The sequence below is a fragment of the Psychrobacter sp. JB385 genome (assembly GCF_900163785.1).
GTDB lineage: Bacteria > Pseudomonadota > Gammaproteobacteria > Pseudomonadales > Moraxellaceae > Psychrobacter.
Genome location: NZ_FUKN01000001.1, coordinates 173,015 through 288,357 on the forward strand (window position 1 = coordinate 173,015; position 115,343 = coordinate 288,357).

Sequence of the window (115,343 nt, forward strand, 5' to 3'; positions counted from 1 at the left end):
TACTCTTAACAACCAAGATTGATGTTCGATATGACTACACCAAACGAAAAATCACCTGCAAAAATCGCATTGTTACGCCACATGAAAGCGCTATGTGAAGCCAACAGAGAAATCATATTGGCAAGCCTTTGTACGACAGATGGGTTTCCTATCAGCTGCTTTTCAATCAGCGATCTGAGTAATCAGGCTGATAAGTTTGCAGCGATGAGCAGTACGCTGTCTGCTCTCAGTGATTCATCTGCCACGCAAATGAAGCAGGGCAAATGCGACATTACGATTGTTGAAGCGACTTCTGGCAATATTTTATTTGTCAAAACAGACTATATCGGCAAACCCTGTGTATTGACAGTGGTTGCACAGAATAGAATGACCTTGGCAGAAGCCAGATATAAAACCAAAAAACTGATGGGTGAAATCTCAGCGATTACTGAGTAGAGTGAAATTATTGACAGTAGAGCGCTTCGTAGACTAGCTTCGACGCTATACTTTGTAAAAGAGTCACCTGACTCAATCAAATCCTATCAAAAATCATCCCAGTATGGATTTTCACCAAATCGCTCAGCAATATGATCAATCAGATAGCGACAGCGCTGTGATAAAAATCGATTCTTCGGATAAACAGCATAGGCGCTGAGTGTGGGCAGTTGATATTGCTGAAGAATAGGCAACAGATCGCCTTGTGCCAATCTCTGATAAGCAATAAAAGTTGGTATAAAAATAATACCATGACCTTTTACCGCCAGATCTAATAAGAATTCACCGTTAGTGGCTTTAATCCTAGCCTTAATCGTATGGCTGTGCTTTTTGCCTTGAGCGTCAGTCAGCTCAAGGTTGCTGGTTTTACCAAGACCATATTGCAAAAACTCATGACCTTCTAAGTCCTCTAACATTTTCGGCGTCCCCATTTTGTTTAAATAATCGGGACTGGCGCAGAGAGCATAACGAATCACCGCCAGACGCTTTGCTTGATAGCTTGAGTCTTGCAACTCCCTAATACGAATAGCCAACTCATATCCTTCCTCAATAAGATCAACGTGACGATCAGAGAAATTCAACTCAAAATCTAGATTGGGGTGTTGATTGGCATAGTCATCAATCACATCGTTCAGATGCATAAGGCCAAATGATAGGGGCGCTGTTATCTTTAGCGTACCCTCAATGCGCGTGGATGCGCCACTGGTTTGCTCGTTCATTGCATCAACAGCACTTAAGATATCGTTCACCTTTTGGTAATACTGCTCGCCCGCTTGGGTCAGGTGAGACTGCCGCGTGGTTCTGCTGATAAGCTGACTGCCCAAACGCGTTTCTAACTCTTTAAGACGACGGCTGACGGCAGATTTGGCAATATTTAACTGCTCGGCCGCTTTGGTGATACTGCCTGCTTCCACAATGCGCACAAACATTGCCATATCTTCTAACTGGCCCATCTTCATTACCTCATGATTGTTCTAAAATTAAGAACTTATATTTGTAATTATTGCTGTTTATCCATTTATAGTCAACGCTTACACTGGTGTCATTCTTTGTACACGAACCCTATCACACATATTTTTGGAGAATCATAATGGACAAATTACAATCATTGAGTGCCCCTATTGGTCGCTTGCTTCTATCGCTGATTTTTATTTTTTCAGGTTTTAATAAGATAACAGGATATGCAGCGACTCAAGGCTATATGGAGTCAATGGGCGTGCCAGGTATGCTGCTACCATTGGTCATTGCGCTTGAGCTGTTCGGTGGTATTGCGATCTTACTTGGGTTTAAAGCGCGTGTGATTGCGGTGTTGTTTGTGGGATTCAATATTGTCTCAGCGCTTTTGTTTCATCAGTTCTGGATTGATGCCTCGCAGATGAATCCATTTATGAAAAACATTGCCATCGCAGGTGGTTTTTTGATGATTTTTGCTCATGGCCCAGGTGCTTACTCGATGGATAATAGTCAGGCTCGCAAACGCTTAGTGCAGTAGTCTTAAATAAAAAAAGACACGACAATGATAACCTATGGCCAGCGATATATTTTCGTAGTTTCTGTCTGCGAAGGCATAACAAGCAACAAAATATGACGTTGGCAGCGCTGTCTTTATTTTGGATTGGCTATAATAATCCTCAAACAGTGCAACGAGCATTTTATCATCCTTATAAGGAGTCATCATGAGCGCACCAATAAAGATTGCCCTAATAATCGGCAGCTTGCGCAAGGCATCAATCAATCGCAAGTTTGCAGCATATATCTTGTCGCAAATGCCAAAGAATGTCATGGTTGAAGAGGTACATATTGCAGATTTGCCGCTTTATAATCAAGATTATGATGACACAACGATAGACAGCTATGAGCGTGTCCGTCAGCAATTAAAAGCCGCTGATGCAGTGCTGATTGTCACGCCAGAGCATAACCGTACGATGCCCGCTGCCCTAAAGAATGTGATCGATATTGCTTCGCGCCCTTATAAAGAGAGCGTTTGGCGCGATAAAAAAGTAGCCGTCGTGACAGCGTCACCAAGCAATTATGGCGGTATCAATAGCGGGCTTGATGTACACAAAAGCATGCAAATGTTATCTGCAAAAATGATGATTCATCCAGAGGTGTATCTGAGCCGCGCGACTGAAAGCTTAAACGACGACGGTAGTGTCACTGAACGAACCCAGCAATATCTGCAAAAATTCGTTGATGATTTGGTTGTATTTGTAGGAAGTCATGGTGCCTAACTCCGTATCTGACCAAAATAATAGTCTACATAGCACTCAAGGTAATGGGGTATTACCGCCAAGTTTTTGGCAACGCTACCGAGCACCTGTCTTGTTAACCATCGTTGGTGGCGCCATCGATACCATTGGTTTTATCGCCTTATTTGGGTTTTTTACAGCGCATGTCACAGGCAACTTGGTGATGGCAGGAAGTGGATTGGTCAAAGGTGAGGATGGCTTATGGATTAAGCTTGCAGCCTTACCACTGTTTGTATTGACAGTGATGGTGACCAAGACTTTTATTGATAAGAGTAAAAAACGAACATTGATATTAAGTCATTTGTTTCTTGCCGAAGCCTTTTTTTTGACCGCGTTTATGATTGCAGGTTTGTATTATCAACCCTTTGTAGGGGCGGGTAGTCTCATGGTCGCACTCACAGGTGGGCTTGGTTTGATTGCTCTAGCTATACGAAATACGGCAAGCAAGACGCTGATCAAACATATGAGCCCAACGGTACTCATGACAGGTAATACCACGCAGCTCGGTATCAATTTGACCGATTATGTCAACAATCGCACGCCTGAAAATGCCAAAAAACTGGGTCATAGCTCAGCATTGGTTTTTAGCTTTTTGATTGGGGCATTGGTCGGTGCGCTGTTATATCTTGAGCTGAGCTTTTGGGCAGTGGGATTGTTCGTATTACCCGTACTGTATTTGGCTGTCTTGGCACGTGATGAAGCGTTTTTGAGCCATGTTGGTTAGGGCGTTGCATGTCTCAATCCTTTGAAAGGCAAAACGATTATTTCAACAGTATTCGTTCAATAAAACGCCTTATTATCCAATAAAAAAGAAAAATTAAAAATAAGAACGCCGTGTCGCAAAGAGACGGCGTTTTTTTTGTCTCAATTAATTAGGTTAAGGAGTGGCGTTATGAAAGACAGAGTTGTCTTGGTATTGTGGGTGCTTGTCGATATAGGCGCTGACATACGGGCAGATAGGTTTTACCCTTAAATGCTTAGCAGCTGCATCATCTAAGATAGATTGAACCAGATAACCTGCAATACCTGGTCCGCTCAGCTCCTTTGCAACCTCAGTATGGAGATAGGCAATGCCTTTTTCGCCTTGACTGGTGGTAAAAAATTCATAATCTTCGAAGGCAATATATCCATCAACGTGGATCTCGAAACGCTTTTGTGCTGCATTGTCTATCAGCTCATGGCTCAATTCATTTGACATAGTCATATTCCTTTATATAGCTAAACGCAAGTCGGTTGATAATATTAAATTAACTGTCTGGCGACGTAATTGAACATATTCATTGAGCACGGTAACCGCATATACTGAATGCTCTTTATGATTATATTACGTTATATATAGACACATTGTTCTATAAATAAGAATAGTTATTTGCATTAATGCTTATTTATCTGTCTATAGTCAACAATTATAATAGATTCATTGTTTAGGCAAGGTCATTCATGAATTGTCCTAAAAGGTTAGATTACTGATAAATAAGGATATGTTATGAAAACTATCTATCATGCAGCAAATTCTCGTGGCGATGCCAATCATGGTTGGCTCAAAAGCAAGCACACTTTTAGTTTTGCCAATTATCACAATCCTGCACGTATGGGTTTTGGGGCTTTACGGGTCATCAATGACGACTTTGTCATTGGTGGTCAAGGCTTTGGTAAGCATTCACACCGCGACATGGAGATCATCAGCATTCCCTTGTCTGGCAAGCTTGGTCATGGTGACAACATCGGCAATGCAGGTATTATTGAGACAGGCGAAATTCAAGTGATGTCAGCAGGTACAGGCATCACTCATAGCGAAATGAATGGCGATGCCAACGAACCTGTGAAGTTTTTACAGATTTGGGTTATTCCTAACAAAATGAGTGTCAATCCTCGTTATCAGCAAATCCGTATGGATGACATCATGCAACCAAACGCGTTTAACCAAGTTCTGTCACCGAATGCGGATGATGCTGGCGTATGGATTCATCAAAACGCTTGGTTTAGCATGGGTGATTTTGATAAAGGTGTGACGCAGACTTATCATATAAAAGATGCAAATAACGGTGCTTATATTTTTGTCATCAGTGGTAAGGTAGTCATCAATGGTCAGGTTTTGAACGCCCGAGATGGTCTTGGTATGTCAGACACTGTCGACTTCACCATGGAAGTAGAAGAAGATGCCAATGTCTTAGTCATGGATGTGCCGATGTCGTTTTAGGTGGGTTAAGTGACCTTTAAAAGTGTTTTTTTAAAGTCATTTTTTTAAAGCTACTTTGCTCAAAGACACTTTCTGAGCGCTAGTAATTGAGCGCTATGACGCAAATACTCATTGCATATTGAGAGGTGAATAATGACGATTAAAACCCTAGAGCCAAGATTGGCAAGTGTTGGTGGTATTCCCATCGCGCGATTATTACCCAATAAAGGCAATCAGCCAATTGGTGCTTGGTGCTTTTTGGATCACGCTGGCCCTGCTGAGTTTGGTGATGATGAGTTAGGTATGCAAGTGGGTCGTCATCCGCACATCAATTTGCAAACCTTTAGCTGGATGCTAAATGGCGAAGTACTGCACAAAGACAGTTTGGGCAATGAGCAGGTCATCACCAAAAACCAAGTCAATGTCATGACCGCAGGTACAGGATTGACGCAAGGCATCAGCCATACCGAGCAAAGCGTCTTTCCAGACACGGGTGGCTCACCAGATGCCGCACGAGGTCTGAGTATGGTGCAGCTATGGATTGCGCTACCGACCGATCAAAAAATCGAGCGTAGCTTCCATCATTATCCCAAATTGCCTACGTGGCGTGAGGGTGGTGCCGAGATGATCCTCACCACAGGCAGTTATGTCAGTGTGACCGGTGAGCATTATCAAGCACCGACCATACAATACTCAAAAATGATCGGTATGGATGTAAATTTTCTAGAAGCGGGTGACGTCACGCTCAATCTAGAACCCAGCTTTGAGTATGGTATCTTGGTCACAGAAGGACACATCGAATCTGAAGGCAAAGTATGCGAAAAAGATCAATTGTTTCGCTTTCACGATTCAGATGTGGCCAACAACCGCAGTATCAAACTGTCGGCAAAAAAAGGCACTCGAGTGATGTTCATCGGTGGTGAGCCGCTCAGCAATCAGGTGCTACTATGGTGGAACTTTGTCGCCGATAACAAGCAGGAACTCGAACAATCTATTATTGATTGGAATAATGGTCATGAGCGGTTCGGAGAGGTTGATTCTATGATGAAGCGTCTACCTTCACCAGAGCTGCCTCAAGGCTTCAAAGGGTAGTATTACAAAGTAGTATCACAAATGGCATTTGTTAATTTAGCTTTCTCATATTCTTGTTTGGTTAAGTTTTTTTACAAAAAAGAAATATGGGTTTGAGCCAATTACTACCATAATGATGCAAATTATGAACGAAGAAAATCAGAAGTATCGTTTTAAAGTAACGTGTTAGTCCTATTGATTAACCAGATTTATATCAACAATGTGGAGAAGTACTATGTCAGATCTAAAAACACTACAGCAATTGGCTGAAAAACGTCGCTCAATCTATGCGTTAAATGACCAACTGCCAGTGTCTAATGATGAAGTCGTTCAGGTAGTTGAGCATGCTATTTTGCATACACCATCATCGTTTAACTCACAATCAACGCGTATCGTTGTTTTGTTTGGCGATGACCATAATAAACTATGGGACATAACAGAAGAGACATTACGTGTCATCGTTGGTGATGAAGAGGCATTCCAATCAACCAAAGAAAAAATCGCTGGTTTTAGAAATGGCGCTGGTACGGTTTTATTTTTTGAAGATCAGGCAGTTGTCAGAGGCATGCAAGATGCGGCGCCTCTTTATGCAGAAAATTTCCCAATTTGGTCTACGCAAACCAACGCCATGCATCAGTATGTGATCTGGACAGCATTGGCCAGTATCGAAGTCGGCGCGAACTTACAGCATTACAATCCTGTCATCGATGAAAGAGTGGCTAACGCTTGGAACGTTGATGAAAACTGGGAATTGAAAGCACAAATGGTATTTGGCGGTATCGAGCAACCAGCAGGTGAAAAATCATTCAAACCTGTTGAAGAGCGTCTAAAAGTCTTTGGTGCATAATAAAGCAGATTGATGCGACAGAAAAAAGCGCCACTCAATAATTGAGCGGCGCTTTTTTTATACTTAAAAATCAACCATGCTTACCGAACCATGATTATGGTTTGGAGCGCATCAGACTATTGGCGACCCATGCCGGACCAATCAATAAGAACTGTAAATCTTCAAAGAATGAAGGTTTTTTGCCTTCGATTTTATGACCGATAAATTGCCCAATCCAAGCCACGATAAAAATACCTGCCCAGACTTTAAATCCCCAAGGCAGTAATGCCATTACTGATAGGCAAATTAAGATAAACATACCCATCGCTAAAAAAAGCGGTGTGGACAAGCGCATATAAAATAACAGTACTAGGGCGCTTAGGACTAAGGTCAACCACACAGAAAGCGACATTCCCATACCTAATAAACTGACAAAGATGGTGGGGACACATAGCCAATGGATTTTTTTGTTGACCAAGTTTTGATGACTGACTGCATACTCACTGAGCCATTGTTCAAGCGTGCGTTTAGACACTCGTTGCTGACGATTGCGAGACATACTAACCTCCTTGTTAGCTATTGATATGATGGATAGACATGCATGACGCTTTTGGTAATCAGACAATCCTTGGTATCAGTTGTAGCATTAATTGAGTGTATCTGTCATTTTATCTAGTAGACGGCACAGTCAAATCGAATGTACCGCCCGACCAGTTACTCAGACTCAAACGCTCTTTTCTCTAAATAAGCCTTTCACCTTGTTCGCTACGCTGCCATTCATACAAGCCAATGAAGGCATTGATTTGATAAATCATGGTTTGAATGGCAAAAATATAGTTGCCAGACATCAGATTGACGATAAGCCAAACAAAATTCACGATGATCCATAACCACCAGTTAAACGAGTAGCGCAAAATCATTGCGGCTTGTGCCGTGATTGAAAGCACAAATGCGACCACATTGATCCAGAAAAAAGAAATAAACCCTAAGAATTTACTATTATCGTCCTCAACCACTGCATAGCCGTAGCTCGCTAACAAGTTATTGACCGTCGGGAAAAGCGCCAGACCAAGAATAATAAACACCGCGGTAATCAACCAAACCGCTTTGTTAGCAGACTTGGGTATCATGTCACCATCAGGATCGGTGTGTTTTGACCAGTAAAAAATCCCGTAAACGTGGGTAAAAAAGTTAAACAAAGGAGCCAGCATTAAACCAACCGCGCCTGAGGTTGCTTGTACCACCACTTCGCCTGCTGTGGCTGCCATTCCAAGACCGTTACCCATGACATTTTTGCGAAACGACAGCGAGACCACGCAGACCAATCCAACAAAAGAGACGCCCAAATAGAACATATCAAGCGTGGTATGTTCGGTGGTGAGCCAAAATCCTGCGGACAAAGCAATCACACCACAAATAAACCAAATAACAATCCATTGCAGGGCCCATTTGCCAGTGATGTTGTCCAATAATTGAATACGCATAGCGCTTTTTCCCTAAAAATAAATGTCGATGATCGCCTGAGACTGATGAAACGCTACAAAAATGAGACATCAGTAAAAAGCAAGGATCCATGACTTGTTGTAGTTATAATTGATTGTCTAATCGAATATATTTTATGTTTTTTTACCATAGATATGCTGATCGATAAACAGCAGCGCTTGCTGATAGCGCGCATCATAATCAGGTTGGTCAATCATGTGCGGCGCGATATCGTGACGGGCGAAAATATCTATAAGAAGCTGCTCGAAGCGCCCTCGCGCCTCAGGTGTACCCAAAGAGCGCATACCATCGTCGATCCATGGCGTATTATTGTCCAGCATAATAGTATGGTCTAAGCGGAACTCATCAATGCAGGCGGTCACAAACGGATGAGTGCGCCCTTCATACTCTTCACAGAAAGCTTGTGTGGTTACAAAATCCGTGTCAACGATGGTAACAGGTGCCGTCGCATAGGATTTCGCGTCTCTAATGGCTTGAGCATGATTGAGCACAATAGGGGCATAGTCACTGTACTGCAATCCAACCTCACTACCACCCAAATCCGTGCCGACGTATAACCGTCCCATTTCAAGCGCGAAGCTTGCGCCATAATAATTGGCCAGTTTATGCACCAGTGTGGTTTTTCCTGAGCTTTCACCGCCAACGATAGCGACGGTTTTTGTGTAGTCACCGCGCACTTGTGGGTGCAGTGCTGACCAATGGGCAATAGGGTCTTGGGTAATAGTAAGCGTATCGAACTCAGGCTGTGCTGACGTGGCAACAACCTGCATGGTTAGTGCTGTCTGCTGCTGTATTTGAGTGTCTAACGTTTGGGTATGTACGAGTGGATGGTTGTCTGCCAAAAACAGCACAGTCTCGGCAGGCAAGGTCAATGTGTCGAGCAAGCGTTGCAATTGAGTATTGCTGGTCGCTGTGTCAAAGCTGGCATTAGCAAAATGCTCATGACAAGGCAGTTCGCTCTCCTCGGTGGTATGAATCTGGATAAATGGCAAATCTGCACAAGCCATCTGTAGCCAGCGCGCTTTGTCCTGCAAGGTGATGTCAAAGTCTGGATGTGGAGAAGGGTTTGCCATAATGACAATATGCAAGGTTTTTGCCTTATCTGACGCCTCTAATATGCTGCGCATGTGTCCCAAATGCAGTGGCTCAAATTGTCCAATCATCAATCCAGTGTCGTACATAGTTATTCTCATCCTAGGCTTATCTGGCTGTATTATTATCGATGTGATTAATAAATCATTTTATTTAAGTTGGTTAACAGCATGGTATAAAGGTTCGAGGGGATTTGCAGGTAGGTTATTGTAAATATGACTTGAATTTTGTCCTTTTTAAATAGGCTTTTTCATGCTTACGCATAGGATTTGTACATCATATTTTTAGATAATAATAAGACGTCTAAAAGTGAGGCACATGTTTGATTTGGTTTAGAAATATTAGAAGCTCATAAAAGGTATGGTAAGATTTGAGAAACAAACCTGTTGCTGAAACATTTTGAAATACTTATTTAAAATCAGGGGTTTATGAGTCTATATGATAGGTTGAAGCAAGTTTGAGTATCATAAACTCACAAAGGACTTCTATACCATCAACAGATAAATAAAAAATGATTGATATAATTATTCATAAGTTGATTAGATTAACTATTTTCAAGATTCGACATAAAGCCTAAATGGGCAAAATTAAAAAAATATAAGTCATAAAATATAATTTATAGAGAGGTATTTGGTTTGGCTAAGTTAGCAAAATTACATCGTTCTCAGAACCACAAAATGATTGCTGGTGTCATGGGCGGTATCGCAGAATATGCAGGTTGGTCACCAACTTGGGTGAGATTATTGTTTGTGATTATCTCATCGCTTAGTGCAGCCGTACCAGGGATTTTGATCTATATTGTATTGTGGATCATCATGCCAAAGGCCAGCAACCAATCTTATCAGTAATAAAGATTTGTTAATAAGCATAGCCTGTTATAGACAACGCAAAACCAGTTAGACAGTACGACCAATTGATAAGCAAAAAAGTAGTACCAAAGCAGTACCAAGGTGAGATTCCTAAAAAACAAAAAGCCTGACTCATCAGGATACCAGCGATAGACTTTTCCTCCTGCCCAAATGCTCACGCATTTGGGTATTTTTTTGTTTGCGACTTTCAATGCTTTTCATTTTTTGGCAAATACAGCCAATTAATCGATATTTATCTTCCGAATGCAAATTTAGTTGACGTAAATATGGATAAAACAGTCAATTTTTAGTAAGGTGAGCAGGCAAATAGAGTCGTTGCCAAATAGGCGATACGAGTGCTATCAACGGTTTATTTAATCATACTCATTCCACAGTGGCTTTACTATGAAAACCCAAACTATGACATCCGAAGCGACAACCCCAATGATACAAGACAAAGATCCTCAAGCGATGACCTTTCAAGATTTAATCCTAACCTTACAAAATTTTTGGGCTGATAAAGGCTGTGTTGTTTTGCAGCCCTATGACATGGAAGTCGGTGCCGGTACTTTTCATACTGCAACGTTTTTGCGCTCACTAGGCCCTGAGCGCTGGAATGCCGCTTATGTGCAGCCATCACGTCGCCCAACCGATGGTCGCTATGGTGATAACCCAAACCGCTTGCAACATTATTATCAGTTTCAAGTGGTACTTAAGCCCAATCCACCTAATATTCAAGAGCTGTATCTAGACTCACTAAGGGCCATTGGTATTGATCCGCTAGTGCATGATGTGCGTTTTGTTGAAGACAACTGGGAGTCGCCAACGCTTGGTGCGTGGGGTCTTGGTTGGGAGATTTGGCTGAACGGCATGGAAGTGACTCAGTTTACCTATTTTCAGCAAGTCGGCGGTATTGAGTGTTTCCCAGTCACAGGTGAGATTACTTACGGTCTTGAGCGTCTAGCGATGTATGTGCAAGGCGTCGATAGCGTTTATGATTTGGTCTGGGCAGATGGTGAGTTTGGCCGTGTCACCTATGGCGATGTCTTTCATCAAAACGAAGTAGAGCAGTCGACCTATAACTTTGAGCATGCTGATGTGCCTATGATGGGCCAGATGTTTGATTTTTATGAGCAGCAGGCAGATAAGTTGGTCGATGCAGGCTTGCCATTACCTGCCTATGAGATGGTATTAAAAGCGTCACATGCCTTTAACTTACTGGATGCTCGCGGTGCCATTTCAGTCACAGAGCGTCAGCGCTTTATATTGCGTGTGCGTACACTGGCACGTAAGGTTGCGTTTGGTTATGTCGAAGCTCGTGCTAAGTTAGGCTTCCCATTGGCTGATGAAGCGCACCGCGCCGAAGCTCTTGAGAAGTATTTGCCAAAAGAAGATGCAGCAACAGCAGACAGCTTAGCCAAAGAAACCACTGACAACAATCAACCGACGAACAAGCAATAGGAGCATCCCATGAGTACTATTCTATTTGAACTGGGGTGTGAAGAGCTACCTCCAAAGAGCCTGAAACCATTACGCGATGCGCTGCAAGCCAGCGTCACTGAGCAATTGTCTGAAGCTGAGATTACCTTTGATAGCATCAAAGCCTTTGCGGCGCCGCGTCGTTTGGCGATTCAAATTGAAGGCATTAGCGATAAGCAGCCTGACCGCACTGAGCAAAAACGCGGACCAGCTATCAAAGCGGCATTTGATAGCGATGGCAATCCAACCCGCGCGGCGATGGGTTTTGCCAAAGGCTTAGGTATTGAAGCGAGCGAGCTTACGACCATTAACACCGATAAAGGTGACTATGTCGGCTATGAGCAAACGATCAGTGGTCAAGCGACTACCGAGCTACTGCCAGCTATTTTTCAAACGGCGCTAGATAGCCTACCAATTGCCAAACGTATGCGTTCAGGTGCCAGTCGTAATGAGTTTGTCCGTCCAGTCCAGTGGGTAGTATTGATGCAGGATGACGCTGTCATTGACGCAACTATTCAAGGGCATCAAACAGGCTCCCAAACTCGTGGCCACCGTTTCCACAGTCCTGACTATCATAATATCAATCATGCCAATGACTATGAGCAGCTACTAGATGGTCTAAAAGTCGTGGCAGATTTTGATAAGCGTCAAATGCTGATCAAAAACCAAGTTAAAGCATTGGCAGATGAAGTCAATTCTGATGCTATCGTACCGCAAGAGTTGTTGGACGAAGTCACCGCATTGGTTGATTTCCCCATTGCGCTACGAGCAAGCTTTGAGGCGCGCTTTTTACAAGTGCCGCAAGAAGCGCTTATCTCGACCATGCAAGCAGATCAAAAGTATTTTTGCTTAACTGATAAAGCGGGTAAGTTGCAACCTTACTTTATCTTTATTACCAATATTGAATCAAAAGACCCCAATCAGATTATCGAAGGTAACGAGAAAGTCGTGCGTCCGCGTTTGGCTGATGCCGAGTTTTTCTTTTTACAAGATCAAAAACAGCCCCTGTTTGCGCTCACAGAAAGCTTAAAAACTCGCATATTCCAAGACAAATTGGGTACGATTTGGGAGAAGTCTGAGCGTATTGCCAAGCTTGCCGCATTCATCGCCACGTTGATGCAGCAGCAGGGTCACGATATCAATGTCGATGACACCGTACGTGCGGGTATTTTGTCTAAAGCAGATTTGGCCAGCTCGCTCGTTGGTGAATATCCTGAATTGCAAGGGATCGCGGGCACGTATTATGCGCGTTTGAATGATGAGCCTGAAGCAGTTGCAGCAAGCTTAGAAGAGCAATATCTGCCCAAGTTTAGTGGTGATGTATTGCCACAGACACCGATTGGCATCTGTTTAGCATTAGCTGATCGCCTAGATACGCTCGTTGGTATTTTTGCGATTGACCAAGCGCCAACGGGGTCAAAAGATCCGTTTAGCTTACGTCGTTCTGCCATTGGTATTTTGCGCATTTTGATTGAGAAGCAGTTACCGATTAATCTGGTGGCATTGATTGAGCAAGCGATTAAAGGCTATAGTGATGCTGAGGGTAGCAAAATTGCCAAAATGGGCGATACCTTTACCCAAGTCATGGCGTTTTTAAACTCGCGCTATCGTGCAATGTATACCGAGCAAGGCGTCAGCGTTGATACAATTCAGGCAGTGCAAGCGATTAACCCGCATATGCCGCTTGATTTTGATCAGCGTATTCGCGCGGTGCAAGCATTCAGCACGCTGTCACAAGCGTCAATGCTCGCTGATTCAAACAAGCGTGTTGCCAATATATTGGCCAAGTCAGAAGTGAGCGTTGCTGATACGGTTGATGAGACGCTACTGTCTGAGCCTGCTGAGCAAAATTTATATGCAAATGTTAAGCAAGCACAGACAAGGGTACAACCATTGCTGGAGCAAGCGGACTATACGCAAGTATTGCAGACGCTGGCGAGCTTAGATGAGCCGTTGACACAGTTTTTTGATAATGTCATGGTCAACAGCGACGACGCGGCGCTCAAAAATAACCGCTTGGCATTATTGAAGCAAGTTCGAGCGTTATTTTTGACGGTGGCTGATATCAGTGAGTTACAGTTGTAATTCTTTAAAAATGACATATTAATCATTAAGCGGTACATCAAAAAAACTGGTCCTTTGTGGCCAGTTTTTTTGGTGTAAGCGATGCCAATAAACGCCTCATAAAAGTGGTAAATCGCGAAACTCGCTATAGGTTCTATGATTATACTGTCATCCTTATTGATGGTTACGTTATACTGTTAGGACGTTTTGCAGACGGGTCAATCACATGATTGTCGTTACCTGCAAACGTTTATTCATCGTCAAAGGAGCACTGCCGTGTTTGCCGTTATTATCATCATTCTCGTTATCTGGGCTTCAATGTGGGCGTTCTACAAATTTATGTACCCACGTCCTCCCAAGAGTATGATGCCAAAAGAAGGTGATGTGATCACGCCGCGTCAGTGTAACTTTTGTGGTAACAGCTTGGCTGAATATCGTGGCGTCCTTGAAACCAAGCCGATAATGGCTGCCGCTAGTGATAATCCTATCGACGCCAACCAAGAATTATTCTTTTGCAATTATGAGCATCAAGCGGATTTTCATGCTGGCAAAATTTACGACCCTCATGCGTAGAGGATTCGATTGTGAGTCAGATGATGGTATAAGTACAAAAAAAGCGCTTAGCTGTCGTGAGCTAGGCGCTTATCTGTTAGAGACTGACTATTTGCTTATAAACTGACTGTCCGCTTATAAGATGGATTGGGCGTCTTTTAGGATTTTATCCAGCAAAGCGTCAGATCGGCTGCTTTCTTGCAAACGATCTTCATCATCGCGTTGATTGGCATGAATTTTTTCATATAAGTTTAAGCAGCATAATACCAATAGATTTTCTTGACTGAGACTTGGCGCATCTTTTCTAAGCTCTTGAGCATAGTCATTGATATAAAAAACCGCTGAGCGCAGCTCTTCTTGTTCATGTACAGGACAATAGATAGGGTAGGTAACCCCTGCAATCGAAATATCAACTTTTTTGATTTGAGGCTCAGGGGTGTTATTAGTATTGGGTTTAGATTGGGCTGCAACGGTTGTAGCGCCAGCTCCAGTTGCTGCGCCTTTTTGTGATTTTGGGTCAGTGGAGCGTGTTTGGTTGGCGGCTAGCTTTTCTTCTAAAGACTTGGGGTGGTTATTGGTCATGATAAATCCTACAATGTCTGGTCAATAAAGTGAGTAATATAAGATATTACTAGGATGAATGGACTGGCTAACCTTCTGCTTGGTCAATGCGTGTTAAGCGTTTTAAAACGACTTGCGTTCGCTCAGCGGCCAATTGATTTTTCTTTTGTAAGTCATTATTTTGCTGTTTAATATCGTGATATTGCTGTTTTAATTCTTTATTATGCTGCTGTAGATCATTGTTTTGTTGTTTTAACTGGCTGATTTGTTTTTGCAGCTTGTCTTGCTCTTCACCAATCATATGATGTGCTTCTGCAAGGTTTTGATAGCGCTTGTCGAGATCATTCAATTGTTTTTTGGCACCATCACGTTCTGTATGGCTCGTATTGAGCTTGTTTTGTAGTGCAGTCAGCTCTTGGGTATTGGTGACGGGGTTTTGTTTGAGGCTGCTAAGTTCAGCACTGACAAGCTGATACTGCTTTTTGATGTCGAGTATCGTTTTTTCTAATAATTTAAGTTGATCATACATAGTCAGTTTTTATCCTTAACAAGTAAACGTGGATGAATTTTGTTCTCTGCGTTTAATAATGCCATAGGTGACCGCATAATATCTATATCAACAAAGTAATTACACGTATTAGGCTTGGCCTTTTTATATTTATTAGCCGTGCTCTGGTCAGTGACAGGGTACGGCATCTATTTTCTGTTTTTTAAGCAATAACTACTCATTAGGATATCTATTATGAATGACAATATTTCTGGCTGGAACACTTGGCTTGCCGCTTTTGACGATTGGACTGATGTGTCTATCAGTGAGGTACATGGCTTGATGACGGGGCTGATGACGGCTTGTAACGCACCTGACGAAGCAACTTGGGCGAAGGTATTTGAGGAGCTGAGCTTTGCACCACTACCAGAGGCTGCATTGACATTGCTAGCGGAAGAAGCGGAGGACACGGTGTTTCAGTTAAAAGACAAAGATGATGCTTATTCTTACATGCCGCTCATACCAGATGATGAACATGATTTATACGAGCGTGTGATAGCATTGAAACAGTGGGCAAACGGTTTTATGACGGGTTTTGGCATTACTGATTGTAGCCTCACGAGTGAGGAAAATGAGATGCTGTCCGATTTGGCAAAAATTGGTGCCATTCGCCTTGAGGACGACGAAGATTTTGAAGGTGGCGAAGAGTCTTACTTGTACCTTTATGAGTTTGCACGTATGGTACCTGTAAGCTTTGCGACGCGTAAGCGCAAACCTGTCAAAGATATCGCGCTGATTGCTGGACTCTCTATTAATGCCAAAACAGCCAAAGAACTGCAAGCAGAAGGCAAACGACCAAAACCGATGCCACCCGTGCTTGACGTGATGAATCAGAATAATCCATCATAAGACGAATCTGATACCTCATAGTTTTTAAGAAATAGCTCTTAAGAATCGTAATAGGGATATTTTATGAATACAAATAATAGTAATGACAACAGTCACACGCCGTCTGATACGGTTTACCCTGAACAAAGCCTTGACTGGCTGACGCGGCTTATCGCCTTCGATACGGTCAGTCGACATTCCAACTTAGCATTGATTGAAGACGTGCAAGCGTACTGTGAGCAGTTGGGTCTGACGGTAGATTTGACTTTTAATGAAGCCAAAAATAAAGCCAATCTATTTGTGACTGTACCCGCTGGTGAAAACGCTGACATCGTGAATAACGGTTTGGTGCTCTCAGGTCATACTGATGTCGTGCCTGTCGATGGTCAAGACTGGACGTCAGAGCCGTTTACCGCGACGATACGTGGTGACAAGTTATATGGACGCGGTGCGTGTGATATGAAAGGTTTTATCGCGTGTGCGCTAACGATGTTGCCACAAGCAGTACAGTTATCCAATAGCGGTCAGCTGCGTCGTCCCTTGCATTTGGCCCTGTCGTTCGATGAAGAGGTAGGCTGTTTGGGTGCGCCATTGATTTTGGCAGACCTAAAAGCACGTGGTATCACCCCTGATTACTGTATCGTCGGTGAGCCGACCAATATGGCGATGGTTGTCGCGCACAAAGGTATCGCAGTATATCGTTGCCGTGTCCATGGCAAGTCAGCGCATTCTTCATTGATTGCACAAGGTGTCAATGCGATCAGCTATGCTAGCAGACTGGTTGGCTATGTTGATACGCTTGCCGAAGAGCTGAGCGCTCGTGATGACAATGATGCATTGTTTACGGTGCCTTATTCTACCTTATCAGTAGGTACTATACATGGCGGCACAGCCACCAATATCGTGCCCAATCTTTGCGAGTTCACCTTTGACTACCGCAACCTGCCCCACATGACGCAAGACGATATACTGGCGCCTATTCAAGCAAAAGTCGCTGAGCTAAATGCCCAAATGCAAGCACGTGCGCCTGAGACGGGTATTGAGCTGATGCAAGAAGAGAGCGTTCCAGCAATGACGGATAGCGATAGCGCTGAGCTACAGTCATTGATAGCGGCGCTGACAGGGGATAACGAGCGTCATAAAGTCGCTTACGCAACGGAAGGTGGTCAGTTTACCAATGCAGGCATCCCAACGATCATCTGCGGCCCTGGTAGTATTGAGCAGGCACACAAAGCGGATGAATATGTTGAACTGATCGAAATCGAACGTTGTGACGGCTTTTTGCAAAAACTATTAGACAGTTGTACCGTCAAGTAGTCTATAAAACTGCCAAACATATGTATATAATATAAGTAAGTATAAAAATACCGTCTTCATGGCGGTATTTCTTTTTTTGGCGATATGGCTGTCTGTATAAGAACCATTTATATATAACAAAGTAGGGATTAGCTGATGTCTTGGCATCTGTTTGCAGTATTTTTCGCAAGTACATTTTTGATTTCCGCGACCCCAGGTCCCAATATGCTACTGGCATTCCAGTACGGCATGAACTATGGCGTGAAGCGGACGTTATGGACGCTGGCAGGTTTGAGCCTTGGTCTATTTGTATTACTGCTATCGACATTATTGGGGCTGGATGTGATCAGCCGTCAATCGCCTTGGCTACTCACAATTATCAAAGCGGTAGGCGCGGCATACTTGGTGTATTTGGGAATTAGTTCATGGCGCGATGCAGGTGATGGTAGCTTGATGAGCGATGCTAAAGAATTAAGTGCAGAGGTTGAAGCCGATTATGCTGCTGCTGAGGGTAGGACTGATACACCGCAGCCGCGCTCGCTGTCTAGTGCAGCGGTCAAGGCAGAGCCTAGTAACCTTATTCTGTTTCGTACGGGTGTTTGGGTATCCTTATCCAATCCAAAAGCGATCTTATTCTTTGCGGCCTTTTTTCCTAAGTTTATTAATTTTAGTGCGCCGCTATGGCCGCAATATATCTTATTGACCATTGGGCTATTCATGAGTGAAACCATTTGGCAGATCGTATATACCTTAGGTGGTAAAAAGTTGGCAAGCTGGCTTGATGTCGGTAATCGCTTAGCATGGCTCAATCGTGGTTGCGGCATTATCTTTATCATAATTGCAGCGGCTTTGTTTGCTGAAGTAATCAATAGTTTTATGGTATAAAAAGTTATTAGTTATTATTTGAAATAATTACTCTATTAAATTATTAGTCTCGGGTATTGCATTTTTTTGTTATTTAAAAATTAATAGTTGACAATATTTTTTAAATCGTTATTATTATCTCACTGATTTATAGTCTTGCTATAAATTTTTAATAAACTGCTACTGTCGCCCTGACATTAGCCACAACCTATGGAGGAATCATCGTGTCCTATATAACTGTTAAGACGTTTTTAAAGACTGAATGTATGAAAAGCATGACAACAATGAAGACTTCGAAAAGGTTTGGCTAAATTTATATATAGCTATTGAGTGATATTCTATCTATTCATATCAATGAATAGCCTCCTATATGTACTCGCTCCATCCTTCTTCTACATCTACTTTGTCAAAATAACGATGCGATAGTGCTAAGTAGTTTCACACTTGCTGTTATCTGTTTATCCAACATTCTGCTGTATCTTTATTACCAAAAAATTATTTACGCTAATATTTAGCGATTGTCTACCTGTGCGCATAATATCTATGTTCTCATTTTTGGTATGAAAGGCTCTTCTTTAAAACGTTCATAATAAAGCAGCCATAAATTTTTATTGATTTTTAATTAATAAAAATACGATTTTTTATTGCCTATTATTTCTTAGATAATAATTTTTTCTTATTAAACATTATGTTTAATCGAGACAGATAAGTAATGTCTAAAAAATATAAATAGGCAAATTAAAAAATACATGGCTTTAAAATAAAAGAATGGAAATAAAAATAATGAGCATTCAATTAACGTTAAATAAAAGTGGCAAACATGGCGTGCCTGTCAAAATCTACACCTCGGATGTCGAACAAGGCGCGATGCAGCAATTACGCAACTTGGCGCAGCTGGAGTTTATACACTCGCACATTGCGGTGATGCCTGATGTACACGTGGGTAAAGGCGCGACCGTTGGCAGCGTGATTCCAACTAAGTCAGCCGTGATACCTGCGGCAGTCGGTGTGGATATCGGCTGCGGTATGAACGCGGTACGCTTATCACTCACGGCAAGCGATTTGCCTGATAGCTTAAGGTCATTACGCTTGGTAGTAGAGCAACAAGTGCCTGTGGGTTTCAACATGCACAAGCAAATCCAAGCGAAAAACTCCACACTTGACCCATTAGGCAAACGCCTAAAGCCAATTACCGATAAGCATCCGGGCTTGCTTAAAATGCTTAAAGGTTTTGAGCAGACATGGGCCAAGCAGCTCGGCACGCTGGGCGGTGGCAATCATTTCATTGAGCTGTGCTTGGATGAAAACCAAGATGTCTGGGTGATGCTGCATTCTGGTAGTCGCGGCATTGGTAATTGTATCGGGCGCTATTTTATCAATCTGGCCAAAAAAGAGCGTCAATCGCGCTTTGGTCATGTGCCCGATCGTGATTTGTCGTATTTTGCCCAAGGGTCTGACAGCTTTGCTGATTATGTTGAGGCGGTCGGCTGGGCGCAGGATTACGCGCTAGAGAATCGCCGCGAGATGATGCGTTTGGTCATTAAGGCGCTGCAATCGCCGCAAGCAGGATTACCACGATTTCAGCTGACCAAAGAAGCTATCAATTGCCATCATAACTATGTCAATGAAGAGGTGCATTTTGGCGAGCAGGTTTACGTGACGCGTAAAGGCGCAATCAGTGCTTATGCCGGTGAGCTTGGCATTATCCCCGGCTCTATGGGTGCAAAATCTTTTATCGTCCGTGGTCTAGGCGCGTCAGAGTCGTTTTGTTCTTGCTCACATGGGGCAGGGCGGCAGATGAGCCGTGGTAAAGCGATACGCGCGTTCACCATTGATGAGCTAAAAGCGCAAACCGATGGTGTCGAATGTCGTAAAGACAAAGGCGTTATCGATGAGATACCCGGCGCGTACAAAGACATTGATGAAGTGATGGCTAATCAAAAAGACTTGGTTGAAGTGGTGCATACGCTAAAACAAGTTATTTGTATTAAGGGCTAATACCAAGCCTGCAAATCCTCTTAGCGTCGTCAAACTTGCTTAATGTGCTGGATGTACAATTTGCGCTCGTTTTCCTCGCTAAGATGATTTTCGGCATTGGTATCTCAGAAAATAAAAAACAGGTAACAATATGAGCTTAAAACAAACGTTAAAAAAGGCCAAACAAATTGAACGACAGTTAGACAATCAGACTGAAGCAGGTGCACAACACTCGCTAGGCACTGTCAAACCGCGCAATTATTTGGCGCTTGATCCGCTGTTAAGAAAAGGCGGTATCCATGAAAAAGAAGATATTGATATCGTCCGAAAAAAACGTCGTCGTGAGACCAAGCAGCAGTTACGGAAGACAGATTGGTTGTCAGAATAAAGATAAATAATGGTTTGAAAAAGTCGCTTGATACTAACCATGGGCGGCTTTTCCTTCATTTAAATAGTTATAATGGCAAATATCACTCAACCAATAAAACCAAATATATAAAAAGTATTAAAAAAACGTAAAGTAGGATTTTATGAGACTGCTTAATAAAGTGGCACTGGTCACGGGTGCAGCACAAGGCATTGGCAAGGCGATTGCCGAACTTTTTCTCAAAGAAGGCGCCACCGTCATATTCAGTGATATTAATGATGAAAAAGGCCAGTGCGCTTGTGATGAGATCAATATCACCCGTCAACAATGGCGTGAGTCAAAGCCCGCAGAATACATACATCTGGATGTCTCAAGCGAAGATGATTGGAAAAATGCGGCGGAGTATATTACACAGCACTATCATCGCTTAGATATTTTGGTCAATAATGCGGGCATTACTGGATTTTTAGAAACTTCAGGCGCGCATGATCCTGAACACTTGGACATGGCAAGTTGGCATAAGGTGCATCAAGTCAATCTCGATGGCGTGGCATTAGGTTGCAAAACGGCCATCGCATTGATGAAAAATCGCCCAACGCAGAAAGGCAGTAACGCAAGTATCGTTAATATCTCCTCACGATCAGGTATGGTCGGTATTCCATTAGCCACCGCTTATGCGTCAAGCAAGGCTGGAGTTCGAAACCACAGCAAATCCGTCGCCTTATACTGTGCACAAAATAGCTACGGTATTCGCTGCAACTCCATTCACCCTGCTGCTATCTATACCCCGATGTGGGATGCAATGTTGGGCGAGGGCGACGCACGAGAAGAGGCCATCAAAGCGATCAGCAAAGATATCCCGCTCGGTTACATGGGGGACGTTATGGATGTGGCTTATGCCGCGCTCTATTTGGCAAGTGATGAGTCAAAATATGTGACAGGCACTGAGCTGACAATTGATGGTGGTATTTTGGCAGGTAGTACGGCTGCTCCGACCCAATAAGATTGATGCAGTATGGTTTGTAAACCTTAACAAAAAAAGGCCGCTCACAATGATGGTGAACGGCTTTTTTTATTTGCTTAGAATGGTCTTTCAATGATTACGCTAATACTTCGATCAGCTCGCCTTTTACCATATGCGGGCTGACAAAATCGGTGACGCGCACGCTGACAATTTTACCAAGTAACTCATTCATTTTGTCTTCGTCATAAGGGAACATGACCGTACGCGTATTATCCGCTGTACCGATTAGGCAGTCAGGGTGACGATTAGCAATTTGTTCAACCAAGACGCGAGTCGTGGTGCCGACCATCTCATGCGTTTTGGCAAGCGTTGAGTCGACAATGACTTTTTGGAACTCAGCCAAACGCGCTTTTTTGGTGGTGAAGCTCACATCATCCGGCAGCTCTGCCGCTGGCGTGCCCGGACGCTTAGAGTAGATAAAGCTGTATGAGTGATCGAAGTTCAATTCTTTTGCCAAGTTCAACGTATCTTGGAAGTCTTGTTCCGTCTCGCCTGGGAAACCAATGATAAAGTCGCTCGACAAATGAATATTTGGACGAATGGCTTTCAATTTATTGATCTGATCGATATAAACATCAATGGTGTGGTTGCGCTTCATCGCCGCTAAGATTGCGTTTGAGCCACTCTGAACAGGTAGATGCAAATGCGATACCAGCTCTGGCAGCTGGGCATAAGCGTCAATGATGTCGTCGGTGAATTCAAGCGGGTGGCTGGTGGTATAACGAATACGCTCAACACCATCGACGTGCGAGACATAATGCAACAGCTCAGCGAAACGGCAAATACTGCCATCGTCTTTTTCGCCGCGATAGCCATTGACGTTCTGACCCAATAGGTTGATTTCACGGATACCTTGAGCAGCAAGGCTGTCAATCTCAGCCAAGACGTCATCAAGCGGACGCGACAATTCTTCACCGCGGGTATAAGGCACCACACAAAACGAGCAGTATTTTGAGCAGCCTTCCATGATGGAAACAAAGGCCTTATAACCTTCTACTCTTGGCTCTGGCAAAAAGTCGAATTTTTCGATGCTTGGGAAAGACACATCAATCGTGCCAATACGGTTCTTTGGCGAGATATTACGCTGCTCATTGGATTGGTCGTACAACTCTGGTAGGCGATGTAGGGTTTGTGGACCAAAAACCATATCGACATAAGGCGCGCGTTTTTGAATATTGTCGCCTTCTTGCGATGCCACGCAGCCACCAACACCAATCACAAGATCAGGGCGCTTTTCTTTAAGTTTGCGCCAGCGACCCAATTCTGAAAAGACTTTTTCTTGTGCTTTTTCACGAATAGAGCAGGTATTCATCAACAGAACGTCGGCTTCATCAATGTTGTGCGTCACTTCCATGCCGTGCGAGTCACCAAGCACATCAAGCATTTTACCAGAGTCATAAACATTCATCTGGCAACCTTGAGTCGTCACAAAGACTTTTTTGGTGGTCGTTTGCGTGACAGGCGATTGGGCTGAACTTGCTTCTTTGAGTGCAGTGGCAGCTGGCGCAGCAGCAGTTGTGTTAGCAACAGCGGCGTCATTAATGCGGGGATTAAATACAGTAACACTCATAAGGGTAAGTCCATAATTAACTAAAATATAGCGAGATGACGGATTAACAAGTGGCGTATTTTATCACAACCCTCTACCAATGTGAAAAATTAGCGTGCGCAATTGGCCATCAATGTGATTGATTAATGATAACAGTATCAATTGTTTACTGACCTTTATAACGCTTCTGGCAAAAATCGTCTCCGCTATCACTTCTATGTTACACCGCGCTATCGTATTTATTAACAAAAGGTAAAGGTGATGGTTGCAAGTGCAACGAGTATAGTATGATGAGTATCATCACCATAGCGGTATCTGGCAAATCACCGTTTACACATTGTAGAGATATAATAAAGAGAGACAATATGACGAAGTTGCACGTTGCTTATGGCATCAAGGATAGAGAATTTACCCATCAAAAGGATCGTTCAAAGCGTCTCAACGTAAGTACATTGCGTTTCAGCGCACTGAGCTTGGCAACCGCAATGAGCACACTCGGATTGTCACAGGTGGCTTGTGCAGAGCTGACATGGGGTGATGAAGAAACCTACCAACCAGAAACCAGTTATCAATCAGAAAGCTATCAGCAAAATACTGGATATCAACAAGACAATGGCGTGAGCTCATTCACAGCCGCAGCGATTGCAGCCGATCGTGGTGATGTTAATGCGCTCTATGGTTATGAACAACAAATGAGTGGTGGTTTGTTTGCCATGTATCCGACGTACTGGCGCATGAACCAAGACCTCAATTCGCAAAGCTCAGCTGCCGTTTCGCAGTTTGTGCGTCAATACCCAGATACAGTGATGGCAGAAAAACTGGTTGCTGATTTTGCCGAGACCAAAGCGGGATCCAATGACTATGCTTCGGTACGTCAAGTGGCCAATTTGATCACCAATGCTGATGCCAGTGAGCGCTGTGCTGTGGGGCTTGGGTTCAATAATGGCGGTGATACCATGCGCGCTATGGCTGCTAAGTCAGAAGTGTGGCTTACCACCAAAAAGCAGCCCGCTCTATGCGACCAGTTGGCCATGGAGATGAATAATAACGCACTGATTAGCAATCAAGATAGAGCCGCTCGTCTTAAGCGTATGCTGCGTATCGGCAAGACAGGGGACATCATGGCATTGTCATCGCGCCTTGGTACGCCAATTGCTTACTCGGCATTGAGTGAAATTCAACTGAACCCATCGTCTTATTTTAGCCGTTTTGGTCGCGAACCTGCTAGCCAAGCCAACCAGTATTTATATCTCTATGCGCTTGGGCGTTTGGCTGACAAGTCTTATCGTGAAGCCGCGATGCAATTGGATTTTGATATCAAACAAGACAATCAGCGTTCGGCCAGACTGTTGAATGATGACACGCGCCGTTATGCTTATCGCATCATTGGTGTCAAGCGTATGAATTATAATACCGATGATGGCTTTAATGTTGAGGCGGTTGATTGGTTCCGTAATAGCTTGGACGAAGACTTTAACTTTGAAGAAGCAGAAGACTACGCTCAGGCCGCGATTCGTTTTAGTCGCTGGGATGATGTGGTCGAAGCCATATCTAAAATGGATGCTGAAACGCAAAAACAAAGTCAATGGCAATATTGGCTCGCCCGTGCTTATGAGCAATCAAGCAATAGTAGCAAACGCAATACTGCCAAAAAGATGTATCAGAACATCGCAAAAGGCAATGATTACTATGGGCTAATGGCAAAAGATAAGATCGGCCAACGTTTTGATGCCAGTCGCTTGGGCGGTAATAACTTACCAAACGTCAGCCCTGCCGACCGTGCGCGTGTTATGCAAGATGCGCACTTTGCTCGTGCTTTTGCCTTGTATAATGCTGACGTTAGCCGCGCCTATGCCAATCGTGAATGGAACTGGGCGGTGAAGCAGGCACGAGACAAGCGTGATGACAACTTATTGATTGCGGCGGCTCGTCAAGCCTATGATATGGGCTGGCTTGACCGTGCAATTTATGCCATTGATAACACGAATAGCGTTGATAGCTTGGCCTTGTCTCACCCGATGCCGCATCAAGATGCAGTCGTGCGTTATAGCCAGTCTGCGGGTATTGATCCAGCATGGGCTTATGGCATCATGCGCCAAGAGAGTCGTTTTGTGACCTCAGCGCGCTCAAACGTCGGTGCTAGTGGTCTGATGCAAGTCATGCCTGACACAGCAAAATATATTGCTCGCAATTTGGGTGAAACGTATAGTGCCAGTCGCGCCAATAGTGGTGACACCAACATCCGTTATGGTACGTGGTATATGGGTGATATTTTTGGTAAGTTGAGCCGTCAACCTGTATTGGCGACGGCAGGCTATAATGCAGGACCCAATAATGCCAAGCGCTGGCAGCCTGAGTATGGCTCATTGGCTGCGGATCAATACGTTGAGACGATTGCGTTCCCTGAAACTCGCAATTACGTAAAGCATGTGATGGAGAATGCCACTATTTATAGCAGTCTCTTGGGTAATGGTCAGCCCATTAGTCAGCGCATGGGTACGGTGCCTGCTTCGTATTAACACGCTCATACCTTGTTAAAGTAGCTTTGTATCAATCAAAAAATCCATCAACGAGCGTTCGTTGATGGATTCTTTATGTGTACACATAAACGTTTAATATGCGCTGATAAATAGGATACTGGACTTGATGGAACAGTTTAAATAATTTATACCTTCTCCCATATTTAGCGACTGTTTACGTTTCTGCTATAGAATAAAAAAAACGGTTTGTTACCATTGCATCAATCTATACCCATAAAAGGGTAGCCGTATTTTTTGTTAGCTATAAGCTTGGTGTATATGCATTGATAGTGTAGATGCTATGACCTAAGCGATAGTCTTTGTCTTATCATTGCTAGATGCCTTCAGCCCTTATGATCAAAAAATATTTTAATCTGTGCACAGTATCAAAAATCGGTCTTCGTTCATCTACTCAGATGCAGGCACATTCGCCAATAGATAAGACAAAAAACCAAGACCAGCTGATAGCGCAATCTACCTTTGAACGCATCAGTCAATATCATAAGCAGGTGATAAATAAGCGGATACTTGGCAACCTTCAGACGACGGCAAGTATTGGCGTATTTTTTATACTACAAGGTATGATGCTTCTGCCAGCACAAGCGGCTAGCGCAGTAAAAACAGGACAGCGTGTGTTGATGATTGAAATGACGCCCGCCCTTTGTAGTATTCAGCCGACACGCGCTCGCATGCGTCAGTGTCTTGAAGGATATTCACTCAATGTGTCCGGTCTAGATATGGGTTATGGAGAGCGTTGCGGGCGGGGTAGTGAGCCTCGTCTGACGCCATTACAGTTAAAAGTAGTCAATCGTGTGATGCCTGATACCACCGTACGCAGCCAAGCATGGCAACGTTATGGTGTTTGTAGTCCACTTAGTGCCAGCAGTTATTTTCGCCAAATAACCAACTATGCAGGTGCGCTAAAACTGCCTTCTGAGTTGAACACTGGCAACAGTTATACCGTTTCTAAATCGCGCTTTATCAGTCAAATGACTCGCCTCAATAGTGGTATGTCCGCTGCTAGCATTGACTTGATTTGCCAGGCAGGTAGTCGCCGCCAGTTAACCTTGACCGATATTCATGTTTGCTACGATGGCAATGACTTTGGTACGTGTCAAAATGTGGTGGACAACTGCGGTAGCAAGTTTGTTATTTCAGGTGGCAAATAGTTTTATCAATGTGATTATAATCTTGCCATTCTCAATATTTTTTTGACTGTCTTCTCTTATGTTTCTTGGTATATATCCGAATTTTGTAGTCAATTCTAAATAAAAAAGCACAATAATAATGGACTGCCAATGATATATTTTTGTAGTCTCTGTCTGCGAAGGCATAGTAAACAAGAAAACATGATGCTGGTAGCACTGTATTTACTTTATATTGGATTGACTATATATCAAGCAACATTACCCTCATAAAGGGCTTTTTCTACTCTTCTTTCTAGCCCTTTGGCGCCAACTCTTTGATTGATATCATATTCTTCTCGTATATATTGTAACAATATAATCAGTGGTAGGTCTCTGATTGTCTCTAGACGATTTGCTGAACGAAGTGCTACACTAGCTCTCGGTTTATGGCTGCCACTATGCAGCAAACAAGTCGATGTCTAAAGTGATAATCGCACATTCTATAATCATAATTAGGGAGTATTCCATGTCAATGAAACAGCCTTTACGTGTTGCCGTCACTGGTGCCGCTGGTAATATCAGCTACGCGATGCTATTTCGTATTGCATCTGGCGAGATGCTAGGTAAAGATCAGCCAGTTATTTTGCAATTGCTTGAAATCACACCAGCTCTTGACGCCCTAAAGGGTGTGGTTATGGAATTGGAAGATTGTGCTTTCCCATTGTTGGCAGGTGTTGTTCAAACTGATGATGCGACTGTTGCATTCAAAGATATCGATTATGCATTGCTTGTTGGCGCACGTCCTCGTGGCCCAGGTATGGAGCGTAAAGATTTGCTAGAAGCCAACGCTGCAATCTTCTCAGCTCAAGGTAAAGCATTGAATGATGTGGCAAGCCGCGACGTAAAAGTATTGGTGGTGGGTAACCCTGCAAACACCAACGCATTAATCGCTCAGCGCAATGCACCAGATCTTGATCCACGTAATTTCACGGCAATGACTCGCTTGGATCATAACCGTGCAATGGCTCAATTGGCTGAAAAAACCGACAGCACTGTCAACGATGTTAAAAAAATGACAATCTGGGGCAACCACTCATCTACTCAGTATCCAGACTTAACTGCTTGTACGGTTAACGGAAAGCCTGCACTGGATCTAGTGGATCGCGACTGGTACGAAAACACTTATATCCCAGACGTACAACAGCGCGGTGCAGCAATTATTAAAGCCCGTGGTGCGTCATCTGCCGCTTCTGCTGCTAACGCTGCTATCGCACATATGCGTACGTGGGCACTAGGTACTGATGAAAATGATTGGGTATCTATGGGCGTTTACTCAAACGGCGAATATGGTATCGCGGAAGGTTTGATTTATTCATTCCCTTGCACTTGTAGCAATGGTGATTGGTCTATCGTAGATGGCGTTGATGTGTCATCAGATTTCTCAAAAGAGAAAATGAAAGCCACTGAGCAAGAGCTTAGCGAAGAGCGTGATGCCGTAGCACACCTACTTCCATAAGTAGATAACGCGTAACAAATATAAAAAGCCCTCTGACATCTGAGGGCTTTTTTACGTTTGTTTGATGCACAGCGACTGATATTTTCAGGGCTATAAAGATTTTTGTATTGAACACAATTGATAACCTTAAATGAACGTTGGTTAACAGCTTTTAAGACAAAGCTTGCTACAATCAATGAGGTCATTTTAATAATAAGCACTGTTAACCCTGTGCCATCTAAGGAGAAAGATATGTTGGGTGAACCTGAATATAGTATGAACGAATTGTTTGCACAATTAGGATTGGAAAGCTCTGACGAGGCTATTGATAGCTTTATCGAAAAAAACCAATTAGCAAAAGAAGAAGAATTGATAGAGTCGACCATTTGGAATGACAATCAACGCGCTTTTTTAAAGGAAGAGTGGAATAAAGATGCTGCATGGGTAGAGACTATCGATGAGTTGAACGTACGTATGCACCCAGACGTCTAAAACCAATCGATCAGTCAGTTATTAAAAAACCCACACGCTATCTAAGCGGTGGGTTTTTTAATGGATATAAGATAAATGCTTATTATAAATTGGTTCAAGAGTTATTTAAGCAGCGTTATTGCTGTGAGCGCCATTTAAGTAAATCGACCACATCTTGCTGGATACCCGCTTTGAGTGCATCGAGGCCATCATAGTGGCGCTCGCCATGTAAATAATGGAGGAAGCGTACCTGCAAAGTCAAGCCATATAAGTCTGCTTGTAACTCTGGGAAATGCACTTCAAGACGCCAGTTAAGCGCTTTGTCGACAGAAGGTCTGGTACCAATATTGGCGGTACCAAATAAGCTGTTTGGGCGTAATCCAGCAACGCCTGTTTTACCGGTATCCGCTGATATGATTAAGCCATCAGGAATTACTTGTCCTTTGTCATCAAGGCTGACAACATCGACAGCAAAGATACCATGCAAAGCAGGTTTTATACGGTCAAGCTCAATATTGGCAGTAGGGAAGTTCATGGTACGACCTATTTTATCGCCACCAACGACCAGTCCTGTAATGCTATATTCGCGCCCCAACAAGGCATTGGCCGCCTTTAAATCACCTGCCAACAACAGATCACGAACACGAGTAGAGCTAATACGCGCCGCTTTGCCATCGACATCCGTGATCGTATGTAAGTTAGTCACATGCAAGCCATAATCGCGTAAAAACTGGCTGTCACCTGTTCGATCATGACCGAAGCGAAAATCATCGCCCAATACCAGTGCTTTAACGTTCAAACGCAGTGCCAAAATATCGGCAAACGCTTGCGCGGATAGCGAGCGAAAGTCAGTATCAAAGCCTGCTACGATTAAGGTTTCTACCCCGTATTCTGCGAGCAATGCTTGCTTTTCTGCAAGGCTGGTTAGGCGGGCAGGTGCTGTGTGCGGGGCAAAAAATTCGCGCGGTTGTGGCTCAAATATCATGACTGCTGCGCCAAGATTTTGCGCATCGGCAATGTCACGAATTTGGTTTAGCATCGCTTGGTGACCAAGATGAACACCATCGAAGTTGCCGATAGTAAGTACGCAGGGCGCAAGGTCTACTGGGCTAGTATTTGCAGGCAAAACACTTGGCGACGCAATCAGTTGCTCAAGAAAATAGGTGTTCATAAATTTTCAGCTATGATAGATAAGACCAGATAAAAAACACAATCAGACCAAGTAATACAACCGGACTAAGTATTGATGTGTCTAAAGCCAGCCATTATAAAGTAAAATGACCATACTAACATCCCATAGTCTATTTACCAGATAAGTATGAGAATATCACTCTCATGGTCTCAAAATAATGAGTCGCTCTTGTGATGACTGTGAGGATAAATTAGCCGTATTTAGTAAGTAATGATAAATAATGCCATTCATTCTGGAGATATTATGTCCAATGTTGCTTTGAGCACTCAACCTTCTAAATTATCAATGGATAAGCCAAACGAGCCTTTTGTCGTCCAGCGCGCAAGTAAAGACGATTTAGCAGAAATCTTAGCTGTCTATAATCAAAGTATTGCTGGCAAACAAGCCACCGCTAATCTTGAACCAGTGACTTGTGAAGAGCGTATGCAGTGGTTTGAAGAGCATTTAAACAGTGCAACGCGTCCTATTTATATCGTTAGAGCTGAGACAAAAGACAGTGATAACATAGGCTCCAAAACACTATCACCCATCGTTGCTTGGGGAAGTTTTAGCGATCTTTATGCTCGTACGGCTTATCATATCAGCACCGAAATCAGTATTTACTTAAATAAAGCAAATCATGGTCAAGGGCTGGGTAGTGCGTTGACAAGTTGGATGCTCACACAAGCGCCAAGCCTTGGTATTCATAATGTTGTTGCCTTGATATTTGCTCATAATCAACCAAGCTTAGGACTGTTTCGAAAACTTGGTTTTGAGCAATGGGGATACATGCCAAAGGTTTGCGACATGCAAGGCTTCATCGCCGATGTGGTTATGCTTGGCAAGGCCGTAGAGTCAATTACGGAAACCGCAAACACTGTTATGCTAGATACAGCAGTGCCAGAAGCTATAACTTCAGCGAATACAATTTTAGATACGGTGACAGTCGCTAAGGCAATGTCAGACACAAATAGCGAAACCATTTAGCCCAAAATCTTCCACTGACCATCAATTTTTTGTAACTCATAAGTTAAGGGGGCAGGTTCACTTTGTCCCTTTAGCATCAGCTCACCTACGATGGTGGCACGAGTCTTATCTTCATTATAAGTAGTATCAGTAATGGTAACCCCCTCGACTGTTTGCTCAAAAGCCGATTGGGTCTTGGCAAGCTCTTCTTCAAAGTTTGCCATATCTACTTTGTAGTATCCTGCAGATTTCTTTATATCACCTTGATACAAGCTGTCTAGTGCTTGCTTGACGGTATCCTCTGGTGTACCCGTTTGAGTCGGATTGGTGACCAAACTTTTTTGCTTATTAGTAGCGGTCAACGGCTGAGTACCCTCAGACATAGTTTGCTCTGTCGCGTTATTGGCGACTGACTCACTGTCTGCCGTACCCTTACCAATCTCATCCGTTTGGGTAGTACTTGCTTCTGAGGTATCAGTAGATGAAGCGTCATCGGCAGCGCTCACTGCACCTGACTTGTCTGTTTCAGCATTGTCGTTATTGCTACAACCACTTAGAAGTAATCCAGTGCTTAAAATGCCAGTCGCACATAGCATTGGCAGTCGTTGTAAAGCAAATGGTTTCATTGTCATATCGAACCTCAAATGTTAGTTATACATCAATACTCGATTATGACAATTATTTACCTGATAAGGTGTCAATTCTCATACTAAGCTTGTTTTGGTTTCGTAATTTAGTTGATCTATTCGCTATTAGCCGTGTTTGAGATGGCGCGGACGGAAACCTGTCGATAACAATACCACCCCATAAACCAGCGCACCCACCGCACACATTATGATGAGCGCTGCGATACGTCGCCATTGGGCATCATCAGTTGGAAAGAAGGGCAGCATGACATAGAGTACAGCGACCATGGCACTCGTTGAGATGGCAAACTGCGTAAATAGTTTTTTCCAATGAGGACCGAAGCGAAAGATTCCGCGTTTGTGCAAGAAGTAATACAGTAAGCCTGCGTTGACAAACGACGCCCCTGTGGTTGCCAATGCCAAACCGCCATGTAAAGGCATCTCTAAAAAGTAAAAAATACCGATAAAGATGACACTAAAAATCATATTGGCAAAAACAGAGATGATGCCGATTTTGACAGGCGTTCTGGTATCTTGACGCGCAAAAAAGGCAGGCGCAAAGATTTTTATCAGCATAAATCCTAGAATGCCACCTGCCATACTGCGTAATGCCAATGAACTCATTTGTGCATCACGTAAAGTAAACTCACCCCGCAAGAATAAGGCTTGCATCAGCACATCTGATAGGATAAATAGCGCCGCCGAGGCAGGCACACCCACCAATATGATTAAGCGCGCCGCCCAATCAATGGTTTTCTTAAAGCTGACATCGTCTTTTTGAGCCTCACTTTTGGACAGACTTGGCAAAATAACGGTACCAATGGCCACACCAATCAAACCCAATGGTAACTCACTCATGCGCTCAGCTGCATAGAGCCAAGAAACCGAGCCGCCAATCATCAATGACGCAAAAATCGTATTTAGCATTAAATTGATTTGAGTGACAGAGACACCAAAGATAGCAGGCAGCATAAGCTTTAGGATACGGCGAACGCCTTCATGCTGAAAATCCACCTTTGGCGCAACCAGCAGTTTTTGTTGCCATAGCTGCGGTAGTTGGATCAATAGTTGGAGCAAACCTGCAATAGCCACAGCATAGCCAAGCGCCATAATGGGGATATCAAACATAGGGGCGAAAATGAGCGCGCCACCAATCATACATAAGTTCAATAGCACAGGCGCAAACGCTGGAGCGGCAAAACGCCCATAGCTTTGCAAGATACCGCTTGCAAACGCGGTCATAGAAATAAATAGTAAGTAAGGAAAGGTTAAGCGTAGCAATTCAGCGGTAATAGCGAACTTATCAGGCTGGTCGGCAAAGCCTGGGGCAAACAAAGTCACCACCCAAGGCGCGATCAGAATGACCACCACAGTCAGCATGGAGAGAATCAGTAGCAGCGCACCCGACGTACGACTGACCAAAATCTGTACCTGCTGTAAGTTGTATTTTTCTTTATATTCTGAGAGGACAGGAACGAAAGCTTGGCTAAAAGCGCCTTCTGCAAACAGACGTCGCAAAAAATTGGGTATCTTGAAGGCAACCAAAAAGGCATCCATCAGACCACCCGCGCCAAAGACACCTAGCAATACGACATCGCGTACCAGACCTAAAATACGAGACAGCATGGTCATGCTACTGACCACCATGGTTGAACGAAATAACCGACTTTTTGCCATGAGAACCTATCTTGCTAAGTTGTGTACAGGGTTGTGTAAGAGGGGATGTGCTGAGTTGCTGTGTAAAAAAACTGACGAATTATAGCATTTTCACAATCGAGATAAATGGATTGGGTGTGGAAATGATTAACGCCCAGTTTGGGATTTATTCATTCGAGTTTTTGGCTATCAAATCACGCAGCCGTGTCCATTCAAAATAATCACCAGGATCTGTTTTGCGTCCTGGTGCGATATCGCTATGACCGGTCAGGTGTCGCCGTGTTTTAGGGTAGGCTTGATATATCGCCAAAATAATCTGGGCAAGCATCTCATATTGTGCATTGGTAAAGGACACAAAATCTGACCCTTCAAGTTCAATACCGATGCTATAATTATTACATTCAGGTCGACCAAGATAGCTTGATCTACCCGCATGCCATGCTCGTTCTTCAAAGCTTACAAACTGAGTGATTGTCCCATCACGCTCAATAAATAGATGAGCCGATACTTCTGCGCCTTGAATGGTTTGAAAATAAGGGTGAGCGGTCCAGTCTAATTGATTGGTAAACAAAGCCTTGACGTAATGCATGCCGTTGGCATCGCACGCCCCAAACTCATTGGGCGGCAAACTGATATTATGAATAACAATGGTATCAATGCTCATCTCTGCTGGTCTGTTGTTGTGGTTCGGTGAGGCAAGCCAAGTGGCCGCTGATAATCGACCAGCGCTAATTGTCATTGGTGATGTTAAGGACATAACGTTCTCTTTTAATAAGTAGTAAAAAAATACCGTATTGATGCTTTTATTTGATGGAGTTGGATAAGAGGCTCAGCAGGATCTAGCGGTTAAAATGGTCAAGCTTGAAGCGGTTTGCAAAATAGCTATATTAGTGATTTGTTCAAGCAAGCCATTCAAAAAACACAGTTATCCAACCCCCTAATTGCGCAAGCAGCGTGTGAATCATAACGTGCGAGGTTTTACCCCATGTCTATAAAACCTATCTCTTCGTCGGTAAATTGTACCTTAACCAAAATTGGTCAGCGAGCACGTTTGCCAGTTGCTATCGCAGGGATTTTGCTTTCTGCCCAATCGCAAGCTTTTTTACCGACGCCGTTATCAATAGTGACCACAGGGGAGCTGGCGGACAACTCTACCTCAGAGTCAGTAACCGCACCGCAAAAAAATGTAATGGCTGCAACGGCTATGGCTCCGTTGTCTAGCAACGTTCAGACAGACGCTCAAAAGTCACTCACTAGCGCAGCAGAATCATTGTTAACTATGTGGCGTGCGCAGGTGAAAACAGACAATCTGGAACAGCATACAACATGGCGACGTTTATTGTATTTTTATGATGATCAAAATCGTGCGCTTGCCAAAAAGAAAACAGAGAGCTTGATTGATGACCCAAGCTTCTTTTTAAGTGCGCGTGGTCAGCAAGATTCAGGGGCAGAATTAGATGCCATGCTGGTCGCGCTTGCACAAGAATTGACCCTGTCTTCTACTATTAATATTAATGAGAAGCAAGCTAACACCCAAGCCAACCGCTCCATCTCGTGTCGTTTTCCCGCACGAGTCGCTTGGTTAAAAAATGTATTAGCCATTGATGAAGCAAGCTTACCGGCTAAATGTCCAGAGCTGGACGAATGGACACAGAAACTTGCCCCCCAGCAGCTGTCGATTATGTTTGCGCAAGAGTATTTGGACAATCCCACCTCAGCTTTTGCTCATACCTTACTGCGTATTGATTCAAAAGAAAGTGTGGCTGATCCAAGTCAAATCCATCATGCTTATGCGCTCAATTATACGGTGGGCGGCAACCCAGCAGACAGTTTTCCAGTATATGCAGTAAAATCTATGATCGGCGGCTATGACAGTATCATCGAAATAGATCCTTATCCTGAAAGATTTTCCAAATATATACAAGATGACGAGCGTGATGCTTGGACATATCAGTTAAACCTGACACCAAGTGAGGTGCAGCAAATCATCAGGCATGTTTGGGAAACCAAAGATTTGGAGCTGCCATATTATTTCGCTACCGATAATTGTGCGTCTGAGATTTTACGTCTTATCGATGTGGTACGACCGCAGCAACATTTATTGAGTCAACTGCCTTATGTGGTCGTTCCATCAGATGTGGTGCAATTATTAAATAAAGAAAGTCTACTCGGCAGTACCAATTATACCCCTGCCGATAGCACGTTACGTCAAGCCCAGCTCAATGAAGTTAAGCACCAGCGTGATCAACTGGGTTATCACAATAGTGCAAAACAAACGCTCAATGAGATTAAATCAGCTCAGCTCAATCCAGTGTCAAGTATGTCCGGTGATCAGCAGACATTGCTACCGCGTTCCATTGCAGTATCGGACAACAACCCAATAGACAGACATCCGTTGCAACTTGGTTATGTGGGTATGGGGCAACGCGGTGATAATAACTATATCGATATTGGTGTGCGGGCAGGCTATCATGATAGCCTCGATCGTCCATCAGGTTTTCCGCAGTTTTTTGATTTAGAAGGCGCTGCTGCCACCTTGCGCTTATACGATCAAGACGACAACGCGTCAAATCGTAACGCCCAGCCAAATAGTGTCGTCTTACAGAACCTTACTCTGATTCGAGGCCGTTCTTTTAATCCTATCAATTCTGCTAAGAAAGGTAAGACATGGGGCGCTGCGATAGAGGCGACACGTGTCAACGATGGCTCACAAGAAGATGGCACAGATCATTTGGTGGCGAGTGTGGGTTATGAGTCCGGTTGGTCTTGGGCATTTGGTACACCAAAAGCAAATACAGGTGAGATGCCACCGCAGCTTTGCTATACCTTCTTATCAGGAACCGCGCAAACAGGGCGAGGTCTTAATAACGGCTTTCGCGTTGGTACAGGTATCAATGCTGGATGCCGCTACCAGATTAACAATCAGTTACGTGCGCAGGCTGAATTGCAACTGCCATATTGGTATCATGGCAGCAGCGATGAAGCTGACGTTCGTGGTCATTACTGGCAACCGATATCGACGTTGGGCTTACAGTACGATATTGATAAAAAGCAAGCATTACGTCTGAATGCCAACTATGAATGGCAAGATCGCGTCGCTGCCAATGACGATGTACAACTCTCGTATATACGATACTTTTAGACAGTCAGCTTTTATAGCCGATACTACATAAAGTTGATACACGATATTATGACGCGAGACTGGTACAAATTTTTCTTGCTTGCTATGCCTGCGCAGACAGGGGCTACAAAAAAATTATCCCAGTCTCGCTGATTCTCTTCTACGTGGATTTGACTATAGATATTTGGCAAAGATAAGGACGCGTTATGAGCACTCAAAACTTTCTGATTATTGGTCAAGGTGACATTGGCTTACCAGTGACCAATGAACTGGCTAAAAATAATGAATGCGTCACTGGGCTGGCACGTGGTGAGCGTCATCAGTATGATTTGAGCGATAAAGCAATGTTCATACAAGCCAACGCAGCAACGCTTACGGCTGAGCAATTACAAGGTTTTACGCATATTGCGATTATTGTGACGCCTGATGAGTACTCTACCAGTGGCTATCACAAGAGCTATTTGGCTATCAATCAGCATTTAGCACAACTTAGCGAGACACTTACTGAGCTTGAGCGCCTTGTTTTTATCTCGTCAACGGGCGTTTACGGACAAGATAATGGCGAATGGATTGATGAACATACAGTACCCATGACGCCTGAGCGTGACGCGTCAAAAGTTATTCTACAAGCAGAACAAGTATTGCAACAAGGTTTTGGAAATAAAGCGATTATCATTCGTCCCAGCGGTATTTATGGACGCGCGCGTCTCATGCGTTTGCGTAAGGCCAAAGAGTCACAAAAAGAGCCAGTAGCAGCAGAACACTGGAGCAATCGTATTATGGATCGTGATTTGGTCACTATTATTACCAATGTGTTGACGTGCGATGTACCAAAACCTATTTATCTCGCCACTGATTATAGGCCAGTCACGACGTTTGAGCTGACCACTTGGCTCAGCAAACAGGTGGATGAAATACCGCCTACTATCGATAAGACAAAAACAGCCGTCACAGGAAAACGCTTACACAGCAACATTCCATTAGCGTGGCTGGACTATCCTGATTGGCAAGTCGGATACTGTGATATTTTGCGTCATCAAGCATAAAGTAAGTTCGAATTTGGCATAATACGGGCGATTGACTTGCCCCGTTTTAAATTTTATTTTTAGAGAGATTTCATGACTCAGCCTTCTACGTCTGACAACCGCGTGCCTCATGCTGACTTTCTTGCAGAAGGCAGTAAGCGTGCAGAAGGTGATGCTGAGCAGTTGTATGGCTTATCCGATCATAGCTCGCCTGCGATTGTACATCCTAATTTTGATCCCGCTCAGTCACCCGTTGATCCTGCCAGACCGTTAACAGATATCCCAGAACCAACGCGCCGACTCAATGAGCAGTTACGTAGGCTTTATGGACATTCGGTACGGTTTTATCAGCCTAGTGAAGATAGCCTATCAAAGTGGGGATTGATTGCCTCAGAAGCGTTGTCTGAGCATTTATCACTATTGGAGGCTGCGCAACTTATCGCCTTGCCAGCCAGTTTTTATCAAAATCACAGTGAGCAGCCACTGTTATCGCCTCTACATGACATGACCTTGTTGGATATGTCCGACATACAGCAAGCAATTCGGTCGTATCCAAAACTACACCGTTATGGGTTTGGCTCTGCTGACAGTGGCAAAATGACTGATCCAAACAATAATAATGAAGTTAAAGGGTCTTCAGCCTCGCTGCGAGCACTGACCAAACGCTATAATCCAGATGAGCTGCTCAATAGCCTTTATGCAGATGATTGGCAAGTCATTTTACAGCCGCAAGTATTTGAGACGGGTGAGGGCAGTTTGGCGACTGACATTATGGCTTGTAGCGCTGCCGTCCATGCTTTAAAGCAATGTGGTACGCGTAAAACTATCAATGACCGTTATAGCGCCGCACAACTGTGTCAACATATACGCAGTTATGTACTTAGCCAAATCACGCTTGAACCTGCGCAGCGTCATGCGTACCGCCAAATAAGAATTTTTGCAGGACACGTTATTGTTGCGGCCTATCATTTGGGCTGGGAGATACAAGTCAGTGCGGATGGTCAATGCTATTTCAATGTGTCATCGCGCAATGGCTTATTGACTCGTTATCCCAATATGCAAGATTATGACATCAATGGTTGGTCAAGCTGATGAGTAATGCGTACAATAATGCAAATTTTTCGACCTTCTTTTTGTTAATAGGAATGCCTAATGCCTAACACTCAACACGCTTCAAACCCAGATTTTTCTTCTCATGCTTTTATTCAGCTGGCTTTAGACAATCAAGTTTTGAAATTTGGTGAATTTGTACTCAAATCTGGCCGTATCAGCCCGTACTTTTTTAATGCAGGTTTGCTTGCCACAGGTGAGATGTTGTCATTGTTGGCGCGCGGCTATGCGGATGCTTTGGCTGAGCAAATAAAAAATGAGGGTACCAACGAGCAAGAGCTGGTTATTTTTGGGGCAGCGTACAAAGGTATTCCCTTCGTGGCAGCAACGGCACAAGCACTATGGCTACATCATGGTATCAATGCCAAGTGGGGTTATAACCGTAAAGAAGCCAAAACCCATGGTGAAGGGGGTAATTTGGTCGGTGCTGATGTCAGTGGCAAAGCCGTCTGGGTGCTAGATGACGTGATTACCGCAGGCACTGCTATGCGTGAAGTGGTTGAGATTTTAGAGCAGGCAGGTGCAAGCGTTGCAGGTATTATCGTCGCACTGGATCGTAAAGAAAAAGGTCAGGCTGAGCATTCGGCGATTCAAGAACTTGCCACAACATTACAAGTGCCTGTGCGTGCTCTTGTTGATATCGATGATTTGATCAGTTATTTGGCAGACGAAAATAGCCAGCATAAAGATGCGACCCAACTTGCAAAAATGCAGCATTATCGTGAACAGTACGGCGTATAGTTTGTTGTAGAACGTTTTTATAGGCGACGGCCAGAAGCTGGCAAAGCCATAGTGCTAACTAAGTCGCCTATGGTTGTCTATTTATCATACAACGTAAGTGAGCCTTACCATGAATCAAGAAAATCAAAAAAAATCCTTAAAAATCCTTATTATCATGGATCCAATCGAGCGGGTTAATTATAAAAAAGACACCAGCTTAGCAATGATGTGGGCCGCTCAAGATCGTGGTCATAGTCTGGGTTATTGTCAGATTCATGATTTGTGGTTGAATCGTGGCGAGCTGATGGTGGATACGCAGCCTGTCACTGTCAGACGTGATCCGCAGGATTTTTATACACTAGGCGATAAGTCAACGGGTCTGGTCAGCGACTATGACGTGATTTTGATGCGCAAAGATCCACCGTTTGATATGCGCTTCATTTATGCCACCTATATGCTGGATCATGCCAAGGCGGCAGGCGTACTTGTGGTCAATGACCCACAAGCAATTCGAGATTGTAATGAGAAGTTGTTTGCGACGTGGTTTAGCGATTATATGAGCCCAACGATTGTGACCAGCAAGCAGGCGCATATTCGCCAGTTTATTACTGAGCAACAAGACGTGATTGTTAAGCCATTAGATGGTATGGGCGGTACAGGTATCTTCCGCTTGACGGCCGATAGCCCCAATATCGGCGTGACGCTTGAGATGCTAACGGAACTTGAAACCTTACCAATCATGGCACAGCGTTATTTGCCAGAGATTAAAGAAGGCGATAAGCGGGTATTAATCGTCGATGGCGTCGTGGTAGATTATAGCTTGGCTCGTATTCCAACCAAAGGTGAGACGCGTGGTAATCTCGCTGCTGGTGGTAGCGGTGTTGCCATGCCTTTGACTGATATCGAGCGCCAAGTGGCAGAAGTGGTGGCACCTATTGTAAAAGAAAAAGGGTTGATGTTCGTCGGTTTGGATTTAATCGGTGGCCGAATTACTGAGATCAATGTTACCAGTCCGACGTGTGTGCGTGAGATTGACGATCAGTGCGGCACTGACATTGCAACAGACTTTGTCATGGCAATCGAAAATAAACTGGCAGTTTGAGCCAAGCAGCAATGATAGCGTAATTTATTGCTAAGGGACGTGCACAATGCTTAAAGATGGTTGTGCTAAGATATTTGGTTATGACGCTCTATTTCAAACGACCCCTTATTTTACACATTATTGGGGCGATATTTCTGTCAGTCTTAGAGATTGTTAAGGCTGATTAATCAAAGCCAAGTCGCGATTGTTCACGGCTTGGATTTTTGTTGTCAACCATGCATAAAGTGCTGTATATCAGCCGATGATTTACTCTATACTATGCGAGTTTTTGTGGGGCCCTTATTGGTCGAGATGTTAGAAAAATAAGGGACAATAAGTTATTCATATTAATAAAAAAAAGATAGGCAGGCGTTCATGAAGACACCGCACATATTAATGATGGCTGCTGGTACAGGCGGACACGTGTTTCCAGCGTTGGCCGTGAGTGAAGAGCTCGTCAAACGCGGTGCGGTCATCCATTGGCTTGGAACGCCGCATGGGATGGAAAATGGTCTGGTTGAACCGACAGGTTATCGCTTTCATGCTATCGATATGCAAGGGCTGCGCGGTAAAGGTGTTGGGCGCTTATTAAAACTGCCAATGACATTGTTATCAGCCACGATGGCGACGGTCAGAATCATTCGCAGCAATCAGATTGACGTGGTTGTTGGCTTTGGCGGTTACGTGACAGCCCCTGGTGGTATTGCGGCTCGACTCACAAAGACGCCACTGATTATCCATGAACAAAACGCCATTGCTGGCATGAGTAATCGCTACTTATCAAAAATCGCCACCAAAGTATTGCAGGCATTTGAGCATACCTTTGCTCATAGTGAATTGGACTCAAAAGTTGAGACAGTTGGCAACCCTGTGCGTAATACCATTACGGGCGTTAATGAGCCTAGCGTTCGTTATGATGTGAATGACACATCGCCCCTAAAACTCTTAGTCGTTGGTGGTTCGCTTGGTGCTCAAGCATTGAACAATACTGTACCAAAGGCGCTGGCTTTGATAGAGCGTCCTTTTGAAGTGCGCCATCAGTGTGGACGTAATAATGAGACCGCGACACAAGCCGCTTATGATGCGCAGGATTTGGGTCAGCATAAGTGCGTGGTCCAGCCTTTTATCAATGACATGGCCGCTGCTTATAATTGGGCCGATATGATTGTTTGCAGAGCAGGGGCATTGACCGTTACTGAAATCCAAAACGTCGGTATTGCTGCTATCTTTGTTCCCCTGCCACACGCCGTTGATGATCATCAAACCGCGAATGCGCGCACATTGACGATGCATGATGCTGCGATTTTGTTACCGCAATCTGAGCTAACGCCGCAGCGTTTGAGCGATGAGCTGAGTCAACTGAATCGTCATACCTGTTTGGAGATGGCAAAAAAAGGTCATGCTCTTGCCAATCGTCATGCCAGTAAGCACGTTGCTGATATTATTTGGCAAACCCTATAGCTGGGATATTTTGCCATTCATGGGGATCATAACCCGTTATTTTAATTGATTAAATTTTATTCGCCTTTAACTCATTTGTCTTCAATAAAGAGAACCCTTATGTCTACCTCTGCAAAAGCTCTACCCAAGCGTTTGATTGAAATACCAGAAATGCGCCGCATTCAGCATTTGCATTTTATTGGTATTGGCGGTTCGGGTATGTGCGGTATTGCTGAGGTAATGAATAATCAGGGTTATCAAGTGAGTGGCTCTGACATTAGTGAGAGCTTGGTGACTAGGCGTCTTGCGCAAATCGGTATCAAGATATCCATCGGTCACGATTCTAAAAACATTGCCAATGCCGATGTCATCGTTGTGTCGTCAGCAATCGATCGTAGCAATCCTGAAGTAAAAGCAGCACTTGAAGCGCGTCTACCAGTCGTACGCCGTGCAGATATGCTTGGCGAATTGATGCGCTATCGCCATGGTATTGCGGTTGCCGGCGCGCATGGTAAAACCACCACAACCAGCTTGCTGACCACGATGATGGCAGAAGGAAAGCTTGACCCAACGTACGTGATTGGCGGTAAATTGAATGCTTCTGGCAAAAATGCTGCGCTTGGTAGTAGCCGTTTTTTGGTGGCAGAAGCCGATGAGTCGGATGCGTCTTTCTTATCATTGCGTCCGATGGCAGCGATTGTGACCAACATCGATCAAGATCATATGGAAACCTATGGCAACAGCTTCAATAAATTAAAAGCTGCCTATATTCAGTTTTTACACAATATGCCATTTTATGGTTTGGCTGTGGTCTGCGGTGATGATCCTGATTTATATGCCATGATTGATGATATCGGTCGTCCTGTCCTCACTTTTGGTCTAGAACCATTTAACGACGTACAGGCAGTCGATTTGGTAACAGAGGGCACTAAGACACACTTTACCGTATTGCGCCGTGATCGCGATCCTCTACGTTTGACGCTCAACATTCCTGGTACGCATAATGTCTACAATGCGCTTGCTGCGATTACCATGGCGACTGATGAAGGCGTAGATGATGAAGCTATCAAACGCGCTCTGCAAAAATTCCAAGGAGTTGGACGCCGTTTTGAGCAACATGCTTGTGTGGACATAGATGATGGCAATGTCTTATTGATTGATGATTATGGTCATCATCCAAAAGAAGTGGATGCAACCATCAAAGCGGCACGTCAAAGTTTCCCTGACCGTCGATTGGTCATGTTGTTCCAACCCCATCGTTACAGCCGTACACGTGACTGTTATGACGATTTTGTCGAAGTCCTATCAAGCGTTGATGAGCTGCTTTTATTAGAAGTATATTCGGCTGGTGAAAGTCCAATTATAGGGGCGGATACCAAGTCATTGGCACGTAGTATTCGCTTGCGCGGGGAAGTGGAGCCGACGATTATAGATAAAGATAATCTGGCACCTGTGATGCAGCGTTTATTAAAATCCAACGACATGCTTATTACCCAAGGTGCTGGTAATATAGGACAGATAGCCATCGATTTGGCTGCTAACAATCTTTATATCTAATAAGCTAAAAGACTTTTAGGAATTATCACCATGACAACGAATAACGCGCAAGAAAATGTAAACCTTGATAATCAAGCCAATAATAATACAGACGTGCATCCCGCTCTAAACACTGCCAACCACAATGATAAGAATACGAGCCAGTTTGGCAAAGTGGCCGTGGTCTATGGTGGTAGTAGCAATGAGCGCAGCGTGTCTTTGGACAGTGGTGCAGCAGTATTGCAATCCCTACAAAACCAAGGAATTGACGCGACACATTTTGATCCTAAGGATCAAGATATCACTGAATTACGTGCGTATGATCGCGTTTTTAATGTGTTGCATGGTCGGGGCGGTGAAGATGGCTTGCTACAAGGCGTGTTGCAGTGGTTTGATATTCCGCAAACCGGTTCAGGTATTTTAGCCTCTGCGTTAGGTATGGATAAAGTACGTACCAAACAGCTCTGGCAAGGATGTGGCCTATCGACTGCACCGTTTTCGTTATTGACCGCGGATACTGACTGGCAGCAAGTGGTTAACACGCTTGGATTGCCCCTCATTATTAAGCCTGTACATGAAGGTTCTAGTATTGGTATGACCAAAGTCAATCACCTTGACGAGCTTCCTGCTGCCTATGCAACCGCAGTACAGTGCGGTGATGCCGTGATGGCAGAGCGCTGGATTACGGGACGAGAGTTCACGATTGTCATTATTGATGACGAAGCTTACCCGGTCATTCGTCTTGAACCTGCTGATATCACAAACTTCTATGATTTTGATGCCAAGTATAACCGTAACGATACCAGTTACTATATTCCATGCGGATTGAATGAAGCGGATGAGAAACACCTACAAGCTTTGAGTCTTGCAGCTTTTCGTGCTGTTGATGCAAAAGGCTGGGGACGTATTGACGCCATGCAAGATGAAGCAGGGAACTTTTGGTTACTTGAAATCAATACGGTACCAGGCATGACCAGTCACAGCTTGGTTCCGATGGCAGCCAAAGCTCGTGGCATGGATTTCGATACTTTATGCTGGCATATTTTGGCGCAAACACTGTAGTGAGTGTTTAAATTAAATGGTTTGCTGTATTAAAAAGCGTTTTATTGAGTCTTTTTTATTAAAAAAGAGGCTCAATAGATGGGCTTAAAAAAGAAAAATTACCATGAAGGGTACAGTCATATGCTTTGTCGTACATCCAAATACAAGGGTTTGCAGTACTTAAATGTGTCGCTAGAGCTGCTATAACACAGCTTCGTGTAAACTTGTGTAAATTCACCGTCACTACGCAGTGTTTGGCTATTGTTTAACCATAAAATACGTTAATATTGTAATTATGGGTCTATTTTAGTGATATTTATGTTTTATATGAATACTGTTTATAAGTTATTCATACATTGAGAAAAATGTTACGTTTGAATCCGTATAACGGTATCATTTATGCCGATTTTATCAAGGATTTTGATAACATATTGAATCAACAGACTGCTGCAAAAAAGACGGCATATTTATATTAACAACCTGCATAATCAATTTATGCAATTTATAGAGGCAAAGGTCGTTATGGCTCAAACTGTCAACGAAGTAACTGACTTGATGAGTGATAAAACCCGTCGTCCAACATCTAAGCTGCAAGTACCAACCGCACTGAAATACTTTTTTATGGTATTGGTGCTGGGACTGCTTGTATTGATTCTGATGATGGGCGGGAAAGCATTACGTGATGCGCCTCCTGCTGCTATTTATGTTAGTAATAAAGGTTTGACAAGTGCAGAGTACCAATCATTGCAACAAGTCATGGATCAGCAAGAGGTCAGTAGTTTTTTCACCTCTGATTTACAGGCTTTAAGAGACATTGCAACAGGTTTGGCTTGGGTTGATCAAGTCAGCGTTTCTCGCGATTGGCAGCGTGGTATCGTGATTACTGCACTACCTAAGCAAGCAGTAGCCAATTTTGGTACAGAACGTTTGGTTGATGCAAAAGGGGTTGTTTTTATCCCCGCAGATGACAAAGATCTGACACAAGAACAGTTTGCCACTTTACAGGGTGAACTGACACAAGCTCCAGTTATCATGCAGCAAATGCAACAAGTTAACGATTGGTATGCACCGCTTGGTATTCAAGTAGACGATATTATCTTGTCACCAAGAATGACATGGCTGATTCGATTTGATAATGGACTGCGTGTTATTGTTGATAATGAAAATACCGCCCAAAAACTACTGAATCTAAGCCAACTGCTTGGCAATCAATTAAAGAGCCGTCGCGATGAAATACAGTCTGTCGATTTACGCTATAAGAATGGTTTTACCATTGCTTGGAATATGAATCAGCCGCAGACGGACAAATTACCATAGTAGATAGTAGACAGCAAAAATCAGGTATGTAGCAAAGCAAAGGCGCATTTTGATTTGAGCAAATTTTATAGCATGTCGTTTTATAGCAAGTAGTATTGAACAAACAACATCATAGCGTGTTGATAGCGCTTTTTTTAATGATTTAATGGGAACGTCATTCAGTTTCCTGTTTAGCGATAATTTGTCTGGTAACATGAAAAATACTGAAAATCTAGTTGTTGTCCATTTGAGTGCCACGGCAGTTTATGTCGTTATCGGCAATGTTGTCTCTGCAAAAGACATTCGTATTTTAGGCGTAGGGCAGGTTAAAAACAGCGATTTTTATCAGGGTCAAATAAAACATCGTGAACGACTGCAAGGCGCTATCAAGCAAGCAATACAAGAAGCAGAAGATACTGCCAACTGCCGTGTACATAGCGTGTGGTTGACACTTGCTGCGCCTGAATTGTCTAGTAAAAATAGCGCAGGAGAGGTTCGCGTAGAGGATGAAGTTGTCCGTGCCAAGGATATGGTACAAGCATTATCCAATGCCAAGTCTCGTGATTTACCATCAGATTATTATCTCATGCATTGCTGTCAGCAAGGCATCTACGTCGATGACCAAGACTTTATGGTCGATGATGCAATTGAGATGATGGCACACAATATCACTGTGATGTATCACTTAATGATGATGCCAGTGTCTAGTCGTCAGAATATCCAAAAATTACTACAAAGCTGCGATGTTGGCATTGATCATATTGTATTTGATGCAGTGACAAGTGCTGAGTATAGCTTGATGAGCGATGAGCGCTTGCAAGGCGTCTGTTTGGTTGATATCGGTGCCAGCACTACCAGCATCTGTGTGTATAAAGAAAACAAGCTGATTTTTACGCATTGTATCGCCACAGGCAGTCATGAAGTGACAATGGATATTTCAGCAGACTTCGGTATCTCAATGATTGAGGCAGAAAAGCTTAAAAAGACTCATGGGACAGTCGATGTCAATAGCGTCGATCCAAGCTCATTTTTTCTTTTCAAGCCACAAGGTTCAAACGATGAGATCAACATTGGTGTCTATAACTTAGCCCGTATTATTGAAGCACGTTATGTCCAGATATTTACTGAAGTGGCTCGTCAATTGCATGACGCTGACCTGATAGGATATATTGATAAAGGTATTGTATTATCTGGCGGCGGTAGCATGATTAAAGGGATGGTTCCCTTTGCCAAAAAGCTGCTCAAAATGCCAGTGGTATTGACCAATACTCATCCTGCAATCAGTGCTTACAATCATTTTGATAACGATGAATCCTTTAAACAGCTTAATATTCAAGTAAATGATCGCGCTTATCAGACTGCATTTGGTACACTACTCTATAGTCAAAGCGAGCAGTTCCGCCGCAGTGAAAAAAGTGAGCCTGAAGCGATCCAGAAAAACCGAGTAACAGGGGTTTTTCAAAGTGCAGGACAACGCTTTGCGAGCGTACTGAAAAAAATATTGTAGTCGTGTTTTAAATGTTTAGAAGATTGACCCCTTGCAAAATGCATTGAAATAATCTGATCTAAAGATGATGTAATATTGAAAGTAATGCCTTGATCGGTGATGACATATTTTGTCTAAACTGTATGGTTTAATCCATAGCCCTGTTTTATTTAAATACATTTATATATATAGTGTGTCGATAGCGCAACTCATGAGTGCGTTACCACGTATCGACCATTACGCTATTTGCAACTGGAGAATCTTTTTTATGTCAAAATACACCATGCCAGATGATAACCAGCTTCAAAATAACGGCCAAGCGAGCTTCACTGTATTCGGTGTGGGTGGTGGTGGCGGTAATGCGGTTGAGCATATGGTACAACAAGGAATTAGGGGTGTAACCTTTGTCTGTGCTAATACGGATAAACAAGCGCTTGATCGTTTAACTGCGCCGCACAAATTACAACTTGGTGCAAAAACAAATCGTGGTCTAGGGGCAGGGGCAAACCCAGAAGTAGGACGTGAAGCGGCAGAGAGCGAAGAAGAAGCCATCCGTGCCTTACTTGAGCATTCAGATATGGTATTCATCACCGCAGGTATGGGTGGTGGTACAGGTACGGGTGCGGCGCCAGTGGTTGCTCGTATTGCTAAAGAAATGGAAGTTTTGACTGTTGCAGTAGTGACCACACCTTTCAAATTTGAAGGCGGCAAACGTATCAAAGCGGCCAAAGCGGGTATTGAGCAGTTGACCAACTTTGTGGATTCTATCATTACGATTCCAAATGATAAATTGATGAGTGTCTACGGCAACATCTCTATGCAAGACGCTTTCAAAAAAGCAGATGATGTATTGTTGCATGCCGTTCAGGGTATTGCTGAAACCATCGCTAGCGAAGGTATGATTAACATCGATTTTAATGATATTCGTACGGCGATGACAGCAAAAGGTCACGCCATGATGGGTATTGGCCGTGCCAGCGGTGATGATCGCGCGCGTCAAGCGACCGAAAAAGCCATCAGATCACCACTACTCGATGATCTACGTTTAGAAAATGCCAAAGGTCTATTGGTTAATGTGATTTCGTCTGAATCGTTGTCTTTGGATGAGATGAGTAAAATCAGTGCAATAGTCGAAGAAATCACTGACATCGATGATGCCCATATTTTCTACGGCTCTGTGATTGATGAAAAAATGGGAGATGATTTGCATGTAACTGTTATTGCCACAGGCCTAACGTTAGACGAAAATGCAGGTCAAGAGCCAGAAGTGGTCGAGCAACCAGTTCCATCGGTTAATAGTACCCAGCCTGTCGATCCTAATGTACATACCAGTGCGTTAAATAGCCAAAAACAATCGCAAGCCCAATTGTATCAAGACAGTGCGGCACGTTCGAGTGCTCCTCAAGAGCAACCTAAAACCAAAACCAACAGTATTCAAGATTATCTAAAGCGTCAACAGAATAAGTAACGCTTATAAAGACACTGAATATATTGAACTAAAAAGCCAGTGCTGAGTCACTGGCTTTTTTATGCCCATAAATAGTAGATGTCATAAAAATTGTCATCAAATAGACATATTTGATGTTTTTTTTGCACAAAATGTTTCAAAAAATCAGATATTTCTAAAAAGAAATTCCAATGCTAGGCCTTATAAATTATGAATATATATGACGATAAGTGTTATCAATCAAGGAGATAAGCAAATTAAAGAGTATTAGCTATAGCGAACTGGGGGCAGGTAATGATACACTATGGCAATTGTAACAAAATATGTGAGAAGACAGCCATGAACCAAAGAACCCTAAAAACTGCGATTGCTGTTACAGGTACAGGTCTCCATAGTGGTCAGCCTGTTGACTTAGAGTTTTATCCGCAGCCAGTGGATACTGGTATTGTTTTCGAGCGCTCTGATATCGAAGGCAGTCAGCCAATCCCAGCCAGTGCCTTTTTGGTGCAAGATACCATGATGTCGTCAAATCTTGTATTTGGTGGCACTCGTGTTGGCACCGTTGAGCATCTTTTGAGCGCGATTGCTGGACTTGGCATAGATAACCTGTTGATTCGTGTTTCTGCCTCAGAAATACCCATCATGGACGGTAGCGCAGCACCTTTTGTTGGATTGCTCCTTGAAGCAGGATTGTGTGAGCAAGAAGCGGCTAAAAAATTCATTAGAATTGTTCGACCTGTACGTGTGAAAGTCGATGATAAATGGGCAGAACTGCGTCCTTATGACGGCTTTGAGCTAAATTTTGAAATCGATTTTGATCATCCGGCTATCGATAAAAACTTCCAGCACGCGCAACTGCAGTTTTCTACACAAAACTTCATTGAACAATTAAGCTCAGCACGTACCTTTGGTTTTTTGCGTGATATTGAGGCAATGCGCCAAAACAACTTAGCGTTAGGCGGTAGCATGGATAATGCAATCGTCATCGACGAAGCAAATGTCTTGAATGAAGAAGGCTTACGCTTTAATGATGAGTTTGTCCGTCACAAAATTCTAGATGCTTTGGGAGATTTATATTTAATCGGTTATCCAATTTTGGGTCGCTTTAATGCTTATAAGTCTGGTCATGCGCTAAATAATTTGTTAGTACGTGAAATATTATCTGACCGTGATAATTTTGAAATTGTAACTTTTGATGACAATGTAACTTGTCCTATCAAGTATTTACCTTTAGAAGATTTAGCTGTTGAAGGATGAATACAGGAATATACACGAAGTATCGAAACATTTACGCAATATTACATGATCGGTCTATAATTACATTCTTATAATATTCTATATTTTGAATATAAAGATTTAATTATTTTAAAAATTCTACTTCAGGGTAGAGAATACAAAAGCTACAGATAGTTTTTAAATCATCCATTAGTCATATTCATAATTTGAATGCGACTAATGGATGATTTTTTTTGTTGGTGACATTACAAAACCCCAGCGTTATTCGCCAGTTTTTACGAATTTATTTACATAACTTTACATTAAGAAGCCATGATTTTTAATCATTTATCAAACGCAAAAGGGCGTTTTTGAGATTTTTATCAGTGGTGACATGCTCTGCGGCCTGTGATATAGTCCGCTTTGTGTTTTGGCTAAGGGCCTGATTTTCATTGATTTCAAGAGTTTCTGATTTGATCGTTGATAATGACGATAATCGTTGAATTGAATGATGATGAGCTGAATTTTTAGCAATTACGACGCGAATTTGTTTGAGTTGTTTAAATGTAATTGATTGCTCTGTTAACACTCGCAAATAAGCACTCTGTAAATAGCGGATATGATTAGCAGCTGTTACAGAGCCAACACTGAGTACGAGTTGCTCAGAAGTGAATCCTACCACCCAACAGGTATTTAGGATCTCTTCAGGTAGACAATCTACCAGTAGCTCTTTTATCTCAGCGGTCATTTTTGTATATAGCCGCATATTGTCAGCAAGGGTTTGGGGTAGCGCACTACCAGCAAAAGCTTGATGATCAATAAGCTTAGCAAGCCGATTAGGTTGTTTTTTTGACATCGCAATGACTCATCTAATGGGTGACAACGTCGATAGACATGCTAAAAGCAGTATATAACAAACGATTTGTGAGATATTGGACTAGCCCGAGGTAATAAGCGCTAGTCACTATAGAAAAAAGAGTGGGCTGTTGTAACAAGGATTTTATCATGTTTATTTTGTGATTATATCCTCTAAATTAATTGATGCTTTGTCATGGATGACGAGCGGTCTTGTATTAACAATAGGTAGTAAATTTATGAAACAAGCTTTATTGCTTTTGTCAGTATTGGGAATGGGTATAGCACAGACAAGTGGTGCTGTCGAAACCACCTTTCAACCGAATAATACCTTGAGTCATACCATCACAAATATTTCTACTTCTGCGAACTATGGTTCTAGTCGTAACATCTATAGCACTAACAGCGGTGCTCACGTATATAGTAACGATGAGATCAGCCAAGCTATCGATAACTTGAGTGCCCATGCTAAGCAAAAAGAATATCAGCTTGCATCCTTAACCAGTCGTTTGTCTTATGAGCAGCGCCAGCAACAAGCCAGCCGTGTCCCTGATAGTAACTCTGCCCCTGCTATCGCAGCAGCAAGTGCCGCACGAGTAGCACTGTCTAGAAGTTCTGGTTACTGTGCACGCTACGTACGTAAAGCCCTACAAGCAGCCGGTTACGAATTTACCCCTAATCCATCCGCTTACCAGTACGCCTCACGCGGCACTCTGGCCCAAGCAGGCTTCACTAAGATCAGTAACGATATGCAACCCCAGGTTGGTGATGTCGTTGTCTTTAACCGCACTTCAAGCCGTCCTCATGGTCATATCCAAATTTTTGATGGCAATACATGGGTGTCTGACTTCCGTCAAAACAGCATCAACCCTTATAGTGGCTCTCATAGTTATACTACATGGCGCGATTCGCAGTACGTTGACGATGCGTCAGACCGTGGTATCTACCTTGCTATGGCGGATAAATAGTCAGTTAAATTGCTCTTTAAGTCGACCAGTTTCTCCAGGCCTAGTAATGTTTTAACATTACTGGGCTTTTTTTTGTTTGAATCAGCGCTGTGCGCTAGAGATAAAGTTGAAGAAGGGTTCTGTATTGATTGATAAAAAAGCAATCAGAAAGCAAAATAGAACTACCCTTCAAATTTAGACCAGTGATGAGCGTTATGAAAATCAGGTGGTGAGGCATGGCATGGGGCAAAATACAGCGCAGTCTCATTAAACTTTAGAATGACGCAGGGATGTATGTACTCAATCACAGTGTTATTAAATGCATATTGTTGCTTGGGTAATGGGTTCAAAAGTATGCCAAAACATCGTTCATAACGTGTCAGGGTAGAAGCTCGCGAGGATTTAATAGATAAAGAGTTATAAGTTGGTGAGCGCTGCAAAGACTCATTAGCCCAGTGAATGCCTACGCGTTCTTGTTTATCTATATGATACAAAGGGGAAGGTGGCAACGTTGAAGGATTGCGATAACTGTCAAACTGATATAGCGCATAACGCCCATCTGGACTGGCGTTGATTTCGACATAGGACGCTGCATTTTTTGGGTAGCCAGCTTCATCTTTGACTGGGCTGCCTTTAATAAAACACTCAAGGCACGTTTCCTCCCACAGGTAATCAGAAAAGCCCACTTGTTTTGTCTGCCAAGTCGGCCAATCAAGTTTGGCAGCCAAAGATGGTGTGGGTACGTCGATGTAATACGTGAGTTGTAAATGCAAGGTTGGTTGGGGCACAATTTTGGCAGTTACTTGAATGTGAATACGACTGAGTTCGTCCGCAGTCACCCCAATCTTTTGGGCATCATCTACTATGGTGTCAGTGGCAATACAAAGGGTGAAGGTTTGGCTCATAATTTACTCATACTCATAGACACATATGATAAAAGCCGCGAGCATCAAGCAGCGCGGCTTTTAGGGACTATCGTAATCGTTTGAACAGTTCAGCGATTACAGCATAACATTTCTCAAACTAATATTGTCGTCACGAATTACTGCGCGTGACGTGCCAAATTAGACAGTTTTGGGTTGGCTTGCGGGTTTTTACGCAATAACAATGCCATACGACCGATTGAGTGAATCAAAGTTGCATTGGCAGCGGCAGCTAGCTCTGCGCCAATGACATCACGTTCTTCTTTAGTACCGGCTGGTAGTTTTACTTTAATGAGTTCATGATCTGATAAAGCACGATCAATTTCCTCTGCGATAGTCGGGGTAACACCTTTATTGCCAATCATAACAATAGGTTTAAGCTCGTGACCAATGCCTCGTAGGCGTTTGATGGTAGCGTTATCGAGTTCCATAGAATTTCCAAAGGTTGGTAAAAAATAAAAGATGGTGCTATTGGGCACAATTAGTGACTATTATAGATAATCTGAGGGCATCTTGCATGATATCAGCAGGATTTTGCACGATTTTACGTGATGAAAATGTTAAACTGAATATTTGGTCACATTATAAACGCTATGCTCGGATAAAGCAGTGTTTTCCACAATAGAATTTAACCATTTTAAAACCATCAAACAAATTCATTGCTCAATGGATAGTATATCTAAAATAATTGAGCGGATATCTTATATAGTTAATGTGAAAAGTCGTTTTTGACCAATACAGTATTTAGTTATTACTCAATAATTAATTAACACAGAATGATATTGGTAAAGCAAGAGGAGCAGGTATTTTGGCCACGCGTATTGAAAATAAAAAACTGTCAAAGAGTAGTAGTGCTTGGATGAAGGAGCATATTGACGATCATTATGTGCAAAAGGCTCAAAAAGATGGTTACCGCGCTCGCGCCGCCTACAAATTGTTAGAGATTAATGAAAAAACCAATTTGATCAAAAAGGGCATGACGGTGGTAGATTTGGGGAGCGCACCTGGTAGTTGGTCACAAGTCGCCAGCCAGTTGGTGGGCGAAAAAGGCGTTTTGATTGCTTCTGATATTTTACCCATGGATGCACTGGCCGATGTGATATTTATCCAAGGAGATTTTCGAGAAGCTGACGTATTTGACACGATTATGGCTGAAGTTGGTGATAGGCAAGTCGATGTGGTATTGTCAGATATGGCACCCAATACCGCAGGCAATAGCGCTATCGATCAGCCGCGAATGATGTACTTATGTGAATTGGCTGTGGAGTTTGCTTTGGCAACCTTACCACAAGGTGGCGCACTTATTATGAAAGTGTTTCAAGGTGAGGGGATGCAAGAATTACGCAAGCAAATGCAAAATGATTTTAGTAAAATTCGTAGTATCAAACCAGGTGCTTCTCGCCCTCGTTCAAAAGAGATGTTTTGGATTGCTATCAAATAGTTTTAAATTCAATAGGTTGTTATCAAAAACCGCCGAAAAATGCGTTACCACACATAGACATTATCGATGTCTAAATCCGCTACAATCGTTAACTGAATAAAATAAAAACTTGCTTGAATTATTCAGGCGAGCACCACATATCATGGTATATTAACTTTGTTTCAAACATATGTTTTAGGCAAAGTCGTCTGATAATAAGCGCTTAATACGCTTATCTATGATAGATTTATATAGCATGGATTCTGATAACTTGTTAAGACAGGTCGAATACGACATCACAGTCGCACAAGATATATGTTCTGATATTTTTATTAAAGATAAGTAATACGTTTATAGACGTCACGTGTTTAGTAAACACACCAATAAGTAAGGGATGGGAATAACTAGTGAGCGACATGGTAAAAAATACCTTATTGTGGCTGGTGGTAATCGGCGTTTTGGTGCTGGTATTCAGTGGTTTTGATCAATCATCTGAGCCAGATAGCCTTAACTACTCTGAGTTTGTGACCGCTGTGTCAGAAAACCAAGTAGCCAGTGTGGAAATCGATGGCGAGCAGATCACCGGCGAGAAGAAAAATGGTTCATCTTTTGAGACCATTAGACCAGCTGTGACCGACGATCAGTTGATGCCAATGCTACGTGAGAATCAAGTCGAGGTTCAAGGAACGGCACCGAAGCGTCAAAGCGTGTTAATGCAGTTACTGATAGCAAGTTTCCCAATTCTTTTGATTATTGGTTTGTTCTTATTCTTCATGCGTAACATGCAAGGCGGCGCTGGCGGTAAAGGCGGCGGCCCTATGAGCTTTGGTAAGTCAAAAGCCAAAATGTTGACTGAAGATCAAATCAAGGTCAATTTTGGAGACGTTGCTGGCTGTGAAGAAGCCAAAGAAGAAGTGGTTGAAGTAGTCGACTTCTTACGTGATCCGGACAAATTTACCAAGCTTGGTGCGACTATTCCGCGTGGTATTTTGATGGTAGGCCCACCGGGTACTGGTAAGACATTGCTAGCAAGAGCCATTGCTGGTGAAGCCAAAGTACCGTTCTTTTCGATTTCAGGCTCTGATTTTGTCGAGATGTTCGTGGGTGTAGGTGCTTCGCGTGTACGCGACATGTTTGAACAAGCGAAGAAAAGTGCCCCTTGTATCATTTTCATCGATGAGATTGATGCAGTTGGTCGTCATCGTGGTTCTGGTACAGGCGGTGGTAATGATGAGCGTGAGCAAACTTTGAACCAGTTATTGGTTGAGATGGACGGTTTTGAAGGCAATGAGGGCGTTATTATTATTGCTGCAACAAACCGTGCAGATGTACTTGATAAAGCCCTATTACGTCCAGGTCGTTTTGATCGTCAAGTACAAGTAGGTTTGCCAGATATCAAAGGCCGTGAGCAAATCTTAAAGGTGCATTTGAGAAAGTTGCCAAATACTATTGGTGTTGATGCAGGGTCTCTTGCCCGCGGTACACCGGGTTTCAGCGGGGCGCAACTTGCTAACCTTGTGAATGAGGCGGCGCTATTTGCTGCTCGTCGTAACAAGGTCAGTGTCGATATGAATGACTTTGAAGATGCAAAAGACAAGCTGTATATGGGCCCTGAGCGTAAATCTATGGTGATCCGCGAAGAAGAACGCCGTGCAACCGCTTATCATGAAGCAGGTCATGCATTGGTTGCGGAGTTATTACCAGGAACGGATCCTGTGCATAAAGTTACGATTATGCCGCGCGGTTTTGCTCTTGGTGTTACATGGCAATTGCCAGAACATGACCAAACCAGTATGTATAAATCAAAAATGCTGAGCGACATTGCTATTTTGTTTGGTGGTCGTATTGCAGAAGAAGTCTTTATTCATCAGATGTCTACTGGCGCTTCTAATGACTTTGAACGAGCAACTAAAATGGCACGTGCCATGGTCACTAAGTATGGTATGTCAGATGCGCTTGGTATTATGGTGTATGAAGACGATGACAGCTCGCAAGGTTACTTTGGTGGTAGCCGTACGATTTCAGAGGCTACTCAACAAAAGGTAGATGATGAAGTACGCCGTATGCTAGAAGAGCAGTACGACATCGCGCGTGAATTGATTGAAGGCAATCAAGAAAAAATGCACGCGATGGTTGATGCTTTGATGAAATGGGAAACCATTGATCGCGATCAGCTTCAAGATATCTTGGCAGGTGAAGAGCCTCGTCCACCAAGAGTGTATCAACATAACGAAGTGAACTTGTCAAAAAACGATATTAAAACGTCTGGTTCAACGCCACCACCGTTGCCAGCGATGTAAATTGCAATTGATAAATAACTCATAAAAAAGCCCTTTATTATAAAGGGCTTTTTTATTGACATCATTTTATGAAGGGTTTAGGACAGAGTAAGATTTACTGGTATCATTGACATAGAAACTATTTACCAAAATATATCTATAATGGATTGATAATGTCCCTATTTGAATCATTACCAAAGTATGAAATATCTGGCCGTAATAAAACGCTAGATTTGTCTCAGCCGCATGTGATGGGCATACTTAATGTCACGCCAGACTCATTTTCAGATGGTGGCCAGTTCACTTCTGTTAATAAAGCAGTGGCTCATTGTCAGCAGATGCTGCAAGAAGGTGCGACTATCATCGATATTGGCGGCGAATCTACCCGTCCAAATGCGAGTATCGTGGCTACTAACGATGAGATACAGCGTGTGGTGCCAGTGGTTCAAGCCATTAGACAATATTGTGGTGACGAGGTTTGGATATCTATCGATACCAGTAATCCAGCAGTAATGCAGGCAGCATTCGATGCTGGTGCAGACATTTGGAATGATGTGAGGGCGCTTAGGCGTGAGGGCGCCATAGCATTAGCTGTCAAGCTCGACATACCCGTCATGCTCATGCATATGCGCGGTGAGCCAACTACCATGAATGATCTTGCGCAATATACAGAGGTGGTCAAAGAAGTAACCGCAGAGCTGAGTGCACGTATTGAGCAAGTCACTGGTCTTGGTGTTAAACGTGAAAACATCATTATCGATCCAGGCTTTGGCTTTGCTAAGGATTACGAGCATCATTGTGCACTGTTAAAGCACCTTAATGAATTACAAGCATTGGAATTGCCTATGATGTTTGGTATTTCACGTAAGCGCTTTCTAGCGGAGGTATTGACCAAAGGTGGCGCGGCGTCGATGGTAACGACACAAGCAGTAGAGCGTGATGCTGTTGGCACTGCGGCAGGAATTTTTGCGATACAGCAAGGTGCCTGTATTGTCCGCACCCACAATGTGTCTATGATGCAGCAAGCCGTGGCATTGTGGACACAGCTGGCTGCATATCATCAGCATTAATCTTAATTTTTGGTGGTAGATGCAGTGAACAGAGGTAGCAAGTGTTTGCTTTAACCATGGTCTCTCGCCAAATTTATAATCTGACCTTGAGAACTATATTCTATTTACTTTAAAAATGAGACGGTGCGACTAAGATAAATGTTACGCTGTCCTCGTGTCAGCAGGATGTAAGGAAAATTTATACTAGTCGCTCGTTCTCCTCAACATATCGGTTTTATGTCAAACTGGCTATAATGTCCTATCAATTTCTAGTGTTCTATTACAGTCATTACCAATCATAATCTGAATAAACGAGACTCCTCTATGACCATACCTTCTCAACCAGAACCCACCAATGAACAACGCCGTATTATTTACCAAGCACGTCGCGGATTAAAAGAGTTGGATTTTTATATTGATCCTTATGTAAAAGAGCTATACCTAACAGCAGAGCCAGCTGAACAAGAAATATTTGCACAGATGCTAACGCATGAAGACCCTGACCTGTTGGATTATTTTACTAATCAAAATCGTCCAGAAGATGATGCCATGTGGGCATTGGTAAATAAGATTAAAACTTGGCGTCATACCAAAGACTTAATGTAGTTCTATGTCTTTGGTAGTAAATCGCGGTGTACTAGTGCTAGATTGGCAGTCACAAGTGCTTAGCTAGCTTATTGGCTTAACCTTTTATCAGCCCTTAATTATGAATTCAACACCTTCTTTACGTATTGATACAGCCATTCAGCCAACCAGCTCGTTGCGTTTTCTGCTATATGGTGGGTTAGGCAGTATAATGGGACTGCTAGCATGGCTTGCTCCTTTATTCTTATGGCAGTATGTACTTTTATTGATTGTGGTCACAGTAGTGACAGTCTATTTAGCCTTCTCACGTCCGATACCCTTACATTTTAGTCAGCCGCCGCTTAGCCACCGTCTGGACAAACACTGGCAGTTACTTATCAGAACCAGTCGCGGTGATGAGCTGTGGCAAGCGCAACTGGTCGCTATCCATGGTTGTCGATGGGCCGTAAGCCTTGAGTTCATTATCGTAGAGCCTTATAGACGCCCGCTAGCAATCACTGTATTTCGCGATCAAGTAAGCGTCAATCAATGGCGTGAGCTGGGTGTTTTAGCCAATATAAGTACTAATAAAACCTAACGCTCAACTCTTCTATCACTTTAAAACTTACTTCCCCCTTGCGTGAGCTTACGAAGCCCTACATGTCATAACAAAATACCTATCTTGAAGTTAAAATAGATTTGTTATATTGCATACAGCAGATGAATCAATACGATAGCTACCGTTTAGGCAGCTATGGATGAGAGATTGATATCTTAAAATATAATGATGGTTTCTCTGTAACAAATACTAGAATAAACAAAGGAGTAGAAGATGAGCTTATTAGGGAATTTAGTGAGCCAAGTTGCCCGTAGTGCAATGAACCCAGAAGATGCACAGCGTAATCCAGTCAACCAACATACCAGCGCGCGTCGTACTGGAGGTCTTGGCGATATCTTGGGTAGTGTGTTAGGAGGTAGCACTCAAACAGGTGGGTACAATCCTCGACAGTATGACCGCCAACCTGACAATGGCTTTGGTTTGGATGACATTATAGGTAGTATCACTGGCAGTAATCAGCGTGGTAGCACGAGCTCAGGTGCAGGTGGTCTGGGAGATATTTTAGGCAGTGTATTGGGCGGTCAGCGTAATAAAGGCAGCTTTGGTGGTAAAGGGATGCTCATTGCTATGCTAATGCCAATGGTACTCAATTGGATCAAAAATAACGGCGGTGTGAGCGGTGCCTTGTCAAAAATCACTGGCATGGGATATGACAAGCAAGCGCACTCTTGGATGAGTAATCAAGAAGACAATGACAATCTCGATCCAAATGAAGTCAGCCGCTTCTTTGATGAAAGCGAAATTCAACAAGTGGCTGCTCATACGGGTGCTAATGAGACAGAAGTACGTCAAGGTCTTGCCGAATTGCTCCCTGAGGTGATGAATCAATTAACCCCTAATGGAAACTTGGATAACGAAGCGGAAGCGAACGACGAAATTAATCAGATTATGAGCCAACTGTCTAACCGATTAACGACCTTAAAGTAGTTTTTATCAAATAAGCACAAGTACTAAAGCAAGCCTGCATTGACAAGCATCGATAGCTGATTAAATATAAACTAAGTGCATAGATGGTTATTAATTTTAATAAGTGTCTGTTAGAAGCGTTCATCTAATGATTCTAACGTATAATTGAGCGCCTCAAAACAGACATCAGTATTGAATCCTCTGTATTGCAAAAACCGTAGCTGACGTGCTTTGTCTTTTTGTTCAACTGGTATGTCATTGCCGTACTTCTTAGTACGCGCTATGACTGCCAATTTTAGCCAATCAACGCCATCAACCAAGTTATCTTCACTATCATCGACAAACTCACTAAACTCATCAGATTCGCTATTTGCCATATCGATCAGCTCATCGATATTACTGGGCAAGGCAATTTTTTTGCGATAGAACTCTTGTTTGATGCGACCACGCCCTCGACCTTTACGAATATTTTCACGTATGAGCATTAGGGTGGTGCGATAATCACTTTGGTAGCCTTTCTCCTCAAACTCATCGAGGAGCGCATCGATTTTTTCTGGGTCTTGTTCTTTATCAATCAGCTTTTGCTTGAGTTCAGCTTTGCCATATTCACGGCGTGACAGATAATAAAATGCCAACCAACGTAAACGACTTTCAGCTTTAACGGCATCGATGTCTGCTTGGCGTTGTTCAGGCGTACGCAAGTAAGCTTTGAGAGCGGCGGGTAAGTTGTCGGCTTGACTGCTGGTGTCGGCATCATGAATCATGGATGGCGTAGGAGCATGTAGATTGTCTACTGAATGCGACGCTTCGCCAGTATCGAGGTTAGGCTTTTTTTCGTCAGAGTGATGGACGTTGTGCTTAACCTCTGCCAGCATCTCTTTGATACTTTGGGCTTCAGGTGGCTGATAAGCAGGCACATCGCTCGACTCTGCTACGAAGTGAGCAGCTGGATGAAAACGTTTTTTACGTTTCTTAGAATGGGGTGTTTTTTTGATAGTATGAGAAAGATCATCAGCTGACTCCAGCTTAATTCTAGAACTGTTAGTCAAAGAATCACTTTTGTCTCTCTTGTTTGCATACGTAGGCCGTTTATCAGAAGCACTGACTTTCTTAGGTGCGTTTTTATCAACGCGCTCAGAAGACTTTTTGCGCTTGGCATCAACAGCACTCGCTGAATCGGTGTCCGACTCAGCGAGTATTTCGGCTAGTGTTTTGATTTTCATAATGGGTAATAACTATTGATAGTAGTGAGTTATCAAAAGGTTATTGGACAGGCTCAGGAGTAAAATCTTCACTGGTTTCAGTGTCATCCACGGCCTTACTATCTTTTTTGGTGCCAAGCTTTTCGTCACGAATTTTATCTTCAATTTCTTTGGCAATGGCAGGGTTTTCTTTCAAAAATAGTACAGAGTTGGCTTTACCTTGACCGATTTTTTCGTCGCCATAGCTATACCAAGATCCTGCTTTACCTACTGCCCCAATCTCAACACCTAAGTCAATAACTTCAGCCAAGTGGTTGGTACCTTCGCCATAGGTAATTTCAAATTCTGCCTGACGGAATGGAGGTGCCATTTTATTTTTGATGACCTTAACACGCGTTTGGTTACCAATAATTTCATCGCCGTTTTTGACCGCACCGATACGGCGTATGTCCATACGTACTGACGCATAGAATTTGAGCGCATTACCACCGGTGGTGGTTTCAGGACTACCGAACATAACACCAATTTTCATACGAATCTGGTTAATAAATACAACCATACAGTTAGAGCGTTTGGCATTACCTGTAATTTTGCGTAGGGCTTGGCTCATAAGACGCGCTTGTAGACCCATGTGCGAATCACCCATCTCGCCTTCAATCTCTGCACGTGGCGTCAAAGCGGCAACCGAGTCAATAACAATCATGTCGATGGCACCTGAGCGCACGAGCATATCAGTAATCTCAAGTGCTTGTTCACCATTATCAGGCTGTGACAGCAATAAATCGTCTGTATTCACGCCTAATTTGCGCGCATAAACAGGATCAAGTGCATGCTCGGCATCGATGAAGGCACAAGTACCGCCTTGCTTTTGACACTCTGCAATAGCCTGTAATGTCATGGTAGTTTTACCAGAACTTTCAGGCCCATAAATTTCAACGATACGGCCTTTTGGCAGACCACCAATACCAAGCGCGATATCCAAACCAAGGGAGCCTGTGGAGACTACATCAGCGTCAAGAATGGCTGAGTCATCACCAAGGTGCATAATGGTATTTTTACCGAACTGCTTCTCAATTTGACCTAATGCCGCTTTAAGGGCTTTGGCTTTATTGTCGTCCATACTGGATTCCTTGTTTGCAATAATTAATTTGGAATTATCAATTTCTATGCTATAAATATAAGATTCATACTATTAAATATAATGCTTCAATAGAATAATGGTTAGCCCAGTGTTAGAAATAGGCCATACTTAGCTAAGGCAAGTGGATAATGACATCAATACCGTAGTTAACAATATCAGATATTTCGCTCTACTATACAGCAAAATTAAATTTTGATAAAAGTAAAACTAAGTTCATTAATAAGGGTTAACACTTATTTATCATCCTATTGAATAGATGAGGTAATTATAACAAAATCCAAGGTGGTAGTAGGGTATCAGGGCATGTTAAACGACATCAGCTGTCGTATAGTGTGTGACTGAGATTTTATAGAAAATTGCTATTAGAACATCGATGGTTTTGGAACTTAGAATGGTATGACTTGTCAACAGTTTTATGAGTTGTCCACAATAAATATAATGCTTTTATTTGCTCACTGTGAAACATCCCCTTATGGACTAATATTTTTTAAGAATGTTAAAAATAATTTTTTATGACTATATATGAGATATAAATAATTGATTTTAAAAGATTTTTAAATTGTACAAAAAATGAACGATTTTACCTAGTCCTTTATGTTACCTAGCAGAAATCTTGTCAAGTAGCGACTTATACACAGGGTTATCCACAGCTTATGGGGAGAACTCATGAAGCCCTTATAGCATCAATGTTTGCGCCGATGGCAAATATTGAATAGCGTGTACGTAGCCTATATTGCGCGCTTGTAAAGGCGTGTGTTTGCTCATAATTTGACGAATTTTTTCTATGTTTCACATATGACAATTTGATGAATTTTTTTAGCCAAAAATATCTACGCCCCATAAATCAAAGGGTGGCGTTGTCAAAATACCTCATTATGCTGCAAAAGATAGTAAATTAATCATCGATAAGTACAAAAAAGCGGCTAAGTCACTTAGCCGCTAAATAAATTTGGGTCAAAAACACTTTATCTATATTAGTCTTTGATATAAATCAAATCCCATACGCCATGTCCACGATCTAAACCACGACGCTCAAATTTTGTCATTGGACGAAAGTCAGGACGCTTGGTGAAATTGCCTGCACCTGCTTGATTGGTCAAACCTTCAAAACCATCTAAAACGTCAACCATCCAAAAAGCATAATGTTCCCAATCGGTTGCAGTATGGAACCATCCGCCTTGTTTTAAACTGTGTGTCACGATAGACATACGTTCTGGGCTGACGAAACGGCGCTTATAATGACGCTTTTTTTGCCATGGATCAGGGAAATAAAGCTGGATACGATCAATATGGTTTTCGGGTAATTGCTTTAGTAACTGGATGGCATCACCATTGATGATTTTGACATTGGTTAAGCCTTGAGTACCAGCCATATAGGCGCATTTACCAATACCTGGCTCATGCACTTCGATGCCGACAAAATTGCGCGTCGGTTCAGCGGCTGCCATCTCAATGAATGAATCGCCTAAGCCAAAGCCAATCTCTAAGGTAAGGGGGGCATCGCTGCCATTTGGGCTATCAGCAAATAGCGAGCGTAAATCATCGATACCTGCTAAGTTGCCATCGCCAAAGCTATTGTTGACCAAGTACGCTGCAAACTCTGGAGCAGTTAGTGCCAGTTCAGCGTTCTTATTCATGTGTGTGCGTCGCTTCATGAAGGTGTTGACAATACGCAAGTGCTTGTCAGAGGTTGGTTCTGCGTCAGTATCGGCACTGGCATCAATATCGATAGACTCGTTAGCGTTATTAAGGGGTGGCTCATCAGCTGGATGGCTCATGGCGTTATCATTGATATCAGAATGTGGACTCATAGTATTAATAAGGCTTATTTAGGTGGGTAAGATACGCTCATTATAAGTGAAATCTATACAAGTGTGAACGTACAATCCTATTGTAGCGTGTTTGCTGTCAAACTGTCGGGTTTCTCCTTGCTATACACAGGTTGGTGCGTTGTCATATAATCATTGTTGTTAGAGTATTTTTCTAAAAGCTAATAGAGCATACCGCCATGCTATTTATTGAGACGGACTCGCCACCCCCTTTTTATCAAGAACAATTGACGCCTAAAAAACGTCAGCAATTGGATCAATGGTTTATTGGTCATCGTAGTCAGCACTATTATCTTAAGCGCTTTGAACAATTTGATCGGCAAGGGTATCTATCACCAAAATGGCATTGGGCAGCATTTTTTGTGACGTTTCCTTGGCTGCTCTATCGTAAGCGTTATATGGATGCCATCGTATACAGTGTAGCAGGGTGGTCATTCATACAGCTTAATATTGCCATTGTGTTGGTCATGTTTGAGTTTGTGGCGATGGATTTTATTCCAGACGCTTATCAATTGGCAACACGGATAAGCATTGCCGCACTGATTTGGTTGTTTTGGTCGTTTATGGTGGCACGATGGACGGATGCCTATTATTATCGCATGGCGCGACGTGAGATTGCAGATGCGCTCAATGACCATCCGCGAGATGAAGCCATGCAACAAGCGCATTTGCGCCGAGAGGGCGGCGTCAGTTTATTTGGTTTGGGACTGGGTTTTGGGCTTTTCGCATTTGCGTTAATAGTGATCAAGGTGCAGTTTTTGCCTCTAATTGCTAAGCCAAAAGCAAATGCGGTACTGTTTGATGCTTATGATACGGTCAAAACTGCCCAAAATCGCGTGGCACTCATATATCAACAAACTGGTGAATGTCCGGTTGATCTGCCTATGACGATGGGAAGCCAACAAATCCGCATTGACATAGACACCAATGCCGCAGGTGTTGCAAAAACAGATTGCGCTGTCATTGCAACGGTCCAAAACATGACATTCCCGATACGTTACTTAAATGATCAAACGCTGATCTTTTATCATCTACCTGATAGTGATGATTGGCGCTGCATGAGCTCACTCAGTCAAAGGCAAGCCCCTGATAGTTGCAGTGCTGACTAAAAGATTCTGGTCATCAATGCTTAGAATCGGTAGCAATGTCATTGTCACTATCCGCGGGTGTCGCTTGACTCTTTAACGCGTCATAAAACTCGCTCAAATCCATCTTACGAGCTTTATCAATGTCTTCATCAAACAAACTCTCAAGCTCTGCAATTGCTGATTGTGCTGACTCAATCATACTAGCCTCATCGTCGTAGATGGCTTGCTGGCGCTCAATCAAATCATCGTCATAATCACGGAAGGTTTTTACGGTTTCTCGTGCTTTTTCTGGTGAGATACCAAGCAGTTGTAGTGATTCTCGCGACATGTCTAGAGACGATAGATAGGTCTCACGCCAAATGTGACGTACGCCAACCTCACGCAAACGATAATAATGCTGACGGTCACGCGCGCGTGCTAATACAATAATCTTGGGATAATTCTTGCGTAAGTATTGAGCCGTTGTGATAGAACGCTCTAGATCATCAATAGCAAGAATAAAGAGGCGGGCTTTTTTGATCCCTGCTGCGCGCAATATTTCTGGATTTTTTGGGTCACCATAATAGACTTGGTTACCGAATTTACGGACAAAATCTACACGGTTTGCTGAGCGTTCAATCGCGGTAAACTCGATGTTATGCATGCGCAGTACACGACCAATAATCTGACCGACTCGTCCAAAACCAGCAATGATAACCTGATGCTCATGATCTGGAATGGCATCGTACTCTCGGCTTGGTTTACTCTTGGCAAATAAAGGCTCACCAATTTTTTCTAACAATAAAAATGCCAGTGGCGTGAGCGCCATAGAAATGGTGACGATAAGGTTGAGCGTATTGGCAAGCTCTGGTCGTAAAACATTTTGGGCAGTGGCAACACTGAATAAAACAAAGGCAAATTCACCACCTTGAGCCAAAGTCACACCTAGCCTGATACTGGTCGGCCATCGATTGCCCAACACTTTAGCAATCGCGGCAATGACACCAAACTTGATGACCATCAGTCCTAGAGCGCAGCCAATAATAAAGAGAGGTTGTGACAAAATGAGTTTGACGTCGGTTAACATACCAACCGACATGAAAAACAGACCCAATAATAGCCCTTTGAACGGTTCGATACTGGCTTCTAGCTCATGACGATACTCTGAATCCGCTAGCAATACCCCTGTCAAAAATGCGCCTAATGCCATCGACAGACCAATCTGTCCCATCAAAATAGACACGCCCATTACGATGAACAATGCGACCGCTGTCAGTAGTTCTGAGGCACCGCTTGAGGCGACAAATTTAAAAAACGGTCGAATGATATAACGGCTGGCAAAGATGAGTCCGGCAAAAACGGCAAAAACCTTACCAAAATAAATCAAATCATAACTTTGTTCACGTACGCCTGATAAGAACGGAATGACAGCCAACAGTGGAATGACAGCGATATCTTGAAATAATAAAATTGTAAATGCTTCACGGCCATGCGTGCTTGAGAGTTGCTGTTTTTCGGTCAATATCTGAAGTACAAACGCAGTAGAAGAAAGGGCGAGGCCAAAACCGACGATAAAAGCAGTGTCCAGTTGTAAGCCAAAAAACTGATGCAAAAGCCCCATCAATAACGTGCCAGTAAGACCGACCTGTAGACCACCCAGCACAAATATAGAGCGGCGCAATGCCCAAAGCCTCGACGGCTGAAGTTCAAGGCCAATGATAAATAACAGCATGACCACGCCAAACTCAGAAAAGTGCAACAGACTCTCAGCGTCGCCCGCGACATCTAAAGCACTTGGTCCTAATATCAACCCTGTGATGAGGTAGCCTAGCACGGTCGCTATACCGAAGCGTTTGCCAAGGGGTACAAAGAGCAGCGCTGCGCCCAAGAAAATCGTAGCTTGTAACATTAAATTTGGTGAGCCGGCGGCGGCAGCGAGCATTTTGTATCCTTAAGGGTGACGATAAAATAAACAATATAGAATGATAAAACGTAAGCCGATGGTACGATAAGCCACCGACTTGCGTTATTTTTTACGGTAAATTTTCCAAATGCCATTATCCGCAAGTGGATTGCTATAAGCATCATTACGGCGCTTACGCGGCGTCTGCCGACTATCTACGATTTTAAAATCAGGTAGGGCGTGTACGATAAGCCCTGTGCGATAAAAGCGCACGCGTTCTGGCTCCAACATCTCACCTTTACTATCACGGCAAAAAACATACGCACGCAAATCGATAAACTCACGATGTGCAACCAAACGTGCCTCATCGTCATTATCAAACACAGCAGCCATACGCGCGATTTCATCAGCCGTATAATCCCCGCATTTGTCAGTGAGTGCCCCTACAGAACCGAAGCTTTTGGATTCTTTGGCACGTGTTTTGGTCAGATGTAGGCGTTGAACATGATAAATAAACTGCGGTATTTCAAGGCTGGCAGGTAATGGCAGATAATCAGGTGGTAGGTTTGCCGCAGGATAAAAAGCCACTGCGCGTTCTAGTAGAGGTTGCCAATCGTGTTGGTAGGCCTGAACTTCGGCTAAATTGCCTTCATAAATAGGCATGTCGCGGATTTGACGCAAAATATCAGGTGGAAATTGCTCATTACGAAAACGGGCAATGTCTTCTTGTAGCGTTGACAGCAAAACCTTGGCGTGTTTTTTACCATCCTTTGATGTAGGGTCTTCGATATGGTCTGGGGCGACAAAGGGCGCTGAGCGTTTAGACATAATAGAAGGTCACCGTGGTGATGAATAAAGCGTTTAAGCCTTAAGTATACAGAATTTATATAAAAAATATGACAATAAGACCAGTTTTTTCAGCGTTTTTATCTACTATCGCAATGATAAAACTCAATATAACGGGCGCTTAATTAAGATGGCATCTTTTGCAAATTTGCTCTGTTTATTTCAATGATGATGACCCATATGACTGTCCATCGCTTCTGTACGCTCTGAGATATTACAAACCAGTGCACTGCTATGCGCTTGAGTTTGCGGATGTGACGAGCTCTCAACCTGAATGGTGGCATGATGAATATCAAGGGCAAGTAATCTTTGCTCAAGATTGGCAATCAATATACTTGAGTCATGAATACTCATGTCCCCATCGACAGTCACATGACAGGATAAAGCGTTTAAACCACTAGTAATGCTCCAAACATGCAGGTCATGGACTTCTTTTACCTGCGGGTGTTGTTGTAGTGTTTGCTCAATCTCGACTAAAGATATATGAGACGGCGTACCTTCCATGAGAATATGGACGGAGTTACGTACGACACGATAGCCACTGACCAATATAAGAACGGCGACGATCACTGAGGCGAGGGCATCCGCCCAGACCCAGCCAAACCCCATCATCAATAGAGCAGCAATGATAGCAGCAACCGAACCCATCAGGTCACTCAATACATGTAGATAAGCACTGTGCATATTGAGATTGACGGCTTCTTTTTTGTTTGATGATTGAGTGTCTTCTTTACCATGACTGTGTGTATGATCGCTGTCATTATGTTGACTTCGATGCATGAGCCACGCCACCAAAATATTGATCAGCATGCCGACTATCGCCACAATCAACATGCCTTGAGTTGCGATTTCCGGCGGAGAATTAAAGCGTTTGATGGCTTCATAAAAAATCATTAAAGCAATGACAATCAACGTTGCCCCATTTACCGTCGCAACTAAAATCTCAAAGCGTTTATAGCCAAAAGTTTTTTGATGAGTGGCCGATTTTTCTCCGATTTTAAAAGCCATCAAGGTGACGCCAAGTGCGATGGCATCACTCAGCATGTGACCTGCATCAGACAATAACGCTAAGCTTCCTGTCAGCCAGCCACCAATCGCCTCGATGAACATATAGCTTGTGATGATGATAAAGCTAAAAAGCAAGGTTTTCTGATAACCTCTCGTATCTCGCGCTGCGACTGCTTGTGTAGAGTGTGGCTCATGCTCATGACTGTCTTGTTTGCCGTATCCATCATGTGCATCACCAGAGTGCGGCCCATGTGTATGAGCAGCATTTTGATGAGAAGGATGATTGGAAGTAGAGTTTGACTTCTTTGGCGTCATAGCAACACTCAAATTTGAAAGAGTTAAAGGGTCTGTACTGACTTCTTACCGTATAGCGATGTGGCTTTAAGCAGCAGCCGACAGTGTGACTATGAATTTAACATAGCTTGAGATGAGAGGTTGTAGTGACGACGTAAAACTCACATCACCAGCCTATAGGATCAATATCTAAAGTCAGCTTAAGGTATTTGGCACTGGGTAGCGCGGTTGCCAGTTGCCACCACTGATTTAGGACACGGTGTAATTGTTGTCGATCCTTGGCCAATAGGAGCAATTGCGCATGGTAGCGACTGTTCTTTTTACTCATTGGGGCATCGATAGGGCCAAGCACAGCCAGATTGTGAGCAGTTGGCAAGATATCAATGGCATCCTTTAGTGCTTTAGTGGTAGCCGCCATTGTTTTGCCTTCACAGCGGATAAGCGCGGCATAGCTATAAGGAGGCAGACCCATCATTTTACGTTCTTGTAGCAATTCACGAGCAAATGACAGATAACCGTCTTTGACCAGTTTTAATAATAGCTCATTATCGGGTTGTAAGGTTTGAATCAGTACACGTCCCGCTTTGTCACCGCGTCCAGCGCGTCCCGCTACCTGAACCATCAGTTGGGCAGTGTGCTCAGGTGAGCGAAAATCTGCTGATAAAAACCCGCGATCGGCATTAGGCAAGCAAACAAGAGTGACATTGGGAAAGTGATGACCTTTGGCGACCATTTGTGTGCCGACTAAGATAGCAGGCTTGCCTTCATTGATACGTTGATAGATGTTTTCCCAGCTGTTCTTTAACCGTGTGGTGTCACGATCAATTTGAATAATGGGATAAAGGTCTTTACTGGTTTGTGGATTGGCAAAGATGGCATGTAGGTTTTCGCTCAGTCTGGTGGTTCCCATACCTTTAGCATCTAGGTTTTGACTGCCGCAATCAGGACAGACAGCAGGGATATAAGCTTGCCAATCACAGTGATGGCACTTTAAATAAGAATGGCTATGCTGAGCTTGATTGTTGTAATGAACCGTCAAATGAGCATCACAACGAGGACAGTCCGCTTGCCAACCGCAGGCTTTACAGAGCAAAACAGGCGCATAGCCACGGCGGTTTAAAAAGATCAATACTTGATCGCCTGCCTCTAGCGTTTGGCGTATTGCGCCAATAAGTGTGTCGGTCAAACCAGTATCATAACGCGCACCATCGTCAGTGGTTTGCTGATGAGTGCTTTGTAGTCGAGCATCAATAAGCTGCATCGTTGCAGGATTGGCATTACCAGGTCGAGTCAGCAGTTGGTACTCTACCAGCTTACCTTCATCGACCAATTTTAGATGTTCAAGAGAAGGCGTGGCTGTACCAAGTACGACAGGTATGTTGTGTTGAAAGCCACGATATAGGGCAACATCAGCGGCATGATAACGCAATGTGTCTTGCTGCTTATATGATCCATCATGTGCTTCATCAACGACAATGAGTCCCAGATTTGCAAAATGATATAGTAGAGCCGATCGTGTACCAATGATGATCTGTGCATGACCAGTACGGCAGTCTTGCCATCCTTGTAAACGGTGGGTGTTGTTCATGCCTGAATGGAGTAAGACAATATGCGCTGCAAATCGACTGGCAAAGCGCGCGCGCGTCTGCGGCGTCAAACCGATCTCTGGCACAAGAATCAAAACCTGCTTCCCAGCTTCTAATACCGCTTGCATTGCTTGCAAATAGACTTCCGTCTTACCACTGCCTGTAATGCCATTTAACAAAATACCTGTGTAGCGCTTGGCTTCATGGGCTGCAATAATGGCATCAACGGCACGCTGTTGCTCTGCATTCAGATCTAGGGGCATTTTTGCTAATTTGACAGGAGAAGGGGCTTGTTTTGACTCAATATAACGTTCGATAAGTCCTTTGTCTTCGAGTGTCTTTAAGAACTCTCTTTGCATTCCTTCTAACAACAAAATATCTTCACTGGCACCACGTTCACCATGGAGCTTGAGCATATCAAATTGCTGTTTTTGCTTTTTGGCATTGGCACGGAAATCATCATCCGTCACATGAGGCAAAATCCGCCAATGGGTGATCAGAAGATCTAAAGGCTTACCTTGGCGCACCAAGCTTGGCAAAATGACGGCTAACACATCCCCTAATGGATAATGGTAATAGCGCGCCAGCCAATTGGCCAGCTTTAGCATACTATCGTCTAAAATAGGGTCGACATCCAAGCACTTATTGATGGGTTTTAATTTGTTCAGAGGGACGCTACTATCTGCCTCAGAAATATGAGCAATGACAATACCGATCAAGGTTTGACGACCAAATGACACTTCAACGCGCGTACCAATTTTTGGTATCGACGCATTTGGCAACGCGCTCATATCTGCTGGTAGACGATAGTCAAATACCCGATAAAGGGGAACGGGCAGCGCAACTTGTACCAACATAAAATATACCCATCGCCTTTAGGCAGTTAAATTTTAGACAATCAAATCATGATCAAAAGGGATAATAGCAATAAGCCCAAATAGTGATATTTGGGCTTACGTTGAAAAAGATAGCACAATTTTGAGTACTTGAGCATTTATACGATAGCGATAGCCGTATTAGTCAATGTATAGAATGGACTCAATCTCAACCACGCCACCTTTTGGCAGTGCAGCTACCTGCACCGCAGCACGGGCTGGATATGGCTCGCTTAGATTGGCAACAAACACTTCATTTAGAGCCGCAAAGTCGTTCAAATCGGTTAATGACACATTAAACTTGACCACATCATTCAAGCTACCGCCAGCAGCTTCGCAGATGGCTTTGATGTTTTCAAAAACTTGCTCAGCTTGTGCCTTAAAGCCCTCTCTTAATTCCATCGTCTCAGGGTCAAAACCGAGCTGTCCTGAGATATAGACGGTTTTGTCAACTTTTACGGCTTGTGAATAAGTACCAACGGCGGCAGGGGCTTTGTCTGTTTGAATGGTTTGACGAGTCATGTGATGTCCTTTTTATAACTTTTGGGTTTATAGCTTTTGGTTAACAATTTCTAAATTTATAGTTCTCGAGCTTATAGCTTTCTAGTCTGATGTATAGCGTATTGCATGTCTAAAGACGACACTATAAATAAAAACACGCCTGTCGTCTATTTGTTAGTAAACAAAACAGTTTATCACTGTTTTAGGTCTTTCCAAATGGCGCTGATTTTATTGATCAATGCCATTAGATGGTCAATAAAGCCAATCTTACCTGCTCACTACAATTGGTACAGACGGATGATATTTGGGAAGCCAAGTAAGGAGCGCAGTTCACGAATACCTTGTGCTAAGTGATTGCGGCTACGTACAATGATGTGAACGATAGTATCACTACTACGCACGTCGATGGTTTCAACACCAATATTCAACTGACGTAAATGATAAATAACTTCCGTAATTTGTTCGTCGCTTAGAGAAATAGACAATTTCAAATACGCAGGAAAGCGAATCTTTCCTGTATTTTTTATATCATGCTCGCCAGGGTCACCTTGCTTGACGGCGTTGTCATTACGCCAGCGCAGTTGAATGACTTGATAAGGGTTGTCTTTACGAATGTCATCAATCGAAAAACACTTATGTCGGTGCACGACCAATCCATGACGTGATAAATGACCAACGATAGGATCACCATAAATGGGATGACAACAATTGGCAAAATCAAGCTCAACGCCAGACGCATTGACGATCAATTGCTGAGGCTGAGTCATGTCTTCGTTTTGTTCTTTTGCCTGTAAGTCATTGACTTCATCACTAAATAGGCGCGTCACCACCAATTGTGGCAGCAAAGTACCAGAGCTGATTTGTTCAAACAAAGCGTCCTTTTCTGTCAGGCCGCGCCATTCCGTCAGGTTTTTCCAGTCATTCTCTGTTAAGTCGTCGAGACTTTTTTGGTAGGTCTTAAGGGCGCGATCCAATGCTTGCTGACCATGATGTCGCTTATTGGCGGTAGATAGATCTTTAAACCACCGCAAAATCTCTTCACGCGCTTTGTTGGTGACCACAAAGCCAAGCCATTCCGCTTTTGGTTCTGAGTGACTGTTTACCTCAATTTCAATGAGCTGTCCGTTTTTGACCACCGTGCCCAGTTTTGCTGCTTTGTCATCGATGTTAGCACCGACTGCCACATTACCAACCATGGGGCCAACGGCGTAAGCAAAATCTAGTGCGGTTGCGCCTTGCGGTAACTCATAGGCACGACCTTGCGGACTGTAACAGATGATTTTACTAGAATGCAGATAATCCATTAGCTCGTTGATAGTAGAGACAGCCGCTGAAAAATCAGGACTGTTTTCATGCAAATTGTCTTCATCGACCAAGTCTTTCATATTGCGTAATGAGGCTTGAATCACTGACTGGCTGATATCGGACGCGTGCTCTGCCCCAATAACCCCAAGTCTGGCAGCGTTTTGCATTTGCTTGGTCAAGATGGTGACTTTTACAACATCATTGTCGCGCTCATAAATCAAGGTAAGCGATTGACTACCGCCTGGTAGCGGTCTGCGAATATTGTCAGCGATGTGGCTGTCAGCAATTTGATATTTTTTAATCAGATAGTAAGCCAGCTTGTCACAGGATTCGATATTATCAAGGACAATCTCAAACGCATAATGACGCAGTAAGGAGTTAATCTCACCGCGATTGCGGAAAAATTGACGGTAGATGACCACGCGATTGTCTAAGACTTTGACCAGTCCATTCAGCTCTAAATTGGTAAGAACAATATTTAAGTAGCGATGAATGGCTTCTTTTTGAAAATTACGTCCCAGCCCATGTTGTAAAAGCTTGTCGGAGATTTTGTTATACATATCAGAGTTAAGATTGCGATAACAAAGCACTTCGATATAATCAGCAATGTCATTGAGACCCATCAGTCGTGCAAAAGGCACATAAAAGTCCAAGGTTTCTTGAGCCGTCGTACGCTGCTTTTCAGGACGCACGGCATCAAGCGTGGACATATTATGCAATCGATCAGCAAGCTTAATAATCAAGACACGAGGATCGGCCAATGTGGCAGTCAGAATCTTATGGAAAGTCGCGGCCTTGTTCTGTTGCTTATTGTGCGCCGAGGATTTGAGCTTGGTCACCCCATCGACCAATCTTGCCACAGCCTTGCCATAGCGCTCTTTGAGCTGCTCGTCGCTCACATCAGTATCTTCGACAGTATCATGCAAGATTGCTGCGATAATCGTATCTCGATCTAGACGAAAACCGGCCAAGATTTCAGCCACCGCAATAGGGTGAGTGATATAAGGCTCTCCTGATTTGCGCTTGTCTTTAATATGCGCAACATCACCGAACTCGCACGCATCAATAATATCACGCCGTTCAGCAGCAGTGAGATAACCTACTGAGCGCAGTAAGTTATATTGAGCTTCATCTACCAGATGATGACTGAGTTTGGGTAAGGTTTGACTCATAAAGCAACAATCCTATTTCCATTATCTATTTGCCTAACTGTTTATCGAAAGAATAAACTATCAATATAAACAGGGACTTAATTGAATGCTGACTACTAAACAGAAGCCTAATGAAAAAGCTGAAGACAGTTAGACCATTCTCTAATTAATCGCAAATCGTATTCAAAGTCAACTGATAAGCGAGTAGGGACGATAAAAACGTAAAAATTCTGCCTCAAAGGTTTATTTTGAGGTATAAATGGCAATTACAACCGTTAAAACAATATCGTTACAACCAAAAAACCACAGCCTGTGCTGTGGTCTCTATCGTCACCGTGTATTGATCTATAAAACGATCGTTCGCTTTATGACATTATACAATGGACGTTATCAATGCGCTTTATTAGAAGCTATGATCGCCTGACAATGCCAAATCCAGTGAACTGGTTGCAAAGTGATGCTCTGGCTGATTTAAAATATCACGTGTGATTTTGCCGGCAGCAATTTCACGCAAAGCCAATACGGTAGGCTTGTCATTATCGACATTAACCAATGGTTCGGCGATACCTTTAGCCAATTGACGCGCGCGTTTGCTTGCCACCAAAATCAACTCAAAGCGATTATCAACATTATCTAAGCAATCTTCAATCGTCACTCGTGCCATAAATAGCTACCTCGGTTGTTTTTACCAGTCACGGACATGCGCCGCCACTCAATAAAAATAATAACAAAAATATAAAAAAGGAATAGCTAGACATTATAGCATTTTTTGCTCAGTCGCGTAGTTGCTTTTTATATTCACTTGCCAAATGAGTCATAAATGGTAAACCATATTTGGTTTATTCGGCTGCTTCATCGCTGAGCAGGCTAGCAATGGTGCGATGATAGCGCTGCTGTTGGCGCTTAAGGGTTTGTCTATCCGCCACGATAATGGCTTTCAGTTCAGCTAAGGCCACCTCAAAGTTATCATTGATAACCACATAATCGGCATTTACGTATTGTGCCATTTCAGTGACTGCGCCAGCAAGGCGTTGCTCGATTACTTCTACGCTATCTTGTCCGCGAGTTGAGAGACGTTGACGTAGTGTCGTCAGGCTAGGCGGTAAAATAAAAACCATGATGGCATCGGCAAACATGTTTCTGATCTGCGTCGCCCCTTGCCAATCAATCTCCAAAATCACATCAATGCCTGCGGCAAGCTGGGTGCGGACGCTTTGCTCAGATGTGCCGTAATAATTGCCAAATACCTCAGCATGCTCCAAGAATTGGCCTGCATTGATACCGTTGGTGAAGCTGTCGACATCAGTGAAATGATAGTGCTGACCATCAATCTCGCCAGGACGCGGTGCGCGAGTGGTATGTGAAACACTGACGGTCAAGTCATTGGTGGTGGCAAGCAGTTGTTTTACCAATGAGGTCTTGCCTGTACCCGAGGCAGCGGTGATAATAAATAATGAACCTGTCATACAATATGTCCTAGTAAACAGCTAAAAAATGTCCTAGCGAAGGGCGAGAGGCTGGTAAAAATAAAAAACGCCATCATGTATGGCGATAAGAATTAAAATCGATGCGTTATTATAAAGTGCTTTTGTGACTTTTATTTTAATAAAGCCGACCTGATCAACCCAGTATCCCTATACTGACTTTTGACGATAGAGTATGGGTATTTTCAAAGGCAATAAAAGCAAATTATGATAAAGTAGAGCATTGCTTTTATTCCAACTTTTACATTGAAGCGGTTTAAAATACGCTTTAACTATAAATTATCTAATGATAGGCCTGTTTATGCAAATTTATCTTGCCAACCCTCGTGGATTTTGTGCTGGTGTGGATCGTGCGATTGCGATTGTGAATGAAGCATTGACGCGTTTTGAGCCACCCATTTATGTTCGCCATGAGGTAGTACATAATAAATTTGTTGTCTCTGATTTGGCAAATCGCGGTGCCGTATTTGTGGAAGAGCTTGACGAAGTACCAGATGGGTCAATTGTTATTTTTTCGGCGCATGGCGTGTCAAAAGCCGTTGAAGATGAGGCGGAGCGTCGCGATTTGACAGTATTTGATGCCACTTGTCCGCTAGTCACCAAAGTGCATATTGAGGTTGCAAAGTTTGCGCAAGAAGGTATGGATGCGGTACTGATTGGCCATGCTGGACATCCTGAAGTTGAAGGCACGATGGGCCGCTTTAACCGTCGCCACGGTGGCCAGATTCATCTGGTCGAAAATGAAAGCGATGTCGAAGCACTCAGCGTACAAAATCCTGAGCGCTTAGCGTTTGTTACCCAAACCACGTTGTCGATGGACGACACAGCGCGCGTTATCGATGCTTTACGTGGTAAGTTTCCTAGTATTCAAGGGCCGCGCAAAGACGATATTTGTTATGCCACCCAAAACCGCCAAGATGCGGTAAAAGATTTGGCCAGTCGCTGCGAAGTGGTCTTGGTGGTGGGTTCACCAAACTCTTCAAACTCCAATCGTCTGCGTGAGTTGGCTGAGCGTATGAATTGCCAAGCTTACTTAATTGACAATGCTAGTGAGATGAATAGCAGCTGGTTGGATGGTGTACAAAGTGTTGGTGTGACCGCTGGGGCTTCAGCGCCTGAGGTGCTTATTCAAGAAGTCCTACAGCAGCTGCAAGATTGGGGTGGCGATTTGCCAAGTGAGTTGTCAGGTATCGAAGAAAACGTAATATTTAGCTTACCAAAGGCGCTACGTATTCCTGTTACGCAGGTAGGTAAATAAGGTAAAAGCCTACGTGCGTTAGCGTCTGAGTATCAATCATTTGATAATTTTTGATGCGCCTTGATTAAAAGTCACCTGCTATGGATAAGGTAGAATGAAAAAACAAAAAACCAAGTTTGTATTGGCTGAAGCCACTCTTGAAGAGGTGAACAAACAGTTAAAAATAAATATGTTTGTTATTGTCCTAGTTGCCTTGATACTTCTCCTAAATATCGCAAATTTTATGCAAAATTATAGTGTTTTCTATGGCTTGCTCGTTGTGATTATGATTTTTTTCTTATTCATTATTATAAAAAGTCGCCAGATTCTTGAGATGAGAAAAAAAGCGCTAACGAGAGTTGAGTAGACTGGCCTCTCAAACGTAAATAGTCAGTCCAGTACAGCAAACAAAACGTCTGATTTTTATGGATAAAAAATGACGATACTTTTCCCAATAATAGATTTTCATGTCATTGAATAGCGAAGATACATGAGAAAGCTTTGGTACAAGAACAAGGATGATCATGCCAGCTTATTACACTTTTATTAAACGTGAACAGCAAGAAGACGGCGTCAGTGTGGCGCATTACCAGCCAACCAAGCATGCGCAGGGCGCCTGGAATGAGCATGAACAGCACATGGCGCCAGCGACTGGGGTACTCACTGCTGAACTAAATGGCTATGCGCCGCAAGACAATATGCGTATCGCTCGCGTTAGTCTTGATATCTTAGGCCTGATACCGCTTGATGACTTTACCATTACCACGCGCTGTATTCGACCTGGCAAAACCATTGAATTGATTGAAGCGGTTATGAGTAGTCGCGGCCGTGATGCGATCATCGCACGAGCATGGCGATTGATGACGCAAGACACCAGTGAGATTGCCGGACTTGAAGATCAACCAGCAAAATATAAACCTGAAGCGTTGCCAGTTTGGGAAGATATGAAAGGTTGGCCGGGCGGCTTTATTGAGAGCGTACGTCTGGTGGCGACAGAGGATCGTCGTCCCGGACGCGGTATGATATGGATCACCAATGATGTCGAGATGGTCGATGGTGTGCCCACGGATGATTTGGTGCATCTATTAGGTATGGTCGATACGGCCAATGGTGTCGTACCACGGCTTGGTCTTGGCTTATCTAAGTTAGAATGGATGTTTCCCAATACGGATTTGCAAATTCATATGCACCGTAAACCTCAAGGTCGCTGGCTTGGTATCGAGGCTGTGCAGCAATATGGCGATGATGGTATTGGATTGACCAGTGCCATACTGCACGACACGCAAGGTCCGTTTGGTCGTAGCGAGCAAATCCTGACCATTCGCCCGATGCCGCGCTAAACATTCTATGGTTTTAAAAAACGGGACGATATGATGCGATTAGTTAATTATACAAATGAATGAAAATGGGCTTTAATAGCAGCTAACAAGATGATATTAATCGATAGAGAGGTTGCTATGAAAAAACATACTCATTTTTCAAAAAAATTGACCGCTATCTGGGAATTATTGATTAAGGTTTATTCAGAATAGTGTTTAGCGTCATCGTTCTTAGTATCTGCGCTTGAATGTTCATCTTTTGAATGGTTCTATGAGAAAAGTACTCATCTAAGAAAAGCACTGCCTTGACAAATACGGGCGGTGTTTTTTTATGGGATAAAGCTTCTGTGCTTGAATTTTTTCTCAATGCCCCTATTAGTATAGACAGTTTAACGGTATCACATACGGCAGGTTCTCTAACATTATGAGAGCATCTTTAGTGAGTGTATCGTTATCTGATAATAGGTCTTTCATAGAATTTAAAGGAGTTTTTATGAGTGAAGCAACTCAAGCTGAAGGTCTGAATCCAGAATTAAAAAAACACACGTTTGAAGCGGAAGTGGCGCAGTTGCTGCATTTGGTGACACATTCACTATATTCTAATGCGGATATTTTCGTCCGTGAGCTCGTCTCTAACGCCTCTGATGCCTGTGATAAATTGCGTTTTGAAGCCACCAACGACGATAGCCTATATGAAAACGACGGTGAGCTGCGCATACGTATTGCCATTGATGAGGACGCTAAGACGATCACCTTTACCGATAACGGTATTGGTATGAATGAAGCGGATGCCATCGAAAACTTGGGTACGATTGCAAAATCAGGCACTAAAGCATTTTTGGACAAATTGTCTGAATCACAAAAACAAGACGGTCAGTTGATTGGACAGTTTGGTGTTGGTTTTTACTCAGGATTTATCGTGGCTGATACCATCAGCGTTGAATCACGTAAAGCGGGCGAGCCTGCGGATAAAGGCGTGCGCTGGGTATCAGATGGGACAGGTAGCTTTACGGTTGAGACGATTACCAAAGATACGCGCGGTACAGCGATTACTTTGCATCTAAAAGAAGAATACTCTGAGGGCGAAGATAACTACTTAGATCGCAGCAAAATTAAACGTTTGGTGAATAAGTACTCTGACCATATCAGCTTGCCCATTCAGATGCGTAAAGAAGTTTGGCAAGAAGATGTAAAAGAAGACGAGAACGACGACACGCCAGCTGGCGGTGAGATGGTACTGACTGACGAGTGGGAAACCATTAACAAAGCCAGTGCATTATGGACTCGCTCAAGCTCTGAGATTGAAGATGATGAGTATGTCGATTTCTACAAAAACATCACTTATGACATGGATGAGCCACTTGCTTGGACGCATAACCGTGTCGAAGGCCGCGTTCAGTACACGCAATTATTGTATATCCCGAAAAAAGCGCCAGTTGATTTGTATACTCGTGAGCAGCAGCATGGCTTGAAGCTGTACGTCAAACGTGTGTTTATCATGGACGAAGCTGAGCAGCTGTTACCGATGTATCTACGCTTTGTGAAAGGCGTCATCGATTCAGCAGACTTGCCATTAAACGTGAGTCGTGAGCTGCTACAAGAGTCGCGCGATGTCAAATCGATTCGTGATGGTAATGCGCGCCGTATTTTGACCTTGCTATCAAGTTTGGCCAATAGCGAAGACAGCGACAAACAAGAAAAATTTGCGCAGTTCTACGCAGAGTTTGGTGATGTGATCAAAGAAGGTCTTGGCGAAGACATGGGCAATCAAGAGCGTATTGCCAAACTGCTTCGCTATGCGACCAGCACACAAGACGGTCTTGAGACCAGCTTTGAAGACTATAAAGCGCGTATGAAGGAAGGCCAAAAAGCCATCTATTATCTAACGGCTGATAATTTGGCAGCAGCAAAAAACAGCCCGCAACTTGAGTTGTTTAAGAAAAAAGGCATCGAAGTTATTTTGATGACCAGCCGTGTTGATGAATGGGCAATGAATTTCTTAACTTCATTCGATGAAACACCGCTACAGAACATTGCCAAAGGCGCGGTAGATTTGGGCGACTTGCAAGACGAAGCTGAAAAAGCAGAAGCTGAAAAAGCCCAAGAAACATTAAAGCCTGTGGTTGATAAGCTAAAAACGGCTTTAGGCAGCCGTGCTAAAGATGTGAAAGTATCAACACGTCTGGTAGATAGCCCAGCTTGTTTGGTGGTTGGAGAAGGTGAGTTGTCACCGCAAATGATCCAGATGCTTAAGCAAATGGGGCAGGATGTACCAGCAAGCAAACCAACGCTTGAAGTGAATCCTGATCACCCACTGATTAAAAAGCTAGAAAGCAGCGAGCAGTTTGATGATCTCGCTCAAGTCATCTTCGATCAAGCTTTATTAGCAGATGGCGGTCAGTTAGAAGATCCAGCCGCTTATCTAAAGCGCGTTAATGAGCTATTGATGAGATAATGTCTGGTAATTGAGGTAAAAGGAGGTCTTGTCTGCAAGGCCTCCTTTTTTATTGAGATTTATGGCCATATTTGAATGAATTTTACAAATCATCCTTATCCTCTTGACCGACAATCCGTTACAATCGCGATAGATTAGCGAGCTAAAATAAAAGTTTGTGTTGTTCGCTATTTGTCACTATTTCCTAGTGAATTCAATATGAAATTAATGTCTACCAACTATGCAAAAGTTATCAATCAATAACTTTATAAAGTGGCTATATTAAAGGCATTTATAATTGACTCACTGTATCTTCTTGACTGGCTAGAGGTCTAAGTCTTTGTCACTTGCGTCGTTAAAAACCGTATCACTTCAGCGTTTTTCGCTCAATTTCGCTGCCAATATTATTGCAACGTTGTGGATGCTGGTCGGGTCGACACGGGCGTTCTCTTGGGTAAAACCCACCTTTATTCAGTTTGCGGTGTTTGCCCTATTGGCACTTGGCAGCAATGTGCTTTTTTCGTGGTTGGCAGCTGAAAGCGGTAGTCTCTTTAATGAGCAAGGGTTGGTCAGTTATCTGATCTGGCCGATGATTATTCTATTGGGCGGTATCATTTTGGCACGCCGCGCAGGCAATCAGTCGCTGGTTTTTGTGCCAGTGATTTTGTGGCTGGTTGCGGATACTTTATCAGCACTTTTACAGAGCCTAATGCAGCTCTTGGGCAGTTATGGCTGGTTACCCAATTGGAGTTACTCGTTTTTACCTATTTTGTTTTTGGTGCTGTTTTTATGGCAAACGCTTGCCTTATTATGGATTTTTTCTCGTCGCTTACGTATACCGTGGTGGGAGCGAATCATTGTACTGGTAGGCGCTGTTGCGCTCTTGACGATTTGGCAGCGCAATGTCGCTGATCAGCCTATATTTAAACAGACGCCGGTGACACCTGTCTTAGAAGAAGCGGCGTTTTATGAGCAGCCCCGACTACTACAACAAGCATTAAACAGTATTGATGCGGGCGTATTGGGCAGAACCGATTGGTACTTTATGGGCGTTGCAGGCTTCTCTGAACAAGATGTTTTTCGTTCTGAGATCAATAAAGTGCGGGAATTGTTTGATGTGCGTTTTGGTACCAGTGGCCATTCGTTGGCGTTGATCAATAACACTTATAGTTGGTTGGATGAGCCAATCGCAACCAAGACCAGTATTTTACGCGGCTTAAAAAAAATTGGTCAGCAGATGAATGCAGATGAAGACGTGTTGTTTCTCACTTTATCTTCACATGGTAATCAAGACATCATTCAACTGGCCAACCCGCCACTTGTGATGGAGAACCTAGACGCTGCATGGCTGCGTGAGGCGCTTGATGACTCTGGCATTCGTTGGCGCGTGATTGTCGTATCTGCCTGTTACTCAGGCTCGTTCATTGATGAGTTGGCGTCTCCAACCACTGTGGTGATTACGGCATCAGCCGCTGATAGACCGTCATTTGGTTGTACCAACACCGCTGAGATGACGTATTTTGGGCAAGCGTTCTTTGCTGAGAGTCTACGCAGCAACACCAGTTTTGAAGCTGCATTTAAGGACGCAAGAGTACGTGTACATGAGCGTGAGGAAGTGATGGGGTTTGAACCATCAGAGCCGCAGATGGCTGTTGGTAGTCTGATGGAAACAGCGCTGCCTGCCTTCGAGCAAGTGTTATTTGATAAAACAAGACCACCTGTGGCAAGCGTGATTAGTAATGAGGCAGCTACGCTTAATGTATTGCCTAAAAGCGCTTCTTCTCAGTCAGCGGATACGGTGGTAGCTACAGCTGACAAATGATTCAATAATTTCTAAAATATTAACGTTGTCGGTATTATCTTATAAGTGCTTCTTATAAGTCATTGTGTATTTTACTTTGGATAAAAAGGATGTCACTCATGAAAAAATCTTATAGTCATCGCCTGTCTGCCAATAGCCAACTCACACAACAAAGTGTGAATCGCTGCTTTAATGGTGAACAGCATTATTATAGTCATCAATCAACTGCTACCAAGACAACGATGACGTTCAGTATTTATTTGCCTGATGAAGCACTCACAGGCCAGCGCTGTCCTGCTATTTTATATTTGTCAGGTCTGACGTGTAATGCTGATAACGTCACTCACAAAGCGCATTTTCAACAAAGATGTAGCGAGCTTGGCATGATCTTTATTGCACCTGATACCTCTCCGCGTAGCTTGTCAGTCTCAGACGATGCGAACAGTGCCGAAGTGCCTAATGATGAACGCTATTTTGTTGGTCAAGGTGCTGGGTATTATGTCGATGCGACACAGCTACCTTGGTCAGACCATTTCAACATGGAAAGTTATATCGTTGAAGAGCTGTATGATTTATTACGTTCAGAGTTTCCCATTGATACGATTGGCATCACAGGGCACTCAATGGGTGGTCATGGGGCACTATTACTAGGATTTAAGTTTCCGAGCAAATTTGTTAGCGTGTCAGCGCTATCGCCTGTCTGTGCTGCTAGTGAGTCAGCTTGGGGACAAGCAGCTTATACCGAATACTTTGGTGATGATAAGTCATTATGGGCGCAAGCGGATGCTTCAAAGATGATTGAAAAAGTCGGTCGGCAGTATGCGAGTATCTTGGTCGATCAAGGGGCAGCTGATAACTTTTTAGCAGAAGGTCAATTGAAAACATCTACGCTACAAGATGCTTGCGAAAAAGCCAAGCAACCCTTAACTCTGCGTTATCAAGGTGGTCATGACCACAGTTATTATTTTATTCAAACTGTGATCAACGACCATATCGATCATCATTGGCGTATGGCGCAGCTTCGCTAGAGCTTCAGTGAAGTCTTAATATGATGTTTTTTTTGTTGTATCGTTTGATTTAAAAAAGGTAAGTCTTATGGCAAGTTATCAAGATTTGGCCGCAGTCGGTTTAAAAGATCAGTCATCAGATTCTAGTGCTCCTGAATCTACGCTCGCTACCATGCAGGCGGATATGGACGCAGCTTTGAAAGACAAACAGCATACCAGCATGGGTGCTGATACTCATTCCAGCGAGAAGGTAGCAAGCTCAGTACAATCAAGTGATATGATTGAGCAGTCAACCAATAAGTATGGGGATAGAGTGCTGGATGAGGTTCAAGTCTCACGAGTGATAGAGATGGCGTGGGAAGACAGAACGCCGTTTGGCGCCATTGAGCATAGCTATGGTCTTAGTGAGCCTGATGTGATTAAGCTCATGCGCCAAGAGCTCAAGCCGTCGTCCTTTCGCTTGTGGCGTCAACGAGTGAGTAACCGTGCGACCAAGCACGAGGCAAAGCGCTCTTTTGACGTTGGTCGTGCTTATTGTAAGACCCAATATAAGCCACGCTAGTCATTTAAGCATAAAATGGTTCGTATTTTTGATATGATTTTAATATCAAAAGCACTTACGTCCGTTATAACATTTTCTATATTTCGCTCGTCTTTTATTTAAACATGAATTAGGTAGCTCCTTATGATCAGTTCTTCTAAACCTTATCTTATCGCACCCTCCATACTGTCAGCCGATTTTGCACGGTTGGGCGAAGAAGTTGAAAAAGTACTGGAGTCGGGCGCTGATGTGATTCATTTCGATGTCATGGACAACCATTACGTGCCGAACCTGACGTTTGGTAGTATGATTTGTAAAGCACTACGTGATTACGGCGTTGATGCGCCTATTGATGTGCATCTTATGGTCTCGCCTGTTGATAGCATGATTGAGCAGTTCTTAGAAGCAGGCGCGAGCATTATTACCTTTCATCCAGAAGCCAGTATGCATGTTGATCGCTCTTTACAGCTGATTAAAGATGGTGGGGCAGAATGTGGTTTGGTGCTCAATCCAGCAACGCCATTACATCATTTGGATCACGTGATGGATAAGGTCGATCAAATCCTACTCATGAGCGTCAATCCTGGCTATGGTGGGCAGTCATTTATCGAGAGCACTTTGGATAAAGTTCGACAAGTTCGTCAACGTATTGTGACTAGCGGTAGAGAGATTAGATTGGAAGTCGATGGTGGCATCAAAGCCAGTAATATTCGTGCGGTTGCTGAAGCAGGTGCGGATATGTTTGTCGCTGGTTCTGCAATCTTCAATCAAGAAGATTATAAAGCGGCTATCGATGCGATGCGTGAAGAGTTGGCGCTGGTTAGAGACGGCCAGTAACGTCCATATGGTTAACATGGGCAGTATCGCTGGTCATTGGCACGATGGTAAGTTATGTATAAAGGTAAACTATGGACACCAAAACCCCCGCTCACTCGTCTGTAAGCTCTGAGACAATGAGAGAGACTAAGCCGCCTCGTAGTCTCGTGCCAAAAGGGATTACGATTGGATTGGCTGTTTTTGCGCTTGTGCTCAGTCTGGCAGGCTATGGTTTTCGCTTAATGATTGGCGATGACGTTGGGGTAGTATTGCGTCATGCAGCCGTAATTGTACCTACCTTTGTGATTGGCATACCATTGTTTTTTTGGCTTGGTTCACGAATGGTCAACAAGGTCAAAGGCCTACATATTGAGACCAGAAATGCGCTGACGCTTGGCTGGTTGACTGCTTGTGTGGCTATGCTGTGGTTGATGGGGAGTTATAGTTAACGCCACGAGTCGCAAAAACAATGTTCATGCATAACTATAGCGTTGCGATCTTTTTATAAACCATTTTTTATAGTTTTTTTTAATCATTGAGCCATGCCTGACAAGTATGGCTGGAATTTTATATGAGAATCGTACCAACTAGTATTGCCAACATCATTTATCCAAAAGACTTACCTAACGGCTTGTTTACTAGTTTGATCATAGCTTGCCTATTCATGGGCTTAGCATCGCTGCGTCATGGTACAAGTTTTCAAGACTGGCTAAATGTGATTGAAAATTGGCTCCTCATGCTACTGATATTTCCTACTGCTACTGCCACCGTGGCATTACCCTTCAAATATCGTGATCCAACCTTTGAGTTAAAGTTGACATATTATCTTGGCATGTTTGTCGCATTTTTATTCACGATAGCCAAACTAAGATACTGGCGTTAAGTTCAAATATCCTCGCAAATCTACCATTTAGAGAGCAGACTTGTATGACAACCCTTGAAATCCAAAGTCAAAGCGTCCATTGTATGAGTAAGACAGTTTTACCCGCGTTACTAAAAGACGAAAGATTTAAGACGAAAGCTTTGTTGAATGGATTTTTTGTAGTGAATAGCTTCTTTGCAATGACCAGTTCGTTTACAAGTATCAGACGGGACAATAAGGAACAAATGAATGCCATACGATATCGATAATGATATAGAAGTAGACAACGAGAATACCGATCAATTCGCAGGATTTGCTAAAGAAACCACCCTTGAGCTGGTAGAAGCTGAGGATGGTAAGTTGCTGTTGCGTGATGCTGAACAAGATGAGGCACCGCTGATGACTATTGATTTTTCCGACAAGCTCAAAGAGCTACTTGGTAGCGATACGCAAGCCATTGGTCAACATATGATTCATGCGGCGATTCAGGTCATCATGCAAAAACAGATGAGTAAATGGCACGCTCACGTCTATGATAAAGAGCCAACACACTACAGCTGATCTTTAGTTTATTAGCAAGCTGAAGATAGCTAAACATACAAGCATAAAAAAAGGGTTTATCGATTGATAAACCCTTTTTTTGTTCAAATAACTTTTTTATAGAAAGTATTTATAGAAATGCCTTCTACAAATGATGGCAGTTATTTGATTTTAGCTTCTTTAAAGATCACATGCTGGCGTACTTTTGGATCAAATTTTTTGATTTCCATTTTGCCAGGCATAGTGCGCTTGTTTTTAGTAGTGGTGTAGTAATACCCAGTACCCGCTGTTGATACTAATTTGATTTTATCTCTCATGATAGCTTTCCTGTAAATGAGGGGTCTTAAAACGATAGGTATGCGTCTCAAGTAATAAGTTGCTACTCATGTGGTAGCAGAAAAGCAGCTTTAATAACGAAAATTATCATTATTTATAAGCTGCTAATAGTCACTTAAACTTTTTGACCTTGTGCGCGTAGATCCGCTAACACTTTATCGATACCTAGTTTGTCAATGATGCGCATACCTTTGGTAGACACACGTAGACGTACAAAACGATTTTCAGACTCTACCCAAAAACGATGGTTGTGTAGGTTTGGTAGAAAGCGACGACGGGTTTTGTTGTTTGCGTGCGAAACATTATTACCCACCATAGGGCGCTTTCCAGTCACTTGGCAAACTCGAGACATGGCGAACTCCTAATCTATGAGGTATGAGTTTTTCTCATACCAGTCTGGGCAAGTTGCACGTTTTTGCGGCATGGACACAGCAAGCGGCAGCTTTGCACCAAACAAAACTATATGAAGGTTGAGCTGATATGACTGTTATCTAAAGGCAAATAACAGGCTAACCAATTCAGAAAATTTTAAAGCCGACATTTATACCATAAAACAGATGAATACTCAAATATTTTTATAATTACTGCCGATCTAAAGGATGGCTATTATACCCTGAAATAACCGCTCTATGTTGTTGATTGTTTAATAGTAACCATTAATTTTTAGTTGTAAGTTATAACAAAAGTCAGTAAAGTTGCTGTTATATATTTAATACAATCTGTTAATACATCCAGCAGCAATGTAAACCTATGTATCATTACCAGTCTGTTCTGATTCTGCGTAATGGTTTTTGCCTATTTACACTAAAAATTACTGCTCATGCGGAGTCTAAAAATGTCATATAGCTCATTACCTGCTTCCAAGCTGTTTCAGCTGACTGCACTAACCTTATCACTTGCTTTGGCTGGATGCGGCGGTGGCGATGGTACTGATACGATCGCGCCCGAGCCTGATACTGGTGTAACTCAACCTGGGACAGGGAATGGCGGTTCTACTATTGATACTCTCAATATAGCGACTAGTAATCTGGTTGATATAAATAGTAATCCAGTTACTTCAATCGGTTTAGATGGTGCTTACTATGAGGTTTTAATAACTAACGAAAAAAATGAACCTATCGCAGGGGCTAAAGTGAGCTTTGCTATTGATGCTACAGGGGTGGTGTTATCACAAACCACATCAGGCTCGGTACTAACAGATAGTGAAGGTTTCGCTCGTATATTCTTAAAGCCAACTGGAACTGAAGTATCAGGAGCTTATACTATTTCTGCGACCGCGACCTTTGCAGGTAATACGGCAACTGTAGATAAAACTTTTTCAGTTCAATCGACCAAGGTTAGTCTAAGTGCGTTTTCTGTTGAGAGTGCCAATCTATCATCAGGTGCTCAGACTGCATTGTCTTTGATTGTCTCTGATGCAGAAGGAAATACATTGAATGGTGTGTCAGTTAATCTTAATGCGAGTTGTGGACAGATTCCAGCACAAATAACTTCTGATGCTAATGGTATGGTAGAGGTGGTTTATAAGTCGATTAACGATGATGATACGCTCTGTAGTGGTCCTGTGACAATATCTGCAAGCGTAGGTAGTTCAGTACGATCTACCAATATTACTGTGCAAGCTCCTGAGGCAACCTCAATTGTATATACTTCTAATCCATTAACACTTGGCATTGCAAATAGTGGCTCTTCTGCGACAGGAGAGGTTGAATTTACGGTTTATTCTAATAAAACGCCTCTTGCCAATGCCGATGTGGTTTTATCCTTGGAAAAATCACCACTGGGTCTATCCTTTGGCGTATTGGGTAATCGTTCTGACATTCCTGCTAGAACTGATGAAAATGGTAATGTGTCTGTCAATATTTATCCTGGTTCTACACCAGGGCCTGTGGAAATTAAAGCTTCGCTTTCTCGAGATGGTCGTATCAATGCATTATCTAAAGGTATATCGATCGCTAGCTCGCGTGTGACGCAAGATGGTTTAAGTATCTCACAAGGCAAAAACGTTTTAGATTGGAGTATGGATGGCGACAGCACTAACATCACTATTAGAATGGTAGATCGCAATGGGAACTCAGTACCAGATGGTACAGTGGTCAATTTAACGGCTGAAGGTGGTAAAGTCTCTCCTGCTAGCTGTACCACTACTGATGGCGTTTGTGATGTGACTTTCTCAACTCAAAACCCAAGACCAGGTGATGGACGTGTTAGTATTTTAGCTGTAGCAGAAGGCGAAAAAGCTTATATTGATAACAATGCTAACAACGCATGGGATGAGGGAGTAGATACCTTTGTTCATAATATTGGTGATACCTTCCGTGATGACAATGAAAATGGTACATTTGAAGCTGGTGAATTTACGTATCCACTGACTACACAAGCAAGCGGTATGTGTGAAAACAATTTAGATCGATTTATACAACTTAAATTTCCAACATACAGTCAATCAAAAAAAGACAGTTTTGAGCAGAGTTTTATTTCAAATTTTGTATCGCCAAATAAAGCCAATACTTGTAACTCAGGATTGGATGCTATTGTACGTTATCAAACCATTCAGCTATTATCTGACGGTAGTAATGCGCGTTTTACCTTATTAAACAATCTAGGTAATATGCTAACGACACAAGTGATCAGCAGCTCAGCAACGATGGTTAATGTTCGTACGAACAGCGGTGGTTTCTATGATCTAAATCCAATGCCTTCTGGTACGACTATTGCTGCAACCGCTGTTGACAGAACAGATAGTAATGATAAAAGTTGTACAGTAGAGCAGGTTGGAGGTTTCAGTAAAGTACCTGCTTTGGTGAACACAGGCGCTCTCGGCCAAAACTTAGGAACCATCAGCAACTATACGTTGGATGGTTGTGCAGCAGGGGATTACTTTAGAATCTCTGCTACTGCACCGAACAGTAATGTCACGACTAAGACTTATATTATTCAATAAGTTCACATAGTAACCTTAACCAGTCAGTAGCAAAACCCCCAACCCCACGTTGGGGGTTTTTGATTATCATGTCAAATAACTAAATCAATCTAAATAACCAAAAACAACCAACACGCTCAGCAAAACATTGCAAAAAAGATTAAAATAATCGGTTTACTACGCTGATAATAGTTTTTCAGCGATCAGTCATCATTTTTAATTGGGCGTATTATGTCAGACACTATCAAGACGGTTCCCTCATCGGATATCGAGTCAAACACCATCTCGAGTGCTTCACCTACCACTGATGCGAGCGATACGGCGACACTGTTGATCAAATGCAAAGATCAAGCGGGTATCGTACAAGCGGTTTCTGAGTTTATTCATCGCTATGGTGCGAATATTATTACGCTTGATCAGTATTCAACGGCGCATGAGGGCGGTCAGTACTTTATGCGTTTGGAATTTGCTTTGGCAGGATTGAGCGAGATTATTGACAATTTTGAGGTCAGCTTTGGACATACGGTTGCCAAACGCCACAACATGGATTGGCGTCTTCATAACAATGCGATTAAGACCAAAGTGGGTATTTTGGTGTCCAAGTTCGATCATGCATTGCTAGATTTACTATGGCGTCATCAGCGCGGTTTGCTGGATTGCGAGATTACTTGTGTGGTGAGTAACCATCCTGATTTACGTCAAGCAGTCAAAAATTTTGGTATCACATTTCACCATGTGGCTGTCAATAAAAACAATAAAGAGCAGGCAGAAGAGCAGATTCATAAACTGATGGAAGGTAATGATTTGCTTGTATTAGCGCGTTATATGCAAATACTGTCACCTGATTTTGTGAAGCGTTGGCCGATGCAGGTGATCAATATTCATCATTCCTTCTTGCCAGCTTTTGTGGGGGCAGATCCTTATCGTCAAGCGTATGACAAAGGCGTGAAGCTGATTGGGGCGACCGCGCATTATGTTACCGCTGAGCTTGATCAAGGGCCTATCATTGAGCAAGACGTCCACCGCGTGACGCATCGTCAAGGGGTGACAGAATTGCGAGCCATTGGTCGTGATATCGAGCGCAACGTATTGGCGCGTGCTGTGAACTGGCATGTGCAAAATCGAGTGATTGTCGCTGGTAATAAGACGGTGGTTTTTAATTAAAGAAGCACTTTAGTAAAAGAAGATCTATAAGATCTCATCTAATTGTTGAGTATTATCCCAGCGGCAGTCAATTGCATCTCATGCAATTGACTGTCGCTTTTTTATTGGCCAACGCCTAGCAATAGCTCTAACACAAACTTGCTACCGACGAACCCAATCGCCAATAAAATAAACGCATAAATGGTGATATTAGCTGCACGCTTGCCACGCCAGCCCGCCCGCCAATTGCCAACCAGTAGCGTACCGAACAATAACCAAGACAACAGGCTAAAGACAGTCTTGTGTACGATGTGCTGCGCCATCAGATCGTCTACATAAATAAAACCAATGCCCAATGCAATACTCAGTAAAACAAACCCTACCAAGAGCATATCAAATAATAAACCCTCCATACTTTGCAGGGATGGCAGTTTATTGACCCAAAATCGATGAATGGTATGATGCTTGAGCTCGCGTATTTGTAGGCGCAAAAACAGCGCTTGTATTGCTGCCATGAGCAGAACACAGTAAGCCGCGAAAGACAGTAATATATGGGCTTCTAGCCCTGCACTGATATTGATTATTGGTTGATAGGGCGCGCGTCCAATGTAGCCAATGGTCATACCTAGAAGTGCTGTTGGTGCCGCTAAGATACCCAAGCTGATAATGGGTCGGTACAGAGAAAACAAGACGTAAAAGAACAAAAAAAACAAACTGATCAGGCTGATGACGTTGAATAAATTAAAATTCAAACCATAAAGCGTAACAACGTAGGGATAGAGCAGCAGCGCATGTGCGACCATACCGACCATCAGTAACCCCAAACCAATGCCTTTACGAACAGGTTTGTCCTGAGTCAGCGCCCAACCAAGGTAAACACTGACTAAGATATAAGCTAGACTAGCAAGTAAGAATGCAAAGTGCACAGATATAAAGCCTCATCTCATATTGAGCGCACAATGGCTGCTCAATGCAATGCGAAAGTGGTATTATCGGAATGATTAGAATAATTGTCCAATTTATCATAAAATGGGGATCAATTGAGTACCATCTTATGACGTATTCCTTATAAATGCTGAGCGACGTCCATCTGAACCCAGCCCAGTAGGCGATAGTGACCGCTCAAATGCTCAAGCCTTTGACAAAACGATGGTAATTTTTAGATCATCTTAATGCTATAGTGTTGATAATAGACTGTTTTTTATAATGTCGTATCTAGAAACCCAATCTAAAATATTATGATGCATGCCCTTATATTATTGGTAAGCCATTTGATTGGTTTTACTAAAATCGATTTCAACAAAGAATTATTTTAACTGATTTTAACTGAGAGTTATTTATGTTTGATACCTTAACAGAACGTTTATCGTCGAGTCTCCGCAATATCGTGGGCACTGGACAACTGACTGAAGACAATATCAAAGACACCTTGCGTGAAGTACGTATGGCATTGTTAGAAGCTGACGTGGCGTTACCTGTCACGCGTGACTTTGTTAAGCGTGTCAAAGAGCAAGCGCTTGGTGCAGAGGTGTTAAAAGAGCTGGCACCAGGACAAGCGTTTGTCAAAATTGTCCATGACGAGCTGACCGAAATGATGGGCAGCGCCAACCAGCAGTTAGAGATGACGGGTAAACCCCCTGTCGTCTATCTACTGGCAGGTTTGCAAGGGGCTGGTAAAACGACCACCGCTGGTAAATTGGCAAAATTCTTACAAGAACGTCATAAGAAAAAAGTCATGTTGGTATCTGCGGACGTCTATCGCCCAGCCGCTATTAAGCAGCTTGAGCAAGTCGCCGGTCAGGTGAATGCCAAGTTTGTGAATTCAAGCACGGATGAAAATCCAATCGATATTGCCAAGCGTGCTATCGAAGAAGCTAAAATCCAGTATCAAGATATTTTGATTATCGATACGGCAGGTCGCTTGCATATCGATGACAACATGATGGATGAGATCAAAGCGCTAACGGCGGCGGTCAATCCTTCTGAAACCTTGTTTGTCGTCGATGCCATGACTGGTCAAGATGCAGCCAATACTGCCAAAGCGTTCAATGATGCCTTGCCATTGACTGGTGTTATCTTAACCAAGACTGACGGCGATGCTCGCGGCGGTGCAGCACTTTCTGTGCGCGCCATCACAGGTAAGCCAATCAAATTCTTGGGTCGCGGCGAAAAGTTGGATGCCTTAGAGCTGTTCCATCCTGAGCGTATTGCCCAGCGTATTCTTGGTATGGGTGATGTACTGAGTTTGGTCGAAGAAGTTGAACAAAAAATCGACCGTGATAAAGCCGAAAAAATGGCGAAAAAGATGCAGAAGGGTGGTGATTTTGACCTTGAAGATCTATTGACCCAGTTCCAGCAAATGAAGAGCATGGGCGGTATGGCAGGTTTCTTAGATAAAATGCCAGGTATGGGCGGCTCTGATATGCAAAAAGCGGTCGAAGATGCCAAACCAGAAGAAAAAGTGCGTGAAATGGAAGCGTTGATTAATTCTATGACGCCATTTGAGCGTAAGAACCCTGATAAAATCAATCCAAGCCGGAAGCGCCGTATTGCTGCGGGTTCAGGTCGTGAGATTCAAGACGTCAATCGTTTGCTCAAGCAGCACAAGCAAATGGCAAAAATGATGAAGATGATCTCAAAACCTGAAGGCATCAGTAAAATGATGAAGTCTATGCAAGGATTAATGGGCGGCGGCAGCGCTGGCGGCGGTGGCGGTCCTCTATTTGGTGGCGGTCAGCAAGGCGGCGCTAAAGATGTGAATCCAGAGCAAATGGCAAAACAAATGGGACTTGACCCTAACAATATGCCAAGCACTGAAGAGATGCAAAAGCAAATCCAGGACATGCAAAACCAAGCACCCAAGAAGTTTAAAACCCGTTTTTAATCCTTTAATGGGTAATATCTGCATTTAAGTCTTTTGATCCTTATTTCTAATAAAAACCTCAAAGCGGAGACCGTTTTGAGGTTTTTTTACGTTTGTCTAATTTGAAAAGGTTCTCATGGATAAAGTATGAAAAAAGTAGAAAGTGATAAAAATAGCCTGCCCTAAATGCTATGATAGGCGCTGTTTTACCCTGTCAGTATTTTTGCAGTAAAGCAATTCACAATGAGTATAAATAATTAGCAATAGCTGACAAACCCATTTAGAACGCCAAAAGTAAAAGCCGAGGTTGTGATGTTTTTAGCAATGGATACCGTGTTCGATCAGTGCTCGGTCGCAGTTTTAGATTCGAATGGTCACGTACTGGCGAGTCATACCGAAACGGGCAAACGCCAACAAACCCAGCAAATCCTTCCTATGATTGATGCTGCGCTATCAGAAGCTCAGGTAAAGCTTGCCGATATCACTGCCCTTATATTTAACCGAGGACCTGGTGCCTTTAGTGGTATACGTATCAATACCGCCGTGGTGCAAGCGTTGTCGGTAGCGCATGATATTCCTTGCGTGGGCGTCTCAAGTTTACAAGCGATAGCGCAGCGAGCCTATCAGCAATATGGATTGAGCGAGGTATATAGCGCTCTTGATGCGCGTATGCAGCAGGTTTATTTTGGTCACTATAAAATAGATGACAACAGCCAAACAAGCCAAGCTGTCATGCAACCTGTGCCCATTGACGCTAGCGACAGCAATGAGCAACTACTCGATTATGACAGTCAGACAGCACTTAATCTGCCTATCGTTGGCAACGGCTCGATGCTACTAAACGCTCAGAGCGAACAGATATGTCATGAAGAGGTCTGGCCAGATGCAGTGGTTATAGGTCAGCTGGGTATTGCTCAATTTATTATTTCGGGTGGTACGGATGCAGCCAATGCACTGCCCAAGTATTTGCGCAATCAAGCATGGAAAACGTTAAAAGAGCAAGGCAAGGCTTAATCATTGTCATTGCCCCTCAAAAATATTAGAACATACTAAAAACTATACTGAACCATCGGTATATCTTTGTCTAGGAAAGCCATCGTGGATATTATTTTATTAATTCAAGCTGTCATCATGGGTATCGTTGAAGGTATCACTGAGTTTTTACCCATCTCAAGTACCGGTTATTTGATTCTATCAGCAGATGTGATGGGCTTTTGGACCAAAGAAAAAGTGGATCTGTTTGTCGTCGTGGTACAGCTTGGTGCTATTTTGGCAGTGATATATGACTATTGGGGCAGACTGTGGCAAGCGTTGATGGGCCTCATAACAGGTAAAGCAGAAGGCATGGCCAATCCAAGACAGCTTGGGCTGAGCTTAATTGTAGCGACGATTCCTGTTATGATCGTAGGCTTTACCTTTGCTGATGAGATCAAAGCCTATTTGTTCAATCCGATTGTGGTTGCCATCATGCTCATTATTGGGGGGCTATTGATATTTTATGTTGAGAAACGACCTAAAGAAATCATTGCGCAAGAAGCGGAAGATGTCAGTTTAAAAACAGCGCTGCTTATCGGTTTGTTTCAATGTATTGCCTTAATACCAGGCACGTCGCGCTCAGGTTCCACTATTATTGGTGCTCTATGGCTTGGCGTATCGCGCAAGGCATCCGCAGAATTTTCTTTCTTTTTGGGTATACCTGTCATTGTGGGTGCCGCGCTACTCGACTTACTCAAACACGGCGACGTGCTGAGCAGTAGTGAGGATTGGACAGTGTTAGCAATAGGAACGATAGTGTCTTTTGTGGTCGCACTATTATGTATTCGCTTATTGGTCGCCTGGGTGAGTCGCCGTGATTTTACCATCTTTGCGTGGTTGCGCATTATCACGGGTGTTATCGTCTTAATCGCCGCTTGGGGATTTGGGTATCAAATGACAGGTTAGGTTGTCAGTGTCTTATTTTTCTATGATTCATGTGAAATAGAGTTGATGTATGAATCGTAAATCGTAGCCATATGGATAACAACGTGCTACTGGTATGAATTTTCTTTGCTCATGATGTGTCTTGCACATCAGAAGTAATGAAAATTGACGCCAGTGGCACTGTTTTTTTGAGTGTTTTTATTGTCCGTCGAAAAAGAGGTGGCTATCATGACCAATTTACAACCAGAATCACGCGTCTTTATGTGCTGTCAACTCGTCTACGCCAACGAATCGCAGCAAATACAGATTGAAAATCTCAAAGCCCTGATAGCAGAACACAAATTACCCATCGTTTTGGAGACGGAGCCGTCCATAGAAAAACTGACTCAAAAACGTCGTCAGCAATTGAGTCAGACGTCGACTCAGCCCATACTAATACTGGATGATAAAAACGCATTGTCATGGCTCAGTAATGGGCTAAGCGTGGCACCTGAGTGGGATAAGTTACAAAGGCGTGTGGTAAGCGCGGGTCGCAAATCAGAATTATTGTTGCAAGCTGCCAAAATCACCTCGGATAGCAAGGTCATCGATGCTACTGCTGGTTTTGGACACGACAGCTTGATATTGGCCAGTACGGGTGCGCAAGTAGTGATGCTTGAGCAGCAACCATTGATGGCGTTGCTACTGTTAGTAGAGCAGCAGCGCATGAGTGCGGTAGCAAATTGGCAAAAACTTATGTCACGTTTGCAGATTATACATACCGATGCCCTCAGTTATTTTGCAAGTGTGAACAGCGTGCCCATCTCTGAGAGTAATCGGGCAGTCGATGTGGTATATTTAGATCCTATGTTTCCAGAAGACAGCTATCAAGATAGCAAGACAGGAAAGGGTGCTAAAGTTGGCAAACACATGCAAGCCTTGCATCAACTGGCGCGTCCACCCACTTCAGATGAGGAGCAGCAATTGCTACAAAGTGCGCTTGCTGTGGTCAGTCATCATGAGCAACCATCGGGTCGAGTGGTAGTCAAGCGTCCCCAGTTTGCGCCGCAACTTGCTCACCAAGCGCCAAGTGAGTGTTGGCACAACGAAGCGGTGCGTTTTGATGGCTATTTTGTCTCATAGCCATTTTGTATAATGGCGGTTTTGCTTTAACACAATAAATGGATGTATTGGATACGCCTACGTTAATTTAGGAGTAAAAAATGTCAGCGCTGATTATTTGGGTGATGGGTGCCGTTTTATTGGTCATCAATATTATGCTGCGTACTCGAATTCTTCGGCTAGAAGCGCGTCTAAAAGCGCTGAGTAATCCGCAAGAGCAACTGGCATTTTTGCGTCAACAAGCCGCCAAAAAAGAAAAAATTGCCGCCATCAAATCATTGCGCAGACAATATCCTGAAATATCACTGATAGAAGCAAATCGCTTATGGCAGAAAATATAGGGACCAGCACACAATGATACAAGATTCTTCATCTATGACGCTCACCGATAAGCTCTACGCTTATATGCAGCTGACACGTTTTGATAAACCTGTCGGTATTGAGCTATTGCTGTGGCCAACGCTATGGGGAGTCATGCTAGCGGCAATGGGTAAAGCGCAGCAGCAAGCGATGCCAGCAGGTCTACCCACGCTTAAAATCTTTATATTATTTGCACTGGGTGCAGTATTTATGCGAGCAGCAGGCTGCGCCATCAATGATTTTGCTGATCGCAAAGTTGATGGTCATGTGACCCGCACAAAAAATCGACCATTGGCCGATGGTCGTTTGTCCGCAAAAGAAGCCATTGCTGCCTTTTTGGTATTGGTTATCCTAAGCGTCAGTCTGTTGTTATTTTTGCCTATTGAAGTGTTCTATTGGTCGTTTGGTGCCATTATACTGGCCTTTATTTATCCCTTTATGAAACGCTATACCCAGTTGCCACAAGTATTTTTGGCAGCGGCGTTTGGGTGGGCGATACCGATGGCATATGTGGCGGTACAAGGCACACCAGATATTTGGTGCTGGTTATTATTCTTTGCTTATATGTGCTGGACAGTGGCGTATGACACTCAATATGCAATGGCTGACCGCGATGATGATTTAAAAATCGGTATCAAATCGACAGCGATATTGTTTGGTCGTTATGATGTGATTATCATTTCTATCTTACAGATGTTGTTCTTACTCATCATGGGCGCAGTACTGTGGCATTACTTTGAGCCAACCAGCTTGAGTATGATTCCGATATTTGGCTTGGGATTGATAGCGATGATGTTTGCTAAGCAAAATAGTGCTTGTGCCAGTCGCCAGCCCATCCCATGCTTCAAGGCATTTTTGGCCAATATTTGGGTAGGGCGTTATGCCTTTGCCATTATCGCTATTGCCTGCATGTGGACCACGTTTAATGGATAGGTTCTCAAAGCTAAAGAGGACAAGAGCGCCGCGCGCAGGCATGTCTACTGCTGATTATGAGGCGAAATTGGCGGCGCAAGGACTGACACGTCAACAAGTCATCGCAACTGAACGTAAACTGGCAAAGTTTGCCAATATCATGGATTCGCTAATACGAGTCCCTTTTACCAAGCAAGGAATAGGGGCTGATTCTGCGCTTTCTACCATTCCATTGGCAGGTGACTTGGCAGGATTGGTGTTGACCAGTTATGCGTTTATATTGGGTCGGCAGCTGGGTGTGCCTGCACACAAAATGACCCCTGCTGTTAGGTTAGCCCTTATTGATATGGTTGTTGGCATTGTGCCTGGCATTGGCACGCTATTAGACATCTTCATTCGCCCTAGTCGTAAGACCTTGGACATCGTCCATCAACATTTACAAGATGAGTATGGTATTACGGATGTGATGCATATGGATCGACCGTTTTTGCATCAGTCGTTAGAAGACAAACAGCAGCAAGCTGGCTTTTGGCGCAATCCACTCGTTGCTTGGCTATACTTGCATATCCCCGATATTCTTGGGCTCATATTTATTGTAATAATCGGCTGGGGTCTGTGGGCTGGTATCAGCTGGCTTGTGGGTTTGTTTGGAACCACCACTGGATTTGGTTAATCGTAGTTGAAATATGGTCGGTTCATTCTATCCAATATCATAGTAAAGGCAGCCACGTTACCGACGTGTGCTGCTTTTTTACATAATAGCTGGACTGGATAAGCGTTGGTATCAAGGCGTTTTATTCCTATCATTCCGCAACAACTTCAGCATCAGCACTGACAGCATCAAAACTTGTGATTTTATTGTTTTGAATGAGATCAATTGTGCCACCACCTGCATGACTGACCAGCTGAGTATTGCCATCGCTTGAGCGATAGGTAGGATTGTTGCCTTGACCTTCAGGTGCTGTGAGTGTCATTTTTGGTTTGTTTGGCAGGGTAACAATGGCATTGAGCAAGCCTGCTGCTGACGTCTCAAATACGACAGATAATGACTCTCCTGCAGCACTTTTATAACGCACGTCAGTAATCTGGGCGCCTTTGATTGCTTGTTCAGGACTTGGTGCTGCGCTTGCATTCGTTGATGAAGCATCCGTAGCCTCAAGATTGTCTTCTAACTGGGTTAGGCTGACATCGCGCTCTGGGTCTGCTGACGAAGCAGTATCCTCATTTGCATTATCATCGTTAGGATCAGCGACATTGATATTGGTCGTCACAGGTGTTGTCTGGTCTGTTGTTTCTACTGGCGTCTCTTCAGCTGCTTCAGGCTCTGGCGTTTTTTGGCAGGCTGTGAGGATTAGTGCACTTAAAAAAACCGCAGGCACTATTTGATAGTAACGTTTGAGTTTTGAAGTATTGGAAGCGTGAATCTTCATGATAATGTGTTGTCCATTGAGTGCTTTAGAAAATAATGAGATAAATGGCGTTTGGTCATCTGTTGAATCTGGGTATATCTTATTAGGTATTGATGGTAACGATGAGTCTTCGCTGGCCGCCATCGTGTCTATGCTCGCATAAATAAACACCTTGCCACATGCCTAAACCCAACCTGCCATTGATAAGCGGTACTGTTAAACTGACGCCAAGCATCATACTTTTGAAATGGGCAGGTAAGTCGTCTGAGCCTTCTAATGTATGGCGATACTCTGGTTGATCGGCTGGCGCGATTTTGTGTAGCCAGTCCTCGGTATCCAGTCTGACATCAGGATCCGCATTTTCATTGATAGCAAGGCTGGCTGAGGTGTGCTGTAAAAATAGATGTACCAAACCAGCACAAGAAGCATCAGGTATTAGCGTGTCAATTCCTTGTTCAATTATTGGTGTAATGATATGAATACCGCGTGTATGGGCAGGCAAAGTAAGGGTGGTTTGATGGTAGGGCATGTAGCTTCTCATTATTATCAACGGCTTTACAATGAATACTACAAGATAGTCACCGCGGTTGAAAGCGATGACTCAACTCAATCTAAACGAGTGGCGTCTGCAAACGGGTACGGGTTGGCGAAAGCCGTGCAAGCATGGCCTCTGATAAAGGGGCAAACGTGCCTGTCATCATATCTACCAGTGCATCGGCACATATGGGTGCCAAAGCATAACCTTTCGCGCCCATCGCGCTCATGACCCACATCCGTTTGCTGTCGTTCAATCGTCCGACAATGGGATGATAATCAGGCGTTTGCGTACGAACGCCCGCGCGCCCTTGCCACAAACTGGTATCCGTTGGAATGATAGCGCTCATCTCAGGAATAGCGGTAACGAGCTTGTCGCGGCTAATCTGGTGCTCTTCATGACGAATTTGAGTATCGGTATCATTGCGTATAAAGCTGGCGCCCAATAAAAATTGAGGCTGGTGAGCTGCCCCATTATTGAAGGAATTGTCGCTTGTTTGCGCGGTAAATAATGTACAGTAACCACTGTATTTGAGCGGTATTTTGGGTAAATCAGCGAGTTGTTCTGCCGTAGGCGTAAACCAAGAGAGCTGCCCACGAATCTTGCGGCAATCAAAAATACGCTCATCAATATCATGACTCTCAAAAGCGGCGCAAATCACGACATTATCGGCGTTGATAGTAAGGGCAGACTTGTTTTTGTCTACGCCACGAATCGAGACCTGAGTTTCTGTTTCATCAATACTGTCGACATGCAACTGCTGAAAACGGATAAGCGGATGCAGCAATATAATCTGCTTTAAGGTTTGTGGATTGACCAAGCCTGCGTGTGGTAAATACAAGTTTGTCGCCAAATCCTGTTCTTTTAAGCCACTGAGATTGCGTGCCTCCTCAGGTGATAACGTTGTTGCCATATCGTTAGGATAATCAGCGATTTGTTCTATGCCGATATTGGCTTTCATGAGCAAATCCAGAGTGCCCGTCGATTCAATGATTGGCGATATGTTTGCTACTTTGGCCATGTCATTAAACTGTCGGTATACTCTACTGCTATAGAGATAACAGATAGTGTGCAGATGCTCATCGACATGATGAATAGGCGTCATTTTGGGCGCAAGTAAGGCACGAGGGTTGCCTGATGCGCCTGCTAAAGGTGCAGATTTATCTACTAGCGTGACTTGAATGCCGCGATTGGCCAGCGACCAAGCGGCGAATAATCCTGAGACACCAGCCCCAATGACAACGATGTGGGACTCAGATAGAATGGCGCGATCACTACTATCAACTCCTATGGCATCAGAAGCTATATCTGGTTTGCTTCTATTATTCTCTGAGCAGGTAGCATTTGTCATGACTGCTGTGAGCATTTCACGCTTTCGACCAAACCCTTTAACCTTGCTAATCTCAAAACCAGATGCACGTAGGGCGCGCTTGACCACGCCTGCACAGCTATAAGTTGCAGCAGTTGTGCTTGGGCGCGACAAACGTTGCACTTGCGCAAAGATATTCTTAGCCCATAGCGTGCTGTTACACGAAGGAGCAAAGCCATCCAAAAACCAAGCATCCACAAAAGGCGCAGGCTCGCTTGATTTGTCTAAAAATAGCTTGGTCAAGCTAGAAGCGGCATCGCCAAACCACAGATCAACCGTTAAATTATCAGCGAAAAAATTCAGACGATGACAGCCTGCGACAAGAGGCGGATAAGCGTCTAAAAATGGCGTAATCAGTTCTGTCAGCTCAGGCGCGCGCTGTGCCCATAGAGCAAGTATTTTTGCCAGGTCTGTAAGCGGTATTGGGTGTTTTTCAGTGGTGATAAAGTGCAATCGAGCAGTGGCTAAATGCGGGTGCATGCGGCGTAACTGACGCCAAAGCAGCCAAGTTGCCAACAAATTCAGCCCTGTCCCAAAACCCAGTTCGGCAATCGTAAAGCTTTGCTGCGGCGCAAGCTTTGATAATCGTTCTGGTAATTGGTTGTGCGTTAAAAATACGTGACGTGTTTCTGCCAGACCATCGGCGTGCGAGAAGTACACATCCCCAAACTCACCTGATACAGGTACCTTATTGCCCGTATCATCCGTTTGCCAGTCGATATTGGCTGGCGTAATGACGCTCAATGTTTCATCGGTTTGAGTAGTAGGCATGGCAAGTTTCTTAGCGGTATGAGGCGTTAAAAAAGAAGAGTACGTTTTATAAAGTGGTAGGTTTTCGCGTGTCGGTTGTTTTATGAAAAGCGATCCATATCACCAGCAATCTACATCACTAACAATCAGGACTACCAACGGTCACGGCGTATAAACACCAACCAAGAGATAAAAATACCAACCAATAAGCTGATCAAAACAGTAAAGGCACCATATAAAAACAGTTGTCCTTTGCTCTCATAAACCAAAACATTGGCCTGAGTTTGCAGGTCATTCACTTCGCGCTGAAGCTGGGCATTGCGGCTTAAAAGCGCTTGGTTGGCATCAGAAAGTGATTGGGTAGACGGCTGTAGCTGTGCGGCTAACAACGTATTACTAGTACCAGCCACCGTATTAGCAGTTGTTGCTTGTTGTTCAGCTGGTACTGGCGTCGTTGATGCTGAAGTTGGCGCAGTGGCGTCAACAGCGTTCGTCGTCGGAGCAGCATTGACTGATACGGCCATAAATAGCATGACGCTTGTCATACCAGTTTTATAAACAGTAAGATAAGCGCGAGGGTTTAGTAGCCATTGACTCACGACGCCGCTACCTTTGCTGATGACGCATTATCAGTCGCATCATGGGGTGCTGGCAGGGTTTGCACAAACGGCTTAACATCGACATGACTATATACGCCATCACGTAAGTAAGGCTCAGCGCCTGCCCATTTTTTTGCGGCCTCAAGCGACTCAAAGTCGGCGATGATTAGGCTGCCTGACATCTCGCTTTTACCATGCTCAATGGGTGTTGGGCCAGCAATAATAAGGCGCTGCTCGCGACCCAATGCTTGCAAACGCTCGACATGCTCGGCACGTGTTATTTGACGCTGCGCACTACTGTTTGCAACGTCATGACCAATAATGGCAAATAAGGCCATAGTATTTCCTCAGTAGATAATGAAAGTAACGCGCCATTTCTTTTAGTAATATTTGCAATCAATATTCGTGATTAATCATTGTCACTTTTAGAATTTAGAAATAACGAATTATTATAAGATAATAATTATTTGGTGGTCTTATCAGTCAATGCTGGGTTGAGGTGTTTTTTCAATACCAAAAATTGGGCAATGACAAACACCAGCATAATGGGAACCCAGCCATAGGTTTTGAAGTTAATCCACGCCTCATCAGACATCATAAATGCTGTGATATAATGCAATACGCCCATAAAGGCGAAAAATACAGCCCAAGCAACGGTCAGCTTTTTCCAGCCACTTAAGGTGAGTGTAAACACTTCTTTCATTGCAAGCTGCATCAAAGGTTTGTTGATAGCTGCACTGACGAAGAGGGTAAAAGCGAAAATGCCGTTAATGATGGGTGATTTCCAACGCAGATAGATATCGTCGCGCAAGAGCAACGTACCACCGCAGAACAAAATGGTGAGTAGCAAGACAACCCATTGCTGCTTATCGAATTTGCCTTTTTGGCGCACAAAATGGATAGCATAGATGACAATAGTGGCGATAAGTAATGCACCAGCTGCCGCTAAAATACCGCTATGACGAGCGGCAATGAAAAAAGCAATTAAAGGAATGAAGTCTAGTAAGGCTTTCATAACAGATAGGATGTCCAACAAAAACGTATGGGGTAGTTTACACGTCTACTGCGCCAAAAAAAAGCAATCAACACTATAATCATCTTATATGCTGTGCCTTAGCCGCCTATCATGTACTTTAATGATAATATATTCATTATTAACATCTATTTAGATTGACACTATCTTCAAAATTTTAAGGCCAGCTTTATGAAAATCGATTTACATTGTCACAGTACTTGCTCTGATGGTACCTATGCACCAGCAGAAGTGGTACAGCGTGCCCACGCAGCTGGCGTCAATGTATTGGCATTGACTGACCATGATACGCTAGCAGGTATTGATGAGGCGAGCGAGACGGCAAAAGCCTGCAACATACAGCTTATCAACGGCGTTGAAATAAGCTGTGAGCATACACTGATTGGTGGTTATGGTAAAAATAAATCCACCAATAAAATCATCCATGTGCTTGGGCTTGATTTTACCGATCGCGAAAAAATGCATCAAACTTTGCAGCAGCTGCAAGATAGCCGAGCATCGCGTGGACAGAAGATGACAGAGAAGCTCAGTGCACTATTGGCGGTCGATTATAATGAGCTGTGGCAAGCGATACTCGATAAAGCAGGTGGCAATCCACAAGCGGTAGGTCGTGCTCATATCGGTCAAGTACTCTTCGAACACGGTCATGTCAAAACAGTGCAAAAGGCTTTTGATAAGTATTTGGCTGATAATAAATCTGCCTATGTCGCTATCGAAGCACTGACCATGGAGCATGGTATTGAATTGATACATGCGTGTGGTGGAAAAGCTGTGCTGGCGCATCCAACGCGTTATCAACTTTCAGCGACCAGAGTACGTAAGCTTATTGAAGAGTTTGCGCAGCTTGGCGGTGATGGTTGTGAGTTACCCGCCAGTAGTGAGCCTGTCAGTACCCGCAAAATGGTCGATCGTAGTATCGCTGAACATAACTTAGTTGCCTCTATTGGTAGTGACTTTCATGGAAGCAACATGCCATGGCGACGGTTGGGTGATGTGCCAAAACTTAACCCAGAACAGCAGGGTATCTGGCAGTCGTTCGCCGCCTTGTCTTAGCCAAAGCGATAGCACGACAGGCTGTTTTTATTCCCAAACGTCGCATCCTTTAACGCAGGCTGTCATGCATTGGCGCACCCATCAATCAAATGAAGAGTTGGCTTAAATCTATATAAGTCTTATTCTTAATCTACAGTATTAATCGTAGGTTGTTTTTCACGGTCCGCGGTATCCTTTATGGCTATATCAATATCTCATCTAGGCTACAAAAAACTCTCGCGAGTGATTTTTGAGTGGCAAGCTGCTGATAGGGCGTCGCTACTGGCACTGTTTGTCTTAATGGAAGTCTTTTCACATTGGCTTTGGTGTTTGTTTGGTGGCAGCGCGATGTTTATGTGTCTTCTGTGGACATGGATCTGCTTTATCCTTCATGGATCGGGGTGACCCTGACAGGTCTCTTCTTTTTTTGGATGGCAAGCCGTTGGTCACCCTTAAGAAAAGACGGCCATTCGCTACATAAATGGCAAGCTGTTTTGGTAGCGGTCTACAGTATTTATATTGCTGTGGTTATTTTAGTCATGGGTCATAGTAGCTTGGTGTCAGGCGTATCACTGGTTGGCGGAGCGATGCTTGCGATGATGCTCATACGCCGGCGCTATGTATGGAAAGCGTTTTTAGGTCATATCGTCTTGATTGTGGTATTTACTGTTTTTCCTTACTTTGGATTTGTATTGCCCACGTTGCGTCAGACAGCCACTAACGCTAATGCGTTTCCTGTCGTGACCTATACTTATATGGGCTATAGCGCAGTCACGTCAGTTGAAAGTAATATTTATAATTCTATTTTGCAAAACAGTAAGTTAAGCTGGGACGCGTTGAGTCAATTGCGTTTTTCTTCTGCATTTTTTTGGCGTGCCACTCACCTTTATATGGCATTGCCCAAAGCTATTTTTATTGTTTATACCTTTCGTACCTTACTGCTGATATTGGATGCCAGTAAAAAAGAGATACTGCAGCATGCCAATCAAGATGAGCTGACACAGCTCCAAAGTCGCCGCTATGGTTTGATACAAATGAAAGAAGCCTTGATCGCTATAGAAGATCAGCAAGACTTTAGCGTCATTTTATTGGATTTAGATTGGTTTAAAGAAATCAATGATAAGTATGGCCACGAAGTGGGTGACCGTGTTTTAGCGGAAGTGGCACAAGCACTATTGCAGTCATTAGATGAGGAAACGATTATTAGCCGTTATGGCGGTGAAGAGTTTTTGATTGTGTTACCCGATACAAAACATGACAGCGCAATGATTATAGCTGAACAGCTACGGCTGAGCATTGCTAAGCGCGTCATCATGATTCAGTACGATATGGCTTTTAGTGTGACTGCCAGCTTTGGTGTATACACGCTAGCTCACGATGAGCACCAACGTATCAAGCGATTATATGAAGCAAAAGTTCGAAGAGAAGAGAAAAATCCATTTATAAAATCACAGAAAGCCAAGTCGAGCATGAGCAAAACAAATGACAGCAAGACGCCAATCAAGCAGCTTCCTGACGATATTTGTCAGCGTCTCATTTGTGCAGCAGACAAGGCACTCTATGAAGCCAAAGATCGTGGTCGCAACCAAGTGGTCAGTGCCAATGAGATGTGTGCCGCAAAAGAAGGAGTAACAACCTCTTTATATGGCACATAATCCGACACTATATAGAGTCGATTCTAAATAGAACAGATATCTTGTATGCTAATGCTGCTGTCTCTTCGTAGACAGATACTGCAAAATTTCTCGTTTAAAGAGAAGCATTCCAGTCACGCTGACTCGCTTTTATATTGAACTCATTACACAATAGCCTTGATGATTTTTAGGTGGTTAGTTGCTGTACCACGCTTGCTAAAACGCTGGTTGCAAAGCTACCGGTCGTCAGCGTAAAACTCAGAACCAAGGTCTCCTCGTCATCCCAGCGCCAAGATAGTGCCTCGATAGGCAATCGCAGCGCGCGTCGTTGCGCCTTTACCTCGCGTTTATCTAAGCCTATTGCCAGTTGCAATAGTAGTGGATTGTTTTGGACAGTGCTGTTTTCGATAATAGCTGCTGCTGCGCTGACCTTATTATTATCCGTACCCCACAAGACGCCCGTTGGATGAATATCACCGCTGTTAAGACGGGCACGTAACGTGTCATCTACCTCTTCGCTAGTAAATATTGACCCTGACCCATCTAAGTTAAATACTTCACCTGCTAGACCTGCGTTCCAACTGCCATCACGGACTCGCGCTGCCAATATCTCATTAAATATCAAGCTACGCGCGGCAGACAGCTCCATCGTGTTCTGCTCACGTGGTACGCGCTTGCGTTTGCTCTTTTTCGGTTGCGGCATAGCGTCGCGTGGTGGACGCGCAAACAGTGCCAACGCCTCTCTCACGTTATTACCTTCACGACCGAAACGCTGCGGCCCAAAGTAATTGGGAACGCCAGTTTCGCTAATAGTTTTTAAATGCTGTTCGAGATGCTGCTTAGCAAGGTGTGTTTGCTCAGACGTATTCTCCAAACCTGCTTCATATCGAACGTTGCGTAACGTAATAATAAATTCATTGGCTTTATGTGTGCCGCGGTTCAGTTTTTTATTGTGCCAATGCTGAGCGAGAATGGTGACTGATTCATTGTCGCCGATATCTATAGGGGCAAATTCAGTCGTGGGCAGCTGCTTTTTTGGTATTCGTAGGCTAAACCACTGCGTTGTCACCGCATGACGGTCTTTGAGCCCTGAATAGCCCACATCACGTAATGGAATGTCAGCCCACTCTGACAATAGTTTGGCCAGATAAGCGGTATTTACGCCAGATTTTTGAATGTGTAGCCACAAATGCTCACCATTATTCGTAAATTCTAACGGCAATATCTCATTGACGATAAAGTCTGTGGCGTGGGTTTTGTAGCTCGCTTGGGCTAACGGTGGTTTGACTGGCTGCGGTAATTGTGCGGTGTCGGTGGCAGCTGTGATATTTATATTTGAGACATCCATATTTGAGCTATTGGATGCAGCCTCTGGGAAAGTGGAGGGAGAGTTGGTTGTCACGTGTGTGGTGTCATCTTGAGAAATCATAATAAGGTCTTTTAATTTGAGTATGTTTTTATTGGATTATATGTTTTGAGAGAGTGAGTAAACCGCGACATATTACGTTTTGCAACGCAGCAAGTATACAAAAAAACATGGTTGACTTGCGGATATTGTTATTATCGATAACGATACTGTTTTGGATTTGAAGGTGGCTCATTTGACACGACCGTCCTTAACATAGGCTTATCGATTATAACTATAACCATTAAGGAAAAACCATGAGCACGACAACGATTCCGACAGTCACCATCAGTAAAGCCGACATCCCAAATGGTGGGATGAAGTCTTACAAACAAGATGACGATAGTATCATTTTAATCACTCATAACGAGAATGAGTTTAGCGCGTTTGACGGTAAATGTCCGCATGCAGGTGCAGACTTAGGTGACGGGCTACGCTGCGGCAATCGTGTGGTGTGCCCATGGCATCATGGTACTTTTGACAGTCGAGATGGCACGCTACTCGAGCCAGTAGCGATGGAAGGCCTGACTCAGTATAAGCTAACAGAGAATAGCGACAATTTGATTGTAGACACCTCATCAATAATAAACAAGCAAATCAATAATGACCAATTGACCGACACCCAGACTATTATTGTGGGCAGTGGCGGTGCTGGATTTATGACAGCGGATCAATTACGTAAAATGGGCTATGGCGGTAAAATTACGGTAATTAGTGCTGATGACACCGCACCTTATAATCGTCCTTTATTATCCAAAGCGTTTTTGGCAGGCAAGATGGGTGAAGACAAGCTCCTGTTGGGCGGTGCGGATTGGGCCAGCAAAAATAATATTGAGCTGCGTTTAAATCAAGTCGTCAGTGAGGTATTGCCGAATGAGTGCAGCATCGTGATGACAGACAATGACGGCAATAGCGAGCAACAGACGGGTGACTTTCTAGTAGTAGCGACAGGCGCAGAACCTAAGAAACCTGCCTTTAAAGGGGCGGAGCTTGACGGCGTATATACCCTGCGCAGTATGGATGACGCAAAGACCATCAAAACTGCTAGTGATGGCAAGCATGTGGTGATCGTTGGGACAGGATTTATCGGCATGGAGACGGCTTCGGCATTGATACAAGCAGGTAATGCCGCTTCTGTCACCATCGTGGGCCGCAGTCGCCGCGTGATGGGTAACATTGTCTCTGAAGCGGTCAGCAATGCTTTAATCAATCTGCACGAGGAAAAAGGCGTTAAATTTGCGTTTGGCGCTGGGGTTGAGACGATTGATGATGATAGTGGCTCAGTCAGTGGTGTCACGTTATCAGATGGTAGTACGCTTACAGCCGATATCGTCATCCTAGGTACTGGAGTCTCGCCACGTACTGAGCTGTTGGATGCGGTTAATGCGCCTGATGGCGTACAAGTTGATGGTCATTTGCAATTGCGTGATGGCGTCTATGCGTTAGGGGATATCGCTAAAGCGCCCACTCAGATGGGACGTATGCGTATTGAGCATTGGCGCGTGGCATTGCAGCATGGCTTGGTAACGGCAGCTGTGATATTGAACGATGAGACTGTCGACTCACTCGAAGGTCGCATTCCTTTCTTTTGGACGGCGCAATATGGCAAAAGCCTACGCTATAGTGGTCATGCGGCAACGCCAGACAAAGGTATCTTACTGGGCGCACCGAATGATCTTGATTACATCGAATACTATTTTGATGATGAAGGCGCGGACACACGCGCCAGTGCAGCAAGCTCACTTGGACGTGATAAAGAATTGGTTGCTTTCTCTGAGCTGCTCCGCCGTGGTCATGCACCCACGCGCGCACAAATCAATGCTGGATTCGATATCATTGAGCAAGCGAATGCCTTGTTGTCCTAGTATTTGACAGACAATGTATATTACTATGAAGGCTGACCTGATAACTTAGGTCAGCCTTTTTAATAAGTAAAGAATAAAGGGATAAAAATAATATGAATAAAGACACTGTGTTTTTGCGTCAAGCAAAAGCAGATGATATCGACGCTCTTGAGACATTGCTTAATCGCTGTTACCGGCAGACAGAAGGCTGGACCAATGAAGCTGATTTAATTGGCGGCATTCGCATTACCCCCAATGAGCTGGCAAGCACCATTACTAATCCCAAACACTATCTTTTTGTGTATCCAAAGACGACGACAGGCGAGCGGGATGCAGAGGAAACAGGGGAGCTGCTTGGCTGCATTGCAGTAGATATGAAAGTCGATGACCAATCCAATAAAAGCGCCTATATCGGTATGTTTGCCGTCCATCCTGAGCTGCAAGGACAGGGCGTTGGCCATCAAATATTGCAAGCGGCAGAGACATTTGCAGAGCGCCATTTGCAGTCGGGCACGCAATTGACGCATGAAAACCCCGCGCGTCTGACCATGTCTATCTTGAGTCATCGCCCTGAGCTATTGGCTTATTATCAGCGCCGTGGCTACAAGCTTAATGGTCATAAAATGCCGTTTCCTAATGATGGCAATAACGGCGAGCCAAAGCGTCAAGATTTAGAGTTATTAGAATTAGAAAAAATGGTGAGCGAGTCATCCTATCGCTGATGTTCTATAAAAGACACATATTACTGGGATATATTTTACGCACTCCCTGTCACCGAAGGCACAGCAAGCAAGAAAAATGTATATCAGTAGCACATTGTCATGTGTGTTTTTATATAAAACAGGTTATATCTTTATCGACCCCAAAAATACCCAAAGGTCATAAATAACCCAATACTCAGTAAAATAAATGCCACGATGATTAAGCGCTTGAACCAGTTAAACGCTGGCAAGCGCGTGGCATTGTCATCCGACATGAGGTAGGCAAACAGAAACAACAAGCTTGCTGCCAGCGTCATGATACCAAGGCCAATCGGCAATATAAAAAGGTAGACCTGCCACACAATTATCTCTCAACCGTCATTGTTAAACGCATCATAGCAGTAATAGGATTGCGCTGTCAGTATAGTCACGCCACTATAAAATGTTATGGCATTTGCCTCATAACACTTTCAAATTGAATCGACGATACGAGTAGTTTTTAAACCTGTCCTCAAACTAAAAAACGGGCAAGACTGCAAGCCAAACAAATAGCTTGAAATTAGATTGGGTTTTGAGCGTTAATTATATATAGTTCAATTAACTTTATAACCATAGTGAAAGTGACGTGAAGCAGGTAAAAAAACTGACCGTGATAGCGTTATTGATTTCACTATCTACGGCATGTTCGAGTCCGCCTTCTGAAAGTATCGTTGAGGGGCTCATCATCGCTCAATATAAGCAAGGCGATCAGATAGTGAGTGAGGCTGTGGCAAATGCAGGCAATGATAAAACAGCAATAGCCATGAGCAGTATGATGGCGCGCATGATGCCAAAACTTGAACGCATCGAAAATATCAATTGTGATACGACAGAAGGCTGGAACACGTATATGTGTACAGCCGATATCACACAGACGATTGCTGGTACTAGCCGAATCGATAAGACACGCTTTAAATTGTCTAAAGTAAATGGTGAGTGGGCCTTGGAGGATTAATAATATACTCGTGTGATCTGTCGCTTTTTAATTTTCTTATATTGTTAAGGATATCTATGACTCTCTCTTTTATCCCTAAAAAATTATTTAAGGCATCCGCTTTACCAGCCGCATTTCTTTTTTTACCTTGTCTAATCTGTCCTGCCGTGGCGCAAACGTATCAAATCCAAGGTTTTTCGGATGATTATGATGCCGTTATTAAGCCTATAAACGATGAAGACAGCGAAGCAAATAGTGTCATCAATATTATCGATACCAAGACCAAAAAAATCTTAATAAGCCAACCTGCCGACATTGACATAGATTATGAGCTAGATAACAGTCAAGAGCGTCAGCTGGGTAAAAAAATCAGTGCCAATATTGTCAGTATCCCGTACGGAGAACACAGCGTATTGATTTATGAGGATTTTAACTTTGATGGGCAAAAAGACTTGGCACTGAGAGATGGGCGCAATGGGTGCTACGGTGGGCCTTCTTATCAAGTGTATTTAAAGAAAGGCGCTACATTTGCTCATAGCGAAGCCTTTACCGAATTGGCACAAGGATATTGCGGGTTTTTTGACGTTGATAAAGACAGCCAAACCTTGAGTACCATGACCAAAAGTGGGGCGGCGTGGCATCAATATTCAAAGTATAAAGTGATCAATAATAAACCCGTAGCTGTCCATATCATTGAGGAAAAGTATAACGATAGAGGATTGGTTTCTATCACTGAACAAACAAAAGTAAATGGCAAAATGCTGGTAGAGAACTATGAAATGCTACCACCGACTGATCACTCAGAAGAAAATGAGATATCTTCTTTTGTTTACAGGTTTGATTTGGAAAACGGTAAAAAAATGGTGCTAGACAGCAGTCATAGTAATGACACTGACGGCGAGCAGTTGTTTTATGTGTTTGCAGACAAACGCGGTAGAGTTGAGCTGTTTTATAATGGTCGGTTCGACTATGATGCATCAACGCAAACGCTTAGTTTTATCAACAAGCCCGTGCGTTATCAAATCAACCAAAAAGGCATCACAGTAAAACAGTCTAATAAAACCACTTTGTTAAAATCGCAGCCTAGAAGTCAGCATGGCAGCTTGGACAATCTTGCTCAGTTTAAGAACGTCAGAGTTCGATAAGCGTAATCGAGTAGATGACAGCCATTCTGCCATTTATACAATCGCACGGCGTCTATAAAATAACAGTCCAGGAATAGACAAGCCAAGCACCAAACCAGACGTCACAAACAATGCCTCAAACAAATACACCATCATTTGACTAAATAACTCGTCCGAAAAACCAAAATAGCCAATCTGCACCATACTGACCATTGCCTTATAAGCGGCAATACCAGGCATCATACAGATGACGCTGGGTGAGATGAGTGCTTTGGGCGGTAGGGTATATTTCTTAGAAAAATACACGCCCAAGAAGCTGGCAAGCATCGCCCCAAAAAAGCTGGCAATCACCAGATGGACATGCTGATAAACAAGCGCTGTTTTTAACCCAAACCCAAAAGCCGTCATGAGCAAACACGGCAAAATATAGCGTTTGGGAACGCTAAACATCAGCGTCCAACCAAGCGTAATGATACAGGCAAGCACAACCGTCTCAATGAACCACATCTCAAAACCCCCAGTGCTGTATGCGCAGTAATACCAGCGCCATCACGATGCCAACGCACGCTGACAAGGTTAGCATATAGGTAAACACCGCACGACCAATACCAATATTGACATAGCCTTTTAAAATATCTGAGAAAGAGTTGATCAAAGGAAAGCTCGGTATCAGTAGCAATACGCTAGAAGCCACGGCAATGTCAGCATTATTGCCAATATCAAAATAATAGGTCGTCGCGCCAATGAGCGAGGCGATAAAAGCGGTCACAATGACGGTGATAAAGGGGTTAAAGTGGTGTTTGGCCAGATAGATACGGGTGAACATCGCCACCATACCCGCTATAAAGGTCACCGCCGTAATCGACCAACTACCGCCATTTAAATAAGCAAACGCGGCACAAGAGGCGCCAACAAAGATGCTCACCAGCCACGTTGGATACACAGTTTTATCCAACTCATCAAACGCAAGGGTCGTGCGGTCAATCAAGTCGGTATTATCTACGGTGGCTTCGGTTTTATTGATGATTTGCTGGATTTGCACCAATAAATTTACATTTATGCTTTGGTTGATCGTGTCTCTGGTGGTAGTGATACAACGTTCATCACAGATGGTGGTCAGGGTAATGGCGTTGAAGTTCAGCGAACATTCGACGCTATTCATACCCAAGGCAAGCCCCAAGCGTTTGGATAAGTCCACCACCACGGCAGACTCAGCGCCATACTGCATGAGGAGTAAGCCGCAGCGTACGCATAGTCGAGTAATGCGCTGCTGCTTGACGTAGCTGATAGAGGTCATGGGTGAGATACGCAAATTGGTTGGCGATTGATACGCTATTATAAAGGGTATGCATGCTGACGCGCAGACAATATCAGACATTACTGAATATTATATTGGCTGCTATTATAAGCTTTTTTGGTAAGGAGCTTAAAATGCATATCGCTATTTTGACATTGACGTTTTCATTGCCCGGCTGTGGCTCACTAAAAGAAAAGCGCCAACGTATGGGCGGCTTGCATGCGCGCTTTGGCAATACGCCAAGCGTCGCCGTCTGTGAAAGCGGCGGCCGCGCGCGCCATGACGCCAGCGAATGGACGTTTGTGATCGTCGGATTGTCCAAACGTGAGGTTGAGTCGCAGTGTAGTCAAATTGAAGAGAAGCTAGAACGGATAGTGGATGCGCGGGTGATGAATGTGGAGAGGGAGTTTATTTAGGAAGTGGCATTTATAGAAAACTAACACCTAATCTGCCATTTTAATCACGACCAAGTTATGCCCCGTGACCATGATGTGACTACTTTTGATCTATTGGCATCACCTGAGCCTAATAAAAAATACATTTCTGAAATAACATAAGAAAATATCGATAAATTATGTTGAGTTTTAAGAAAATAATCTGTATTGTATCGTAACAAAATTTATACATTATAGTTCAAGTAAAGAGATCGCATTAGACGTTTATAGCTTATAAATCAAGCGTCAAGCTAGTAATGAGTTATGTAGTCTAAGATTTGATTTCTCTATGATAAACCACAATGGCATTAAAATTTTGTCAGTCAGGTCAACTTTATTATTAGAGAAATATTATGCTAAAAAAAATCGCTTTTTTAACCATGACTTCAGTCCTATTTGCTGGTTGTGCTTCTATTCCTACAGAACAAGCGCAAGTATCTGATTTATTAAAGCAGGTTCAACCGCCTGCGAACGATAAAGCAGGATTGTATATTTATCGTTCTAACAGTGTCGTGGGTGCCAGTTTGAAGAAAGACGTTTGGATTGATGATGAGTGTGTGGGTGAGACAGCGCGCGGAACATTTTTTCATCAAGAAGTGCAAGGAAATACGACACATAAAGTCTCTACTGAGTCCGAATTTTCTCCAAACGATTTGATGGTAAATACTACTGCGGGTCAAAACTATTTTATTAAGCAATACATTAAGCCAGGTGTGTTTGTCGGCGGGGCTGGACTAAAATTGGTTTCAGAAGCTGAAGGTAAAGAAGCGATATCAGAGCTTAAGCTAGGCGTAAAAGGTAAATGTAGCAAATAATAGGCTTTATTCTATTATGAGCTAAACTATCATAAGTCATTGTTAACGTCTCAAAAAAGCATCAGCTTAATTGCTGATGCTTTTTTAATGGTTCAAAACAAAATAGCTTTTTAATTTGACTGACTATTACTGTTAATCCACTCACTAATATGAGGCAACTGATTCTCCAAATCTTGTTTTAAGTGAGGCGCATTGCTATTTGTCCACGTCTCATCACACCAATCACAACTACTGTATAAATTGCCAAGCCAACAAGGGTAGTATGCAACGTTATTAGGTAAATGTCTCGGAGCGTTCATGAAACCATAATCAATATTGTTAATCACTCTACAGATATCTAGAGGAGTAATTTCATCATTTAAATATCTTTTAATTAAATTGATCAGGTATTTAGCCGCTAATATTTCCGCACTCAATGATTGCGGTGAAAAATCTGGTTCAGCTGCTACAGTTAGTCTAAAAAGAATATCTTCAAAATGGTGTTTAGGTGCATAAAAAATTTCAAACACTTCCTCAGGAATATGGTCGTTATTTTTAACGAATGTATCAGCCCATTGAGTAATTGACTCTATGTCTGTTTTGTCATACCAACACTGTACTAATATTTCTTGATGAGATTTT

General features: G+C 43.4%; 110 protein-coding genes and 1 pseudogene (2 of these 111 running past the window's edge). 71 read left to right on the plus strand and 40 right to left on the minus strand.

The genetic code is table 11. From position 1 onward, the window contains the following. Together CZ794_RS00710 and CZ794_RS00715 are read left to right on the plus strand one after the other, a co-directional pair. On the plus strand, positions 1-22 hold the 3' portion of the coding sequence (locus CZ794_RS00710) for an ATP/GTP-binding protein (RefSeq protein WP_087039733.1). Its footprint begins 512 nt before the window's first position; 22 of the gene's 534 nt are visible here — the last part of the coding sequence; its start codon lies beyond the left edge, outside the window; its stop codon occupies positions 20-22. 8 nt (positions 23-30) lie between these two features. Further along, positions 31-435 carry a hypothetical protein gene (locus CZ794_RS00715; protein ID WP_143515683.1) on the plus strand — a complete coding sequence of 135 codons (405 nt, stop codon included), beginning with the start codon at positions 31-33 and terminating at the stop codon, positions 433-435. Positions 436-521: 86 nt separating this feature from the next. On the opposite strand, the gene CZ794_RS00720 is transcribed toward CZ794_RS00715, so the two are convergent. Further along, entirely contained in the window at positions 522-1,427 is a 906-nt protein-coding gene (locus CZ794_RS00720) for a LysR family transcriptional regulator (protein WP_087039735.1), read from the minus strand. Between the two features lie 137 nt (positions 1,428-1,564). Between CZ794_RS00720 and CZ794_RS00725 the strand changes: the two genes are divergently transcribed. From CZ794_RS00725 to CZ794_RS00740, 3 genes are all read left to right on the plus strand, one after another. Beyond that, positions 1,565-1,966 (plus strand): DoxX family protein, encoded by a 402-nt coding sequence (locus CZ794_RS00725; protein WP_087039736.1) that lies wholly within the window; start codon positions 1,565-1,567, stop codon positions 1,964-1,966. Between the two features lie 184 nt (positions 1,967-2,150). Beyond that, positions 2,151-2,705, plus strand: coding sequence for an NAD(P)H-dependent oxidoreductase (locus tag CZ794_RS00735; RefSeq protein ID WP_087039738.1), 555 nt, complete (start codon positions 2,151-2,153; stop codon positions 2,703-2,705). Further along, positions 2,695-3,447, plus strand: a complete 753-nt coding sequence (locus CZ794_RS00740; protein WP_087039739.1) for a YoaK family protein — start codon at positions 2,695-2,697, stop codon at positions 3,445-3,447. The genes CZ794_RS00735 and CZ794_RS00740 overlap by 11 nt, the downstream gene beginning before the upstream one ends. A 153-nt stretch (positions 3,448-3,600) precedes the next feature. Here CZ794_RS00740 and CZ794_RS00745 read toward each other — a convergent pair whose 3' ends face one another. Continuing rightward, entirely contained in the window at positions 3,601-3,921 is a 321-nt protein-coding gene (locus CZ794_RS00745; RefSeq protein ID WP_256958801.1) for a GNAT family N-acetyltransferase, read from the minus strand. Between the two features lie 288 nt (positions 3,922-4,209). On the opposite strand from CZ794_RS00745, the gene CZ794_RS00750 reads away from it, so the two are divergent. The 3 genes from CZ794_RS00750 (at position 4,210) to CZ794_RS00760 (ending at position 6,820) form a co-directional block, all read left to right on the plus strand. Next, on the plus strand, positions 4,210-4,923 hold the full coding sequence (locus tag CZ794_RS00750) for a pirin family protein (protein ID WP_087039741.1): 714 nt from the start codon (positions 4,210-4,212) through the stop codon (positions 4,921-4,923). 132 nt (positions 4,924-5,055) lie between these two features. Further along, complete coding sequence (locus CZ794_RS00755; RefSeq protein WP_087039742.1) at positions 5,056-5,994, plus strand: pirin family protein; 939 nt, start codon at positions 5,056-5,058, stop codon at positions 5,992-5,994. 214 nt (positions 5,995-6,208) lie between these two features. Further along, the gene (locus CZ794_RS00760; protein ID WP_087039743.1) at positions 6,209-6,820 is read left to right on the plus strand and encodes a nitroreductase family protein; all 612 of its coding nucleotides are present in this window, start codon (positions 6,209-6,211) and stop codon (positions 6,818-6,820) included. Positions 6,821-6,914: 94 nt separating this feature from the next. Here CZ794_RS00760 and CZ794_RS00765 read toward each other — a convergent pair whose 3' ends face one another. From CZ794_RS00765 to nadR, 3 genes are all read right to left on the minus strand, one after another. Next, entirely contained in the window at positions 6,915-7,358 is a 444-nt protein-coding gene (locus CZ794_RS00765) for a DUF962 domain-containing protein (protein WP_087039744.1), read from the minus strand. Between the two features lie 181 nt (positions 7,359-7,539). Further along, positions 7,540-8,283, minus strand: a complete 744-nt coding sequence (pnuC, locus tag CZ794_RS00770; protein ID WP_087039745.1) for a nicotinamide riboside transporter PnuC — start codon at positions 8,281-8,283, stop codon at positions 7,540-7,542. Between the two features lie 132 nt (positions 8,284-8,415). Then, entirely contained in the window at positions 8,416-9,483 is a 1,068-nt protein-coding gene (gene nadR / locus CZ794_RS00775) for a multifunctional transcriptional regulator/nicotinamide-nucleotide adenylyltransferase/ribosylnicotinamide kinase NadR (RefSeq protein ID WP_087039746.1), read from the minus strand. Positions 9,484-10,029: 546 nt separating this feature from the next. Here nadR and CZ794_RS00780 point away from each other — a divergent pair. The 4 genes from CZ794_RS00780 (at position 10,030) to CZ794_RS00795 (ending at position 14,358) form a co-directional block, all read left to right on the plus strand. Continuing rightward, positions 10,030-10,242, plus strand: a complete 213-nt coding sequence (locus tag CZ794_RS00780) for a PspC domain-containing protein (protein ID WP_087039747.1) — start codon at positions 10,030-10,032, stop codon at positions 10,240-10,242. Positions 10,243-10,713: 471 nt separating this feature from the next. After that, complete coding sequence (gene glyQ, locus CZ794_RS00785; RefSeq protein ID WP_087039951.1) at positions 10,714-11,703, plus strand: glycine--tRNA ligase subunit alpha; 990 nt, start codon at positions 10,714-10,716, stop codon at positions 11,701-11,703. A 9-nt stretch (positions 11,704-11,712) separates the two neighbouring features. Next, on the plus strand, positions 11,713-13,806 hold the full coding sequence (gene glyS / locus CZ794_RS00790) for a glycine--tRNA ligase subunit beta (protein WP_087039748.1): 2,094 nt from the start codon (positions 11,713-11,715) through the stop codon (positions 13,804-13,806). Positions 13,807-14,061: 255 nt separating this feature from the next. Next, entirely contained in the window at positions 14,062-14,358 is a 297-nt protein-coding gene (locus CZ794_RS00795) for a hypothetical protein (protein WP_256958802.1), read from the plus strand. Positions 14,359-14,472: 114 nt separating this feature from the next. Here CZ794_RS00795 and CZ794_RS00800 read toward each other — a convergent pair whose 3' ends face one another. Both CZ794_RS00800 and CZ794_RS00805 read right to left on the minus strand, forming a co-directional pair. Beyond that, on the minus strand, positions 14,473-14,919 hold the full coding sequence (locus CZ794_RS00800) for a cell division protein ZapA (RefSeq protein ID WP_087039749.1): 447 nt from the start codon (positions 14,917-14,919) through the stop codon (positions 14,473-14,475). 67 nt (positions 14,920-14,986) lie between these two features. Next, entirely contained in the window at positions 14,987-15,427 is a 441-nt protein-coding gene (locus tag CZ794_RS00805; RefSeq protein WP_087039750.1) for a hypothetical protein, read from the minus strand. A 213-nt stretch (positions 15,428-15,640) separates the two neighbouring features. Between CZ794_RS00805 and CZ794_RS00810 the strand changes: the two genes are divergently transcribed. From CZ794_RS00810 to CZ794_RS00835, 6 genes are all read left to right on the plus strand, one after another. Further along, positions 15,641-16,294: a UPF0149 family protein gene (locus CZ794_RS00810; RefSeq protein WP_087039751.1), complete on the plus strand. Its 654-nt coding sequence runs from the start codon at positions 15,641-15,643 to the stop codon at positions 16,292-16,294. A gap of 63 nt (positions 16,295-16,357) precedes the next feature. Next, a complete protein-coding gene (argE, locus tag CZ794_RS00815; protein WP_087039752.1) occupies positions 16,358-17,590 on the plus strand; it encodes an acetylornithine deacetylase in 1,233 nt (410 codons plus the stop codon). A gap of 135 nt (positions 17,591-17,725) precedes the next feature. Beyond that, entirely contained in the window at positions 17,726-18,454 is a 729-nt protein-coding gene (locus CZ794_RS00820; RefSeq protein ID WP_087039753.1) for a LysE family translocator, read from the plus strand. A 762-nt stretch (positions 18,455-19,216) separates the two neighbouring features. Continuing rightward, the gene (locus CZ794_RS00825) at positions 19,217-20,431 is read left to right on the plus strand and encodes an RtcB family protein (RefSeq protein ID WP_087039754.1); all 1,215 of its coding nucleotides are present in this window, start codon (positions 19,217-19,219) and stop codon (positions 20,429-20,431) included. Positions 20,432-20,561: 130 nt separating this feature from the next. Beyond that, positions 20,562-20,798, plus strand: a complete 237-nt coding sequence (locus tag CZ794_RS00830; RefSeq protein ID WP_256958804.1) for a hypothetical protein — start codon at positions 20,562-20,564, stop codon at positions 20,796-20,798. A gap of 142 nt (positions 20,799-20,940) precedes the next feature. Next, positions 20,941-21,780 carry an SDR family oxidoreductase gene (locus tag CZ794_RS00835; protein ID WP_087039755.1) on the plus strand — a complete coding sequence of 280 codons (840 nt, stop codon included), beginning with the start codon at positions 20,941-20,943 and terminating at the stop codon, positions 21,778-21,780. A gap of 97 nt (positions 21,781-21,877) precedes the next feature. Here CZ794_RS00835 and miaB read toward each other — a convergent pair whose 3' ends face one another. Beyond that, positions 21,878-23,371 (minus strand): tRNA (N6-isopentenyl adenosine(37)-C2)-methylthiotransferase MiaB, encoded by a 1,494-nt coding sequence (gene miaB / locus CZ794_RS00840; protein ID WP_087039756.1) that lies wholly within the window; start codon positions 23,369-23,371, stop codon positions 21,878-21,880. A 344-nt stretch (positions 23,372-23,715) separates the two neighbouring features. Here miaB and CZ794_RS00845 point away from each other — a divergent pair, with 344 nt between their 5' ends. The 4 genes from CZ794_RS00845 (at position 23,716) to CZ794_RS00860 (ending at position 28,983) form a co-directional block, all read left to right on the plus strand. Then, positions 23,716-25,869, plus strand: a complete 2,154-nt coding sequence (locus CZ794_RS00845) for a lytic transglycosylase domain-containing protein (RefSeq protein WP_087039757.1) — start codon at positions 23,716-23,718, stop codon at positions 25,867-25,869. Between the two features lie 353 nt (positions 25,870-26,222). Then, entirely contained in the window at positions 26,223-27,038 is an 816-nt protein-coding gene (locus CZ794_RS00850) for a hypothetical protein (RefSeq protein WP_256958805.1), read from the plus strand. Between the two features lie 484 nt (positions 27,039-27,522). Next, positions 27,523-28,512, plus strand: a complete 990-nt coding sequence (locus tag CZ794_RS00855) for a malate dehydrogenase (RefSeq protein WP_179207211.1) — start codon at positions 27,523-27,525, stop codon at positions 28,510-28,512. Positions 28,513-28,743: 231 nt separating this feature from the next. Beyond that, entirely contained in the window at positions 28,744-28,983 is a 240-nt protein-coding gene (locus CZ794_RS00860; RefSeq protein ID WP_087039758.1) for a DUF2789 domain-containing protein, read from the plus strand. 115 nt (positions 28,984-29,098) lie between these two features. Here the strand turns inward: CZ794_RS00860 and ribF are convergent, their stop codons facing one another. After that, complete coding sequence (gene ribF / locus CZ794_RS00865; protein ID WP_087039759.1) at positions 29,099-30,133, minus strand: riboflavin biosynthesis protein RibF; 1,035 nt, start codon at positions 30,131-30,133, stop codon at positions 29,099-29,101. A 264-nt stretch (positions 30,134-30,397) separates the two neighbouring features. Here ribF and CZ794_RS00870 point away from each other — a divergent pair, with 264 nt between their 5' ends. Further along, positions 30,398-31,120, plus strand: a complete 723-nt coding sequence (locus CZ794_RS00870; protein WP_087039760.1) for a GNAT family N-acetyltransferase — start codon at positions 30,398-30,400, stop codon at positions 31,118-31,120. Here the strand turns inward: CZ794_RS00870 and CZ794_RS00875 are convergent. The 3 genes from CZ794_RS00875 to ampD all read right to left on the minus strand — a co-directional run bounded on the left by CZ794_RS00875 (position 31,117) and on the right by ampD (position 34,138). Further along, entirely contained in the window at positions 31,117-31,731 is a 615-nt protein-coding gene (locus CZ794_RS00875) for a hypothetical protein (protein WP_087039761.1), read from the minus strand. The genes CZ794_RS00870 and CZ794_RS00875 overlap by 4 nt on opposite strands. A gap of 120 nt (positions 31,732-31,851) precedes the next feature. Next, positions 31,852-33,402 carry a murein biosynthesis integral membrane protein MurJ gene (murJ, locus tag CZ794_RS00880; RefSeq protein WP_087039762.1) on the minus strand — a complete coding sequence of 517 codons (1,551 nt, stop codon included), beginning with the start codon at positions 33,400-33,402 and terminating at the stop codon, positions 31,852-31,854. A 145-nt stretch (positions 33,403-33,547) separates the two neighbouring features. Continuing rightward, the gene (gene ampD / locus CZ794_RS00885; protein WP_087039763.1) at positions 33,548-34,138 is read right to left on the minus strand and encodes a 1,6-anhydro-N-acetylmuramyl-L-alanine amidase AmpD; all 591 of its coding nucleotides are present in this window, start codon (positions 34,136-34,138) and stop codon (positions 33,548-33,550) included. A gap of 228 nt (positions 34,139-34,366) precedes the next feature. Here ampD and CZ794_RS00890 point away from each other — a divergent pair, with 228 nt between their 5' ends. From CZ794_RS00890 to lpxC, 12 genes are all read left to right on the plus strand, one after another. Beyond that, a complete protein-coding gene (locus CZ794_RS00890) occupies positions 34,367-36,523 on the plus strand; it encodes a DUF4105 domain-containing protein (RefSeq protein ID WP_087039764.1) in 2,157 nt (718 codons plus the stop codon). A gap of 185 nt (positions 36,524-36,708) precedes the next feature. After that, positions 36,709-37,548: an SDR family oxidoreductase gene (locus CZ794_RS00895; RefSeq protein WP_087039765.1), complete on the plus strand. Its 840-nt coding sequence runs from the start codon at positions 36,709-36,711 to the stop codon at positions 37,546-37,548. A gap of 72 nt (positions 37,549-37,620) precedes the next feature. Continuing rightward, entirely contained in the window at positions 37,621-38,619 is a 999-nt protein-coding gene (locus CZ794_RS00900) for a hypothetical protein (RefSeq protein WP_087039766.1), read from the plus strand. Between the two features lie 60 nt (positions 38,620-38,679). Continuing rightward, on the plus strand, positions 38,680-39,378 hold the full coding sequence (gene pyrE, locus CZ794_RS00905; protein ID WP_087039767.1) for an orotate phosphoribosyltransferase: 699 nt from the start codon (positions 38,680-38,682) through the stop codon (positions 39,376-39,378). 109 nt (positions 39,379-39,487) lie between these two features. Further along, entirely contained in the window at positions 39,488-40,459 is a 972-nt protein-coding gene (gene gshB / locus CZ794_RS00910) for a glutathione synthase (RefSeq protein WP_087039768.1), read from the plus strand. A gap of 354 nt (positions 40,460-40,813) precedes the next feature. Continuing rightward, the gene (gene murG / locus CZ794_RS00915) at positions 40,814-41,899 is read left to right on the plus strand and encodes an undecaprenyldiphospho-muramoylpentapeptide beta-N-acetylglucosaminyltransferase (protein ID WP_087039769.1); all 1,086 of its coding nucleotides are present in this window, start codon (positions 40,814-40,816) and stop codon (positions 41,897-41,899) included. A 99-nt stretch (positions 41,900-41,998) separates the two neighbouring features. Beyond that, positions 41,999-43,435, plus strand: a complete 1,437-nt coding sequence (gene murC / locus CZ794_RS00920; RefSeq protein ID WP_087039770.1) for a UDP-N-acetylmuramate--L-alanine ligase — start codon at positions 41,999-42,001, stop codon at positions 43,433-43,435. 30 nt (positions 43,436-43,465) lie between these two features. After that, positions 43,466-44,476 carry a D-alanine--D-alanine ligase gene (locus CZ794_RS00925; protein ID WP_256958806.1) on the plus strand — a complete coding sequence of 337 codons (1,011 nt, stop codon included), beginning with the start codon at positions 43,466-43,468 and terminating at the stop codon, positions 44,474-44,476. A gap of 501 nt (positions 44,477-44,977) precedes the next feature. Continuing rightward, positions 44,978-45,772, plus strand: coding sequence for a cell division protein FtsQ/DivIB (locus CZ794_RS00930; protein ID WP_087039771.1), 795 nt, complete (start codon positions 44,978-44,980; stop codon positions 45,770-45,772). Positions 45,773-45,965: 193 nt separating this feature from the next. After that, the gene (gene ftsA, locus CZ794_RS00935) at positions 45,966-47,258 is read left to right on the plus strand and encodes a cell division protein FtsA (protein WP_201509084.1); all 1,293 of its coding nucleotides are present in this window, start codon (positions 45,966-45,968) and stop codon (positions 47,256-47,258) included. 247 nt (positions 47,259-47,505) lie between these two features. Further along, positions 47,506-48,705, plus strand: coding sequence for a cell division protein FtsZ (gene ftsZ, locus CZ794_RS00940; RefSeq protein WP_087039773.1), 1,200 nt, complete (start codon positions 47,506-47,508; stop codon positions 48,703-48,705). Positions 48,706-49,023: 318 nt separating this feature from the next. Next, positions 49,024-49,941, plus strand: coding sequence for a UDP-3-O-acyl-N-acetylglucosamine deacetylase (lpxC, locus tag CZ794_RS00945; RefSeq protein WP_179207212.1), 918 nt, complete (start codon positions 49,024-49,026; stop codon positions 49,939-49,941). Between the two features lie 298 nt (positions 49,942-50,239). Here lpxC and CZ794_RS00950 read toward each other — a convergent pair whose 3' ends face one another. Then, complete coding sequence (locus CZ794_RS00950) at positions 50,240-50,755, minus strand: hypothetical protein (protein ID WP_087039775.1); 516 nt, start codon at positions 50,753-50,755, stop codon at positions 50,240-50,242. Positions 50,756-50,993: 238 nt separating this feature from the next. Between CZ794_RS00950 and CZ794_RS00955 the strand changes: the two genes are divergently transcribed. Continuing rightward, positions 50,994-51,722, plus strand: a complete 729-nt coding sequence (locus CZ794_RS00955) for a CHAP domain-containing protein (protein WP_087039776.1) — start codon at positions 50,994-50,996, stop codon at positions 51,720-51,722. Between the two features lie 161 nt (positions 51,723-51,883). On the opposite strand, the gene CZ794_RS00960 is transcribed toward CZ794_RS00955, so the two are convergent. Both CZ794_RS00960 and CZ794_RS00965 read right to left on the minus strand, forming a co-directional pair. After that, a complete protein-coding gene (locus CZ794_RS00960; RefSeq protein ID WP_087039777.1) occupies positions 51,884-52,606 on the minus strand; it encodes a hypothetical protein in 723 nt (240 codons plus the stop codon). 137 nt (positions 52,607-52,743) lie between these two features. After that, positions 52,744-53,055, minus strand: coding sequence for a YhbY family RNA-binding protein (locus CZ794_RS00965; protein ID WP_087039778.1), 312 nt, complete (start codon positions 53,053-53,055; stop codon positions 52,744-52,746). 377 nt (positions 53,056-53,432) lie between these two features. Here CZ794_RS00965 and CZ794_RS00970 point away from each other — a divergent pair, with 377 nt between their 5' ends. From CZ794_RS00970 to CZ794_RS00995, 6 genes are all read left to right on the plus strand, one after another. Next, positions 53,433-54,065 (plus strand): RlmE family RNA methyltransferase, encoded by a 633-nt coding sequence (locus tag CZ794_RS00970; protein ID WP_087039779.1) that lies wholly within the window; start codon positions 53,433-53,435, stop codon positions 54,063-54,065. Positions 54,066-54,451: 386 nt separating this feature from the next. Beyond that, on the plus strand, positions 54,452-56,344 hold the full coding sequence (gene ftsH, locus CZ794_RS00975) for an ATP-dependent zinc metalloprotease FtsH (protein ID WP_087039780.1): 1,893 nt from the start codon (positions 54,452-54,454) through the stop codon (positions 56,342-56,344). 152 nt (positions 56,345-56,496) lie between these two features. Then, positions 56,497-57,393: a dihydropteroate synthase gene (gene folP, locus CZ794_RS00980; RefSeq protein ID WP_087039781.1), complete on the plus strand. Its 897-nt coding sequence runs from the start codon at positions 56,497-56,499 to the stop codon at positions 57,391-57,393. 303 nt (positions 57,394-57,696) lie between these two features. Beyond that, positions 57,697-57,978, plus strand: a complete 282-nt coding sequence (locus CZ794_RS00985; protein WP_087039782.1) for a succinate dehydrogenase assembly factor 2 — start codon at positions 57,697-57,699, stop codon at positions 57,976-57,978. 100 nt (positions 57,979-58,078) lie between these two features. Then, positions 58,079-58,534 carry a hypothetical protein gene (locus CZ794_RS00990; protein ID WP_087039783.1) on the plus strand — a complete coding sequence of 152 codons (456 nt, stop codon included), beginning with the start codon at positions 58,079-58,081 and terminating at the stop codon, positions 58,532-58,534. 234 nt (positions 58,535-58,768) lie between these two features. Beyond that, positions 58,769-59,482, plus strand: coding sequence for a YidB family protein (locus tag CZ794_RS00995; RefSeq protein ID WP_087039784.1), 714 nt, complete (start codon positions 58,769-58,771; stop codon positions 59,480-59,482). A 110-nt stretch (positions 59,483-59,592) separates the two neighbouring features. On the opposite strand, the gene CZ794_RS01000 is transcribed toward CZ794_RS00995, so the two are convergent. The 3 genes and pseudogenes from CZ794_RS01000 to trmB all read right to left on the minus strand — a co-directional run. Further along, complete coding sequence (locus CZ794_RS01000) at positions 59,593-60,684, minus strand: regulatory protein RecX (RefSeq protein WP_087039785.1); 1,092 nt, start codon at positions 60,682-60,684, stop codon at positions 59,593-59,595. Positions 60,685-60,724: 40 nt separating this feature from the next. After that, positions 60,725-61,783 (minus strand): recombinase RecA, encoded by a 1,059-nt coding sequence (recA, locus tag CZ794_RS01005; protein WP_087039786.1) that lies wholly within the window; start codon positions 61,781-61,783, stop codon positions 60,725-60,727. A gap of 995 nt (positions 61,784-62,778) precedes the next feature. Continuing rightward, positions 62,779-63,498 (minus strand): annotated as a pseudogene (gene trmB / locus CZ794_RS01010) (tRNA (guanosine(46)-N7)-methyltransferase TrmB); the annotation flags it as partial. 314 nt (positions 63,499-63,812) lie between these two features. Between trmB and CZ794_RS01015 the strand changes: the two are divergent. Beyond that, entirely contained in the window at positions 63,813-64,742 is a 930-nt protein-coding gene (locus CZ794_RS01015) for a DUF2628 domain-containing protein (protein WP_087039788.1), read from the plus strand. A gap of 13 nt (positions 64,743-64,755) precedes the next feature. Here the strand turns inward: CZ794_RS01015 and CZ794_RS01020 are convergent, their stop codons facing one another. From CZ794_RS01020 to gmk, 8 genes are all read right to left on the minus strand, one after another. Beyond that, a complete protein-coding gene (locus CZ794_RS01020; RefSeq protein ID WP_087039789.1) occupies positions 64,756-66,642 on the minus strand; it encodes a monovalent cation:proton antiporter-2 (CPA2) family protein in 1,887 nt (628 codons plus the stop codon). 84 nt (positions 66,643-66,726) lie between these two features. Continuing rightward, positions 66,727-67,431, minus strand: coding sequence for a hypothetical protein (locus tag CZ794_RS01025; RefSeq protein ID WP_087039790.1), 705 nt, complete (start codon positions 67,429-67,431; stop codon positions 66,727-66,729). A gap of 180 nt (positions 67,432-67,611) precedes the next feature. Next, entirely contained in the window at positions 67,612-68,772 is a 1,161-nt protein-coding gene (locus tag CZ794_RS01030) for a cation diffusion facilitator family transporter (protein ID WP_087039791.1), read from the minus strand. A 145-nt stretch (positions 68,773-68,917) separates the two neighbouring features. Beyond that, positions 68,918-71,194, minus strand: coding sequence for a primosomal protein N' (locus CZ794_RS01035; RefSeq protein WP_087039792.1), 2,277 nt, complete (start codon positions 71,192-71,194; stop codon positions 68,918-68,920). A gap of 159 nt (positions 71,195-71,353) precedes the next feature. Beyond that, on the minus strand, positions 71,354-71,734 hold the full coding sequence (locus CZ794_RS01040; RefSeq protein WP_087039793.1) for a RidA family protein: 381 nt from the start codon (positions 71,732-71,734) through the stop codon (positions 71,354-71,356). A 257-nt stretch (positions 71,735-71,991) separates the two neighbouring features. Beyond that, on the minus strand, positions 71,992-74,190 hold the full coding sequence (locus CZ794_RS01045) for a bifunctional (p)ppGpp synthetase/guanosine-3',5'-bis(diphosphate) 3'-pyrophosphohydrolase (RefSeq protein ID WP_087039794.1): 2,199 nt from the start codon (positions 74,188-74,190) through the stop codon (positions 71,992-71,994). Positions 74,191-74,572: 382 nt separating this feature from the next. Then, positions 74,573-74,833, minus strand: a complete 261-nt coding sequence (rpoZ, locus tag CZ794_RS01050) for a DNA-directed RNA polymerase subunit omega (protein ID WP_087039795.1) — start codon at positions 74,831-74,833, stop codon at positions 74,573-74,575. Between the two features lie 175 nt (positions 74,834-75,008). Then, complete coding sequence (gene gmk, locus CZ794_RS01055) at positions 75,009-75,635, minus strand: guanylate kinase (protein ID WP_087039796.1); 627 nt, start codon at positions 75,633-75,635, stop codon at positions 75,009-75,011. A gap of 319 nt (positions 75,636-75,954) precedes the next feature. Between gmk and ispH the strand changes: the two genes are divergently transcribed. The 11 genes from ispH to CZ794_RS01110 all read left to right on the plus strand — a co-directional run bounded on the left by ispH (position 75,955) and on the right by CZ794_RS01110 (position 86,231). After that, on the plus strand, positions 75,955-76,911 hold the full coding sequence (gene ispH, locus CZ794_RS01060; RefSeq protein WP_087039797.1) for a 4-hydroxy-3-methylbut-2-enyl diphosphate reductase: 957 nt from the start codon (positions 75,955-75,957) through the stop codon (positions 76,909-76,911). 94 nt (positions 76,912-77,005) lie between these two features. Then, positions 77,006-77,257, plus strand: a complete 252-nt coding sequence (locus tag CZ794_RS01065) for a hypothetical protein (protein ID WP_087039798.1) — start codon at positions 77,006-77,008, stop codon at positions 77,255-77,257. A gap of 157 nt (positions 77,258-77,414) precedes the next feature. Beyond that, on the plus strand, positions 77,415-78,230 hold the full coding sequence (locus tag CZ794_RS01070; RefSeq protein ID WP_087039799.1) for a thioesterase family protein: 816 nt from the start codon (positions 77,415-77,417) through the stop codon (positions 78,228-78,230). Positions 78,231-78,702: 472 nt separating this feature from the next. Beyond that, the gene (gene htpG, locus CZ794_RS01075) at positions 78,703-80,664 is read left to right on the plus strand and encodes a molecular chaperone HtpG (protein WP_087039800.1); all 1,962 of its coding nucleotides are present in this window, start codon (positions 78,703-78,705) and stop codon (positions 80,662-80,664) included. A 319-nt stretch (positions 80,665-80,983) separates the two neighbouring features. Further along, positions 80,984-82,465 carry a C13 family peptidase gene (locus tag CZ794_RS01080; protein WP_087039801.1) on the plus strand — a complete coding sequence of 494 codons (1,482 nt, stop codon included), beginning with the start codon at positions 80,984-80,986 and terminating at the stop codon, positions 82,463-82,465. Positions 82,466-82,563: 98 nt separating this feature from the next. Next, a complete protein-coding gene (gene fghA, locus CZ794_RS01085; RefSeq protein ID WP_087039802.1) occupies positions 82,564-83,472 on the plus strand; it encodes an S-formylglutathione hydrolase in 909 nt (302 codons plus the stop codon). A gap of 256 nt (positions 83,473-83,728) precedes the next feature. Continuing rightward, positions 83,729-84,013 carry a TIGR03643 family protein gene (locus CZ794_RS14235; protein WP_306298341.1) on the plus strand — a complete coding sequence of 95 codons (285 nt, stop codon included), beginning with the start codon at positions 83,729-83,731 and terminating at the stop codon, positions 84,011-84,013. Between the two features lie 123 nt (positions 84,014-84,136). Next, positions 84,137-84,829, plus strand: a complete 693-nt coding sequence (gene rpe, locus CZ794_RS01095; RefSeq protein WP_087039804.1) for a ribulose-phosphate 3-epimerase — start codon at positions 84,137-84,139, stop codon at positions 84,827-84,829. 116 nt (positions 84,830-84,945) lie between these two features. After that, positions 84,946-85,257 (plus strand): hypothetical protein, encoded by a 312-nt coding sequence (locus CZ794_RS01100; protein ID WP_087039957.1) that lies wholly within the window; start codon positions 84,946-84,948, stop codon positions 85,255-85,257. 122 nt (positions 85,258-85,379) lie between these two features. Beyond that, positions 85,380-85,691 (plus strand): hypothetical protein, encoded by a 312-nt coding sequence (locus tag CZ794_RS01105; RefSeq protein WP_087039805.1) that lies wholly within the window; start codon positions 85,380-85,382, stop codon positions 85,689-85,691. 228 nt (positions 85,692-85,919) lie between these two features. Further along, complete coding sequence (locus CZ794_RS01110) at positions 85,920-86,231, plus strand: hypothetical protein (protein WP_087039806.1); 312 nt, start codon at positions 85,920-85,922, stop codon at positions 86,229-86,231. Positions 86,232-86,371: 140 nt separating this feature from the next. On the opposite strand, the gene rpmG is transcribed toward CZ794_RS01110, so the two are convergent. Both rpmG and rpmB read right to left on the minus strand, forming a co-directional pair. Continuing rightward, on the minus strand, positions 86,372-86,527 hold the full coding sequence (gene rpmG, locus CZ794_RS01115; protein ID WP_010201403.1) for a 50S ribosomal protein L33: 156 nt from the start codon (positions 86,525-86,527) through the stop codon (positions 86,372-86,374). Between the two features lie 134 nt (positions 86,528-86,661). Further along, positions 86,662-86,898 carry a 50S ribosomal protein L28 gene (rpmB, locus tag CZ794_RS01120; protein ID WP_057761372.1) on the minus strand — a complete coding sequence of 79 codons (237 nt, stop codon included), beginning with the start codon at positions 86,896-86,898 and terminating at the stop codon, positions 86,662-86,664. A 483-nt stretch (positions 86,899-87,381) separates the two neighbouring features. Between rpmB and CZ794_RS01125 the strand changes: the two genes are divergently transcribed. Together CZ794_RS01125 and purU are read left to right on the plus strand one after the other, a co-directional pair. Next, complete coding sequence (locus CZ794_RS01125; protein WP_087039807.1) at positions 87,382-89,490, plus strand: hypothetical protein; 2,109 nt, start codon at positions 87,382-87,384, stop codon at positions 89,488-89,490. Positions 89,491-89,700: 210 nt separating this feature from the next. Next, positions 89,701-90,633, plus strand: a complete 933-nt coding sequence (gene purU, locus CZ794_RS01130; RefSeq protein WP_227681072.1) for a formyltetrahydrofolate deformylase — start codon at positions 89,701-89,703, stop codon at positions 90,631-90,633. Positions 90,634-90,734: 101 nt separating this feature from the next. Here the strand turns inward: purU and CZ794_RS01135 are convergent, their stop codons facing one another. Continuing rightward, the gene (locus tag CZ794_RS01135; RefSeq protein WP_062845315.1) at positions 90,735-91,538 is read right to left on the minus strand and encodes an inner membrane protein YpjD; all 804 of its coding nucleotides are present in this window, start codon (positions 91,536-91,538) and stop codon (positions 90,735-90,737) included. Positions 91,539-91,951: 413 nt separating this feature from the next. On the opposite strand from CZ794_RS01135, the gene ffh reads away from it, so the two are divergent. From ffh to CZ794_RS01170, 7 genes are all read left to right on the plus strand, one after another. Next, entirely contained in the window at positions 91,952-93,496 is a 1,545-nt protein-coding gene (gene ffh / locus CZ794_RS01140) for a signal recognition particle protein (RefSeq protein ID WP_087039808.1), read from the plus strand. Between the two features lie 291 nt (positions 93,497-93,787). Beyond that, positions 93,788-94,489: a tRNA (adenosine(37)-N6)-threonylcarbamoyltransferase complex dimerization subunit type 1 TsaB gene (gene tsaB / locus CZ794_RS01145; RefSeq protein WP_087039809.1), complete on the plus strand. Its 702-nt coding sequence runs from the start codon at positions 93,788-93,790 to the stop codon at positions 94,487-94,489. Positions 94,490-94,573: 84 nt separating this feature from the next. After that, positions 94,574-95,416 (plus strand): undecaprenyl-diphosphate phosphatase, encoded by an 843-nt coding sequence (locus CZ794_RS01150; RefSeq protein WP_087039810.1) that lies wholly within the window; start codon positions 94,574-94,576, stop codon positions 95,414-95,416. A 207-nt stretch (positions 95,417-95,623) separates the two neighbouring features. Continuing rightward, positions 95,624-96,517 (plus strand): class I SAM-dependent methyltransferase, encoded by an 894-nt coding sequence (locus CZ794_RS01155; RefSeq protein ID WP_087039811.1) that lies wholly within the window; start codon positions 95,624-95,626, stop codon positions 96,515-96,517. 80 nt (positions 96,518-96,597) lie between these two features. Further along, positions 96,598-96,837, plus strand: coding sequence for a hypothetical protein (locus CZ794_RS01160; protein ID WP_087039812.1), 240 nt, complete (start codon positions 96,598-96,600; stop codon positions 96,835-96,837). A gap of 34 nt (positions 96,838-96,871) precedes the next feature. Beyond that, on the plus strand, positions 96,872-97,789 hold the full coding sequence (gene ubiA / locus CZ794_RS01165) for a 4-hydroxybenzoate octaprenyltransferase (RefSeq protein WP_087039959.1): 918 nt from the start codon (positions 96,872-96,874) through the stop codon (positions 97,787-97,789). Between the two features lie 40 nt (positions 97,790-97,829). Further along, positions 97,830-98,441, plus strand: coding sequence for a DUF4112 domain-containing protein (locus CZ794_RS01170; RefSeq protein ID WP_256958835.1), 612 nt, complete (start codon positions 97,830-97,832; stop codon positions 98,439-98,441). A gap of 130 nt (positions 98,442-98,571) precedes the next feature. On the opposite strand, the gene CZ794_RS01175 is transcribed toward CZ794_RS01170, so the two are convergent. The 6 genes from CZ794_RS01175 to CZ794_RS01200 all read right to left on the minus strand — a co-directional run bounded on the left by CZ794_RS01175 (position 98,572) and on the right by CZ794_RS01200 (position 103,445). Continuing rightward, positions 98,572-99,321, minus strand: coding sequence for a hypothetical protein (locus CZ794_RS01175; protein WP_256958811.1), 750 nt, complete (start codon positions 99,319-99,321; stop codon positions 98,572-98,574). Further along, positions 99,281-99,706, minus strand: a complete 426-nt coding sequence (locus CZ794_RS01180; RefSeq protein WP_087039815.1) for a secondary thiamine-phosphate synthase enzyme YjbQ — start codon at positions 99,704-99,706, stop codon at positions 99,281-99,283. Before CZ794_RS01180 ends, CZ794_RS01175 begins: the two co-directional genes overlap by 41 nt. A gap of 82 nt (positions 99,707-99,788) precedes the next feature. After that, a complete protein-coding gene (gene mnmD / locus CZ794_RS01185; RefSeq protein WP_087039816.1) occupies positions 99,789-101,852 on the minus strand; it encodes a tRNA (5-methylaminomethyl-2-thiouridine)(34)-methyltransferase MnmD in 2,064 nt (687 codons plus the stop codon). Between the two features lie 131 nt (positions 101,853-101,983). Continuing rightward, the gene (locus CZ794_RS01190) at positions 101,984-102,430 is read right to left on the minus strand and encodes a hypothetical protein (RefSeq protein WP_256958812.1); all 447 of its coding nucleotides are present in this window, start codon (positions 102,428-102,430) and stop codon (positions 101,984-101,986) included. Continuing rightward, the gene (locus CZ794_RS01195; protein ID WP_087039817.1) at positions 102,427-102,768 is read right to left on the minus strand and encodes a YciI family protein; all 342 of its coding nucleotides are present in this window, start codon (positions 102,766-102,768) and stop codon (positions 102,427-102,429) included. The genes CZ794_RS01190 and CZ794_RS01195 overlap by 4 nt, the downstream gene beginning before the upstream one ends. Before the next feature lie 125 nt (positions 102,769-102,893). After that, positions 102,894-103,445 carry an inner membrane-spanning protein YciB gene (locus tag CZ794_RS01200; protein WP_087039818.1) on the minus strand — a complete coding sequence of 184 codons (552 nt, stop codon included), beginning with the start codon at positions 103,443-103,445 and terminating at the stop codon, positions 102,894-102,896. Between the two features lie 189 nt (positions 103,446-103,634). On the opposite strand from CZ794_RS01200, the gene CZ794_RS01205 reads away from it, so the two are divergent. Both CZ794_RS01205 and CZ794_RS01210 read left to right on the plus strand, forming a co-directional pair. After that, on the plus strand, positions 103,635-104,516 hold the full coding sequence (locus tag CZ794_RS01205; protein ID WP_087039819.1) for a PHP domain-containing protein: 882 nt from the start codon (positions 103,635-103,637) through the stop codon (positions 104,514-104,516). A 335-nt stretch (positions 104,517-104,851) separates the two neighbouring features. Continuing rightward, a complete protein-coding gene (locus tag CZ794_RS01210; RefSeq protein WP_256958813.1) occupies positions 104,852-106,150 on the plus strand; it encodes a diguanylate cyclase in 1,299 nt (432 codons plus the stop codon). A gap of 166 nt (positions 106,151-106,316) precedes the next feature. On the opposite strand, the gene truD is transcribed toward CZ794_RS01210, so the two are convergent. Beyond that, a complete protein-coding gene (truD, locus tag CZ794_RS01215; protein ID WP_256958814.1) occupies positions 106,317-107,558 on the minus strand; it encodes a tRNA pseudouridine(13) synthase TruD in 1,242 nt (413 codons plus the stop codon). 233 nt (positions 107,559-107,791) lie between these two features. Between truD and CZ794_RS01220 the strand changes: the two genes are divergently transcribed. Continuing rightward, positions 107,792-109,399, plus strand: coding sequence for an FAD-dependent oxidoreductase (locus CZ794_RS01220; protein ID WP_087039820.1), 1,608 nt, complete (start codon positions 107,792-107,794; stop codon positions 109,397-109,399). Between the two features lie 92 nt (positions 109,400-109,491). Beyond that, positions 109,492-110,100, plus strand: a complete 609-nt coding sequence (locus CZ794_RS01225; protein WP_087039821.1) for a GNAT family N-acetyltransferase — start codon at positions 109,492-109,494, stop codon at positions 110,098-110,100. 131 nt (positions 110,101-110,231) lie between these two features. On the opposite strand, the gene CZ794_RS01230 is transcribed toward CZ794_RS01225, so the two are convergent. Continuing rightward, complete coding sequence (locus CZ794_RS01230; protein WP_227681363.1) at positions 110,232-110,441, minus strand: hypothetical protein; 210 nt, start codon at positions 110,439-110,441, stop codon at positions 110,232-110,234. Positions 110,442-110,704: 263 nt separating this feature from the next. Between CZ794_RS01230 and CZ794_RS01235 the strand changes: the two genes are divergently transcribed. Next, a complete protein-coding gene (locus tag CZ794_RS01235) occupies positions 110,705-111,073 on the plus strand; it encodes a hypothetical protein (protein ID WP_256958815.1) in 369 nt (122 codons plus the stop codon). 56 nt (positions 111,074-111,129) lie between these two features. Further along, a complete protein-coding gene (locus tag CZ794_RS01240; protein WP_087039823.1) occupies positions 111,130-112,197 on the plus strand; it encodes a hypothetical protein in 1,068 nt (355 codons plus the stop codon). A gap of 33 nt (positions 112,198-112,230) precedes the next feature. Here the strand turns inward: CZ794_RS01240 and CZ794_RS01245 are convergent, their stop codons facing one another. Both CZ794_RS01245 and CZ794_RS01250 read right to left on the minus strand, forming a co-directional pair. Beyond that, positions 112,231-112,683, minus strand: coding sequence for a threonine/serine exporter family protein (locus CZ794_RS01245; protein WP_087039824.1), 453 nt, complete (start codon positions 112,681-112,683; stop codon positions 112,231-112,233). A 1-nt stretch (position 112,684) separates the two neighbouring features. After that, entirely contained in the window at positions 112,685-113,473 is a 789-nt protein-coding gene (locus CZ794_RS01250; RefSeq protein WP_087039963.1) for a threonine/serine exporter ThrE family protein, read from the minus strand. A gap of 53 nt (positions 113,474-113,526) precedes the next feature. On the opposite strand from CZ794_RS01250, the gene CZ794_RS01255 reads away from it, so the two are divergent. Together CZ794_RS01255 and CZ794_RS01260 are read left to right on the plus strand one after the other, a co-directional pair. Further along, the gene (locus CZ794_RS01255) at positions 113,527-113,889 is read left to right on the plus strand and encodes a DUF503 domain-containing protein (protein ID WP_256958816.1); all 363 of its coding nucleotides are present in this window, start codon (positions 113,527-113,529) and stop codon (positions 113,887-113,889) included. A gap of 371 nt (positions 113,890-114,260) precedes the next feature. Beyond that, positions 114,261-114,722, plus strand: a complete 462-nt coding sequence (locus CZ794_RS01260) for a DUF2846 domain-containing protein (protein WP_087039826.1) — start codon at positions 114,261-114,263, stop codon at positions 114,720-114,722. A 110-nt stretch (positions 114,723-114,832) separates the two neighbouring features. Here the strand turns inward: CZ794_RS01260 and CZ794_RS01265 are convergent, their stop codons facing one another. Then, on the minus strand, positions 114,833-115,343 hold the 3' portion of the coding sequence (locus CZ794_RS01265; protein ID WP_143515684.1) for a hypothetical protein. 17 nt of this gene lie beyond the right edge of the window; 511 of the gene's 528 nt are visible here — the last part of the coding sequence; its start codon lies off the right edge, out of view; its stop codon occupies positions 114,833-114,835.

Excerpts from the sequence above, each read along its gene's own strand:
- CZ794_RS01015 (WP_087039788.1), top strand. The coding sequence starts at position 63,813 with ATGCTATTTATTGAGACGGACTCGCCACCCCCTTTTTATCAAGAACAA.
- CZ794_RS01240 (WP_087039823.1), top strand. The coding sequence starts at position 111,130 with ATGACTCTCTCTTTTATCCCTAAAAAATTATTTAAGGCATCCGCTTTA.
- fghA (WP_087039802.1), top strand. The coding sequence starts at position 82,564 with ATGAAAAAATCTTATAGTCATCGCCTGTCTGCCAATAGCCAACTCACA.
- CZ794_RS00850 (WP_256958805.1), top strand. The coding sequence starts at position 26,223 with ATGATCAAAAAATATTTTAATCTGTGCACAGTATCAAAAATCGGTCTT.
- ubiA (WP_087039959.1), top strand. The coding sequence starts at position 96,872 with ATGACGCTCACCGATAAGCTCTACGCTTATATGCAGCTGACACGTTTT.
- CZ794_RS00750 (WP_087039741.1), top strand. The coding sequence starts at position 4,210 with ATGAAAACTATCTATCATGCAGCAAATTCTCGTGGCGATGCCAATCAT.
- CZ794_RS01105 (WP_087039805.1), top strand. The coding sequence starts at position 85,380 with ATGAGAATCGTACCAACTAGTATTGCCAACATCATTTATCCAAAAGAC.
- pnuC (WP_087039745.1), bottom strand. The coding sequence starts at position 8,283 with ATGCGTATTCAATTATTGGACAACATCACTGGCAAATGGGCCCTGCAA.
- CZ794_RS01030 (WP_087039791.1), bottom strand. The coding sequence starts at position 68,772 with ATGACGCCAAAGAAGTCAAACTCTACTTCCAATCATCCTTCTCATCAA.
- ispH (WP_087039797.1), top strand. The coding sequence starts at position 75,955 with ATGCAAATTTATCTTGCCAACCCTCGTGGATTTTGTGCTGGTGTGGAT.
- CZ794_RS00985 (WP_087039782.1), top strand. The coding sequence starts at position 57,697 with ATGACCATACCTTCTCAACCAGAACCCACCAATGAACAACGCCGTATT.
- CZ794_RS01100 (WP_087039957.1), top strand. The coding sequence starts at position 84,946 with ATGAGAGAGACTAAGCCGCCTCGTAGTCTCGTGCCAAAAGGGATTACG.
- rpmB (WP_057761372.1), bottom strand. The coding sequence starts at position 86,898 with ATGTCTCGAGTTTGCCAAGTGACTGGAAAGCGCCCTATGGTGGGTAAT.
- CZ794_RS00800 (WP_087039749.1), bottom strand. The coding sequence starts at position 14,919 with ATGACCAATAACCACCCCAAGTCTTTAGAAGAAAAGCTAGCCGCCAAC.
- CZ794_RS00995 (WP_087039784.1), top strand. The coding sequence starts at position 58,769 with ATGAGCTTATTAGGGAATTTAGTGAGCCAAGTTGCCCGTAGTGCAATG.
- CZ794_RS00990 (WP_087039783.1), top strand. The coding sequence starts at position 58,079 with ATGAATTCAACACCTTCTTTACGTATTGATACAGCCATTCAGCCAACC.
- CZ794_RS01155 (WP_087039811.1), top strand. The coding sequence starts at position 95,624 with ATGACCAATTTACAACCAGAATCACGCGTCTTTATGTGCTGTCAACTC.
- CZ794_RS01200 (WP_087039818.1), bottom strand. The coding sequence starts at position 103,445 with ATGAAAGCCTTACTAGACTTCATTCCTTTAATTGCTTTTTTCATTGCC.
- CZ794_RS01110 (WP_087039806.1), top strand. The coding sequence starts at position 85,920 with ATGCCATACGATATCGATAATGATATAGAAGTAGACAACGAGAATACC.
- CZ794_RS00765 (WP_087039744.1), bottom strand. The coding sequence starts at position 7,358 with ATGTCTCGCAATCGTCAGCAACGAGTGTCTAAACGCACGCTTGAACAA.
- CZ794_RS00845 (WP_087039757.1), top strand. The coding sequence starts at position 23,716 with ATGACGAAGTTGCACGTTGCTTATGGCATCAAGGATAGAGAATTTACC.
- CZ794_RS00925 (WP_256958806.1), top strand. The coding sequence starts at position 43,466 with ATGACAACGAATAACGCGCAAGAAAATGTAAACCTTGATAATCAAGCC.
- CZ794_RS01180 (WP_087039815.1), bottom strand. The coding sequence starts at position 99,706 with ATGCCCTACCATCAAACCACCCTTACTTTGCCTGCCCATACACGCGGT.
- rpe (WP_087039804.1), top strand. The coding sequence starts at position 84,137 with ATGATCAGTTCTTCTAAACCTTATCTTATCGCACCCTCCATACTGTCA.
- rpoZ (WP_087039795.1), bottom strand. The coding sequence starts at position 74,833 with ATGGCACGAGTGACGATTGAAGATTGCTTAGATAATGTTGATAATCGC.
- glyQ (WP_087039951.1), top strand. The coding sequence starts at position 10,714 with ATGACCTTTCAAGATTTAATCCTAACCTTACAAAATTTTTGGGCTGAT.
- miaB (WP_087039756.1), bottom strand. The coding sequence starts at position 23,371 with ATGAGTGTTACTGTATTTAATCCCCGCATTAATGACGCCGCTGTTGCT.
- CZ794_RS01255 (WP_256958816.1), top strand. The coding sequence starts at position 113,527 with ATGCTGACGCGCAGACAATATCAGACATTACTGAATATTATATTGGCT.
- CZ794_RS00960 (WP_087039777.1), bottom strand. The coding sequence starts at position 52,606 with ATGAGCCAAACCTTCACCCTTTGTATTGCCACTGACACCATAGTAGAT.
- CZ794_RS01160 (WP_087039812.1), top strand. The coding sequence starts at position 96,598 with ATGTCAGCGCTGATTATTTGGGTGATGGGTGCCGTTTTATTGGTCATC.
- CZ794_RS00830 (WP_256958804.1), top strand. The coding sequence starts at position 20,562 with ATGAGCTTAAAACAAACGTTAAAAAAGGCCAAACAAATTGAACGACAG.
- CZ794_RS00860 (WP_087039758.1), top strand. The coding sequence starts at position 28,744 with ATGTTGGGTGAACCTGAATATAGTATGAACGAATTGTTTGCACAATTA.
- CZ794_RS00890 (WP_087039764.1), top strand. The coding sequence starts at position 34,367 with ATGTCTATAAAACCTATCTCTTCGTCGGTAAATTGTACCTTAACCAAA.
- CZ794_RS01170 (WP_256958835.1), top strand. The coding sequence starts at position 97,830 with ATGTCTACTGCTGATTATGAGGCGAAATTGGCGGCGCAAGGACTGACA.
- folP (WP_087039781.1), top strand. The coding sequence starts at position 56,497 with ATGTCCCTATTTGAATCATTACCAAAGTATGAAATATCTGGCCGTAAT.
- rpmG (WP_010201403.1), bottom strand. The coding sequence starts at position 86,527 with ATGAGAGATAAAATCAAATTAGTATCAACAGCGGGTACTGGGTATTAC.
- CZ794_RS00875 (WP_087039761.1), bottom strand. The coding sequence starts at position 31,731 with ATGACAATGAAACCATTTGCTTTACAACGACTGCCAATGCTATGTGCG.
- CZ794_RS00855 (WP_179207211.1), top strand. The coding sequence starts at position 27,523 with ATGTCAATGAAACAGCCTTTACGTGTTGCCGTCACTGGTGCCGCTGGT.
- CZ794_RS00805 (WP_087039750.1), bottom strand. The coding sequence starts at position 15,427 with ATGTATGATCAACTTAAATTATTAGAAAAAACGATACTCGACATCAAA.
- gshB (WP_087039768.1), top strand. The coding sequence starts at position 39,488 with ATGAATCAAGAAAATCAAAAAAAATCCTTAAAAATCCTTATTATCATG.
- CZ794_RS00740 (WP_087039739.1), top strand. The coding sequence starts at position 2,695 with ATGGTGCCTAACTCCGTATCTGACCAAAATAATAGTCTACATAGCACT.
- CZ794_RS00820 (WP_087039753.1), top strand. The coding sequence starts at position 17,726 with ATGTCTTGGCATCTGTTTGCAGTATTTTTCGCAAGTACATTTTTGATT.
- CZ794_RS01175 (WP_256958811.1), bottom strand. The coding sequence starts at position 99,321 with ATGGCGGCCAGCGAAGACTCATCGTTACCATCAATACCTAATAAGATA.
- CZ794_RS01225 (WP_087039821.1), top strand. The coding sequence starts at position 109,492 with ATGAATAAAGACACTGTGTTTTTGCGTCAAGCAAAAGCAGATGATATC.
- CZ794_RS01045 (WP_087039794.1), bottom strand. The coding sequence starts at position 74,190 with ATGAGTCAAACCTTACCCAAACTCAGTCATCATCTGGTAGATGAAGCT.
- CZ794_RS01245 (WP_087039824.1), bottom strand. The coding sequence starts at position 112,683 with ATGTGGTTCATTGAGACGGTTGTGCTTGCCTGTATCATTACGCTTGGT.
- truD (WP_256958814.1), bottom strand. The coding sequence starts at position 107,558 with ATGATTTCTCAAGATGACACCACACACGTGACAACCAACTCTCCCTCC.
- CZ794_RS01125 (WP_087039807.1), top strand. The coding sequence starts at position 87,382 with ATGTCATATAGCTCATTACCTGCTTCCAAGCTGTTTCAGCTGACTGCA.
- CZ794_RS00895 (WP_087039765.1), top strand. The coding sequence starts at position 36,709 with ATGAGCACTCAAAACTTTCTGATTATTGGTCAAGGTGACATTGGCTTA.
- CZ794_RS00760 (WP_087039743.1), top strand. The coding sequence starts at position 6,209 with ATGTCAGATCTAAAAACACTACAGCAATTGGCTGAAAAACGTCGCTCA.
- mnmD (WP_087039816.1), bottom strand. The coding sequence starts at position 101,852 with ATGCCTACTACTCAAACCGATGAAACATTGAGCGTCATTACGCCAGCC.
- CZ794_RS01070 (WP_087039799.1), top strand. The coding sequence starts at position 77,415 with ATGCCAGCTTATTACACTTTTATTAAACGTGAACAGCAAGAAGACGGC.
- CZ794_RS00720 (WP_087039735.1), bottom strand. The coding sequence starts at position 1,427 with ATGGGCCAGTTAGAAGATATGGCAATGTTTGTGCGCATTGTGGAAGCA.
- CZ794_RS00825 (WP_087039754.1), top strand. The coding sequence starts at position 19,217 with ATGAGCATTCAATTAACGTTAAATAAAAGTGGCAAACATGGCGTGCCT.
- CZ794_RS01020 (WP_087039789.1), bottom strand. The coding sequence starts at position 66,642 with ATGCTCGCTGCCGCCGCCGGCTCACCAAATTTAATGTTACAAGCTACG.
- lpxC (WP_179207212.1), top strand. The coding sequence starts at position 49,024 with ATGAACCAAAGAACCCTAAAAACTGCGATTGCTGTTACAGGTACAGGT.
- CZ794_RS00745 (WP_256958801.1), bottom strand. The coding sequence starts at position 3,921 with ATGTCAAATGAATTGAGCCATGAGCTGATAGACAATGCAGCACAAAAG.
- murC (WP_087039770.1), top strand. The coding sequence starts at position 41,999 with ATGTCTACCTCTGCAAAAGCTCTACCCAAGCGTTTGATTGAAATACCA.
- murG (WP_087039769.1), top strand. The coding sequence starts at position 40,814 with ATGAAGACACCGCACATATTAATGATGGCTGCTGGTACAGGCGGACAC.
- CZ794_RS00965 (WP_087039778.1), bottom strand. The coding sequence starts at position 53,055 with ATGGAACTCGATAACGCTACCATCAAACGCCTACGAGGCATTGGTCAC.
- CZ794_RS00955 (WP_087039776.1), top strand. The coding sequence starts at position 50,994 with ATGAAACAAGCTTTATTGCTTTTGTCAGTATTGGGAATGGGTATAGCA.
- ribF (WP_087039759.1), bottom strand. The coding sequence starts at position 30,133 with ATGAACACCTATTTTCTTGAGCAACTGATTGCGTCGCCAAGTGTTTTG.
- CZ794_RS01220 (WP_087039820.1), top strand. The coding sequence starts at position 107,792 with ATGAGCACGACAACGATTCCGACAGTCACCATCAGTAAAGCCGACATC.
- CZ794_RS01040 (WP_087039793.1), bottom strand. The coding sequence starts at position 71,734 with ATGACTCGTCAAACCATTCAAACAGACAAAGCCCCTGCCGCCGTTGGT.
- purU (WP_227681072.1), top strand. The coding sequence starts at position 89,701 with ATGTCAGACACTATCAAGACGGTTCCCTCATCGGATATCGAGTCAAAC.
- CZ794_RS01035 (WP_087039792.1), bottom strand. The coding sequence starts at position 71,194 with ATGTTGGTACAAGTTGCGCTGCCCGTTCCCCTTTATCGGGTATTTGAC.
- CZ794_RS01250 (WP_087039963.1), bottom strand. The coding sequence starts at position 113,473 with ATGACCTCTATCAGCTACGTCAAGCAGCAGCGCATTACTCGACTATGC.
- CZ794_RS00900 (WP_087039766.1), top strand. The coding sequence starts at position 37,621 with ATGACTCAGCCTTCTACGTCTGACAACCGCGTGCCTCATGCTGACTTT.
- ftsA (WP_201509084.1), top strand. The coding sequence starts at position 45,966 with ATGAAAAATACTGAAAATCTAGTTGTTGTCCATTTGAGTGCCACGGCA.
- CZ794_RS00950 (WP_087039775.1), bottom strand. The coding sequence starts at position 50,755 with ATGTCAAAAAAACAACCTAATCGGCTTGCTAAGCTTATTGATCATCAA.
- glyS (WP_087039748.1), top strand. The coding sequence starts at position 11,713 with ATGAGTACTATTCTATTTGAACTGGGGTGTGAAGAGCTACCTCCAAAG.
- argE (WP_087039752.1), top strand. The coding sequence starts at position 16,358 with ATGAATACAAATAATAGTAATGACAACAGTCACACGCCGTCTGATACG.
- nadR (WP_087039746.1), bottom strand. The coding sequence starts at position 9,483 with ATGTACGACACTGGATTGATGATTGGACAATTTGAGCCACTGCATTTG.
- pyrE (WP_087039767.1), top strand. The coding sequence starts at position 38,680 with ATGCCTAACACTCAACACGCTTCAAACCCAGATTTTTCTTCTCATGCT.
- CZ794_RS14235 (WP_306298341.1), top strand. The coding sequence starts at position 83,729 with ATGATTGAGCAGTCAACCAATAAGTATGGGGATAGAGTGCTGGATGAG.
- recA (WP_087039786.1), bottom strand. The coding sequence starts at position 61,783 with ATGGACGACAATAAAGCCAAAGCCCTTAAAGCGGCATTAGGTCAAATT.
- murJ (WP_087039762.1), bottom strand. The coding sequence starts at position 33,402 with ATGGCAAAAAGTCGGTTATTTCGTTCAACCATGGTGGTCAGTAGCATG.
- CZ794_RS01065 (WP_087039798.1), top strand. The coding sequence starts at position 77,006 with ATGAAAAAACAAAAAACCAAGTTTGTATTGGCTGAAGCCACTCTTGAA.
- CZ794_RS01000 (WP_087039785.1), bottom strand. The coding sequence starts at position 60,684 with ATGAAAATCAAAACACTAGCCGAAATACTCGCTGAGTCGGACACCGAT.
- ftsZ (WP_087039773.1), top strand. The coding sequence starts at position 47,506 with ATGTCAAAATACACCATGCCAGATGATAACCAGCTTCAAAATAACGGC.
- CZ794_RS01205 (WP_087039819.1), top strand. The coding sequence starts at position 103,635 with ATGAAAATCGATTTACATTGTCACAGTACTTGCTCTGATGGTACCTAT.
- CZ794_RS00835 (WP_087039755.1), top strand. The coding sequence starts at position 20,941 with ATGAGACTGCTTAATAAAGTGGCACTGGTCACGGGTGCAGCACAAGGC.
- htpG (WP_087039800.1), top strand. The coding sequence starts at position 78,703 with ATGAGTGAAGCAACTCAAGCTGAAGGTCTGAATCCAGAATTAAAAAAA.
- tsaB (WP_087039809.1), top strand. The coding sequence starts at position 93,788 with ATGTTTTTAGCAATGGATACCGTGTTCGATCAGTGCTCGGTCGCAGTT.
- gmk (WP_087039796.1), bottom strand. The coding sequence starts at position 75,635 with ATGACAGGTTCATTATTTATTATCACCGCTGCCTCGGGTACAGGCAAG.
- CZ794_RS00810 (WP_087039751.1), top strand. The coding sequence starts at position 15,641 with ATGAATGACAATATTTCTGGCTGGAACACTTGGCTTGCCGCTTTTGAC.
- CZ794_RS00870 (WP_087039760.1), top strand. The coding sequence starts at position 30,398 with ATGTCCAATGTTGCTTTGAGCACTCAACCTTCTAAATTATCAATGGAT.
- ampD (WP_087039763.1), bottom strand. The coding sequence starts at position 34,138 with ATGTCCTTAACATCACCAATGACAATTAGCGCTGGTCGATTATCAGCG.
- CZ794_RS00715 (WP_143515683.1), top strand. The coding sequence starts at position 31 with ATGACTACACCAAACGAAAAATCACCTGCAAAAATCGCATTGTTACGC.
- CZ794_RS01195 (WP_087039817.1), bottom strand. The coding sequence starts at position 102,768 with ATGGCCTTATTTGCCATTATTGGTCATGACGTTGCAAACAGTAGTGCG.
- CZ794_RS00735 (WP_087039738.1), top strand. The coding sequence starts at position 2,151 with ATGAGCGCACCAATAAAGATTGCCCTAATAATCGGCAGCTTGCGCAAG.
- ffh (WP_087039808.1), top strand. The coding sequence starts at position 91,952 with ATGTTTGATACCTTAACAGAACGTTTATCGTCGAGTCTCCGCAATATC.
- CZ794_RS00725 (WP_087039736.1), top strand. The coding sequence starts at position 1,565 with ATGGACAAATTACAATCATTGAGTGCCCCTATTGGTCGCTTGCTTCTA.
- CZ794_RS01260 (WP_087039826.1), top strand. The coding sequence starts at position 114,261 with ATGCTAAAAAAAATCGCTTTTTTAACCATGACTTCAGTCCTATTTGCT.
- CZ794_RS01025 (WP_087039790.1), bottom strand. The coding sequence starts at position 67,431 with ATGTCTAAACGCTCAGCGCCCTTTGTCGCCCCAGACCATATCGAAGAC.
- CZ794_RS00755 (WP_087039742.1), top strand. The coding sequence starts at position 5,056 with ATGACGATTAAAACCCTAGAGCCAAGATTGGCAAGTGTTGGTGGTATT.
- CZ794_RS00930 (WP_087039771.1), top strand. The coding sequence starts at position 44,978 with ATGGCTCAAACTGTCAACGAAGTAACTGACTTGATGAGTGATAAAACC.